87 protein-coding genes, 1 tRNA gene and 18 pseudogenes (2 of these 106 cut by a window edge) are annotated in these 113,982 nt (G+C 64.0%); 50 read left to right on the forward strand and 56 right to left on the reverse strand.

The genetic code is table 11. From position 1 onward, the window contains the following. The 8 genes and pseudogenes from gyrB to rpsT form a co-directional block, all read right to left on the reverse strand. A pseudogene (gene gyrB / locus ACVWYI_RS04010) lies at nucleotides 1–1,833 on the reverse strand (DNA topoisomerase (ATP-hydrolyzing) subunit B) (it extends 604 nt beyond the left edge of the window). 280 nt (nucleotides 1,834–2,113) lie between these two features. Further along, entirely contained in the window at nucleotides 2,114–4,282 is a 2,169-nt protein-coding gene (locus tag ACVWYI_RS04015; RefSeq protein WP_354103375.1) for a hypothetical protein, read from the reverse strand. 125 nt (nucleotides 4,283–4,407) lie between these two features. After that, nucleotides 4,408–4,662, reverse strand: a complete 255-nt coding sequence (locus ACVWYI_RS04020) for a hypothetical protein (protein ID WP_456661295.1) — start codon at nucleotides 4,660–4,662, stop codon at nucleotides 4,408–4,410. Nucleotides 4,663–4,783: 121 nt separating this feature from the next. Beyond that, nucleotides 4,784–5,920: a DNA replication/repair protein RecF gene (recF, locus tag ACVWYI_RS04025; protein ID WP_247442198.1), complete on the reverse strand. Its 1,137-nt coding sequence runs from the start codon at nucleotides 5,918–5,920 to the stop codon at nucleotides 4,784–4,786. An 82-nt stretch (nucleotides 5,921–6,002) separates the two neighbouring features. Beyond that, nucleotides 6,003–6,364, reverse strand: a pseudogene (locus ACVWYI_RS04030) (endonuclease domain-containing protein). A gap of 128 nt (nucleotides 6,365–6,492) precedes the next feature. After that, nucleotides 6,493–7,612, reverse strand: a pseudogene (gene dnaN / locus ACVWYI_RS04035) (DNA polymerase III subunit beta). Nucleotides 7,613–7,868: 256 nt separating this feature from the next. Next, nucleotides 7,869–9,283: pseudogene (gene dnaA / locus ACVWYI_RS04040) on the reverse strand (chromosomal replication initiator protein DnaA). Between the two features lie 1,252 nt (nucleotides 9,284–10,535). After that, a complete protein-coding gene (rpsT, locus tag ACVWYI_RS04045) occupies nucleotides 10,536–10,802 on the reverse strand; it encodes a 30S ribosomal protein S20 (protein WP_007598259.1) in 267 nt (88 codons plus the stop codon). A gap of 400 nt (nucleotides 10,803–11,202) precedes the next feature. Here rpsT and ACVWYI_RS04050 point away from each other — a divergent pair, with 400 nt between their 5' ends. From ACVWYI_RS04050 to ACVWYI_RS04060, 3 genes are all read left to right on the forward strand, one after another. Beyond that, the gene (locus ACVWYI_RS04050; RefSeq protein ID WP_247351545.1) at nucleotides 11,203–11,520 is read left to right on the forward strand and encodes a hypothetical protein; all 318 of its coding nucleotides are present in this window, start codon (nucleotides 11,203–11,205) and stop codon (nucleotides 11,518–11,520) included. 145 nt (nucleotides 11,521–11,665) lie between these two features. Continuing rightward, the gene (gene msrA / locus ACVWYI_RS04055) at nucleotides 11,666–12,322 is read left to right on the forward strand and encodes a peptide-methionine (S)-S-oxide reductase MsrA (RefSeq protein WP_456661296.1); all 657 of its coding nucleotides are present in this window, start codon (nucleotides 11,666–11,668) and stop codon (nucleotides 12,320–12,322) included. Between the two features lie 356 nt (nucleotides 12,323–12,678). Further along, the gene (locus ACVWYI_RS04060; protein ID WP_456661297.1) at nucleotides 12,679–13,425 is read left to right on the forward strand and encodes a polysaccharide biosynthesis/export family protein; all 747 of its coding nucleotides are present in this window, start codon (nucleotides 12,679–12,681) and stop codon (nucleotides 13,423–13,425) included. Nucleotide 13,426: 1 nt separating this feature from the next. On the opposite strand, the gene ACVWYI_RS04065 is transcribed toward ACVWYI_RS04060, so the two are convergent. The 4 genes from ACVWYI_RS04065 to ACVWYI_RS04080 all read right to left on the reverse strand — a co-directional run bounded on the left by ACVWYI_RS04065 (nucleotide 13,427) and on the right by ACVWYI_RS04080 (nucleotide 16,095). Further along, on the reverse strand, nucleotides 13,427–13,909 hold the full coding sequence (locus ACVWYI_RS04065; protein ID WP_456661298.1) for a hypothetical protein: 483 nt from the start codon (nucleotides 13,907–13,909) through the stop codon (nucleotides 13,427–13,429). Nucleotides 13,910–14,047: 138 nt separating this feature from the next. After that, nucleotides 14,048–14,719, reverse strand: coding sequence for a dienelactone hydrolase family protein (locus ACVWYI_RS04070; protein ID WP_456661299.1), 672 nt, complete (start codon nucleotides 14,717–14,719; stop codon nucleotides 14,048–14,050). 251 nt (nucleotides 14,720–14,970) lie between these two features. Continuing rightward, entirely contained in the window at nucleotides 14,971–15,306 is a 336-nt protein-coding gene (locus ACVWYI_RS04075; protein WP_456661300.1) for a hypothetical protein, read from the reverse strand. Between the two features lie 24 nt (nucleotides 15,307–15,330). After that, nucleotides 15,331–16,095 carry an alpha/beta fold hydrolase gene (locus ACVWYI_RS04080; RefSeq protein WP_456661301.1) on the reverse strand — a complete coding sequence of 255 codons (765 nt, stop codon included), beginning with the start codon at nucleotides 16,093–16,095 and terminating at the stop codon, nucleotides 15,331–15,333. Nucleotides 16,096–16,402: 307 nt separating this feature from the next. Here ACVWYI_RS04080 and ACVWYI_RS04085 point away from each other — a divergent pair, with 307 nt between their 5' ends. The 3 genes and pseudogenes from ACVWYI_RS04085 to ACVWYI_RS04095 all read left to right on the forward strand — a co-directional run bounded on the left by ACVWYI_RS04085 (nucleotide 16,403) and on the right by ACVWYI_RS04095 (nucleotide 20,532). Continuing rightward, complete coding sequence (locus ACVWYI_RS04085; protein WP_456661302.1) at nucleotides 16,403–16,894, forward strand: (2Fe-2S)-binding protein; 492 nt, start codon at nucleotides 16,403–16,405, stop codon at nucleotides 16,892–16,894. Next, a pseudogene (locus ACVWYI_RS04090) lies at nucleotides 16,891–19,174 on the forward strand (molybdopterin cofactor-binding domain-containing protein). Before ACVWYI_RS04085 ends, ACVWYI_RS04090 begins: the two are co-directional and overlap by 4 nt. A 263-nt stretch (nucleotides 19,175–19,437) precedes the next feature. Beyond that, nucleotides 19,438–20,532: an HD-GYP domain-containing protein gene (locus ACVWYI_RS04095; RefSeq protein WP_354103367.1), complete on the forward strand. Its 1,095-nt coding sequence runs from the start codon at nucleotides 19,438–19,440 to the stop codon at nucleotides 20,530–20,532. Nucleotides 20,533–20,548: 16 nt separating this feature from the next. Here ACVWYI_RS04095 and ACVWYI_RS04100 read toward each other — a convergent pair whose 3' ends face one another. Beyond that, the gene (locus tag ACVWYI_RS04100; protein WP_456661303.1) at nucleotides 20,549–22,126 is read right to left on the reverse strand and encodes an AMP-binding protein; all 1,578 of its coding nucleotides are present in this window, start codon (nucleotides 22,124–22,126) and stop codon (nucleotides 20,549–20,551) included. 98 nt (nucleotides 22,127–22,224) lie between these two features. Further along, a complete protein-coding gene (locus tag ACVWYI_RS04105) occupies nucleotides 22,225–22,635 on the reverse strand; it encodes a VOC family protein (RefSeq protein ID WP_456661304.1) in 411 nt (136 codons plus the stop codon). A gap of 125 nt (nucleotides 22,636–22,760) precedes the next feature. Here ACVWYI_RS04105 and ACVWYI_RS04110 point away from each other — a divergent pair, with 125 nt between their 5' ends. Together ACVWYI_RS04110 and ACVWYI_RS04115 are read left to right on the forward strand one after the other, a co-directional pair. After that, a complete protein-coding gene (locus tag ACVWYI_RS04110) occupies nucleotides 22,761–23,735 on the forward strand; it encodes a Bug family tripartite tricarboxylate transporter substrate binding protein (RefSeq protein ID WP_456661305.1) in 975 nt (324 codons plus the stop codon). A gap of 149 nt (nucleotides 23,736–23,884) precedes the next feature. Next, the gene (locus tag ACVWYI_RS04115; RefSeq protein WP_247351570.1) at nucleotides 23,885–24,163 is read left to right on the forward strand and encodes a DUF3551 domain-containing protein; all 279 of its coding nucleotides are present in this window, start codon (nucleotides 23,885–23,887) and stop codon (nucleotides 24,161–24,163) included. A gap of 77 nt (nucleotides 24,164–24,240) precedes the next feature. On the opposite strand, the pseudogene ACVWYI_RS04120 reads toward ACVWYI_RS04115, so the two are convergent. After that, a pseudogene (locus tag ACVWYI_RS04120) lies at nucleotides 24,241–25,486 on the reverse strand (S1C family serine protease). Nucleotides 25,487–25,686: 200 nt separating this feature from the next. Here ACVWYI_RS04120 and ACVWYI_RS04125 point away from each other — a divergent pair. The 6 genes and pseudogenes from ACVWYI_RS04125 (at nucleotide 25,687) to ACVWYI_RS04150 (ending at nucleotide 28,647) form a co-directional block, all read left to right on the forward strand. Further along, nucleotides 25,687–26,304 (forward strand): hypothetical protein, encoded by a 618-nt coding sequence (locus tag ACVWYI_RS04125; protein ID WP_247351576.1) that lies wholly within the window; start codon nucleotides 25,687–25,689, stop codon nucleotides 26,302–26,304. After that, the gene (locus tag ACVWYI_RS04130) at nucleotides 26,291–26,665 is read left to right on the forward strand and encodes a transcriptional regulator (RefSeq protein ID WP_247351578.1); all 375 of its coding nucleotides are present in this window, start codon (nucleotides 26,291–26,293) and stop codon (nucleotides 26,663–26,665) included. Before ACVWYI_RS04125 ends, ACVWYI_RS04130 begins: the two co-directional genes overlap by 14 nt. A gap of 29 nt (nucleotides 26,666–26,694) precedes the next feature. After that, nucleotides 26,695–27,435: a di-trans,poly-cis-decaprenylcistransferase gene (locus tag ACVWYI_RS04135; protein ID WP_247351580.1), complete on the forward strand. Its 741-nt coding sequence runs from the start codon at nucleotides 26,695–26,697 to the stop codon at nucleotides 27,433–27,435. 277 nt (nucleotides 27,436–27,712) lie between these two features. Then, nucleotides 27,713–27,904, forward strand: a pseudogene (locus tag ACVWYI_RS04140) (cyclic nucleotide-binding domain-containing protein); the annotation flags it as partial. A gap of 7 nt (nucleotides 27,905–27,911) precedes the next feature. Further along, nucleotides 27,912–28,087, forward strand: a pseudogene (locus tag ACVWYI_RS04145) (DNA-3-methyladenine glycosylase I); the annotation flags it as partial. 266 nt (nucleotides 28,088–28,353) lie between these two features. Further along, the gene (locus ACVWYI_RS04150) at nucleotides 28,354–28,647 is read left to right on the forward strand and encodes a hypothetical protein (protein WP_247351582.1); all 294 of its coding nucleotides are present in this window, start codon (nucleotides 28,354–28,356) and stop codon (nucleotides 28,645–28,647) included. A gap of 79 nt (nucleotides 28,648–28,726) precedes the next feature. Here ACVWYI_RS04150 and dinB read toward each other — a convergent pair whose 3' ends face one another. Further along, nucleotides 28,727–29,824 carry a DNA polymerase IV gene (dinB, locus tag ACVWYI_RS04155; protein WP_456661306.1) on the reverse strand — a complete coding sequence of 366 codons (1,098 nt, stop codon included), beginning with the start codon at nucleotides 29,822–29,824 and terminating at the stop codon, nucleotides 28,727–28,729. Nucleotides 29,825–29,947: 123 nt separating this feature from the next. Between dinB and ACVWYI_RS04160 the strand changes: the two genes are divergently transcribed. Further along, on the forward strand, nucleotides 29,948–30,157 hold the full coding sequence (locus tag ACVWYI_RS04160; RefSeq protein ID WP_247351587.1) for a hypothetical protein: 210 nt from the start codon (nucleotides 29,948–29,950) through the stop codon (nucleotides 30,155–30,157). Nucleotides 30,158–30,380: 223 nt separating this feature from the next. On the opposite strand, the gene ACVWYI_RS04165 is transcribed toward ACVWYI_RS04160, so the two are convergent. The 5 genes from ACVWYI_RS04165 to ACVWYI_RS04185 form a co-directional block, all read right to left on the reverse strand. After that, complete coding sequence (locus ACVWYI_RS04165; protein ID WP_247351861.1) at nucleotides 30,381–32,228, reverse strand: acyltransferase family protein; 1,848 nt, start codon at nucleotides 32,226–32,228, stop codon at nucleotides 30,381–30,383. An 859-nt stretch (nucleotides 32,229–33,087) separates the two neighbouring features. Next, nucleotides 33,088–33,672, reverse strand: a complete 585-nt coding sequence (locus ACVWYI_RS04170) for a TMEM175 family protein (protein WP_456661307.1) — start codon at nucleotides 33,670–33,672, stop codon at nucleotides 33,088–33,090. A 47-nt stretch (nucleotides 33,673–33,719) separates the two neighbouring features. Further along, nucleotides 33,720–34,490: an SDR family oxidoreductase gene (locus ACVWYI_RS04175; RefSeq protein ID WP_456661308.1), complete on the reverse strand. Its 771-nt coding sequence runs from the start codon at nucleotides 34,488–34,490 to the stop codon at nucleotides 33,720–33,722. Nucleotides 34,491–34,506: 16 nt separating this feature from the next. Continuing rightward, the gene (locus tag ACVWYI_RS04180; RefSeq protein ID WP_456661309.1) at nucleotides 34,507–35,367 is read right to left on the reverse strand and encodes an alpha/beta fold hydrolase; all 861 of its coding nucleotides are present in this window, start codon (nucleotides 35,365–35,367) and stop codon (nucleotides 34,507–34,509) included. A 46-nt stretch (nucleotides 35,368–35,413) separates the two neighbouring features. Then, nucleotides 35,414–36,139: an alpha/beta fold hydrolase gene (locus ACVWYI_RS04185; RefSeq protein WP_456661310.1), complete on the reverse strand. Its 726-nt coding sequence runs from the start codon at nucleotides 36,137–36,139 to the stop codon at nucleotides 35,414–35,416. 185 nt (nucleotides 36,140–36,324) lie between these two features. Here ACVWYI_RS04185 and ACVWYI_RS04190 point away from each other — a divergent pair, with 185 nt between their 5' ends. Continuing rightward, on the forward strand, nucleotides 36,325–36,927 hold the full coding sequence (locus ACVWYI_RS04190; protein ID WP_247351597.1) for a CGNR zinc finger domain-containing protein: 603 nt from the start codon (nucleotides 36,325–36,327) through the stop codon (nucleotides 36,925–36,927). A 71-nt stretch (nucleotides 36,928–36,998) separates the two neighbouring features. Here ACVWYI_RS04190 and ACVWYI_RS04195 read toward each other — a convergent pair whose 3' ends face one another. Together ACVWYI_RS04195 and ACVWYI_RS04200 are read right to left on the reverse strand one after the other, a co-directional pair. Then, on the reverse strand, nucleotides 36,999–37,502 hold the full coding sequence (locus ACVWYI_RS04195) for a YkgB family protein (protein WP_247351599.1): 504 nt from the start codon (nucleotides 37,500–37,502) through the stop codon (nucleotides 36,999–37,001). Between the two features lie 38 nt (nucleotides 37,503–37,540). After that, complete coding sequence (locus tag ACVWYI_RS04200) at nucleotides 37,541–38,077, reverse strand: carboxymuconolactone decarboxylase family protein (RefSeq protein WP_247351600.1); 537 nt, start codon at nucleotides 38,075–38,077, stop codon at nucleotides 37,541–37,543. Nucleotides 38,078–38,208: 131 nt separating this feature from the next. Here ACVWYI_RS04200 and ACVWYI_RS04205 point away from each other — a divergent pair, with 131 nt between their 5' ends. Then, nucleotides 38,209–39,165, forward strand: a complete 957-nt coding sequence (locus ACVWYI_RS04205; RefSeq protein WP_247351602.1) for an AraC family transcriptional regulator — start codon at nucleotides 38,209–38,211, stop codon at nucleotides 39,163–39,165. On the opposite strand, the gene ACVWYI_RS04210 is transcribed toward ACVWYI_RS04205, so the two are convergent. From ACVWYI_RS04210 to ACVWYI_RS04260, 11 genes and pseudogenes are all read right to left on the reverse strand, one after another. After that, a complete protein-coding gene (locus tag ACVWYI_RS04210; protein ID WP_346730998.1) occupies nucleotides 39,090–39,443 on the reverse strand; it encodes an HGGxSTG domain-containing protein in 354 nt (117 codons plus the stop codon). The genes ACVWYI_RS04205 and ACVWYI_RS04210 overlap by 76 nt on opposite strands. Nucleotides 39,444–39,686: 243 nt before the next feature. Next, nucleotides 39,687–39,763, reverse strand: a tRNA-Arg gene (locus ACVWYI_RS04215). Nucleotides 39,764–39,820: 57 nt separating this feature from the next. Continuing rightward, nucleotides 39,821–40,876: a sensor domain-containing diguanylate cyclase gene (locus ACVWYI_RS04220; RefSeq protein WP_456661311.1), complete on the reverse strand. Its 1,056-nt coding sequence runs from the start codon at nucleotides 40,874–40,876 to the stop codon at nucleotides 39,821–39,823. Continuing rightward, nucleotides 40,876–44,013 carry a bifunctional diguanylate cyclase/phosphodiesterase gene (locus ACVWYI_RS04225; protein ID WP_456661312.1) on the reverse strand — a complete coding sequence of 1,046 codons (3,138 nt, stop codon included), beginning with the start codon at nucleotides 44,011–44,013 and terminating at the stop codon, nucleotides 40,876–40,878. The genes ACVWYI_RS04220 and ACVWYI_RS04225 overlap by 1 nt, the downstream gene beginning before the upstream one ends. Before the next feature lie 136 nt (nucleotides 44,014–44,149). Continuing rightward, nucleotides 44,150–45,234 (reverse strand): annotated as a pseudogene (locus ACVWYI_RS04230) (branched-chain amino acid ABC transporter permease). After that, complete coding sequence (locus ACVWYI_RS04235) at nucleotides 45,231–46,241, reverse strand: branched-chain amino acid ABC transporter permease (protein ID WP_456661313.1); 1,011 nt, start codon at nucleotides 46,239–46,241, stop codon at nucleotides 45,231–45,233. The pseudogene ACVWYI_RS04230 and the gene ACVWYI_RS04235 overlap by 4 nt, the downstream one beginning before the upstream one ends. Further along, on the reverse strand, nucleotides 46,238–46,960 hold the full coding sequence (locus tag ACVWYI_RS04240; protein ID WP_456661314.1) for a branched-chain amino acid ABC transporter ATP-binding protein: 723 nt from the start codon (nucleotides 46,958–46,960) through the stop codon (nucleotides 46,238–46,240). Before ACVWYI_RS04240 ends, ACVWYI_RS04235 begins: the two co-directional genes overlap by 4 nt. Next, nucleotides 46,957–47,749, reverse strand: a pseudogene (locus ACVWYI_RS04245) (ABC transporter ATP-binding protein). Before ACVWYI_RS04245 ends, ACVWYI_RS04240 begins: the two are co-directional and overlap by 4 nt. Before the next feature lie 167 nt (nucleotides 47,750–47,916). Continuing rightward, a complete protein-coding gene (locus ACVWYI_RS04250) occupies nucleotides 47,917–49,101 on the reverse strand; it encodes a substrate-binding domain-containing protein (protein ID WP_456664479.1) in 1,185 nt (394 codons plus the stop codon). A 254-nt stretch (nucleotides 49,102–49,355) separates the two neighbouring features. Further along, nucleotides 49,356–51,092 (reverse strand): putative bifunctional diguanylate cyclase/phosphodiesterase, encoded by a 1,737-nt coding sequence (locus ACVWYI_RS04255; RefSeq protein ID WP_456661315.1) that lies wholly within the window; start codon nucleotides 51,090–51,092, stop codon nucleotides 49,356–49,358. 198 nt (nucleotides 51,093–51,290) lie between these two features. Continuing rightward, entirely contained in the window at nucleotides 51,291–52,256 is a 966-nt protein-coding gene (locus ACVWYI_RS04260) for a sensor histidine kinase (protein WP_456661316.1), read from the reverse strand. Nucleotides 52,257–52,450: 194 nt separating this feature from the next. Between ACVWYI_RS04260 and ACVWYI_RS04265 the strand changes: the two genes are divergently transcribed. Continuing rightward, entirely contained in the window at nucleotides 52,451–53,290 is an 840-nt protein-coding gene (locus ACVWYI_RS04265; RefSeq protein ID WP_456661317.1) for an SDR family NAD(P)-dependent oxidoreductase, read from the forward strand. Nucleotides 53,291–53,427: 137 nt separating this feature from the next. Here the strand turns inward: ACVWYI_RS04265 and ACVWYI_RS04270 are convergent, their stop codons facing one another. Both ACVWYI_RS04270 and ACVWYI_RS04275 read right to left on the reverse strand, forming a co-directional pair. Further along, on the reverse strand, nucleotides 53,428–54,804 hold the full coding sequence (locus ACVWYI_RS04270) for a cytochrome P450 (protein WP_456651902.1): 1,377 nt from the start codon (nucleotides 54,802–54,804) through the stop codon (nucleotides 53,428–53,430). Between the two features lie 64 nt (nucleotides 54,805–54,868). Then, nucleotides 54,869–56,104: an LLM class flavin-dependent oxidoreductase gene (locus ACVWYI_RS04275; protein ID WP_456651901.1), complete on the reverse strand. Its 1,236-nt coding sequence runs from the start codon at nucleotides 56,102–56,104 to the stop codon at nucleotides 54,869–54,871. Nucleotides 56,105–56,341: 237 nt separating this feature from the next. Here ACVWYI_RS04275 and ACVWYI_RS04280 point away from each other — a divergent pair, with 237 nt between their 5' ends. Together ACVWYI_RS04280 and ACVWYI_RS04285 are read left to right on the forward strand one after the other, a co-directional pair. Then, entirely contained in the window at nucleotides 56,342–57,754 is a 1,413-nt protein-coding gene (locus ACVWYI_RS04280; RefSeq protein ID WP_456661318.1) for an MFS transporter, read from the forward strand. 139 nt (nucleotides 57,755–57,893) lie between these two features. Further along, a pseudogene (locus ACVWYI_RS04285) lies at nucleotides 57,894–59,073 on the forward strand (extracellular catalytic domain type 1 short-chain-length polyhydroxyalkanoate depolymerase). 1 nt (nucleotide 59,074) lies between these two features. On the opposite strand, the gene ACVWYI_RS04290 reads toward ACVWYI_RS04285, so the two are convergent. Beyond that, nucleotides 59,075–59,377 carry a hypothetical protein gene (locus ACVWYI_RS04290; RefSeq protein WP_456651898.1) on the reverse strand — a complete coding sequence of 101 codons (303 nt, stop codon included), beginning with the start codon at nucleotides 59,375–59,377 and terminating at the stop codon, nucleotides 59,075–59,077. A gap of 131 nt (nucleotides 59,378–59,508) precedes the next feature. Here ACVWYI_RS04290 and ACVWYI_RS04295 point away from each other — a divergent pair, with 131 nt between their 5' ends. After that, on the forward strand, nucleotides 59,509–59,889 hold the full coding sequence (locus ACVWYI_RS04295; protein ID WP_247442059.1) for a winged helix-turn-helix transcriptional regulator: 381 nt from the start codon (nucleotides 59,509–59,511) through the stop codon (nucleotides 59,887–59,889). Between the two features lie 5 nt (nucleotides 59,890–59,894). On the opposite strand, the gene ACVWYI_RS04300 is transcribed toward ACVWYI_RS04295, so the two are convergent. Next, nucleotides 59,895–60,563 (reverse strand): MBL fold metallo-hydrolase, encoded by a 669-nt coding sequence (locus ACVWYI_RS04300; protein WP_354103345.1) that lies wholly within the window; start codon nucleotides 60,561–60,563, stop codon nucleotides 59,895–59,897. A gap of 172 nt (nucleotides 60,564–60,735) precedes the next feature. Between ACVWYI_RS04300 and ACVWYI_RS04305 the strand changes: the two genes are divergently transcribed. Then, entirely contained in the window at nucleotides 60,736–62,334 is a 1,599-nt protein-coding gene (locus ACVWYI_RS04305; protein WP_456661319.1) for an alpha-amylase family glycosyl hydrolase, read from the forward strand. A 14-nt stretch (nucleotides 62,335–62,348) separates the two neighbouring features. Here the strand turns inward: ACVWYI_RS04305 and ACVWYI_RS04310 are convergent, their stop codons facing one another. Continuing rightward, complete coding sequence (locus ACVWYI_RS04310; protein ID WP_456661320.1) at nucleotides 62,349–64,046, reverse strand: alpha-amylase family protein; 1,698 nt, start codon at nucleotides 64,044–64,046, stop codon at nucleotides 62,349–62,351. Between the two features lie 119 nt (nucleotides 64,047–64,165). Here ACVWYI_RS04310 and ACVWYI_RS04315 point away from each other — a divergent pair, with 119 nt between their 5' ends. Beyond that, the gene (locus tag ACVWYI_RS04315; protein ID WP_354103413.1) at nucleotides 64,166–64,654 is read left to right on the forward strand and encodes an MmcB family DNA repair protein; all 489 of its coding nucleotides are present in this window, start codon (nucleotides 64,166–64,168) and stop codon (nucleotides 64,652–64,654) included. Nucleotides 64,655–64,818: 164 nt separating this feature from the next. Here ACVWYI_RS04315 and ACVWYI_RS04320 read toward each other — a convergent pair whose 3' ends face one another. Then, a complete protein-coding gene (locus ACVWYI_RS04320) occupies nucleotides 64,819–65,373 on the reverse strand; it encodes an ActR/PrrA/RegA family redox response regulator transcription factor (protein ID WP_211395226.1) in 555 nt (184 codons plus the stop codon). 103 nt (nucleotides 65,374–65,476) lie between these two features. Further along, complete coding sequence (locus ACVWYI_RS04325) at nucleotides 65,477–66,787, reverse strand: ActS/PrrB/RegB family redox-sensitive histidine kinase (RefSeq protein WP_456661321.1); 1,311 nt, start codon at nucleotides 66,785–66,787, stop codon at nucleotides 65,477–65,479. Between the two features lie 107 nt (nucleotides 66,788–66,894). Between ACVWYI_RS04325 and ACVWYI_RS04330 the strand changes: the two genes are divergently transcribed. The 4 genes and pseudogenes from ACVWYI_RS04330 (at nucleotide 66,895) to ACVWYI_RS04345 (ending at nucleotide 71,022) form a co-directional block, all read left to right on the forward strand. Continuing rightward, on the forward strand, nucleotides 66,895–67,698 hold the full coding sequence (locus ACVWYI_RS04330; protein WP_456651896.1) for an ABC transporter ATP-binding protein: 804 nt from the start codon (nucleotides 66,895–66,897) through the stop codon (nucleotides 67,696–67,698). Next, nucleotides 67,695–68,514, forward strand: a pseudogene (locus tag ACVWYI_RS04335) (ABC transporter permease). Before ACVWYI_RS04330 ends, ACVWYI_RS04335 begins: the two are co-directional and overlap by 4 nt. Nucleotides 68,515–68,636: 122 nt before the next feature. After that, nucleotides 68,637–69,965, forward strand: coding sequence for a polyhydroxyalkanoate depolymerase (locus ACVWYI_RS04340; protein ID WP_247351646.1), 1,329 nt, complete (start codon nucleotides 68,637–68,639; stop codon nucleotides 69,963–69,965). A 217-nt stretch (nucleotides 69,966–70,182) separates the two neighbouring features. Beyond that, complete coding sequence (locus ACVWYI_RS04345; protein WP_247442073.1) at nucleotides 70,183–71,022, forward strand: M48 family metallopeptidase; 840 nt, start codon at nucleotides 70,183–70,185, stop codon at nucleotides 71,020–71,022. 392 nt (nucleotides 71,023–71,414) lie between these two features. On the opposite strand, the gene ACVWYI_RS04350 is transcribed toward ACVWYI_RS04345, so the two are convergent. Continuing rightward, nucleotides 71,415–73,622, reverse strand: coding sequence for a transglycosylase domain-containing protein (locus ACVWYI_RS04350; protein ID WP_456661322.1), 2,208 nt, complete (start codon nucleotides 73,620–73,622; stop codon nucleotides 71,415–71,417). 168 nt (nucleotides 73,623–73,790) lie between these two features. On the opposite strand from ACVWYI_RS04350, the gene ACVWYI_RS04355 reads away from it, so the two are divergent. Further along, on the forward strand, nucleotides 73,791–74,216 hold the full coding sequence (locus ACVWYI_RS04355; protein WP_456661323.1) for a DUF1330 domain-containing protein: 426 nt from the start codon (nucleotides 73,791–73,793) through the stop codon (nucleotides 74,214–74,216). Between the two features lie 118 nt (nucleotides 74,217–74,334). On the opposite strand, the pseudogene ACVWYI_RS04360 reads toward ACVWYI_RS04355, so the two are convergent. The 3 genes and pseudogenes from ACVWYI_RS04360 to ACVWYI_RS04370 form a co-directional block, all read right to left on the reverse strand. Then, nucleotides 74,335–75,562, reverse strand: a pseudogene (locus tag ACVWYI_RS04360) (ABC transporter substrate-binding protein). 233 nt (nucleotides 75,563–75,795) lie between these two features. Next, on the reverse strand, nucleotides 75,796–77,037 hold the full coding sequence (locus ACVWYI_RS04365; protein ID WP_247351656.1) for an ABC transporter substrate-binding protein: 1,242 nt from the start codon (nucleotides 77,035–77,037) through the stop codon (nucleotides 75,796–75,798). A gap of 149 nt (nucleotides 77,038–77,186) precedes the next feature. After that, nucleotides 77,187–77,543 carry a DUF1304 domain-containing protein gene (locus ACVWYI_RS04370; RefSeq protein WP_354048358.1) on the reverse strand — a complete coding sequence of 119 codons (357 nt, stop codon included), beginning with the start codon at nucleotides 77,541–77,543 and terminating at the stop codon, nucleotides 77,187–77,189. Nucleotides 77,544–77,641: 98 nt separating this feature from the next. On the opposite strand from ACVWYI_RS04370, the gene ACVWYI_RS04375 reads away from it, so the two are divergent. Next, entirely contained in the window at nucleotides 77,642–78,172 is a 531-nt protein-coding gene (locus ACVWYI_RS04375) for a methylated-DNA--[protein]-cysteine S-methyltransferase (RefSeq protein WP_354048058.1), read from the forward strand. 17 nt (nucleotides 78,173–78,189) lie between these two features. Here ACVWYI_RS04375 and ACVWYI_RS04380 read toward each other — a convergent pair whose 3' ends face one another. Then, nucleotides 78,190–78,558, reverse strand: a complete 369-nt coding sequence (locus tag ACVWYI_RS04380; RefSeq protein ID WP_354048060.1) for a nuclear transport factor 2 family protein — start codon at nucleotides 78,556–78,558, stop codon at nucleotides 78,190–78,192. A 187-nt stretch (nucleotides 78,559–78,745) separates the two neighbouring features. Between ACVWYI_RS04380 and ACVWYI_RS04385 the strand changes: the two genes are divergently transcribed. After that, entirely contained in the window at nucleotides 78,746–79,645 is a 900-nt protein-coding gene (locus tag ACVWYI_RS04385) for a LysR substrate-binding domain-containing protein (protein ID WP_456661324.1), read from the forward strand. Nucleotides 79,646–79,675: 30 nt separating this feature from the next. Here the strand turns inward: ACVWYI_RS04385 and ACVWYI_RS04390 are convergent, their stop codons facing one another. Then, nucleotides 79,676–82,465: a [protein-PII] uridylyltransferase gene (locus ACVWYI_RS04390; RefSeq protein ID WP_354048064.1), complete on the reverse strand. Its 2,790-nt coding sequence runs from the start codon at nucleotides 82,463–82,465 to the stop codon at nucleotides 79,676–79,678. Nucleotides 82,466–82,653: 188 nt separating this feature from the next. Here ACVWYI_RS04390 and ACVWYI_RS04395 point away from each other — a divergent pair. From ACVWYI_RS04395 to ACVWYI_RS04415, 5 genes and pseudogenes are all read left to right on the forward strand, one after another. Continuing rightward, nucleotides 82,654–83,626 (forward strand): annotated as a pseudogene (locus tag ACVWYI_RS04395) (aliphatic sulfonate ABC transporter substrate-binding protein). A gap of 208 nt (nucleotides 83,627–83,834) precedes the next feature. After that, nucleotides 83,835–84,680, forward strand: coding sequence for an ABC transporter permease (locus ACVWYI_RS04400; RefSeq protein ID WP_456661325.1), 846 nt, complete (start codon nucleotides 83,835–83,837; stop codon nucleotides 84,678–84,680). A 4-nt stretch (nucleotides 84,681–84,684) separates the two neighbouring features. Next, a complete protein-coding gene (locus ACVWYI_RS04405; protein WP_247351665.1) occupies nucleotides 84,685–85,470 on the forward strand; it encodes an ABC transporter ATP-binding protein in 786 nt (261 codons plus the stop codon). A gap of 54 nt (nucleotides 85,471–85,524) precedes the next feature. Further along, a complete protein-coding gene (locus ACVWYI_RS04410; RefSeq protein WP_456661326.1) occupies nucleotides 85,525–86,034 on the forward strand; it encodes an OsmC family protein in 510 nt (169 codons plus the stop codon). Between the two features lie 61 nt (nucleotides 86,035–86,095). Beyond that, a pseudogene (locus ACVWYI_RS04415) lies at nucleotides 86,096–86,895 on the forward strand (hypothetical protein). 109 nt (nucleotides 86,896–87,004) lie between these two features. On the opposite strand, the gene mutS reads toward ACVWYI_RS04415, so the two are convergent. After that, nucleotides 87,005–89,740, reverse strand: coding sequence for a DNA mismatch repair protein MutS (gene mutS, locus ACVWYI_RS04420; RefSeq protein ID WP_456661327.1), 2,736 nt, complete (start codon nucleotides 89,738–89,740; stop codon nucleotides 87,005–87,007). A 216-nt stretch (nucleotides 89,741–89,956) separates the two neighbouring features. Here mutS and pcaF point away from each other — a divergent pair, with 216 nt between their 5' ends. The 6 genes and pseudogenes from pcaF (at nucleotide 89,957) to ACVWYI_RS04450 (ending at nucleotide 96,545) form a co-directional block, all read left to right on the forward strand. Continuing rightward, nucleotides 89,957–91,168 (forward strand): 3-oxoadipyl-CoA thiolase, encoded by a 1,212-nt coding sequence (pcaF, locus tag ACVWYI_RS04425; RefSeq protein WP_456661328.1) that lies wholly within the window; start codon nucleotides 89,957–89,959, stop codon nucleotides 91,166–91,168. Nucleotides 91,169–91,222: 54 nt separating this feature from the next. After that, a pseudogene (locus ACVWYI_RS04430) lies at nucleotides 91,223–92,117 on the forward strand (dioxygenase family protein). 96 nt (nucleotides 92,118–92,213) lie between these two features. Next, on the forward strand, nucleotides 92,214–92,915 hold the full coding sequence (gene pcaH / locus ACVWYI_RS04435) for a protocatechuate 3,4-dioxygenase subunit beta (RefSeq protein ID WP_247442101.1): 702 nt from the start codon (nucleotides 92,214–92,216) through the stop codon (nucleotides 92,913–92,915). Further along, on the forward strand, nucleotides 92,916–93,506 hold the full coding sequence (gene pcaG / locus ACVWYI_RS04440) for a protocatechuate 3,4-dioxygenase subunit alpha (RefSeq protein ID WP_247442103.1): 591 nt from the start codon (nucleotides 92,916–92,918) through the stop codon (nucleotides 93,504–93,506). A gap of 209 nt (nucleotides 93,507–93,715) precedes the next feature. Next, complete coding sequence (locus ACVWYI_RS04445) at nucleotides 93,716–95,407, forward strand: methyl-accepting chemotaxis protein (RefSeq protein WP_456661329.1); 1,692 nt, start codon at nucleotides 93,716–93,718, stop codon at nucleotides 95,405–95,407. Between the two features lie 46 nt (nucleotides 95,408–95,453). After that, on the forward strand, nucleotides 95,454–96,545 hold the full coding sequence (locus ACVWYI_RS04450) for a phosphotransferase (protein ID WP_456661330.1): 1,092 nt from the start codon (nucleotides 95,454–95,456) through the stop codon (nucleotides 96,543–96,545). Between the two features lie 41 nt (nucleotides 96,546–96,586). Here the strand turns inward: ACVWYI_RS04450 and ACVWYI_RS04455 are convergent, their stop codons facing one another. The 3 genes from ACVWYI_RS04455 to ACVWYI_RS04465 are packed head-to-tail and all read right to left on the reverse strand — an operon-like array spanning nucleotide 96,587 to nucleotide 99,798. Beyond that, nucleotides 96,587–98,143, reverse strand: a complete 1,557-nt coding sequence (locus ACVWYI_RS04455) for an MDR family MFS transporter (RefSeq protein ID WP_247351683.1) — start codon at nucleotides 98,141–98,143, stop codon at nucleotides 96,587–96,589. 16 nt (nucleotides 98,144–98,159) lie between these two features. Beyond that, nucleotides 98,160–99,323: an HlyD family secretion protein gene (locus tag ACVWYI_RS04460; protein WP_247351685.1), complete on the reverse strand. Its 1,164-nt coding sequence runs from the start codon at nucleotides 99,321–99,323 to the stop codon at nucleotides 98,160–98,162. After that, on the reverse strand, nucleotides 99,316–99,798 hold the full coding sequence (locus tag ACVWYI_RS04465; protein ID WP_247351687.1) for a MarR family winged helix-turn-helix transcriptional regulator: 483 nt from the start codon (nucleotides 99,796–99,798) through the stop codon (nucleotides 99,316–99,318). The genes ACVWYI_RS04460 and ACVWYI_RS04465 overlap by 8 nt, the downstream gene beginning before the upstream one ends. Before the next feature lie 155 nt (nucleotides 99,799–99,953). Between ACVWYI_RS04465 and ACVWYI_RS04470 the strand changes: the two genes are divergently transcribed. The 6 genes from ACVWYI_RS04470 (at nucleotide 99,954) to ACVWYI_RS04495 (ending at nucleotide 106,030) form a co-directional block, all read left to right on the forward strand. Beyond that, complete coding sequence (locus ACVWYI_RS04470; protein ID WP_456651885.1) at nucleotides 99,954–100,448, forward strand: Fur family transcriptional regulator; 495 nt, start codon at nucleotides 99,954–99,956, stop codon at nucleotides 100,446–100,448. 36 nt (nucleotides 100,449–100,484) lie between these two features. Next, nucleotides 100,485–101,438, forward strand: coding sequence for a DMT family transporter (locus tag ACVWYI_RS04475; protein ID WP_456661331.1), 954 nt, complete (start codon nucleotides 100,485–100,487; stop codon nucleotides 101,436–101,438). A gap of 12 nt (nucleotides 101,439–101,450) precedes the next feature. Further along, nucleotides 101,451–102,734, forward strand: a complete 1,284-nt coding sequence (gene ispG, locus ACVWYI_RS04480; protein WP_456661332.1) for a flavodoxin-dependent (E)-4-hydroxy-3-methylbut-2-enyl-diphosphate synthase — start codon at nucleotides 101,451–101,453, stop codon at nucleotides 102,732–102,734. A 154-nt stretch (nucleotides 102,735–102,888) separates the two neighbouring features. Next, on the forward strand, nucleotides 102,889–103,785 hold the full coding sequence (locus ACVWYI_RS04485; RefSeq protein WP_247351694.1) for a TauD/TfdA dioxygenase family protein: 897 nt from the start codon (nucleotides 102,889–102,891) through the stop codon (nucleotides 103,783–103,785). An 85-nt stretch (nucleotides 103,786–103,870) separates the two neighbouring features. After that, a complete protein-coding gene (locus tag ACVWYI_RS04490; RefSeq protein ID WP_456661333.1) occupies nucleotides 103,871–105,208 on the forward strand; it encodes a Rieske 2Fe-2S domain-containing protein in 1,338 nt (445 codons plus the stop codon). A gap of 3 nt (nucleotides 105,209–105,211) precedes the next feature. Next, nucleotides 105,212–106,030 (forward strand): N-acetylmuramoyl-L-alanine amidase, encoded by an 819-nt coding sequence (locus tag ACVWYI_RS04495; protein WP_456661334.1) that lies wholly within the window; start codon nucleotides 105,212–105,214, stop codon nucleotides 106,028–106,030. A gap of 22 nt (nucleotides 106,031–106,052) precedes the next feature. On the opposite strand, the pseudogene ACVWYI_RS04500 reads toward ACVWYI_RS04495, so the two are convergent. The 3 genes and pseudogenes from ACVWYI_RS04500 to ACVWYI_RS04510 all read right to left on the reverse strand — a co-directional run bounded on the left by ACVWYI_RS04500 (nucleotide 106,053) and on the right by ACVWYI_RS04510 (nucleotide 109,019). After that, nucleotides 106,053–107,664: pseudogene (locus tag ACVWYI_RS04500) on the reverse strand (Na+/H+ antiporter). A 45-nt stretch (nucleotides 107,665–107,709) separates the two neighbouring features. Then, nucleotides 107,710–108,591, reverse strand: a complete 882-nt coding sequence (gene bla, locus ACVWYI_RS04505) for a class A beta-lactamase (RefSeq protein WP_456661335.1) — start codon at nucleotides 108,589–108,591, stop codon at nucleotides 107,710–107,712. A gap of 53 nt (nucleotides 108,592–108,644) precedes the next feature. Then, the gene (locus ACVWYI_RS04510) at nucleotides 108,645–109,019 is read right to left on the reverse strand and encodes a nuclear transport factor 2 family protein (protein WP_456661336.1); all 375 of its coding nucleotides are present in this window, start codon (nucleotides 109,017–109,019) and stop codon (nucleotides 108,645–108,647) included. 94 nt (nucleotides 109,020–109,113) lie between these two features. Between ACVWYI_RS04510 and ACVWYI_RS04515 the strand changes: the two genes are divergently transcribed. After that, on the forward strand, nucleotides 109,114–109,542 hold the full coding sequence (locus ACVWYI_RS04515) for a GFA family protein (protein ID WP_354048102.1): 429 nt from the start codon (nucleotides 109,114–109,116) through the stop codon (nucleotides 109,540–109,542). A 174-nt stretch (nucleotides 109,543–109,716) separates the two neighbouring features. Continuing rightward, nucleotides 109,717–111,550: pseudogene (locus ACVWYI_RS04520) on the forward strand (caspase family protein). Nucleotides 111,551–111,589: 39 nt separating this feature from the next. On the opposite strand, the gene ACVWYI_RS04525 reads toward ACVWYI_RS04520, so the two are convergent. Together ACVWYI_RS04525 and ACVWYI_RS04530 are read right to left on the reverse strand one after the other, a co-directional pair. Then, a complete protein-coding gene (locus ACVWYI_RS04525) occupies nucleotides 111,590–112,279 on the reverse strand; it encodes a DUF1345 domain-containing protein (protein ID WP_456661337.1) in 690 nt (229 codons plus the stop codon). A gap of 7 nt (nucleotides 112,280–112,286) precedes the next feature. Further along, complete coding sequence (locus tag ACVWYI_RS04530; protein WP_247351710.1) at nucleotides 112,287–113,210, reverse strand: polyprenyl synthetase family protein; 924 nt, start codon at nucleotides 113,208–113,210, stop codon at nucleotides 112,287–112,289. Between the two features lie 160 nt (nucleotides 113,211–113,370). On the opposite strand from ACVWYI_RS04530, the gene mtgA reads away from it, so the two are divergent. Further along, nucleotides 113,371–113,982, forward strand: partial view of a monofunctional biosynthetic peptidoglycan transglycosylase gene (gene mtgA / locus ACVWYI_RS04535; protein WP_456661338.1) — the 5' portion only. It continues 63 nt past the right edge of the window; the window shows 612 of its 675 coding nt (coding positions 1–612); the start codon lies at nucleotides 113,371–113,373; the stop codon falls past the right edge of the window.

The raw sequence follows: 113,982 nt of genomic DNA on the forward strand, positions 1-113,982 counted from the left end.
GTGTGCAGGCTGCGCAGGACGCCGCGAACAGCGCGGGCGTCGTCGACCAGCGAACGCAGGTCGCGGCCGGTACGATCGCCGCCGGTGCCGGGAATATAGACGCAATCGTCCAGCCCGGTATCGATCAGATAATCTTCCAGGGCCCGCTCATCCTTCAGGTATTGCTCGGACTTGCCGCGGTTGACCTTATAGAGCGGCGGCTGGGCGATATAGAGATAGCCGCCGTCGATGATGTCGCGCATCTGACGGTAGAAGAAAGTGAGCAGCAGCGTGCGGATGTGAGCGCCGTCGACGTCGGCGTCCGTCATCACGATGATCTTGTGATAGCGCAGCTTCTCGATCGAGAACTCGTCGCTGATGCCGGTGCCGAGCGCGGTGATGAGCGTGCCAATCTGCTCGCTTCCCAGCATCTTGTCGGGACGCACGCGTTCGACGTTGAGGATCTTGCCGCGCAGCGGCAGCACGGCCTGGAATTCGCGGTTGCGGCCCTGCTTGGCGCTGCCGCCTGCCGAGTCACCCTCGACGATGAAGAGCTCGGACTTCGCCGGGTCCTTCTCCTGGCAGTCGGCGAGCTTGCCGGGCAGCGAGGAGACCGAGAGCGGGCTCTTGCGCGTCAGCTCGCGCGCCTTTCGCGCGGCTTCGCGGGCCGCGGCCGCCTGGATCACCTTGCCGACGATCATCTTGGCTTCGGACGGGTGCTCCTCGAACCAGGCCTGGAGCGCCTCGTTGAGCACGTTCTCGACCACGGGGCGTACTTCCGAGGACACCAGCTTGTCCTTGGTCTGCGACGAAAATTTCGGGTCCGGCACCTTCACGGAGAGAACGGCGGTGAGGCCTTCGCGGCAGTCGTCGCCGGTGAGCGCGATCTTTTCCTTTTTCGCGTTGGCATCGGCATAGCCGTTGACCTGGCGCGTCAGCGCGCCGCGGAAGCCGGCGAGATGGGTGCCGCCGTCGCGCTGCGGGATGTTGTTGGTGAAGCACAGCACGTTCTCGTGGTAGCTGTCGTTCCACCACAACGCGGCCTCGACGCCGATGCCGTTGGCTTCCGCGCGCACCATGATCGGCGCAGGCACGATCGCCTTCTTGTTGCGGTCGAGATATTTGACGAATTCCTCGACACCGCCGGAATAGTGCATCTCCTCGCGCTTCTCGACCGCGTGACGCATGTCGGAGAGTGCGATGTTGACGCCGGAATTGAGGAAGGCGAGCTCGCGCAGCCGGTGCTCCAGCGTGGCGAAATCATATTCGATGTTCTTGAAGGTTTCGGTCGAGGCCTGGAACGTCACCTCGGTGCCGCGCCTGCCGGGCGCGTCGCCGACGACCTTGAGCGGTGCAACGGCGTCGCCATGGGCGAACTCGATGTAGTGCTCCTTGTTGTCGCGCCAGATGCGCAAGCCGAGCTTGCTCGACAGCGCGTTGACGACGGAGACGCCGACGCCGTGCAGGCCGCCGGAAACCTTGTAGGAGTTCTGGTCGAACTTTTCCGCCGGCATGCAGTTGGGTCATGATGACCTCGGCCGCCGAGATGCCTTCGCCCTTGTGGATGTCGACGGGAATGCCACGGCCGTCGTCGCGCACGGTGACGGAATTGTCGGCGTTGAGCACGACATCGACGCGCGTGGCGTGGCCCGCGAGCGCCTCGTCGATCGCGTTGTCGACGACCTCGTAGACCATGTGATGCAGGCCCGAGCCGTCATCGGTGTCGCCGATATACATGCCCGGACGCTTGCGGACGGCATCGAGACCCTTGAGCACGCGGATCGATTCCGCCCCGTAATCGCTCGGATTTGAGGGTTCGTTTTCGGCAGGCGTCTGCCGAGCAGGTTCTGTCATGAGAGGCCTTCGAGATGTCGCCCGAATCAGCGGCACAAAAGGCGCTGATATGCGGGCTATTTGTGCCACGAAAGACGGATTGCGCCTAGCGCAAAGTATCTCCCAGCAAGTCTTTGATCAGATAGGATTTTTTGGCCGGTTTTCAAGGCTTTTGAAGGCCGATTCCAGGCGCTGGAAAAAGCGCGATTCGAGAAGCCGTTTCGGACCGTGGAAGGCGTGGATTTTGCGGGGACGAGGGGCGTTCCGAGGCGCTTGGAACGCCCGGAACGGCCTTGCAGGCTCAATACATCTGAAGCGGCAGCACATCTCCGCTTGGCCCCACCAGGAGGCCCCAGGCATCGCCGGCGGCCACGGTGAGGGTCTCGGTCCGGGCAGGGCGTCCCGCCAGACGCAGCGCGTACTGGTACTTGCCGGGCGGCAGATCGAGCATCGGGCCCTTCGGCGACTGCGGGCCGCCGGCGCCGGCCGCGATCTTCACGGTTTGATTGTTGATCGTCAGCGATGCTTCCTTCGGCCCCATATTGCCGAGCATCAGCCTGGCCTGTCCGGCCTTCGGCATGATGTCGGCCTTGGCCGCGGCCTGCGGATTCCGCTGCACCAGGCTAACGATTGTCTCGTCCCTGGCGCGGCCGAGCTTCAGCACGGCCGGTCCCTCCGGCGAGGTGAACGCGAGCTCCGCCCGCTCGGCGGTCACAGTCGCGCCGTCGGCCTTCTCCTGCCAGCCGCGCTTGGTCAGCTCCGTGCGATAGAACGCGAGGACGTCGCCAAGCGCGGCGGGGATGCTGGCTTCGAGCTCGCTCCGGAACGACTGGTCGCTGCCGGGGAATTTCGTGGAGCTAACTCCGGTGGAGCTGTGCTGCGTGGGCACCGGCAGGGCGGAATCGGGATCGAGCGTGAGCGGCTCGGCCGGCTTGGCTTGCACCGACTCGACCTGTCCCGGCTTGGCCTGGGCGGGCTTCGCTGCAGCCATCACCAGGCCCGATCCGTTGGCGCTGACATTCACCTTCGGCCCCATCTGCATTACGGTCATCGAGATCGATTTGCCACCCTTTGCGAACTCCATTACCGCCATGTTCGGCTGGTTGATGACGGACGGCTGCTCCTTCCAGCCTGCTGATTTCAGCAGCGCCCGGTAGAACGTGGCGAGCGCCTTGACGCTTGAGGTGGAAGCGAATTCGAGCCGGCCGGCGCCGCCTTCGAACTTCACGCCCTCGGCGGTTTCAGGCAGCGGCACCGGCGTCTTGCTGTCGGCCAGTGCATTCAGCGGCGCATCTGACAGCGCGGCCGCCTGCACCTTGCGTCTTGCGTCGTCGGCGGTGATGAGCTGCTTGGCCGCACCTAACGCATCCCCAAGGAACTTCTCGTCGGCCTCCTTCTTCGCCTGGGCACGGGCGGCAAGTGCGGATTCCTTCACCTGCGCGGTCAGGCTGACCATGGTGAAATCGTATTTGCGGCCAAGCCGCAGCAGGCCGGTTTCCTCAGCCGAAGAGATCCTGATCGCGACCTCGTCGCCGGGCGCGCGCGGCGCGCTGCCGTCCTCCTGCCAGCCGCGCGCGGCGAGCTCGCGATGATAGAAAGCGAGCACGGCGGGCAGCTCGGCCATCGCGGCGGCTGACATTTCGCGCTTGTCGGAGCTTGCGCTGCCGAGGCCCTTGGCCGTCTTGGTCGGGCTCGGTCGCGGCAGGCCGGCCAGATCGCTATCCGCTTTGAGCTCGCTGGGTAGCGCAAAGGGCGCGACCCGGATATCGACATTGGTGCGGCCATCGTCGCGGCGCGTCAGCGTCAGCATCACGGGCTTCTGTTGATAAAAGCCGGTCTCCTTGCTATCGGCGTGCGCGTAGAACGCGCGCAGGCCGTTAGGAACGGTTTCATCCAGGCTGGTCGTCCAGCGCGCAGCGGTTTCCGGCGTGAGCTTCTGCCAGCCGATCGCAGCCATCTGGCTGCTGTAGAAGTCCGACGTTGCATCGAGCGGCGTCGGCGCGATGCAGTCGAGATAGGGCCGCGTCCCGTCAAACACGATGTCGCTTGCGCCTTCCGGAAATGGCACGTTCCCGTAGATCCGGTCGGTCGTGTAGTAAACCACGGACTGGTCGGGCCGGCCGAGCGCCTGCGTGAAATGAACGAAAAGGCCCTGCCGACCCTTCTTGAACTTCAGCAGGCTGCTTTTCTCCTCCAGCGGCATCACATAGGGCACCCAGCCGTTGGCAATCAGGAGCTTTTGGACCGCGGGCAGCGTCACCGCCTGCGGCGTCGGCATGCGATACTCGGCGCGATAGGGATCGGGGCGCGAGGTGTCTTCCACCGCGCCCTCGAGCTGCGGCAGCGCGTGAACGTCGACGATGCCCTCGTCGGCGCCGGCCGCGATCGAGCAACTCGCCATCAGGAAGAGACCGCATGCAAGCAGCTGCCATCGTGCCGGGACTTGCGTCCCGCGCGGGATCATCGACATGGTTACGTCTCCAGGATGCCGCGCGGCGCTTTGGCCGTGCGATTGCAACGGCTGCGCCACCGTCGGCGCGGTCTCAGACCAGAAGTCGCGTCGGGAAGCGGGCAGGTTCAAAGATCTCGGAGGTCTCAATAGAGCTGGAGCGGCGACCATGCCTCGCCGTCGCGCCCGACGGTGAGCTCCCAGGCGTCGCCGGCCGCGACGGTCGGTGCGGGCAGCTTGGCATCGGGATCCAGCGTGAGGTCGGCCGAGAACAGCGGCGACAGATGCGGCATCCAGGCGCCGGCGCTTGCCGCGAGCATGCACGTCGCGAGCAAGACGAGGCCGCACGCAAACGCCCGCCATCGTGCCGAGGCTTGCACCCCGGACCTTACCGTCCGCATCCCATTCTCCAGGAATGTCGCGCGCGTCAGTGTCATCGCGCGATGGCAACGGCTGCGACACTATTGGCGCGGCCTCAGACAGCTAGTCGTTGACGGGACCACGCGGGTTCAATGCGGCGGCTCACCGGCGCGCGCTGACTTGTCCGCTCTCGACGTCAAAGATCTCGCCCCCGGTGCCGATCTCGGCGAAGGCGGCCGGATCTGCGCCGGTCAGCCACACCTGCGCGCCGAGCTTGCGCAGCTCGTCGAACAGCGCCGCGCGCCTGCTGGGATCGAGATGCGCGACGACCTCGTCGAGCAGCAGCAGCGGCACGATGCCGGTCATCTCGGCGACCAGGCTCGCATGCGCCAGCACCAATCCGATCAGCAACGCCTTCTGCTCGCCGGTCGAGGCATCGCGCGCCGGCATGCTTTTCGGCGCGTAGATCACCTGGAGATCGGTGAGATGCGGACCGTCCGTGGTGCGGCCGGCGATGGCGTCACGCGGACGGTTGTCGCGCAGGATCTGGCGGTAGCGGTCCTCGACCGACGTCGCCGTCTCGTTCAGCAGCGCGTTCTCCATCCAGCCGTCGAGCCCGATTTGCGCCGAGGGGAAGGCGGAGGTCTGCGCGCGTGCATTCAGCATGCCGGTGAGACGTGCCGCAGTCTGGCCGCGGGTTGCGGCGACGGCGACCGCAAGCTCCGCGGTCTCGCGCTCGATCGCGTCACACCAATGGTCGTCGTAATTGCGCGTCTCGAGCAGGCGGTTGCGCGAGCGCAGCGAGCGGTCCAGCGCCGAGATGCGGCTGGAATGGTCGCTGTCGATGGCAAGCACGAGGCGGTCGAAGAAGCGCCGGCGCTCGGACGCCGCACCCATGAACAGCCCGTCCATCGCCGGCGTCAGCCACACCATACGGATATGGTCGCCGAAGGACGCCGCCGAATTGACCGGTTCGCGGTCGATGCGGCAGCGCCGGCTGACCGGGCTGTCGGCGCGCGGCGGATCGATGCCGGTGCCGAGCGTGGCGAGGCCCAGCGCGCCCTCGACCTGTGCAGATACCGCCCAGGAACCGTCGCCCTGGTTGTCGGCAACGTCGTCCAGGGTCGCACGCCGCAAGCCGCGTCCCGGCGACAGGAACGAGATCGCCTCGATGCAATTGGTCTTGCCCGCCCCGTTCGGCCCGACCAGCGCCACCATGTCAGCCGTCGCCTCGAGCCCCGCCGCCCGGTAATTGCGAAAATGCGTCAGCGTCAGGCGATGAATGCGGGAGGGGGTCATGATTTGCGGGCACACTCTGATCCCTCCCCCCTTGTGGGGGAGGGTGGCGCCTCACGAAGTGAGGCGACGGGTGAGGGGTATCTTACCGCCCGGCGAGCTTTGCAAGGATATCCTCCTGCACCGCCACAGGTCGCTGCAACACATCGTTGTTCCAGTAGCGCGCCGTCTGAAATCCTTCGGCCGCAAGCATGGCCTCACGGGCAGCGTCGCCTTGTGATTCTACGTGCTGGCTGCCGTCGATCTCGATCACAAGGCATTTCTCGAAGCAGAGTCGAGAATGTAGTTTTTGAACGGGACTTGCCGACGAAACTTGAAGGCGGACAGCCGGCGTTCTCTGAGCAGCCGCCACATCGCAGCTTCCGCATCAGTCGGCTCATGCCGCATGTTCTTCGCAAATTGGCGGAGATGTTTGGGGACTGGCCGATGGGACGGATCTTGCGGCACTAACCCCTCACCCTATCGAGCTTGCGTCGACCAGCGGAGTAGCCCTCTCCCACAAGGGGAGAGGGCGCAGCAATGCGCATCGCGCTTGCTTCCAAAAGCAGGGTGCGCGTGGCGTAGAGCTACGTTCCTCACACTCGCATCGGCATCAGCACGTACAGCGCGCTCTTGTCGTCGCGGTCCTGCACCAGCGTCGGCGAGCCGGGGTCGGCGAGCCGGAGCGTTGCGACGTCGCCTTCGATCTGGGCTGCGATGTCGAGCAGATAGCGGGAGTTGAAGCCGATATCGAGAGCGTCGGAGGCGTATTCGACTTCGAGCTCTTCGGTCGCGCTGCCGGAATCCGGGTTGGTCACCGACAGCACCAGCTTGCCCGGCGACAGCGACAGTTTCACGGCCCGCCCGCGCTCGCTGGAGATGGTGGAAACGCGGTCGACCGCGTTCTCAAAATCCTTCTTGTCGACGACGAGTTCCTTGTCGTTACCCTGCGGGATGACACGGCTGTAATCGGGGAAGGTGCCGTCGATCAGCTTCGAGGTCAGGACCACATTGCCGATGGTAAAGCGGATCTTTGCCTGCGACAGCTCGATCGTGACCTCGGCCTCGTTGTCCTCGATCAGGCCGCTGCACCTCGCTGACCGTCTTGCGCGGAACGATCACGCCGGGCATGCCGTCGGCGCCCTTGGGCTGGACCAGGTCGAGCTGCGCGAGGCGGTGGCCGTCGGTGGCGACGCCGCGCAGGGTCGCGGCATTGGCGGAGCCTGCGGCATGCAGATAGATGCCGTTGAGGTAGTAGCGCGTCTCCTCGGTGGAGATCGCGAACTGGGTGCGGTCGATCAGCCGCTTGACGTCCTTGGCGGCGAGCGAGAACGAATGCGACATGTCGCCGGCGGCCAGATCCGGAAAATCATTCTCCGGCAGCGTCTGCAGCGTGAAACGGGAGCGGCCGGCGCGGATCGCCAGCACGGCGCGGTCGCCGTCGGCTTCGAGCACGATCTGCGAACCATCGGGCAGCTTGCGCACGATGTCGTAGAACATGTGCGCCGGCACGGTGGTGGACCCTGCGGTCGCGGTTTCCGCCGCGAGCGTTTCCGTCACCTCGAGGTCGAGGTCGGTCGCCTTCAGCGACAATTTCGCGTTCTCGGCCCGGACCAGCACGTTGCCGAGGATTGGAATCGTGTTGCGGCGCTCGACCACGCGGTGGACATGGCCCAGCGACTTCAGGAGTTGCGCGCGTTCGACCGTAACCTTCATTGCACTACTCGCCCGATCCCCAAGGAAACACAAATTTGGAAAAGCCGGGCGGCGGGACGCGCGCCACGGTACCGAAGACCCCCAAAGCCGGATCATCCAGCCGATATGACCAAAGCCTTCAGGGTCGCGCAAGGTGGCGCGTAAAGTCATCCGTTTCAAGGGATCGCGGGATGGTTCCCCACGATTTACCGGCAAAAACACGCCCGCCGCCCAGGCATGGCCGGGGCGGCGGGGGGAAGGGGAAAGACCTGGGCGTTTATTCCTGAAGCTGACGCTTCAGCGATTCGACCTCGTCCGACAGCGCCGTGTCCTTGGAAACCAGGGCTTCGATCTTGCGAACGGCGTGCAGCACCGTGGTGTGGTCGCGCCCCACCGAAGCGGCGGCCGATTTCCGGCAGCGAGCGCAGGGTCAGCGTCTTGGCGAGATACATCGCCACCTGGCGCGGACGGACCACGTTGGCGGTCCGGCGCGAGGACAGCAGGTCGGAGCGGCTGACATTATACTGCCGCGCCACCACACGCTGGATGTCCTCGATCTTGATGCGCTTCGGCTCCTGCGGCCGGATCAGGTCGCGCACCTCGTGCTCGGCCATTTCCAGCGTCACCGGCCGGTTGTTGAGCTTCGAGTGCGCGAGCAGGCGGTTGATCGCGCCTTCGAGATCCCTGCCGTTATGGGTGATGGCGCGGGCCAGATAGGTCAGAACCTCCTCCGGCACCTCGAACGTCGCGTGATGGGCGCGGGCCGCCGCGACGCGCGACTTGAGAATGCCATGCCGCAGCTCCTCGCCGAGCGAGGCCATCTCGACCACGAGGCCGCCGGCCAGCCGCGAGCGCACGCGATCATCGAGGCTTTCGAGATCGGACGGCGGCACGGTCGGCCGCGATCACGACCTGGCGTCCGGCGTCGATCAGCGCGTTCAGGGTGTGACAGAACTCGGCCTGGGTCGACTTGCCCTGCAGGAACTGGAGATCGTCGATCACGAGCACGTCGATGCCGCGCAGCGCTTCCTTGAAGGCGAGTGCCGTCTGCGTCTTCAGCGCGGCGACGAAGCCGTACATGAATTTTTCCGCGGTCAGGTAAAGCACCTTGCGCTCGTTGCCGGAATTTCCGGCCCAGGTCACTGCCTGCAAGAGATGCGTCTTGCCGAGTCCAACACCCGCATGGATGTAGAGCGGATTGAACATGACGGGATCGCCGCGGCGACCCTCCGCGACTTGACGCGCAGCGGCATGCGCCAGCGTGTTGGAGCGGCCGACGACGAAGCTTGCGAAGGTCAGGCGCGGATCGAGCGGCGAGCCGCCGAGCGCATCGTGATTGGCCGAGACCGGCGCGGTCGCGGTCGAGCGCAGCTCCGGCGCAGGCGAGCGGCGCGCTTCGACGGGCGCGGGCACTTCCTTCTGCTGAACGACCGGACGCACGGCCGAACGAACGGTGAGATCGATACGATGCACTTCGGGCATCTCGGCCTGCCAGCACGACAGCACGCGCTCGGCGTAATGCGCCTGAATCCAGCTCTTCAGGAAGCGCGTGGGGACCGAGAGCCGCACGCTCTCCTCCTGCACACCTTCCAGATCCATGCGAGCAAACCAGCTCGTATAGACGTCTTCGCCTACGTTCGTGCGCAGCCGGCTCTTCACGCGTGACCAGCGATCCTGTTCCGATGGGTTCATCGTTAAAAAACTTCTCTTGAGAGATAAGGTTGCGTTGTGAACGCCAAGCGGGGTTCCCCGTCATGGCGCGACCTCAAGCGATTCCATCGTCGGGCACAGCTCGACCGTTCGGCGCGAACGCCGCGAGGTCAGATCAGCGATGTCGGAGATGGAGAGTTCGCGAGGTCAGCGCGTACTCGGCGCGCCCTCACACGAGGGGGGCTGAACGCAGGACGGATCGGAGACGGCATCATCGAACGATGGAATCTGTGTCAACACCGCGTTGAATCCGTAGGACATGATACCTCCCCGTCCTGCCGCGATCGCTCACGGCAAGGTCCTGCCTGAAAAAACAACCGCATCTGAATTGCTCCAGCCGCGGATGCGCCCGTCTGTACTCGCCGTCCGCTCGGCTTCGCCATCCTGCGTGTCGGAGTAGCCTCGAGATGTCTCTCATTTTGCGCTGGGCGCGAGCGGGAAGATCCCGCTTGGAGACATTCAGACAAAGAACTACCGTTCCCATATTGCTATGGGTTTCGAACCGACAATCGCTGGGTTAAGCGTCGCTTACGTGCACATCGCCGCCGATTTGCACGCTCGCCCCGTTTCCGATACCGCGCTGGTCTCAAGATCGTGGGCGCCGCTGACGCCTTAAGGAATACACTATGCCGAAGGACTCGCAACGAAATTGATTCACACTTGAGGCGTCAAAAAACTTGATCTGCGTTAACGCCGCGCGCGACTTGTGCACAGGCTTCAGACCAAGGTTTTGGATTCGTGCACAGAATCGAAAGAGCCGCGCCTTGTGTGACAATTCTCCGCCACTGCCAAAAATTCTTTACAAAAGCGTCACGCGGCGAGACGCGCGGGCGATTTTTCCAAATGCTTGGCGTCACTATGTCGATAAGTGATTAGCGAGACACCGTTTTTTGAGTCTCGTTTCACAGGGTAACTCCATCGCCTGGCGCGATCCGGTGAAACTACGGTGTGAAGAACGCGCAGGCGCAGGAATTCAACTTGAGCCCGCCTCGCAAGGGCTTTTTGCACCGCGGTGAAAAGTTTCCCCTGTTGCAAAATCACCCGCAGGTAGAACTAATGGTGTGGACGCCGCGATCCTTCGATCGAAGGTCGGTCGCGCCTGACTGCTTGCGTGACTATGGCTGGCAACAAAAAAGCCCGGCGTGATGCCGGGCTGTTTGACGCGTGCGATGTGCGCTCGAATCGTCCGATCGAACGAAGGCTTGCTAGGTCACTCGCCAGATTACTCGCGGGCTTACTTGGCGAGCTTGGCGATCTGCGCGGTGAGCCGCGAGACTTTGCGGCTGGCGTTGTTCTTGTGAATGATGTTGCGCTGGGCGGCGCGCATCAAAGCGGGCTCGGCATTCGCCAGCGCCGTCACGGCGGCGGCGCGGTCGCCGGTCTTGATGGCTTCTTCGACGTTACGCACGGCACCGCGCATCTGGGTGCGGCGCGACTTGTTGACGGCGGTGCGGCGGGCGATCTTGCGCGTCGCTTTCTTGGCGGAAGTGGTATTGGCCATGGTCTCAATGTCCTTTGCGGGTACCGGTCGCGTCTTGGTCGGTAGCGCCGGCTTGCTTGACCGCGTAATCGACGCTCGGAATCAGGGTGTTCGGTTGCTAGGCTGTTCCCGGAACATGAGCGACAGCCTTGCGGCTGTCTCCGAGGCCCAAAGAGCCTCTAAGCCCAAAGAGCCTGCAACTGCTCAAAGAACAGCGGCGGCAGGATTGCGCCCGCCGCCAGTTGGCGCCCTTATAGAGAGGGTCTTTGGCACCGTCAACGCTTTCCCGGGCTGGAAAACCAGCCCTAGGGCCTGGATGAGTGCCGTAACGCCCTGAAGAGGTTGAATTTCTGCCGTCTGCCTTGTATTGGCTGGCAGCGTTACGAGGATCGTCCGATCGGGCGACCATATAAGGTGAAGCATGATCCGCGGCTTTTTCCGACTGATTGGGCTGTTGCTGCTCGCCGGCGGATTCATCTTCATGGTCTATGACGGCGCCCGCTGGGTGGCTGACCAGACCCTGCGGTTCACCCGCTTCGGCCAGTTCTGGAACGACATCAATCAGGGCAGCCAGACGGCGTTCCGGACCTGGGTCGAGGCCAAGGCGCCATGGCTCTGGACCTCGGTGATCCGCCTGGTGCTGGATCAACCGGTTTTCGCCGTCCTCGGCATTCTGGGCATCCTCCTGATGATCCTGTTTCGCCCGCGCAAGCCGCTGATCGGTTATTCCCGGGATTGAGCTTTCAATCCCCGACTGAGCCGGGCGCGCGCGGCGTAACAGGGCTGCCCCTTGCGGCGTAGATCCCTATATTCCCACCTGATCGCGAGCACGCCGCCTGAGCACCTGTCTCAAGCGACCGACAGCTCGTTGCGGAGATTCAATCATGCTTTTCATGCGCAAGACCACCGCATTGCCGAGCGCCACGGAAGCGCTGCCCGGCCGTGCGCAAGCTATTCCGACCGCGACCAGCCATTTCGTCAACGGCGCGAAGTTGCAGCCGCCTTATCCCGCAGGCCTCGAGCAGGCGGTGTTCGGGCTCGGCTGCTTCTGGGGCGCGGAGCGCAAGTTCTGGGAGCTCGGCGACGGCGTTTACGCCACCGCCGTCGGCTATGCCGGCGGCCACACGCCGAATCCGACCTATGAAGAGACCTGCTCAGGCCGCACCGGCCACACCGAAGTGGTGCTGGTCGTGTTCGATCCGAAAAAAATCTCCTACGAGAAGTTGCTGACGATTTTTTGGGAGAGCCACAACCCGACCCAGGGCATGCGCCAGGGCAATGATGTCGGCACGCAGTACCGAAGCGCGATCTACACTTATTCGGACGCGCAGAAGAAAGCGGCCGATCAATCGAAGGCGCTCTATCAGAAGGCGCTTGCCGCAAAAGGTCTCGGCGCCATCACCACCGAGATCGCACCCGCCGGCGAATTCTATTTTGCCGAGGACTATCACCAGCAATATCTGGCGAAGAATCCCGCCGGCTATTGCGGTCTGGGCGGCACCGGCGTGTCCTGCCCGATCGGCGTCGGTGTGAGCGCGTAAGCTGGCGACGAACTCGCTGTACCTCTCCTGCAAGAGCAGGGCAGCGGCATTTGAGAGCAGTTTCCGGCGGCCCATCCTTCGAGACGCCCGCTTTAGGCGGGCTCCTCAGGATGAGGATGGAGTGTACGGCAACAGTTTCAACAGGCACCGATGCCGATTAGCCTCATCCTGAGGAGACCGCAGAGCGGTCGTCTCGAAGGACGAGGCGCGCGTTCAGGCTGGCCCAAAAGGCCATATGCGATAGCAGTGCCCGCAAGCGGGAGAGGGAGCGCAGCGAGCATCGTCGCGCCCCTCAACGCTTTATTAACCATAACCGGTGCAACACTGGATCTGTCTCGTTTCGAGGGATAGGTCCGGTGCCGGTTGCACGCGCGTTTCGATGGTCGATCTTGGCAACGTCCTTGGCAGCGTCCGCCGCGCTTGCGCTTGGCGGCTGCATGCAGACCGCCGGCCCTGTCGCGGTGATGCAGCCGCGCGCCGATCTCGACTCCATGGCCTATGGCCAGCCCTATTACGCGCCACAGCCGGTCGTCGTCGGCGACGGGGGCGGCGCCATCGGGGCTCTGCGCAATTCCTTTGCCTCTTCGCCTGCGCCCATGCCGGTCGGTTATGCCGCACCGATGGCGGCGCCGGTCCGCTACGATTCCTCCTACCATCTCGATGCAGGCGACAGGCTGCGCGTCGTGGTCTATGGCCAGGAAGGTCTCACCAACAGCTACGCCATCGATGCTGGCGGCTCCATCACCATGCCGCTGATCGGCGGCGTGCCGGCGCGCGGTCGTACCCCGGCCGGCCTCGCCGGCGAGATCGCCGCACGCTTGCGCAGCGGCTACATCCGCGAGCCTTCGGTGGCCGTGGAGATCGAGGCCTATCGCCCGTTCTTCATCCTCGGCGAAGTCTCCGCGCCCGGACAATATCCTTACGTACCGAACATGACGGTCGAAAGCGCCGTCGCGATCGCGGGCGGCTTCTCGCCGCGCGCCAAGCGCGACGTGGTCACCGTCACGCACACCGAAGCCGGCGGCTCCATGCGCGCTATCGTCCCGCTCGGCACGCCCCTGGCCCCCGGGGACACCGTGTTCATCGGCGAGCGCTGGTTCTAGCTCACCGCCTGAAATCCAGCCGTCCGCTCGGAAAACATCCGTCGATCCTGTTGGCGTCGACCACTAGCCCGATCCATGGCCGCGTGATCGCCGGCGTGGTCAGGTTGATGTATTTTCCGACCAGGCGACCCGCGCCGTCGCGCGCGGCATCGATCAGCCCGTGCCGACGACCGTCGTCCCAGTCGAAGCGCAGATAGATCCGCTCGCCTTTGACCTGAACCTCGGCGCGTCCCTGCTTCCATTTCTCCGCCGTATCGCCGGCGATGGTCGGATCGGCGCCGCCATTCCAGCGGCTTGCCCAGCGGCCCTCGATCGGATCGGACATTGTCGCGATGGAGGCCCATGCCGCCGCGTTGCCGTCGGTTGCATCGCCGGCCAGCGTGGCGGTCGCGGCATAGTCCGTCACTTCGGAATCATCGGGCGAGGGGACGTCCATGGTTCCGAATGGATTGCGGATGACGAGGTGCGTGATGTCCTGCTGCATGGCGGTCTCCTGGCGTGAGCTGGCTTGATCCGCCTGCTCTATCGCCACGCGCCGTGAGGCGGCCACCCGATTCCTGCTCTCCTCATTCCGGGCCTGCGCCGCTCGACGTACCCCGGAATGACGGCAGCAAGTGCGGCCCTATTTCAAATGCTTCGCAAAAAAATCCATGCTGCGCGGCCAGGCGATGTCAGCGCTGGCTTTGTCGTAGCTCGGCCGCTCGTCGCAATGGAAGCCGTGCTGGGCGCCCGGATAGACGAAGACCTCGACATCCGGCCGCTTGGTCTTGACGGTCTCGACGTCGGTCAGGGGGATGCCGGTATCCTTCTCGCCGAAATGCAGCTGCGTCGGCACTTTCGGTGTCTCGTCGGCAAAGCGCGCGACCGCGCCGCCGTAATAACCGATCGCGGCCTTCAGGCCCGACAGCCGCGTCGCCGCGACGAAGGCGATGCTGCCGCCGAGACAGAAACCGATAATGCCGACCGGGCCGACGCTCTTCACCGCATCGATCGCCGCCTGCGTGTCGCGCAGCATCGCCTCCCAATCCGGGCTGGCGACGAACTTGCGCGCTTCCGCGATCTCGTCAGGCGTGTAGCCCGACTGGAAGCCCGGCGACGTCCGGTCGAAGATCGACGGCGCGATCGCGACATAACCCTCCCCGGCGAGGCGATCGCAGACCGAGCGGATGTGATGATTGACCCCAAAGATCTCCTGGATCACCACCACCGCGCCCTTCGCCGTGCCCGAGGGCTCAGCGCGATAGGCACCGAGCTGGAAATTGTCGGAAGCCGTCAGTTTGATGTCTTGTCCCACGCGGGTTGTCCTTTTTGGTTGTCACGAATTCTAATCTCTCCCCTCATCCTGAGGAGCGCGCCCCTTGCGCGCGTCTCGAAGGATAGAGGCCCGTGACGCTTCAGCCGGGCCTTCATCCTTCGAGACGCTTGCTTTGCAAGCTCCTCAGGATGAGGGGAGGCAGGCCGTGCCTGCATGGTTCTCGCGGTGATGCGCAATATCGTCCGCCAGACGCGCGCAAGGGGCGCGCTCCTGGCCATGAGGAGAACCACCTACTCCCACATCCAGTTTTCGCCGTAGTCTTCCTTCCATCCTGCCAATCGTCCGTGACGGAATTGCAGGAACAGGCGATGGCGAGAGGGTATCAATCCGCTGCCGCCGATGTTGCGCAAAGCGAGGTAGATCTCGCTGCCGGGACGCCCGCGGACGTATCGCAGCGGCTGCCCCAGGGCGCGCGCGGTCTGCTCGGCGTCCATGCCGAAAGCGAGTGGCGTATTGTTCGACAAGGTCGCGACAAAAGGGAGACGCGGCGGCATGGTGCCGAACGGCTCGGCCTGCGCAGATACCGATACCAACACCGCGCCCGCCGCCAACATCGCTCGCTTCATTGCCAGTGTTCCTGTCCGACCGTCCTATCCCGGCAAGTTCTTCAGGAAAGGCACCACCGCGTCAACAAAAGCCTGCGGCTGATCGATGTTGACGGCATGCCCGGCGGCGGGGATCACGACCTTTTGCGCGCCGGGAATTTTCGCGGCCATGTAATCGGACGCTGCGAGGAACGGCGTGTCGTCGGCGCCGACAACGATCAGCGCCGGCACCTTGATATCCGGCAGCAGCTCGATCACCTTCGCATCGCGCTGGGTCAGCATGCCGCGTGCGGCAAGCGCCAATCCCCTGGCATTGCGATGGCTGGCCGTGGCGCGCTCGCGCGTCGCTGCCTTCAGCATGTCGAGGCCTTCGCGATCGAGTCTGTCGGCAGTGGCGAGCGCTCGCGCGTTCCAGGCCTCGCGCGCGTCGTCCTTCTTGAAGCCCGGGCCGGTGTCTATGATCAGCAGCGCGCGGGCGCGCATCGGATGCGCGCGAGTGAAAGCGAGTGTCATGTAGCCGCCGAGCGACAGCCCGCCGATGATGGCGCGCTCAGCGCCGGCTGCATCGAGGATCGCGGCCATGTCGCCGACGGTCAGCGCCTCGCTGTAGGCGGCGGGATCGTCGGGATAGTCGGACTGGCCGTGACCGCGCATGTCCCACAAGATCAGCTTGTGATCCCCGGCAAGCGCATCGATCTGCCCATGCCACATTGCCGAGGTCGAGGAGTAGCCATGGGTCAGCAGCAGTGGCGGTCCCTCGCCATGAACCTCGTAATAGATTCCGACGCCGTCCCGATCGATCCTTGGCATTGCTTCCACCTTGTTATCTTGCTTCTTGGCCCATCCTAACGCGCTGGGTTACTCGGAGGAAACCGCCTGATTGCGATGGCTTGCATGTCTGGCGCCGCACTCGGTTGCGTTCAGTGGCTGCAACACCGCCCTTGTCGCGACGCACAACGAGCAGGCGGCGCGTTTGTTTCGATCGATTCCAAATTGCATTTGCCTCCGCCGCTGAACGCGATCATTCTTGCGGGCAAGGCTGGCGCCGGTCCGGTGGGCGTCCGCGACACAAGTTGCCGCCGTAAGCGGCTTCATGCACCGGCAGGGGAAGACGCCTATGCCAATTCTCACCATCAACGGGCGGAGTATGTCCGTGGATGCGGCGAACGACACGCCGCTCCTCTGGGCGATCCGCGAGCAATTGCAGATGACCGGCACCAAGTTCGGCTGCGGTGCCGGCCTGTGCGGTGCCTGCACCGTGCACGTCAACGGCGAAGCCGTGCGTTCGTGCCAGACCATGGTCGGCGATGTCGCCGGCAAGAAGATCACCACCATCGAAGGCCTCGCCGCCAAGGGCGATCATCCCTTGCAGAAGGCATGGATCGCCGAGCAGGTTCCGCAATGCGGCTACTGCCAGTCCGGGCAGATCATGCAGGCGGCTTCGCTGCTCGCGAAGAATTCCAATCCGACCAAGGAAGAGGTCGTGGCGCATATGGACGGCAATCTCTGCCGTTGCATGACCTATTCGCGGATCCAGAAGGCAATCATGCGCGCCGCAACCGAGATGCGCACCGCATCCGCCTCCGGCAACGAACGGAGGCCCACATGAATAAGCACATCAAGAGCGTTACAGCCGAAACGACCGATCTTAGCCGCCGCTCCTTCCTGGTCGGCACCGCCGCAACCGGCCTCGTGCTCGGTTATGCCGGTGTACCCGGCATCGGTGAGGCGCTTGCGGCGCCCTCCAACTTCGAGCCCAGCGTCTGGTACGCGATCGCGCCCGATGGTCTTGTCACCGTCACCTGCGGCAAGGCCGACATGGGCCAGCACATCGCCTCCACCATGGCGCAGATCGTGGCCGAAGAGTTAGGGGCCAAATGGAGCGACATGCGCGTTCAGCTTGCCTCCAACGATCCGAAGTTCAACGACCCCGTGCTCGGTGCGCAGATCACCGGCGGCAGCTGGTCGACCATGATGAACTTCGACGCCATGAGCCGCGCGGGTGCCGCGGGCCGCATGGCCTTGACGGAAGGCGCGGCCGCCGCGATGGGCGTGCCGGCCTCCGAGCTCGTGGTGCGCGATTCCATGATCGCGCATCCGAAGTCGAAGAAGCAGATGTCGTTCGCAGATGTCGTCAAGAGCGGTAAGGCGACCAAGACCTTCACGCCGGACGAGCTGAAGGCGATCAAGCTGAAGACTCCGGATCAGTACACCATGATCGGCGTGTCGGTGCCGCAGCTCGACATCCCCTCCAAGACCAACGGCACGGCCAAATACGGCATCGACGTGATGATTCCGGGCATGGCTTATGGCGCGGTGGTCACGCCGCCGGTGCGCTTCGGCGCCACGGTGAAATCGGTCGACGACAGCGCCGCCAAGAAGGTGCCGGGCTTCATCAAGGCCGTCACCCTCGACGACAAGACGCAGACGACGTCGGGCTGGGTGGTGGCGGTGGCCAACACCTACGCCAACGCCAAGAAGGCCGCTGCCGCGCTGAAGATCAGCTATGACGGCGGTCCCAACGCGAAGGTGTCGAGCGAGTCGCTGTATGCCGAGGCCAAGCGGCTGCAGGCTCTCGACGATTCCGGACAGTTCTTTGTCAAGGACGGCGATCCCGTGGCCGCGTTCGGCACGGCGGCCAAGGTGCTGGAGGCGGAGTACACCACCAGCATCAACATCCACGCACCGATGGAGCCGATGAACGCCACCGCGGAGTTCAAGGGCGACATCCTGCACATCTATTCCGGCAACCAGTTCGCGACGCGCTCCGGCGGGATCGCCGCGGGTGCAGCCGGGATCGATCCGAAGTTCGTGGTCATGCACCAGATGTGGCTCGGCGGCGGCTTTGGCCGCAGGCTCGATGCCGACATGATGATTCCGGCGGTGCAGGCGGCGAAGGCCATCGGCAAGCCGGTGAAGGTGATCTACACGCGCGAAAACGACATGACGATGGACTTCTCGCGTCCGCTCACCTTGCAGAAGGTGAAGGCCGGCGTGGACGGCGACGGCAAGCTCATCGCGCTCAGCCACGACGTGGTCTCGGCCTGGCCGACCCAGCGCTGGGGAATTCCTGATTTCCTGACGCCGTCGGTCGACAAGAAGGGTCCACTCGACTCGTTTACGGTGAACGGGGCCGACTTCTTCTACACCGTGCCCAACCATTATGTGCGCGCGATCAAGAACGAGATGGCGCACAACGCCACCCCGTCCGGTCAGCTCCGATCGGTGGCGCCCGGCTGGACGTTCTGGGCGGTCGAAAGCATGATCGACGAGATCGCGGCCGCGACCGGCAAGGACCCGGCGCAGTTCCGCATCTCGCTGCTCGACGGCGCCGGCAAGAACGACGGCGGCGCGCAGCGGCTCCGCAACACGCTGCTCGCCGCGATGGGTCTCGCCGGTTACGGCAGCAGGAAGCTGCCGAAGGGTGAGGGCATGGGCGTCGCCTGCGTGTCGTCGCAGGAACGCGCGACCGCAAGCTGGACGGCCTGCGTTGCCCATGTCGCCGTCGCGCCGTCGGGCGAAGTAACCGTGAAGAAGCTCACGGTCGCAACCGACGTCGGCACGCAAGTGCATCCCGACAACATCCGCGCCCAGGTCGAGGGAGCGGCGCTGTGGGGCCTTTCGCTGGCGATGTACGAGAAGGCGACGCTGAAGGATGGTGGCATCGAACAGACCAATTTCGATAGCTACACGCCCGTTGCGCATGAGCCAGATGCCGGAGGTCGCGATCGCCGTGATCGCCAATGGCGAAAAGGCCACCGGCGTCGGCGAGCCTGCCGTGACGGTGATTGCACCCGCGATCGGCAACGCCATCTTCAACGCTTCGGGCGCCCGCGTCCGAGCCCTGCCGATCACGGCCGAAGCCGTGAAGGGCGCGATGAAGGCGTAAGCCGGCCGCGATTGACCTGACATGATCCGCCGGAGGGCAGTCTCCGGCGGATTTGTCGTTGGAAAACCCCTTTATTTACAAGCACATCCCTACTGTGCATGGGGTTGTTTTCGCCCTTTTGAGTGGAACCGCTCGGGGAGGCGAAATCCGTAAGATTGTCCCTGATTCCGCAGGGTTCCATTGAGCACGCCTCTTAAGGGCCGGAGAACCTGATCCGGCTTAGGCTGACGCCAAATCCAGTCCCGTGTGCTCTTGGGGAAGCCATGAACGCCTCAGCCAAAACCGCCGCCAAACGCCGGCTTCTGCTCGCCTCCGACCGGAGCGACGAGAGCACCGAGCTCGCCAGCATCCTCAAGGCGGTCGGCGACGTCGCGACGGTGACGACCCAGGAGCTCCCCGAGCAGCCTTCGCGCGAGCTCTCGGGCCTCGTGGTCGACATCAATTTGCGCTCGCCCGAGAGCGTGCAGCGGGTGCGCAACAAGCTGCGCGGCGACGCCTATCGCGCGATGCCGCGGCTGTTCGTGCTTGCGGACGCCCTGCATCACGGCACCATGCAGGCTTGGGCGCTGGGCGCCACCGACACCATCTCGCGGCCGCTTCAGCCCGAGGCTATCCTGCAGCGCATCCGTGCGGCCTTCCCTGACACCGCCGTCTATGACGCGTCCGATCGCGGCAAGACGCTCAATCGCGGCGTCGAGGCGGCGCATGCGATTCTGAAGAAGATGTTCGAGAAGCTGCCGCTCGGCGTGCCGCTGACCTTCGACGACGTCATCGCCGCCGAGAGCAAGATCCTGAAGGCGATCAAGCACTCCTCGCTGCGCGAATGGCTCACCACGGTGGGCTGCCACCATGTCGGCAGCTACCGCCACTGCCTGTTCGTCACCGGATTTGCGGTCTCCTTCGCTCAGCACCTCGGCATGCGCGAGGACGATCAGCGCCGGCTGACCCGCGCCGCGCTGCTGCACGACGTCGGCAAGGCCTTCGTTCCCTCCGCGCTGCTCGACAAGCCCGGCAAGCTCACCGACGAGGAGATGGCCGAAGTCCGCCAGCATCCGCGCCGCGGCTATGACGCGCTCGCAGCCCAGGGCGGCTTCCCGCCGGAGATGCTCGACGTCGTGCTGCACCACCACGAATTTCTCGACGGCTCTGGCTATCCCAACGGGCTTTCGAGCAACCAGATCAGCGACATCGTGCGGGTCACGACGATCGTCGACATCTACGCCGCACTCGTGGAGAAGCGCGCCTACCGCATGCCGTTCACCCATTCGCGCGCGTTTGCGATGATGGAAGGCATGGGCGGCAAGCTGGACCAGCAGCTGTTGCAGGCGTTCCGCCCGGTGGCGCTGGGATCGTTCTGAAGCATCATCCTACGAGCTACCCCACCATCTTCCTCAGCTCCGCCTTCGCCACCTTCTCCAGCGTGGAGCGGGGCATGTCGTCGACGAAACGAATTTCGCGCGGCACCTTGAAGTCGGCGAGGCCGGCGCGGCAGGCGGTCATGACGGCTTCGTGCAGATCGGGCCGCGCACCGGCGACGCCACCCTGCGGGATGATGAAGACGACCGGCACCTCGTCCAGCATCGGATGCGTCTTCGCCACCACGGCGGCCTCGCGCACGCCGGGGACGAGTGCGACCACCTGCTCGATCTCGGACGCGGCGACGTTCTCGCCGCCGACCTTGAGCATGTCCTTGCTGCGGTCCCCGAAGCGGATAGTGCCGTTCTCCAGCCGCACCACGCGATCACCGGTGAGAAAGAAGCCGTGCTCGTCGAAGCTCTCGCGCGTCGCCTTCTCGTTGTGCAGATATTCGGCGAACAGCGACAGGCCGACGATGCCCTTGATCGAGAGATTGCCGGTGTCGCCGACCTCCGTCGGCCTTCCGTCATCGCCGGTGATGCGGATCTGGTATTCGCTCGCGGCGCGGCCGATCGACATCGGGACGTTGGGCTGGTCGACCTCGCCGACGATGCCGTGGGTGATGGTCTCGGTCATGCCCCACCAGCCGATGATCTTGACGCCGAAAGCGGCGAAGGCCGGCGGCTCGTTGATCGCGGTGCCCCATAAGCGAAATTTGTGATCGCGCGGGACTTCCTGCTCGAGCAGCGCCTTCATGCAAAACGGTATCGTCGAGGTCCAGGTCGAGCCGTGCTCGCGCGCGACGCCCCAGAATCGGCTGGCGGAAAAGCGCGGCTGGATCACGCAGGTGGCGCCGACCCATAGCGCCGCCAGCATCGAATAGGCCAGCGCATTGGTGTGGAACAGCGGCAGGTAGGTCTGATGCACGTCGCTTGCGTGCAGGTCCTCGTGCGCGGCGTTGATCTTGGCGCCCCACAGCGCATTGGCGTGGGTCCACAGCACCGCCTTCGGACGCGATGTCGTGCCCGAGGTATATTGCACGCTGCACGGCGCGAGCGGATCTGTCGCACGCCTGGGACGATTGGCACTGTCGGCGAACAGCGCTTCGAAACTGTCGCCGCGTGAGACCGCTTGCGCAGGCACCGCGCCCGAATCATGCGAGGTCACTGCCATCCAGCGGATGTTGCGGCAGTTCTGCGCAACGATCTCGGCATAGGCCGGCTGTGTGATCGCGGCGACCGCGCCGCAATGATCGGCGAAATAGTCGAGCTCGGCCGGTGCCGAGCGCGTGTTGGTGGTCACCGCGATGGCGCCGAGTTCGACACAGGCAAACCAGGCCAGCAGCGCCTCGATGCAATTGTCGAGATGAATGAGCACATATTCGCCCGGCTTCACGCCGCGCTTCGCCAGTCCCGCCGCGAGCGCGCCGACCCGCTCGTGAAACTCGCGATAGCTCCAGTGCCGTGCGGGCGCGTCGAACGGCGCCCAGATCAGGAACGGATGTGAGCTGCGCATTTCGGCGCGCATCTTCAGCAGCGAGGGCACGTCGAGCCCGTCGAATGGGCTCACGATTCCGGCGGCCGTGTCGTTCGGCATGTTTGCTCCCGTGCAGCCTGCTTCTGGTTGGCGGCTGTCTTCAGATTATCGTCGGGAGCTCTTTTGCCATTGGATGGCGCAGGGAGCAAATGCGCCGGTCAATCCGCGTACGACGAAATCTCGATCAAACTCCCATCCGGATCCCGGCAATAGACCGAGCGCAGCGTGCCGCGGGCACCCTGCTTGGGAACCGGGCCTTGCTCGATCGCGACGCCATGTGCCTTCAAATGCGCCACCACCTCGCCGGGCGCGGCGGAGGTGAGAAAGCACAGATCTTCGCTGCCGGCGGTCTGGTGATCCGCGGTGAACCACTCCACCTTGTCGGCATCGCGCGGCCGGACGTTGATCTTCTGGTTACCGAATTGTAGCGAAGTCCGCGGCGCTTTGCCGCCGCCGGGGTCGAACACCTTGACTTCCATGCCGAGAATCCTGCCGTACCACTCGGCGGTCACTGCGACGTCCGCGACGTTGATCACGAGATGATCGAGGGCTTCGACCTTGACCGGCATGCGTTATCCTTTCGTCGTGATGCGCCCCGTGCACTTTCCGCCTGCGGCAAGCTTTGTTACAACCGCATCGACGCCACTTTCAAGCTGTCTGGCTTCAAGAACAACACGTTGGGAGAACCCTTGAGATGATCACTCGCCGTACCGCGCTGAGCCTGCTCGCCGCCAGTCCGCTTGCAGCCAGCCCGCTGTCGAAGGCCCTTGCCGCCGATTATCCGGCCCACCCGGTGAAATGGGTGGTCGGCTATCCGCCGGGCGGGGCCACCGACATCCTGGCGCGGCTGATCGGCCAGCGGCTGTCGGAGAAGATCGGCCAGCAATTCGTGATCGAGAACAAGCCGGGTGCCGGCAACAATATCGCCACCGAATCGGTCGTCAACGCCGAGCCCGACGGCTACACGCTGCAACTGGTCAATCCGGCCAACTTCATCAACGCCTCGCTCTACACCAATCTGAAGTTCAACTTCGTGCGGGACATCGCGCCGATCGCCTCGTTCCAGCGCGTGCCGAACGTGATGACCGTCAACAAGGACGTGCCGGCCAAGACCGTCGCCGAGTTCATCGAATACGTGAAGGCCAATCCCGGCAAGGTCAACATGGCCTCCTCGGGCAACGGCACCTCGGTGCATCTGTCCGGCGAGATGTTCATGGCGCTGACGGGCTGCAAGATGCAGCACGTGCCCTATCGCGGCGCCGCGCCCGCGATCACCGACATGCTCGGCGGCCAGGTGCAGGTGATCTTCGACAACATGCCCTCGATCATCCAGCACATCCGTTCCGGTTCGCTCCGCGCTATCGGCGTCACCACGGCGGAGCGCTCGCCGCAATTGCCCGACGTGCCGGCGATCGGTGAGACCGTGAAGGGCTACGAGGCGAGCGCGCTGTTCGGCATGGGTGCGCCGAAGAACACGCCCAAGGAGATCATCGCCAAGCTCAACGGCGAGATCAACACGCTGATGAAGGACCCGGACATGACCAAGCGCCTGGTCGAGCTCGGCGGCGAGCCGCGGGTGCAGACGCCCGAGGCGTTCGGCGAAGAGATCAAGGCCGAGACCGAGAAGTGGAAGAAGGTCGTCGAGTTCGCCGGCCTGAAGATCGAGTAGCGATCTTGTGATGTCCGTGATTGGAGCCCTGCCGTTCGGCAGGGCTTTTTTCTTGGGTGCCAAGACCCGTCGATCTGGAATAAAACGGCGTGGCGAAACCTGATGCTATATGGCGCGTATCTCGCGCTGTGAGGAGAGGAGTTGGGATCATGCGCAAGACACAATTGGCGCTTCTGGGCCTTGGCGCGACAGTCCTTGCCGGCTTCGCCACTGTCACGCCCGCGGCGGCACGCGACTACCCATGGTGCGCCCAGGGCGGGGAATATGATTATCCCGGTGAGTGTGCTTACAGCACCTATGAGCAGTGCCAGGCCAGCGTGTCTGGACGGCTGCTGTATTGCGGGCCCAATCCGCGTGTCGCCTACGGTCAGGCGCCTCTGCCGCAATCGCGGTCGTCCCGGCGCGTGCGGCCCGTCGCGCCGTATTGAGGAGCTCGCGGTTTGACCTGGGCGCCCGGATGGCGCGAAGCGGAATCCGGGCTACGCAGACGCAGCCCGCGTTGTCGCTACCGCTTGGCGTCGGCCTGCTCGGTCCCGTTGCACGAGATCAGCATCGTGTACGGCCGCGCGTTGCCGGCGATGTCGGTGGTCTTGAGCTCTCCCTTGGGCTCGGATGTCTGGTAGGGCACCACGCTGTTGTCGAGGAAGTCGCGCAGCGCGCCGGTCTTGATGGCGAAGTTGATGTTCTCGGGGATGTTGCCGGTCGCGGCGGCGATGCGCAATACGGGGATCTTTGCGGTGACAACGCCCACGATCTGACCGGTGGTGTCGAACAGCGGGCCGCCGCTATTGCCGGGCTGCACCGGCGCGCTGATTTGCAGGAAACGCGTGTCGTTGCGCATGCCGCTGAGCGAGCTGACGATACCGGTCGTCACGGTGAAGTCCGACGTGAGCAGGCCATGGAAGGGAAAGCCGATTACGATGACGGAATCGCCGGAGCGGATCGAGCGGTCGCGAATCCGCGCAAAGTCCTTGAAGGTCATGGTCGATGGCGCCTGCAAGAGTGCGAGATCGTTGTTCGCGTCGCTCGACACGACGCGCAGCGCCATCGAGGCCTCGCCGGTGAGATTGCCTTTGATGTCGCCGACACAGCCGTCGATCACATGGTTGTTGGTGACGACGTGGCCGTTCGCGCTGACCACAAAGCCGGTGCCGCTCCTGGCCCTGGCAGCTTTGCTGCCGGCCGGCGGCGCCTGCTTGTCCGGCGCGGCCTGCGGCTTGGCGGCAGTCTTTGTGAAATCGCCGGCCTTTGTTGAGCCCGTCGGCCTTTACCTTGGTGACACAGTTGGCCAATGCCGCGATCACGGGTCCGGTCGAGGTCAGGTCGAAGTTCAGGACCGCGCGGCCGGTCGTCGCGACCATCAGGCTTGCCTTCTGAAACGTTCGCACGACGTTGGCAGGCATGACGGAGGTGAGCATGTTCGTCTGGTTGGCCGTGGCGAACAGTCTGGCCTGCTCCTGTCCGTCAAAGATGACGTCGATCGCGGCGTTCTCGCCCTTGTTGAAGCGGTAGCTGGGACTCGCAAAGGCCAGCGACCATATGCCGGCAGCATTGTAACCCACGACAAGGATGACGCCGTTCGCGTAAGGTGTCGTCGCGGCGCAATGCGAGAAAGCTCCCGTTTCATCATTGCTGAACGCGCCGCCGATCCAGTTACCGACCTTGACGCTGCCGAACGGCCCGGCCGCATGCGCTGCGCTGAAGATGCTCACCTGCAATAAACACGCAACGATTAATGACTTAAGCCACATACCTTCCCCCGGAACGCTTTTGCGCGCATCTTAGCTGCGAGAGGAGGTGCTGCGCAACCGGCAGTTGTCGGGCCGTGCAGGCGGTCTCGGAGCGACCTTCCGGCTTGCCTTTACTTTGCAATCCTATATACTTTGCAATACAAAGTAACGGGACCAGCATTCCCGGCAAGCGTGGGCGGAACGAGGTTTTGGCGTTGCCAATGCGCGATCTCGACAAGGCACTGGCCGACATCGTGGCGATCCGCAGCCAGATCGCGGCCGGCACGGCATTCCGCGGTTACGGCTCGGCGACGATGGCCGCGACCGGCGCGGTCGCGCTTCTCACCGCAATCCTGCAATTCTGGCTGCTCGGGGATCCCACCAGCGAGCCGCTCGGCTTCTTCTTCGGCTGGTTCATTGCCGCCGCGCTCTCCGGCCTGATCATCGGCGTCGAGATGCGCGCACGTTCGCGCCGCCATCACTCGGGTCTCGCCGACGCCATGATTCACCAGGCAGTCGAGCAGTTCCTGCCCGCAGGTGTGGCCGGTGTTCTGCTTGCGGTGGTGATGTGGAAGTTCGCGGGCGAAACGCTGTGGTTGCTGCCGGGCCTGTGGCAGATCCTGGTGTCGCTCGGCATTTTCGCCTCCGTCCGCTCGCTGCCGCGCACCGTCGCACTCGCCGGCGCCTGGTATTTCATGTCCGGCTTTGCGGTGGTGGTGCTGGCGAGCCAAACCCACACGCTGTCGCCATGGACCATGGGCCTGCCCTTCGTGATCGGGCAGTCGGTGATGGCGGGCATTCTGTATTTCGCGTCCGGAGACCATGATGTCGAAGACTGACAGCGCGCCCTTCTCTTATGAAGGACTGGACCGCGTGATCCACGAGAAGGCGAGGCTCGGGCTTCTGACCTCGCTGATGGCGCATCCGAAGGGTCTGGCGTTCGCCGATCTCAAGCAACTCTGCGGCCTCACCGACGGCAATCTCAGCCGGCATCTCGCCGTGCTCCAGGAAGCCGGCCTCGTCGAGGTGACCAAGGGCTATGAGGGCAATCGCCCGCACACGACCTGCCGCCTGACCAAGGCCGGCCGCCGCCGCTTCCTCGACTATCTCACCGTGCTCGAACGCCTGGTGCGCGACGCGGCCAAGGCCGCCGGCCGCGAGGCGACGCCGCTCGGCCGTCTCGGTATCGTCTCGACTTGATCTTCCCTTTTTTGACCGGAGACTTTGCAATGCAAAGCGACCTTATATCCCGCAACGAGAAGCTTCACGTCGGCGTCATCATGGACGGCAACGGCAGATGGGCGACGCGGCGCGGCCTGTCGCGCATGCGCGGCCACGAGGCCGGCGTCGAGGCGATCCGCCGCATCGTCGAGGTCGCACCCAAGCAGGGCATCGGCACGCTGACGCTCTACGCATTCTCCACCGACAATTGGCGAAGGCCGAAGGCCGAAGTCGCCGCGCTGATGACGCTCTTGCGCTTCTATCTCGCCAACGAGGTGCAGAGCCTGGTGAAAAGCGGCGTCCGCCTCACCGTGATCGGCCGCCGCGACCGCCTGCCCGACGGCATCGCCAACGCGATCGCGCGCGCCGAGGCGGCCACCGCGCACGGCAGCGCGCTTCATCTGCGCATCGCCGTCGACTATTCCGCCCGCGATGCCATCCTCAACGCAGCGGCGAAGGCGGCGGCGCTGACCAGTCTCACCCGCGAGGCGTTCTCGCAGCTCGTCACCGGCGAGGCCGGTTTGCGCGACGTCGATCTCATCATCCGCACCTCGGGTGAGAAGCGGCTGTCGGACTTCCTGCTCTGGGAAGGCGCCTACGCCGAGTTGCACTTCACCGAGCGGATGTGGCCTGAATTCGACGCGGGCGATCTCGCCGCGGCCCTGGTCTCCTTCCACGGTCGCGAGCGTCGCTTCGGCGGCCTCCAGGCGATCGTGCCGGAGGAGGTGCCTTCACTCTCTCGCGTGTGACGCAGAAGGCGGGGCAACGGTCCCTGCGGCTGTCATGTGCGATGTCTTCGGGTTCAGTCGGGGGATTGGGCTTCTTTCAGGGAGTGGGACGGACGATCACGCCAACCAACCGTAGGACAGCGAGGAACAGTCGATGACGGCGGCGCGGCCTGAACGGCGCGTCGGAAAGCGCGAGACCGCCTGAACGCGGTCATGTGTGACGTACGGCCTGGGAGACTGGTAGTCGATCCACCTCGCCAGGTGCCTGTCGCGATAGCCGGGCTTGCCGTGAACTTGAGCGCTGCTGCTCGCGCGCACGCTGGCGCAGCGGCTCAACGTCGCCAACACCTATCTCGCCGACCTCAAGCAGCAATATGCCGGCCATGGCACCCATCTGATCATGGTCGGCGAAGTGCTCCAGAGCATGATCAACCTGCCGCCGCTCGAGGTCTCGCCAGGCTCGGATCGGCAATCCGATCCAAGGATGTGAGCCAGTCGGGGGCCGCCTCGATGGGAACTGCGGACCGCTTCAGGAGCGCTTGGTCGGCTGGGACGGCTTTGTCACCTCAAAGACGTCGTGGCCTGCCTGCGCGATGCCGGCCTCGACATCGCCGAAGAGGTCAAGTCCAAGGGTGATCTCGCAAAAGTGCAGGCGTCGTTCAACGCATGGGCGGCTCACGATTTGTTCGGCGACGGCGCGGACCGGGACATCCGGATCGTCGAAGCCGCCGAGTAGTATTGTCGACCGCCGGATCGTGGACATCCTGTGGCGATCTCGTGCCGCGAGCGCGGCGAATGAAACTCGCGATCACGAAATGAATTCTGTCGGAACATTTGTGCGCAGCACCCGTTCGGAAGATTGAGCCAGGCGAATATCGACGCAGGGAACCTGCTCTGGCTCAGCTCAATGAAACCGACGTGACAGAAACGGAGCAGCTCATGAAGCTCACATCCGAACAGGTGAAGCAGACCGTCAACCAGCTCGGCGCTCAGGTGCTGCCCGACGAGCATCCCGCCATGCCGCAGCTCAACAGCATGTTCGGCGAGCACACTTTCTTTGTCGACGATATGGGGCTGAAGGTCGTCGAGCCCACGGCGCCGCCCGGCACCGAGCGCCAGAGCGGCGAAGTCGTCAGCCTCGCCAACTGGGGCGATCCCGAACTGACCCGCCTGATGGCGCATGAGCCCGAGCCGACCGGCGTGATCGTGGTGTTCGAGCACGTGAGGCATTGATAGGTCTGAGCCGATCGAATTTGATCGGTGGCGGTTCTGAATCCCGCCACCGATCAGGACGGGTTTAGAACCGCTAGGTTCAAATGCCGAAAGTCAGCTGCGGCTCTGCGTCCCCCATCTGGAGGGCAGACAGCGATACCCCCAGCAGCCTGACGCGCTTGGGTAGCGGCATTTCGAATTCGAGCAGGCCGCAAGCCAACCGCTCCAGATCGTCCCGGCCCGCAACCGGCGCCACGACGGATTTGCTGCGCGTGATGATCTCGAAGTCGGCAAATTTGATCTTCAAGGTGACGGTGCGGCCCCGGTTGCCGGTGGCCTCGCAATGGCGCCATACTTTGTCGACGAGCGGCTTGAGCTCGGCGACCAAGGCGTCGAATTCGGTGAGGTCGCTTGAGAACGTGGTCTCCGCGCCGATTGACTTGCGGATCCGGTCGGCCCGGACCGGCCGTTCGTCGACACCGCGCGAGATCCAATAGTAATAGGCGCCCGACTTGCCGAAATTCGCATTCATAAACTCCAGCGTCTGACGACGAATATCGAGGCCGGTGAACATGCCGAGCGCGTTCATCTTCGCGCCGGTCGCCGGGCCTATGCCATGGAATTTTCCGACGGGCAACGCCTCGACGAAGGCGGGTCCCATCTCCGGCGAGATCACGAACTGACCGTTGGGCTTGCGATGGTCGGAGGCGAGTTTGGCCAGAAATTTGTTATAGGAGATGCCCGCCGATGCGTTGAGGCCCGTCTCGGCCTTGATCCTCTCGCGGATCCGCAGTGCGATGTCCCGCGCCAGCGGAATGCATTGCAGGTTTTCCGTCACGTCGAGATAGGCCTCGTCGAGCGACAGCGGCTCGATGATGGGAGTGTGCTCGGCGAAGATGTCGCGGATCTGCCTGCTGATCGCCTTGTAGACCTCGAAGCGCGGCTTGACGAAGATCAGATCGGGACATTGTCGCTTCGCAGTCACGGACGGCATGGCAGAGCGAACGCCGAACGTGCGGGCCTCATAGCTGGCGGCCGCGACGACGCCGCGTTCCGCGGAGCCTCCCACTGCAACCGGCTTTCCGCGCAGGTCCGGATTATCGCGTTGTTCCACGGACGCATAGAAAGCATCCATGTCGATATGGATGATCTTGCGGACGGGCGAGGCATCGCCGGTCACGGCGTCGGATTCGCTCATGGACAGATGATACAATTGAGCGACGAGAAGCGCGAGGTGACGTGTGATTCACAGAGCAATCTCACGCTTGTGAGTGGCAAGCATGACCACGCGATCTAATATGAGCTCGCGGAGGGACAGCCAATGCAATACAGTTCCGAGCTCATTGTGACGATGCGTCAGGCGCTGGAGGCCGTGATGGCGAGCGTGCCGGCCGACCAGTCGGTGTTCGGCCTGAAAGCGGCCGTAGCCGAATGCATCCTGAAGGCGGCCGCACACGGTCAGACGTCGTACGACGGACTGGTAACGTCGGCTTCCGACCAGATCCAGGCGATCATCTCGATGCTGACGTGAGCGGGGGGCCCGGTTGGGCATGTGCCGTGCGTTCGAGCGTGTAAAATATCGACCATTGGCAGTCGCGTAGCGGGCGAGGTGTCAACTGGAAAACCGCGCTACAAACTGGCGCGGCCGGCCCGCCAGACCAAGTACGCTCCAGGCCTTCGCCGTCCTGCCGTCTCCTTCGATCAAGCCTGTGCTAACCACGGTGAGCTAAGCTCGGCTTTATGTAGTCCGGCCTTCAGTGCAAGACGGCGCTAGGAGAGGCAGCCTGCCGAAACAAATCCCGCCCCACGGCATCGAGTACCAGCCTAGCCCCGCCCGGTGACAGATGTATCGTATCAGTCACGATCACCTCGCCGGCCGGCGTGCGCACGAGGCATTGTTGCCGCTCATCGCATAGCACCTTCCGCAACGACACATAATCGACGCCGGCGGATTTGCTGAAAGCGGCCATCAGATCATCCTCTGCAGGCCCGGATACCCCGGCGCCGAGCCGGTCAGGAAGCTCGTGCGCGAAGCGATAGTGGTTGATGATCGCGTGCGGCAGCGTGCGCTTCCACACCGGCGGCGGCCCGACGATGACCACGCGCGCTACCCCGGTGCTCCGAAGCGCGGCGATGGTGCTGCCGAGCTTGTTCAGGTCGGTATCGAAACCCCACATCGCATGCAGCACGACGATATCGGGATGAGATCCCTTGATGACGGCAATGGCCCTGCCGTTGCTCTCGACGCAGGATGCATTCGGTCCCGCATCGAGGATCGGCGCACAGCCCGGCGCATTGAAACGCCCCACGCGGAACGAGGCTTCCCTTGCCGCATCCGCCGCGGCCGGATAGAGGGCCGCGGCGGATGAATCGCCCCAAAGCAGGAGCAGCGGCTTGTCGCCCTGCTCGATGCAGTTCGCATCAAAGCTACTCCCCGGTGCCTCCAGGAAACAGTGGTCCCTGAATGCGGGATTGTCATCGGTGCTGACCGTCGCGATTGCCTGTAGCGCCAGCGGAAATCGCGAGACAAAGCCGGCGGAGAGGATCGTGGCGATTCCGATCACGCCGACCAAGGCCAGCGCGATCGACAAAGCCGGCGCGGCATTGCGCCGATGACGGAACGGCGATTCGACGTAGCGATAGGTCAGGATTGACAACACGGTCGCGGCGAGAACTACGGCCCATATCTCGATGAAATTCGGAACCCCGTGCCGTACAATTCCGAGATAGGCCAGCAGCGGCCAGTGCCAGAGATAGAGTGGGTAGCTGATGAGACCGAGCAGCACGGCGGGCCGGCTCGACAATAGCACGCGGTTGACCGCGGCATTTGGCGACGCGATCACCAGTGCAGCGCCGATAACGGGGAGCAATGCCAGCGCCCCCGGAAAGGCCATCGCGCGATCGAACAGCAGAGCGGAAGATGCGATGGCACCAAGGCCAATCGCGCCGAGAAGGTTGCTCCTGCTTTTTCGAACGAGGTTGGCCTCGGCCACGAGCCCGCCGATCAGCAGTTCCCATGCCCGCGGCAAGGGGGCGTAGAAGCCCCACTCCAAGTTCGTCCTGGCCAGAGCCACGCCCGCCACCAGCGACAGCGCGATGGCGCCGAGGATGTATTGACGCCGGTGCGGCGAGCGCGCCAGCAGGCCGAGCGCCAGCGGCCAAAAGATGTAGAACTGTTCCTCGACACCGAGCGACCAAAGGTGGAGAAGCGCGTTCTCTCCGGCGAGTGGCGCAAAGTAGCTGGCCTGCCCGAGCTGGAACAGGTTTGAGGCGAAGAGAACGCTGGCGACGATGTTCTCTCCGAGCAGCCGGAACTGTGGAGGCAGCAGGATGGCGTATCCGAGCGCATAGGTGGCCAGCAGCACGGCGATCAGGGCCGGAAAGATGCGCTTGATGCGGCGGCCGTAGAATGCCGCGAGCGAGATGCCACCAGGCGTCAGCAGTATCCGCGTGATCAGAAAGCCAGAGATGACGAAGAAGACGTCAACGCCGACGAAGCCGCCGGGCAGCATCCAAGGGTGCGCGTGATAGCCGACGACCAGCAGGATTGAGACGGCACGCAGCCCGTCAATGTCTGGCCGATAGTTTTCCGACGGCTTCATCGACTTCGCAATAGCGAAATTCTTGTCGAGACACAATCCGACACGAAGTGGCAACTCATGGACATGATCGTGATCGGCAAGTTCCAGGCGGTGCCGTGCCAACGTCGGAGGTTGCGTCCTTGGGCCAACCTTCAATCGCGTTGAAGGCGACAATGCGCAGGGTAGGCATCGGGTAGCGACCGGTGCTGCGCCGCTTCCTCCCAAGCGCCCACATCCAGACCTCGCGCTCCTCATCTGTGGTGCGGATGACCGGCATGCCCTTGAGGACGGATCGGCTCGACGGGTGTGTTCGGCGCCGTCGTAAGGAAACCGTAGACATGGTGCGGTCCCGGAATGGGCTTCGACTTGGTCCCGGCAATCGATCCATGCTTCTTGCTTCGCCGGTGAACACGGAATTGAGCGAGAGCTTTGGGATCAGTCGGTTAGGCAGCGGTCCTAACAGCTGTCGGTCTCCTCATCTGGCCTGCGATAATGCGTTTGTGGACAGATTGAAACACGACCGTGCAAAACGCTACGGCGAGCAAATTGGCGAGCGTTCAGGAACATCTCGCGTTGCGCACGGCAGGATCCGAAAGTAGAGCGGAAAGACGGCACAGCCCTCCGTGTTCTCGCGAACGTCAGACAGTCCCGTCGATCTTTACTTCGACGGGTGTCGGGGCGCTCTTCCCGATCGTCAAAGACAGTGAGTTTCTCAGGTCGACGGGATCGCTGACGCGCACGGTTCCCGTCCATCTGCCCGTTCCGTCCGCGCGCCGAAGGCGATTGGGATTACCTGGTCGGTTCGGCGTCGGTCGAGCTGATGAAGTTGTCAATGTGTCGTGCGAACGGGTGCGGATCGTGCGCACTGCTATTGCATGAATTACGGTTGCGCGGCTCCCGGTGCTTCGGGCCTCAAATAGACGATCAGACAGCAACAACACAAGCCCAGCCCGACCAGCGGGAATTTCAACGCCACGGCCGCGGCCACCGCGAAAACACCTAACGTCACGATGGAGCGGATGCGCATGGTCCGGCGCTCGCCGGCCGAAACCTCGTTAAGCGGAATTCGCGCCATCAGCTCCCAGATCAAGGCGACGTAGGTCGCGTTCACCAGGAAGAAAACCGCCGCATAGAACGCGACCGGTTGCGGTGCGAGCTTGCTCACGGCCATCCAGGCGGTGGAGAGCGGCAGCAGCGACACTGAAAACAGATGCGCGAAATTAGACCAGATCAGGCGCGGCGTCGCGTCGGTGGCGTAGTGCATGAGATGGTGGTGATTGGCCCACACGATCGCAATGAAGAGGTAGCTCACAGCATAGCTGAGCCCTGTCGGCCACAGCGACAGCAGGGCATCGAACGTCGGAAGCTCCGGCGGGCGCAGTTCCAGAACCAGCACCGTGATCAGAACGGCGAACACGCCGGAGAACGCGCTCAGTCGCTCCGGGGTCCGTCTCGCATGTGCCATGGCTGTCACCCCGCCGGTTTCGTGTCGTGTCGAACTCAGAGCGCCGGTCAGATCGACTTGACCTCGCCGCCATCCATCCTCAGCGTCGATCCCGTCATCCAGTGGGCACCCGGCGATACCAAAAAAGCCATCAGTTCTGCAATCTCTTCCGGCTCGCCATAGCGTGCGATGCCGGCATCCTGCGGGAATTTGGCGGTGGCCTCCTCCACGGCCATGTTGTGCAGCGGCGCCCAATGCGCGAGGTAGGAGCGGCGTCGGCCGGTCATGACCGGGCCGGGCAGAACGCTGTTGACCTGGATGCCGTCGGCGATGCCGCGATCCGAAAACGCTTTCGCCAGCGCCACGATCGCCGCGTTGATGGTCCCGACAGCGGCGTAGGGCGCCTTGGGAAATTGCGCCGAATTCCCCGACATCAGCACGACAGCGCCTTTGCTTTCTTTCAACGCCGGCCATGCCGCCATCGTCAGCCGGCGGGCGCCGTGGAATTTCAAGGCAAGGCCGCCGTCCCATTGCGCGTCGGTCATCTCGAACAGGTCGATCTGCGGCACCGCGCCTGCAATATTGAGAAGGGCATCGATCCGGCCGAAGGCTTTGAGCGTCCGGTCGACCACGCTGTTTGCCGCCGTCACCTCGGCAAGGTCGATGTCGATGACGAGCGGTTCGGCACCGGCCGCCTTCACGGCGTCCGCCGTCTTCTCGAGATTGGGACGGTCGCGCGCGGCGAGCACGACCGACGAAAAGTCCCGCGCGAGACGGATCGCGGCGGCGCGGCCGATGCCCTGGCTGGCGCCAGTGACGATGGCGACTGATTTCGGCATGTGATTTCTCGTGCTGTTAGACGTGGCGGATGAGGAATTCGCGCATCGCCGCCGCGATCTCGGCGGCATGCGTTTCCAGCGCGAAATGGCCGGTGTCGAAGAAACGGACCACCGCATCGGGAATGTCGCGTTTGAAAGCCTCGGCGCCGGGCGGCAGGAAGAACGGATCGTTCTTGCCCCACGCCGCCAGGAACGGCGGCTTGTGGGTGCGGAAGTAATTCTGGAATGCCGGGTAGAGCGCGATGTTGCTCTTGTAGTCGCCGAACAGGTCGAGCTGGATCTCGTCGGCGCCGGGGCGCGCCAGATAGAAATTGTCCAGCGACAGGCCGTCGGGCGAGACGCTCGCCTCGTCAGTCACGCCGTGGGTGTATTGCCAGCGCGTCGTTTCCGGTGCGAGGAAGGCGCGAAGCGCGTCGCGGTTGGCCTGCGACGGCTCTTGCCAATAAGCCTTGATCGGAGTCCAGCCCTCGCTCAGCCCTTCTTCGTAGGCGTTGCCATTCTGCGAGATGATCGCGGTGATACGATCGGGGTGTTTGGCGGCAATCCGGAAACCGGTCGGCGCACCGTAGTCGAAGACGTAGATCGCGAAGCGCTTGAGGCCGATCACTTCGGTAAAGCGGTCGATGACATCAGCGATATGGTCGAACGTGTAGGTGAAGTTACTCCGCGCCGGCATGTCCGATTGGCCGAAGCCGGGCAGGTCGGGCGCGACGATATGGAAGCGATCGGCGAGCAGCGGGATCAGATCGCGGAACATGTGGCCCGCGCTCGGAAACCCGTGAAGCAACAGCAGCGTCGGAGCGTCGGCCGCCCCGGCCTCGCGGTAGAAAATCTTGAAGCCATCGATATCGGCGGAGCGGTATTTGATCCCGGTCATCGGAATTCTCCTGAATTTTTGTAACCATTTTGGCGAGCGGGGGAGATTATTGGCTCTGGTCGGCCGGTTGCGGCGTGCGGGCCGCCGGTGCGGCGCGGATGGCCTCGCGGATGATGTCGATGACGATCCCGGGTGCGGTGACGCCGGGCGTATGATCGACGGCGTGTGAATGCAGCTTTGCCTTCATCCGTTCCGCCATGAACCGCTGCGTGGCGGGGTTGATCATGCGATCCTGCTCGGCCACGAGAAACCAGCTCGGGCGGTCCTTCCAGAGTGGCCGGTCCACCGCGACGCCGATGCAGGCGGCCGCGATCGGCCGCTGCACCGCGGCCAGCAATGCCTGCTCTTCGTTGGAAGCGTGCTGCGCGAACGCTTCGGCAAAGGCGTGTTCGGGAAGCCAGACCACGCCGTCCTTGTCCGGTGCCAGCAAGGGCGCCTGCGGATGCGGCGTGGCGCGATAGAAAACGTCGGCGACCGTCTCGCCTTCGTCGGGAGCGAGTGCCGCGACATAGACCAGCGACCTGACTTTCTCACTTTGGGTCGCGGCGATTACCGCGCCGGCATAGGCGTGGCCCACCAGCACCACCGGGCCATCGATCCGCCCTAGGGTTCGATCGAGCGCCGCCACGTCATCGGCCAGCGAGGTCAGCGGCAGCGGCGCCGCAACCACCCTGATGCCTTCCGCCCGCAGCGGCCCAATCACTTTGGTCCAGCTCGATCCATCGGCCCAAGCGCCGTGGACCAGCACCACGCTCACATCATTGAGGGACATTTTCGCTCCTTGCCGGTTTGCATATGGAGTAACCTGGCCTATACACTTAAACAGGTTACTTTCCAGGCAAGTAACTTGTCAATAGCCATCAGACAGGTTATTTTGCGATCGAAAGTCGACGGGGGCTATAGATGAACAAGGTTCCGCGCCAAAAGATCGCTCAAACCGCTTCACGGCCGTCTGCGATGTTCCTTGCCGACGCGCTCGGCCTCGATTTCCTCAATTCGGTTGCGACCCCGGTCGACACTCCGGTTGACTGGCTCGACGACGGCGATGGCCTGCTGGCCTGGCTCGAGCAGGCGCAGCTCGCGCCCCGCGAGGCGCTCGAAACGCTGCGGTCGCAGGCGATGCCTCGCGAACTCGACAGCGTCGCAGCCCAAGCGCGAAGCCTGCGCGAATGGTTCAGAGGTTTCGTCCGGCAACACAAAGGGCGGCCGCTCACCTCGAAAGCGCTGGACGAGTTGGCGCCGTTGAACCGGCTGCTTGAACGGGATGAAGGGTTTGGACGCATTGGGGTCGATGACCACAGCGCGGCCTCCGGGCTGGCGTTTCGAAAGATCCGCCGCTGGCGGTCGCCGGAAGCGCTGCTGCTGCCGATCGGCGAGGCGCTGGCGACATTCGTCTGCGAGGAAGATTTTTCGAACGTGAAGGCCTGTGAGGGACCCGCCTGCACGCTGCTGTTCGCCGACCACACCCGGGGCCGCGCGCGCCGCTGGTGCAGCATGGCGATCTGCGGCAACCGCGCCAAACAGGCGGCGCATCGAAACCGGCTCAAGCTGCAGCAATAAAATTGACAAATCACCGGCAAGCTTTGCGCTTGCCGGTGATTTGCGCGGCCCTATGCGGATCCGTCTCTCGATTACCGGATCAGGCGAACCAGATCCTGCTTCAGCAGATAAAACGAGACGGCGAGCAGAACCGCATCCTTCATCAGGAACGGCATGTTGCCGGTCATCGCCGGGAACCCTCCGGCCGAGGCGTCCCATGCGTCAGGCAGGAACGGAATGATCGTGACCGTCGCGATGAAGGTGCTGGTCGAGCCGAGGGCGCCGAGAACGCCGAGCCGCTTGTCCCAGAAGCCGGCGAGCAACAGGGTGCCGAAAGTCCATTCGGAGGCGCCGAGGAAATAGCTGGCGCCGGCATGGCCGAACACCGGATACAGCCACCAGATCAGCGGCCCGTTGCTGATGAAGGGCACCAGCCGTTCGAACTCGTAGGGAAACCACTTCTGGTAACCGAAGAACATAAACATGATCACCATCGCGGCGCGAATGAGGTGATAGTCGAGATCCTCCGCAAGCAAGCCGGATGCGCGCAGCGCGCGGACGAGCGGATTTTGCGTCGTGTTGGCAAGGGTCGTCATGGTCGTTATCCTTTCATGCAGGATCCGGCGCGGTCGCTTTACGCGACGGCGGGAAAATCGATCTCGGTGTCGTTGATGCGGTTGAAGACGTTGGTGAAGACGGTGGTCGCGAAGGCGAGGCTGATCTCGACCAGTTGCGCGTCGCTGTAGCCGGCCGCCTTGATCGCCCCGAAATCCGCGTCGCTGACGGTGCCGCTGGACTGCGCGAGCTTGCGGACGAATCCAACAAGCGCGTCGCGCTTGTCGTCGCCGCTGGGCTGACCGTTGCGGATCTGCTTCAGCACATCGAGCTTGAGCCCGGCGAGTCGTGCGAGATGATTGTGCGCGGCGACGCAGTAATCACAGCCGGCGACGCCGCTGATGACGAGCTTGATGACTTCCTGATCGCGCTTGCTCAGGCTGCCCGAAGCCAGCGTGGCGTCGGCGAACAGGATCGACTTGAGCGCGGCGGGGCCGTGGGCGGCGATCGCCGCAAAGGTGTTCGGCACGCTGCCGATCGCCTTCTTGATCTGGGCATAGACCTGCCCCGAGGGACCGTTATCGGATTCGACATTGGGGACTGAAAGACGGGACATGGTGGCACTCCGCGGTTGGGGTTCGTGAACGATTGCGTAGTGACAGTACGGTTATGATTTGATACTTTGAATGTCGCAAAATCTCGATAATATGCTCCATCGTCTCAATTTGTCTGCTTCGGAAGGTCAGCATGGATTGGCTCAGCCGGCTGTTCGAGTTGATGCCGGTGCGCGGGCGGCTCGACCTGCGCTGTTCCTACGGCGCGCCGTGGCGTATAGACCAAGGGCCCGGCGCGGCGAATGCAATCCCGTATCATGCGGTGCTCGCCGGCTCCGCGACCCTGGAGGACTCCGCGAAGGGCAGGCCGCTTCAGTTGAAAGCCGGCGACATCCTTCTGCTTCCCGGCAATGTCAGCCACGTCATGCACGACGGCAGCGGCGCCGCAGCGCTGCCGGCCCGCAACCGCGCGGCGCTCAACTTCACGATTAGCGAAAACCCGGGTTCGGGCGAACGGCTCGATCTGCTGTGCGGACACTTTGCGATCTCGGCCCCGCACGACCGGCTGTTGCGCAGCTATCTGCCGCCGCGCTTTGTCGTGCACGCCGGCGCTCACGCCGAACAGCAGGAGACCGCGGCGCAACTCGCCGGCCTCGTCGCGCTGATGCGGCGCGAGTCCGCCGACGATCACCTCGGCGGCCGCGCCATGCTGAACGCGCTGTCGACGGCGATGTTCGCGCTGGTGCTAAGACTGGCCAGCGAGACCGAAGACGCGCCGAGCGGTCTGCTGGCGCTCGCCGGTGATCCCCGCCTTGCACCGGCGGTGGCAGCCCTCTTCAACGAGCCGGCGCGGGCTTGGTCGCTGCCCGAGTTGGCGCGATTGTGCAACATGTCGCGCGCCACGCTCGCCCGCCACTTTCAGGACAAGCTCGGCAGATCAGCCAGCGAGCTTTTGACCGAGATCCGGATGATGCACGCTGCCAACGAACTGAGGCAATCGCAGCTTTCCACCGGCGCCGTGGCGGAGCAGGTCGGCTACCAATCCGAAGCGGCATTCCAGCGCGCCTTCAAAACTCACATGGGCGTCACGCCGGCGCAGTGGCGCAAAATGCAGGAGCCGCCCGGCGGCGGCATCGTCGCAACGTTGTGAGTGACCGGCAACATTCGGCCATGCAAAATCATTTCATCTCGCAGCAACTCCCGTGCGTCACCCAACAAGTCCCGAATCCGCTCGCGCTCTGCGATGACTTCCGCGTTGAACCGGGGGACGTGCCTGAGCGCATTCCGGTTTCCCTTGGGCGCGCCGGATTCGCGTGCACCGCCGTGCATGCGGCAGCGCCGTTTGCTTTGCACCACGGGCGAGCGGCACGATCCGCCGGCGCGGGTCTTGGCGCTGCAAAGCGGCCTCGCGAGCATCGGAAGTTGCATCTTGAGATGCCGACGGGCCGCTTCTGGCCCGAAGCGGTCGTCGTGGATGTTGGATTTCGCTAGCTCCTGCAAACTCGGCCTAGTCTCCGAACAACTTCCTCTCGATGGACTGGACCGACCTACATTGCGAGCGCCAATTCAAGAGCGCGCAGAAATTTTCTTCCAATTGCTTACTCACGCGAATGAAACAGAACTGAAGACTCAGGCTGAGTCTTCAGTTCGCGTTGTAAAACAAAGAAAAGCTGGCGCACCCGACACGATTCGAACGTGTGACCTTTGCCTTCGGAGGGCAACGCTCTATCCAGCTGAGCTACGGGTGCAGTGGGGTTCATTTAGCCGATTGACTGGGAGCGGGCAACCGCTTCCGCCGTCTCCAGCTAAGCTGATTTGCGCGCGATGCGGCCAGGAACCGGCAGGATGTCCCGGCCGAGGCCGGCGAATTCGGCAAGCAGCCGTTCGGCGCAGATGACGCGGTTGCGGCCGAGCCGTTTAGCCGCATAGAGCGCCTCGTCGGCCGCGCCCAGCAGCCGGTCGGGGCTGCCGTCGGTTTCGCCCGGAATGTGGCTGGCGACGCCGACGCTGAGGGTGACGTGGTCGCCGGCCCCGTCGGCGCCATGGGTGATCCGCAAGGCCATGACGGCGCGGCGGATCTCGTCGGCGATGACGTAGGCGGCGTCGCAATCCAGGTCCGGCAGGATCAGCGCGAATTCCTCGCCGCCATAGCGGCTGGCAAGATCGAGCGGGCGCACGGCATGGCGGCTGACGACGGCAGCGACCGCGCGCAGGCATTCGTCGCCGCTCTGGTGGCCGTGGCGGTCGTTGAACAGCTTGAAATGATCGACGTCGACGAACAGCAGCGCCATCGGCTTCTGCGTCCGCTGGGCGCGGGCCCATTCGCTCAACAGCATCTGATCGAACGAGCGGCGGTTCGACAGGCCGGTCAGCCCGTCCTTGGTGGCAAGCTCCTTCAGCGCCATCTCGGCGCGCTTCTGGTCGGTGAGATCGCGCAGCGTCTCCACCACCGCGATCAGATGGCCGACCTCGTCGTGAATCGGGCCGGCGTCGATGGCGAGATAGAGCTGGTTGCCGAGCTTCGGCATCACGCACCAGTTCTCGGCGCTGAAGCCGAGCCCGTTATGGCCGCGTGCGGCATATTCCGAATAGAACTCCGGCAGCTGTTCCGGGCGGTCGAGCGCGACGAGGTCGGCGAGGCAAGGGCGCTTGGTCTCGTAGAAGGCTTGCCAGTGCTTATTGGTGCCGATCACCTCCGGGGCGGCCACTCCGGTCAGTCGCTCGCAGGCACGATTCCAGATCACGACGCGGCGCTTCGGGTCGATCACGAAAGTCGGCACCACCAGATGCTGCATCAGCCGCACGGCATAGGAATCCGCAACGTCGACGGTTTTGGGTGGAATTTTGGCTGGCTTCGCCATCAGGCCACCGCCGCCACCGGCAAGGCTTGCACCGGTAACGCTTGGGGCAAGCCATCGCCCTGGCCGAACAGCTTTCGCACCTCGCTGGCCGGCTTCGGTTTGCTGAAAAGATAGCCCTGCATCTGCGTGCAGCCGAGCGCGCGCAGCATCTCGCGCTGCGCCTCGGTTTCGACGCCCTCGGCGACCGTGGTCATGTTGCTGGCGGCGGCGATGTTCACCACCGCCTGCACGATCACGGGCGCGCCGCTCGTCTCCGCGATATCAGCGACGAAGCAGCGGTCGATCTTGATCTTGTCGAACGGGAAGCGCTTGAGATAGCTGAGCGATGAGTAGCCGGTGCCGAAATCGTCGAGCGCGATGCGCACGCCGATCGCACGGAGCTGATGCAGGATCGAGAGCGCCGCCTCGTCATCGCGGATCAGCACGGCCTCGGTGATTTCGAGCTCGAGCCGGGACGGGGCGAGCCCTGAAGCGGCAAGCGCGCCGGCGATCCGCAGCGCCAGCGTGTCGCATTTGAGCTGCACCGGCGAGACGTTGACCGCGACACGCACATGCGCCGGCCAGGTCGCGGCCTCGTTGCAGGCCATGCGCAGCACCCAGTCACCGAGCTCGTTGATCAGGCCGGTGTCTTCGGCGATCGGAATGAACTCCGCCGGCGACACCATGCCGCGCTCGGGATGCCGCCAGCGCAGCAGCGCCTCGCAGCCGGCGACCTCGTTGCTGCGCAGATCAACCAGCGGCTGATAATGAATATCGAAACCGCCGGTCACCAGGGCCTGGCGCAGATCCTGCTCCAGGCTCAGGCGCGCCTTGGCGCTCGCATCCATCTCCGGCTCGAAGAAGCGGTGGGTGCGGCGTCCTTCGGCCTTGGCGCCGTACATCGCGAGATCGGCATTCTTGATGAGCTGGTCGAGATCGGTGCCGTCCTGCGGCGCCAGCGCGATGCCGATGCTGGCGTCGGTGGAGAGCTGATGACCGAAGCAGTGATAGGGCCGTCGGATCGCCTCGAAGATCCGCGTCACGAATGACACCACGTCGGCAGACGACTCGATCCCGGTCTGGATCACCGCGAATTCGTCACCGCCAAGCCGCGCGATCAGGTCGCCTTGTCCGAGGCAGCCGCGGATCCGGCCCGCAATCGCCTTCAACAACTCGTCGCCGACGTGATGGCCGAGCGAATCGTTGATGCCCTTGAATTCGTCGATGTCGATATAGAGCAACGCGAACTGACCGCCGCCGGCGACCTTCTCCAGCTCGTGTTCGATCTGGTCGCGGAACAGCACCCGGTTCGGCAGGTCGGTGAGCGCGTCGTAATGCGCCATATGCGCGATCTTCTCGTCGGCGCGCCGCCGTTCGGTGACATCCTCGACGACATTGATGAGGTAGCGCGGCTCGCCGGATTTATCGCGAATGCCGATCCGGGTTGAGGTGATGTAGCGGAGTCCCCTGGTCTGGCTTTGCCAGGGGTGCTCGCCCTTGAGCAATCCCTTGGTCTCCTGCAACGCCTTGCTATCGTCGTCGGTAACGACCATGGCGGTGGCATCCGGGTACAAGTCGAAGGGAGTTTTGCCGACGATCTCTTCACCCGATTGGTTGAATTGCTCCTCGGCGGTCCGGTTGATCAGCAGATATTGCCGGGTGTGGGCATCCTTTACCGTGATCTGCGAGGGGATATGGTCGATGATCTCGCGCAGGAACATGTAGTTGCGGTCGCGTTCCTGCTCCAGGTTCCGCCGCTCGGTGATCTCCTCGATCGTGGCCACCCATCCGCCCTGCGCGAGCGGCGTGTTGATGACCTGGAAAGCGCGGCCGTTGGGCAGCTCGTGGATCCTGGTGGAAACCGTGCCTTCGGCGACGACCCTCATGACGTCGGCGCAAAACGCCTCGACGTCGCCGTCGAACGCACCGCGCTCCTTGCGATGGTGCATCGCCTGATGGATGTGGCAGCCGGGTTTGATGATGTCCGAAGACAGGCCGAACATGTCGGCGTAGCGGCGGTTGCAGGTGACGATGTATCCGGCAGCGTCGTACAGGATCAGCCCTTGCGACATGTTGTTCAGGGCCGTGTCGAGCCGCCCGCGCTCCGCTTCCAGCCGTTGCTGCGCCTCGCGGTTTTGTTGGTTGATCTGTCGAACGATCAGGAACAGGATCAGCGCGATCACCGTGGCCGAAAGCCCGGCCGTGGTGACCATGAAGCCGGTCTGCTGCCGCCAATCGGCCAGCGCGGCGCTCGTGGTATTGGTCGCGACGATCACCAGCGGGAAATGCGACAGCGACGCCCCCGAGCCGAGGCGGTCCTCGCCGTTGATCGGACCTTTGACGCGCAGGGTGTGCCGGCCGCCTTCGGTCAGCATTTTGCGCATCAGCGGCGCATCCTTGAAGTTCTTGCCGATCAGGTCTTCGACATGCGGGTAGCGCGCCAGCATCTTGCCTTCGCGGTCGAACAGCGAAATGGCCGCGCCTTCGCCGAGCGCCACGGAAGCAAAATAGCGATGATAATTGTCGGGATCGATCCGGCGCACCAGGACGCCGAGGAAAGTGCCGTCCGGCATGTTCAAACGTCGCGCGACGACCGTGGTCCATTTGCCGATGACGTAGCTGCGCACGGATTCCAGCAGCACCGGCTCGGATCGCGGGTCCGACTTGAAAGTCTGGAAATAGGCGCGGGCAGCGATGTTGATCGTGGGCAGCGGCTGGGCGCGCGACCAATTGACGATCTCACCCTCCGCATCGTAGATGACGATGTCGCCGAGGTAGGACACCGCGCTGATCTTGCCGCGCAGCATCTGGTTGGCGGCAGGCCCCGACATCCGCTCGCGGAACATCGCGGGTGAGGTGATCTCCGGCAGGTTCATCTGCCCGATCACATCGGCGGCGACGACGTCGGAATCTTCGAATTGCTGATCAAAGTGCCGCGCGATCAGCTGCACCGTGTTTTCCAGCTCGCGCTCGCGATTGGCCAGGGTTCGTTCGCGAAATTCGCCGACCGCCATGGCGGTCACGGCGAAGATCCCAGCGACCAGCAACACGCCGCACAGGGTCAGCCACAGCACGGGTCCGCGGCGAATCGCTGCCTCCCAGCCGTTCTTCACGGCTAGGGACATTCCTGCTGCGACCCCTGACAAGACCTGGCGCATTCCCCCTCCCTGGAGGGACAGGAATACGCCGCACAAATGGCGCAAAGCTTAGGAAAGCCAGTTACCTAAGCATTAATCTCGTTGCGCGATCCCAGTCGTGTTCAGCAAGCCGCTGCGCTGCATCACTAACCGCGCGTTAATGCGAGGTATCAGCGCTCTTGTCGCCACCGCCATTGCGCAGCCGCCCGACCACGCCGGTGGGAAAAAAGTAGACGCTGCGATGAAGAGCAGCCCGAGCCACAGCAGCCAGCGGTCGGGATGCAACAGCCCCGGCAGCAGCGGCAGGCCGGCTTCCGACGCCGCCTTGGAAGCGACGCCCATCAGCGACTGCAGATAGTTCTGGGCAAGGATGAAAATGGTGGCGCCGATGATCGCGCCGTAGATCGTGCCCATGCCGCCGATCACCACCATCAGGAGGATGTCCAGCATGATCGAGAAGCTGAGCGAGGTATCGGGGCCGGCATAGCGCAGCCACAGTGCATTGAGGATGCCGGCGCCGGCGGCCACCAGTGCGGCGAGGCAGTTGGCGTAGGTCAGGTGGAAGACGGTGCGGAAGCCGAGCGCCTCGGCGCGGAAACGGTTTTCGCGGATCGCCTGCAACACGCGCCCGAACGGCGAGTTCACCACCCGCAGCAAAGCGAGGATCATCACCGCCGAGACGGCGAACAGCAGATAATAGGTCAGGATGCGGCCGTTGACCTCGAAGCCGAGCACGTTCCTGGAGATCAGCACCGTGCCGGGGCGCAGCAGCTCCGGCAGCTGAAAGCTGCGGCCGTCCTCGCCGCCGGTCAGCCAGGACAGCTGCGAGGCCAGCACCTGGAAGGCGGACGCGACCGCGAGCGTGATCATGGCAAAGAAGATCGCGGCGACCCGCAGCGAGAACAGTCCGATCGCAAGCGCAAGCAGCGCGGCGAGCGGCAGGCCGACGACGATGCCGGTTGCAACCGCGGCCCAATTCGGGCCCATCCCATACAGTGCGATCGCGATCGCGTAGCTGCCGATCCCGTAGAACATGGTGTGTGCGAACGACACCGAGCCGGTATAGCCGAGCAACAAATCATAGGAGGCGACCAGCGCGGCGAAGACGCAGATCTTGGCCGCAACGTTCAACGCCTTCGCCCCGGGGAACAGGAACGGCGTCGCCACCAACGCCAGGATGATGAGGACGAGAACGAGTGTGAGCACGCGGCTGCGCGGCGGATCGCCCGAGAGGATCATCATCGGCTGGTCACCGCATAGAGGCCGCGCGGCCGCCACATCAGAATGGCGACCATCAGCAGGATGTTGGAGACGAGAGCGAGTTTTGGCAGCAGGAAGCCGCCGTAATTGGCGATCATCGCCACCAGGATCGCGCCGATGAAGCAGCCGCCGATCGAGCCGAGGCCGCCGATGATGACGACGATGAAGATCAAGACCGTGAGGTCGTCGCTCATGGAGGCGTGCACCTGCTCGCGATACAGCGCCCACATCACGCCGCCGAGGCCGGCCAGCGCCGATCCCGTCATGAACACGCCGAGGAACAGACGGCGGATGCGATAGCCGAGCGCCTCGACCATCTCGCGGTTCTCGACGCCGGCGCGGATCAGAAGTCCGAGCTTGGTCCGGTTGAGCACGAGCTGGATCGCGATGAAGACGGCGAGGCCGATCAGCATCGCCAGCACGCGGTATTTGGCGATCGCGACGTCGCCGAAAATGAAGGAGCCGCGCAGCGAGGTCGGCAGCGGCGTCGGGATGATCTGCGGCCCCCACACCGCATAGAGCGTCTGCTCGGCGACGATCAGGCCGCCCGTCGTCATCAGGATCTGCTTCAGATGCTGGCCGTAGACGGGCAGGATCAGCACCCGCTCGACGATCAGGCCGAGCGCCCCGGAGACCGCCATCGACAGCAATGCCGCCGGCGCCAGCACCGCGAGGTTCATCCACAGCGAATCCGCCTGAAGGGAGGCCGCGAACGGCGCCAGCACCAGGGTCGCGACATAGGCGCCGACCGCGATGAAGGCGCCATGGCCGAAATTGAGCACGTCCATCAGGCCGAACACAAGCGTGAGGCCGGAGGCCATGATGAAGATCATCATGCCCATGGCGAGGCTCGCGGCCGTCAGCGTCAGCCAGGTGCTGGGGGAGCCGATCAGCGGGATCATCACGAGGGCGACCGCGATCGGCAGCAAGATCGGCGCGATGTCGCGCTTCGGCTTCGGCAGCGGATCGGTTGCGGCGAGTTCAGTCACTGATGCGCCTCCAGGCTCAGGCCGAGCAGTCGTTCCTGCAGCGGTACGTCGGAGGCCAAGGCCGCCATCTCGCCGCGATGAACGATGGTGCCGTTGTCCATCACCAGCACGTTGTCGCCGAGCTCGCGCGCGGCAAAGAAATTCTGCTCGACCATCAGGATGGTGGCGCCCTTCCGCTTGATCTCCTTCAGGCACTCGATCAGCGCCATCACGATCGCGGGTGCGAGCCCCTTGGTCGGCTCGTCGATCAGCAAGAGCTTGCGCGGTTCGATGATGGCGCGGGCAATCGACAACATCTGCTTCTGTCCGCCCGAGAGACTCCCCGCGCGCGACAGCCAGAACCGGCGCAGCGCCGGGAAGAAACCAAAAATCCAGTCGAGCTGGGCGTCGTCCAGCGGTCCGTCGCGCGCCGCCAGCACCAGATTTTCCTTCACCGTGAGGTCAGAAAACACCGCCATGCTCTCCGGCACGTAGCCGATGCCGAGCCGCGCGATGTCGGGCGTCGCACGGCTCTCGATGCGTTCGCCGGCGAGGCTGATCTCGCCGGAAGAAGCCTGCCAGAGGCCCATGATGGTGCGCAGCGTCGTGGTCTTGCCGGCGCCGTTGCGGCCGAGCAGCATCGTGGTCTGCCCCTGCGCGACGGCGAGATCGATGCCCTGGAGAATATGATAGCGGCCGATATGGGTGTGTACGCCGGAGAGCTGGAGCAGGTCGGTCATGCCGCGCTCCCCGCAGCTTTCTCCCCTGCAGCTTTCCTGGGTGCGACGCCCAGATAAGCCTCCTGCACGATCGGTGAGGCGATCACCTCGGCCGGTGGCCCGTCGGCAACAAGTTGCCCGTTATGCAACACGATGATGCGGTCGGCGAGCGAGCGGACGACGTCCATCTTGTGCTCGACGAGGAGAATGATCTTGCTTTTATCCTGCTTGAGCTGCGCGATCAGGTTCAACACCACCGGCACCTCGTCGATGCTCATGCCTGCGGTTGGCTCGTCGAACATGAACACCTTCGGCTCCAGCGCAATCATCAGCGCAACCTCGAGCTTGCGCTGATCGCCATGCGACAGTGCGGTCGCGGCCACGCCGCGGCGGCCGCCGAGCGCGACCTGATCCAGAATCGCATCAGCGCGGGCGATCAGCTCACGGCGGACCGTCCAGGGCCGCAGCATGTCGTAATGCGTGCCGTCGGCGGCCTGCACGGCGAGGCGGACGTTTTCCTCCACCGAGAGGTTCGGAAACAGGATTGGTGAGCTGGAAGGCGCGCCCCAGGCCTGCGCGCGTCCGCATCGGCGCCGAGTGCCGGGTGATGTCGGTACCGTCGAACAGGATGCTGCCGGTTGATGCGCGAAGCTGTCCGGAGATCAGGTTGAAATAGGTGGTCTTGCCGGCGCCGTTCGGGCCGACGATCGCGGTGAGTTCGCCGGGGCGGAAGCTGCAGGTGACGCTGTTGACTGCGACATGACCGCCGAAGCGGATGGTCAGGTCGCGGGTTTCGAGGGTCGGCGTCATTGGTCTGGCAAATGATGAGAGGAGGAAACGATCCGCGGTCGCGGTGCGCTCCCTCCCCCGCTTGCGGAGGAGGGCTGGGAGAGGGTGCCTCCTCAGGCGAGAACCCACAAGAGGACAGAGCCCTCTCCCGGCCTCTCCCGCAAGCGGGAGAGGTGAAGCAAGACAACTCAGCGCTTGTTGCGGATCGGAACGTCCATGTCCTCGATCTTCAGCTCGCGCACTGGCTCGAGCACGGCCCAGGCGACGTTCGGATCGACCTTGACCTTGAAGTGATACATGCTCTGGAGCGCTTGATGGTCTTCCTTGCGGAACATCATCTTGCCCTTCGGCGTGTCGAACTCCAGCCCTTCCATCGCGGTAATCAGCTTCTCGGTGTCGGTCGACTTCGCCTTGGTCACGGCGGCGACGACGGACATCGCGGCGGCGAAGCCACCCGCGGTGAAGAAGTCCGGCGGCGACTTGAAACGCTTCTGGTGCTCGGCGACGAACCAGTCGTTCACCGGGTTCTTCGGAATCTCATAGAAATAATAAGTGGCGCCTTCCATGCCGGGCAGGCCCTTGTAGGCCGCGAGCGCCGGCAGGATGTTGCCGCCGGTGGACAGTTCGATGCCGTAGCGCTTCGGGTCCATGTCCTGGAGCTTTGCCAGAGGATTGCCGGCGCCGGCCCAGATCACCCAGATCACCTTGCGGCCCGGCTTGTCCTTCAGCGCGTCGAACAGGCGCTGGCCAACCGCGGTGAAGTCGGTGGTCGAGGTCGGGGCATATTCTTCGGCGGCCAGCGTCGCGCCGGTCTTGGCGAGCGCCTCCTTGAAGGCGGCGACGCCGTCGCGGCCGAACGCGTAGTCCTGCGCCAGCGTCGCCACGGTGACGCCCTGCTTGCCGATCGCGACCGCGTTGGAGATCGCGTCCTGCGACGAGTTACGCGCGGTGCGGAAGATGTAGCGATTCCACTTCTCGCCGGTAATCTGATCCGCGACCGCGGGCTCGACGATCAGGATCTTCTTGTTCTCCTCGGCGACAGGCAGGATCGCGAGTGCCGCGGCCGACGAGGTCGTGCCGATCGCGATGTCCACCTTGTCGTCCTGATAGGCTTCCGCGAGCGCCGCCTTGGAGAGATCGGGCTTGCCCTGGTCGTCCTTGGTGATGACGACGATCTTGCGGCCGTCGAGCGTCATGGTGCCCTTGGTGGCGTATTCAAAGCCCATCTGCAGGCCGGTCTCGGTCTGCTTGGCGTAGGCTTCGAGCGGGCCGGTCTTGCCGTAGATCAGCGCGATCTTGAGATCGTCGGCCTGTGCGCAGGTGCTCGCGGCGAAGGCGAGAATGGCTGTTGTTATGAGAATGGCTGTTGTTATAATGAGTGAACGACGCACGATGGTCCCTCCTGATTTAACGTTTCTCGGCCATAGCGATTTGCACAACAGTGCGAATATTGCAATTACACCTTACGGCCGCCTTGCGCGGGAGCGCGTGTGACACTGTGTTGATGCGTGCGTGGCGGCTTGCCTCTGCCGAAGAAATCGGCAGCGCCGGACCTTCCGGTGCGCTGATGTCACCTCGGATCGGGCTGAGCATGCTTTGCAAAGCAAGGGTGTGGACGGCGGAGCGGTTACCGCCGATAGCCGCTCGCGCGCGAATAGCCTTGGCGGTTCTGCTGCGTCGGCCGGCTTGCGACGTTCGCCCGGGCCTCGCTGGAGACGGGCGTTGCGAGCTTCAGCTCCTCCAGGAAGATCGGCCGGGCGAAATAATAGCCCTGCGCGTAGCGAATCTTGGTTGCAGCCTGGAGATAGGCGAGCTCCTCGTAGGATTCGATGCCTTCGGCGATCACGGTCATCCCGAGCGCTTCGCTCAAGGATTCGATCGCACGCAGGATGCCCTGGTTGCGCGGGCGCTTGTGAATGTCGGTGATGAAAGAACGGTCGATCTTGATCTCGTCGGCGGTGATGTCGGCGAGCGCAGAGAGCGAGGAATAGCCGGTGCCGAAATCGTCGATCGAGATGCCGACACCGAGCTTGCGGAACATCGGCAGGATTTCGGCCTGGAAATGATTCTTGGCGACGAAGGCGTCTTCCGTCACCTCGATCATGAAACGCTGCGGAAAGCCGGTGTCGTCGAGCGCCTGCGCAAAGCTGCGCATGAATTCGGGGTTGCCGGCCTGCTTGGCCGCGACGTTGATGCTGATGGTCGCTTCCGCGCCAAACGTCTCGTTGATCAGGTCGATCGATTTGACGATTTCGGCGAGCACGAGATGGGTCAGCTCGTCGATCAGCCCGAGTTCGCCGGCAAGATTGATGAACGAGCCGGGTGCCTGGATCACACCTTCGTCGTCGCGCAGCCGCACCAGGGCCTCGATGCCCTTCACGTCCCGCGTGCGGATGTCGACCTTGGACTGGAAGGCGCAGCAGAAGCGCTTCTCCAGGATGGCCTGCCGCAGCGACTGCTCGATCTTCATCCGCGCCAGCGCCTCGCGCTCCATGCTGGAGTCGAAGAAGGCCGCCGATCCCTTGCCGTCATTCTTGATGCGGTACATCGCGATGTCGGCGTTCTGACGCAGCGTCTCGAAGCTGCTTCCGTGATCGGGATAGAGGCTGATGCCGACGGAGGTGGAGGCGAAGACTTCCGAATTGTCGATGAAGAACGGCGCCGTCAGCCGCTCCAGCGTCGACTGCATGAATTCGGCGACTTCCTCCTGGCTCTGGATCGGCGACAGCAGCAGCAGGAATTCGTCGCCGGAGATGCGCGACAGCATGTCCGAATCGCGCAAGTCGCGCCCGAGCCGCTTCGACAGCTCGGCCAGCAGGGCATCGCCGACGGCGTGGCCGTAATAATCGTTGATGTGCTTGAAATTGTCGACGTCGAGAAAGGCGAGCGCAAAGCGCTCGCCGGCGCGACCCTGCGCGAGCAGGCTGGTGGCGCGATGTTCGATCACGCGCCGCGAAGGCAGGCCGGTCAGCTCGTCGAAATACGCCGAGCGGAACAGCTGGTCCTCGAAATTCTTCTGCTCGGTGATGTCGGAGGAGGCCGAGATCAGCAGTTCGCGTCCGTCGAGGCGGATCGGACGATGGGTGGTGAGCAGCACCTGGCGTGCGGCTCCGTCGTGGAGCTCTTCCTCGGCGACGACCGGCTGGCCGGAGCTCAGGGCCCGCTGGCAAGCTTCCCGGCGCGACGTGAGATTGGGTGAGGGACGGCTGCCGTCCATGCCGAGCTGGGCGGCTGCGACATCGTTGACCAGGAGAAATTCGCCTTGCGCGTCCTGCACGGTCAGGCCGGCAGGCAGCATTCTAACGATTTCCTTGAGGAATCCGAGTTCGGCTTCACTCGCGCCGGAATATTTGTTGTCGTTCATAGAAGTCATGAATCTTGTTGTTTCAGCGCGCATTTGCAATGGCGCGATCTTGCGCAGTTCCCTCTTAAGTTTGGTTAAGGGGTCCGGAGAAATACGGGGGTGTTTTGCGGCGATGCGACGCGCGCAGCCCATCGTCATTAACAGCGGGTCAACGCGCCCAGCGAAACCGCGCACGATCGGCTTTCGTTTGCGCTGTGTCTAACCGCTTCTGGGGATGCGGCATTGCATGGTGCAATGAAGTCCGGTCCTGAGATAGAAGACCTCGGACTTGCCGTCGAAGGCCGACAGTGCCGACTTCAACAGCTTGGTGCCGAAACCGGGCTCGGAGACCTTGTCCACGCTCGGGCCCTCGGTTTCATCCCAGGTGACGGTCAGACGGTCGTCGCTGACTGTCCATGACACCTGCAGCAATCCGCGCGGCGCGGAGAACGCGCCATATTTGCCTGCGTTGGTGGCGAGCTCGTGAAACATCAATGACAGGGTGACCGCGAGCTTCGGCGGCAGGAACAGCCGGTCGCCGTTGAGGGAGAAGCGGACATGGCCGTAAGGGCCGAGCTCGGAGATCAGGAGGTCGCGAATGTCGCAGCCGGCCGTGTCGATCCGCGAGATCAAATCATCGGTCGCGGCAAGCGACCGCAGCCGCGGATCAATCCGGGCCCAGATTTGCGGCTGATCATGCAGCACCTGATGCAGCACGGCATGCACCGTCGACAGCTTGTTCTTCAGCCGGTGCTGGAGCTCGTCGACCAGCAGCTTGCGGTAGTCTTCTTCCTCGATCAGGCGTCTGGAAATCCGGCGCTGCTCGACGAGGAGCGAGCGATAGTGCTCGACGCCCCAGATGGTCAGCGCGCAGACCGCCCAATAGAGCGCCAGCAGGGCAAATCGCGAGGGATCGGCCAAGGCATCGCCGAAATTCACGACCACGCCGAGCACGCCGCCGACCAGCGCCGTGATGACGCCGATGCGGAAGCCGCCGAACGCGGCCGCAAAGAACACGGCCGGGAAATACGGCGTGAAATAGACGTCGGGCCGCATATGGGCGAGAGCCCACCGCGCCAGCGTCGCAACCAGCAGGCAGGTGACCGCAAACGCAAGGCTCAAGCCGAGCGATGGCGGTGCCGCGCCCCGCCAGCCCTTGCGGAATTCGTCGATCAGCTTCCCCATGCGCAGTCCGGTTGCGATATGCGTGCGACAATCGAGCGGTCGCCGGGAATGTTACGCATGCCGCCGGCGCAAGCAAAGCTTGCCTTGTCGGAAGCCGGCAGGAATAGTGCCTGCTGCGGCGCCGAGTGTCGCGGCGCCGGGATCGATCGGTGTCCGCCATTTGGCGTCAAGAGGTTCGAAAACAGGGACATTCCATGGGCAGGCTGGATGGCAAGGTCGCGGTGATCACGGGCGCGACGAGCGGGATCGGGTTGCGGACTACGGAAGTCTTCGTTGCCGAAGGTGCCAAAATTGTGATCGCGGGCCGGCGTATACCGGAAGGCGAGGCGCTGGCGAAGCAGCTCGGGGCAGCTTGCGTCTTCCGCCAGACGGATGTGACGGTCGAAGCGCAGATGCAGGCGCTGATCGGGCTCGCGGTGGACAAATTCGGCCGCATCGACTGCCTGTTCAACAATGCCGGCGGCCCGGCGCAGACCGGTGGCGTCGAAGCCCTCGAGGTCGAGCGCTTCGACGCGGCGATGGCGACCTTGGTGCGCAGCGTCATGCTCGGCATGAAGCACGCCGCGCCCCACATGAAGAAGCAGGGTTTTGGCAGCATCATCAACAACGGCAGCATCGCTGGCCGTCTCGCCGGTTTCTCGTCCTCGATGGTCTATGGTGCGGCCAAGGCGGCGGTGATCCATCTCACCAAATGCGTGGCGATGGAACTCGGCGAGTCCAACGTGCGCGTCAACTCGATCTCGCCCGGCGCCATTGCGACCGGCATTTTCGGCAAGGCGCTCGGGCTTTCGACCGATGCGGCGGAGAAGACGCCGTCGGTGATGCGTGAGGTCTACAAGACCGCGCAGCCGATCCCGCGCGCCGGCCTTCCTGATGACATCGCCCATGCCGCGGTGTTCCTGGCCAGCGACGAATCCAGCTTCATCAACGGACATGACCTCGTCATTGACGGCGCGATGACCGGCGGCCGCAACTGGACTCAGCAGCAGCAGGGCTACGTGGCCCTGCGCAAGGCGTTCGATCAGGGGGCGTAGGCGCTCTCGTGCCCCGGACGCGGTGCGGCGCGAAGTGCCGCACCGCAGAGCCGGGGCCCATCTCTCAGAGCTGAATGTGACTCAAGATTCTGGGTCCCGGCTCGCGCTTCGCGCGTCCGGGACACGAGAGGCGAGCACTAAACCGCCTTCACCCTTACCCGCAACCCATCCCGCGGCTTCGGGATCGGCCACATCTGCCAGTCCGGCTTGTAGCCTGGCTCCAGCGACACCTCGATGTTCTGCAAGAAGTGCCGCGCGAAGCATTTCGCCTGCATGTAGGCGAAGTGCAGGCCGAGACACATATGCGCGCCGCCCCCGAACGGCACCCAGGCGAAGCGGTGACGGTTGCGTTGCGCCTCCTCGGTGAAGCGAGAAGGATCGAAGCGATCCGGCTCCGGCCAGATGTCCTTCATGTGGTGGGTGTAAAGCGGGTTAACGCCGATCGCTGTGCCGGCCGGAATCGTAAAGCCCTTGAAGGTGAAATCGCGCATCGCGCGGCGCGGCATCGAGGGCACCGGCGGCCTGATCCGCAGCGCTTCCTTGAAGGCCATCTCCGACAGCGGCATCTTTTCGAGATCGTCGAAGCTGCTTGGCGCATCGGGCGCGAGCCCCAGCGCCATAATTTCCGCGCGCAGTTTGTCCTGCCAGTCGGGGTTTGCCGCGAGCTCGCCGACGAACGACGTCAGCGACGATGTCAGCGTGTCGTGCGCCGCCATCATCAGGAAGCTCATGTGATCGATGATGTCCTGTTCCGAGAGCAGCGCGCCGTCCTCGTGCGTTGCGCGGCAGAGCTGCGAGAACAGATCATCGCCGCCGTGGTTGCCGCGTCGCAGCGGAATCTGCTCCCGGAAATAGCCGACGATGCGCTTGCGGCCCCTGACGCCGGCCGCCATCTGCGTGCCGGGCAGCGGCCGGCGGATCGGAGCGACGGCGGCGGCGACCATGTCGACGAAGGCGCGGTTGACCTCGTCGACCTCCGGCCCGATATCGGCGCCGAGAAAGGACGCCGCGGCGAGATCGAGCGTGAGCTGCTTCATCGCCGGATAAAGCTGCATCTCGCCGGGCTTCGCCTTCCACTGCGCGACGCGCGCGGCGATGCCGCGGTCGAGATCGCCCAGATACGACTTCATCGGCCCGGACTTGAACGCGACCGACAGCGCCTTGCGGTGCAGCCGGTGCTCGTCGAAATCCAGCAGCATCAGGCCGCGCGGAAATAGCAGGCCAAGCACCTTGTTCCAGCCGTGGGTCGATGAGAACAGCTTTTGCTGGTCGAACAGCACGAGCTCGTTGGCCTCGGGGCCAAGCAGCACGACATTGGTCTCGCCGAAAAAATGCGTGCGATAGACCGGGCCGTATTTGGCGCCGTTCGCCTCGATATGCCCCTTGGGGTCGGCGAGCACCTGAAAGGTCTTGCCGATGATCGGCCAGCCTTCGTCGCCGGGGATGTGTGTCAGCTCGTTGCGCTTGGGCGGAGTGAAGCCGAGCGCAGGGGCGGCCACATTCTGCATCGACATGACGATTGCTCCGGTTGGCTAGACCCGGCCAGCATAGCACAATCCGGCTACGATGACTCTGCGCTTACCGCTTTGCCGCTTCCTTCTGCAAATCCGGCGCGTTGACGGCCGGAATCGCAACGCGGCCGGCGCCGGTCACCTTCAACGCTTCGGCGGCCTTCTCGTTCTGCATGATCTTGGCCATCACGGCCTGTCCCGCTCGTTCGAAGATCGCGCGGTTCTCGATCACGAATTTTTGCGACTTGCGCAAGCCGTCGATATAGCCGTTGATCTCCGGCACCACGTAGCGCGCGACAAGGTCCCAGCTCCGGCGCGTGTTCTCCGGATTGGCCCAGTCGTGCACGAAGCCGATGACGGCGCCGACACCGCCGGACACCTGCATCACATTCTTGATCATCTTGACGAGATCGTCGGGCGTGCCGATGACGGAGGCCGCGCCCTCGACGAAGGCGGTCTTGTCCACGGCCTCGTCGGGTGAGGCGAACGCGGTCAGGCCCGGCCGCTGCAGCGTGCCGACGTTATATTCATTGTGCCAGCGCAGCAGGCCGGGGCCGGCCTCGCGGCGAGCCTGCTCGCGTGTCTCGGCGACGTGCCAGGTCAGCAGCACGCGCCAGTTCGCGCGATCGACTGTGGTGCCGTGCTTCTGGGCGGCATCCTCGGCGAACTGCCATTGCTGCTGCAGCGACATCAAACCCTGCGTCGTCATCGAACCCAGCGAGATGATGCCGATGCCGTATTTGCCGGCGAGCGTCATGCCGGAAGGCGAGATCTGCGAGGCCACCACGAACGGCATCTCCTCCTGTAACGGCAGGAGCTGCAGCGCGGCGTCGTTCATGGTGAACCAGTCGCTCTTGGCGGTGACACGCTCGCCGTTGAAGAGGCGGCGGATCACCCCTATCGCCTCGTCCTGACGGTCGCGCTGCGTCATCGGATCGATGCCGAGCGTATGTGCGTCGGAGGCGAGCGCGCCGGGCCCGGAGCCGAAGATGGCACGGCCGCCGGTCATGTGGTCGAGCTGCACCATGCGCTGCGCGACGTTGTAGGGATGGTGATAGGGCAGCGACACCACGCCGGTGCCGAGCTTGATCCGCTTGGTGCGCTCGCCGGCCGCGGCCAAAAACATCTCGGGCGAGGCGATCATTTCCCAGCCGGAGGAATGATGCTCGCCGCACCAGAACTCGTCATAGCCGAGGCTGTCCAACTGCTCGACCAGGTCGAGATCGCGCCGGAACTGGAGCATCGGATGCTCACCGATCGGGTGATGCGGGGCAAGGAAGGCTCCGAACTTCAGGCGCGCCATGGCGTTCTCTCCGGCTTTGATTTTTTGTTTGTTTGTGGCGCGAAGCTACGTGCTGGAGACAGCGAAGGCAATCGTGCGATGTCCCGCGAGACGGAATGCAGGCATGCGATGGAGCTGCCCCTTCTCCTCTCTCCGGGGAAGAAGTGAGACCTCGCGATTCCTACCTCGGAGGTAATCGCGCGGATGACGCCGATCTGGGAGCATCGACGCGCTGAAATCCGAAGGGTTCGCGCGTCGATGCATCAAACCGTCACAAAGCAGATCGATTCGTCGCGCCGCTGGTGGGTGCTGGCGATCGTCGTGGCCGCTCAGTTCATGTTCGGCGTCGATGCCTTCATCGTGAACGTTGCCATCCCCACGATAGCTGTCGATCTGCACGCAACGCCGGCGCAGATCGAATCCGTCGTCGCTATCTACTTGATCGCTTATGCCACGCTGGTCGTCACCGGCGGCCGGCTCGGCGACATCCACGGCACCAAAAACGTCTTTCTGGCCGGCCTGCTCGGCTTCACCCTGACGTCGCTGTGGTGCGGCCTCGCGCTGTCAGGCGCTGAGCTGATCATCGCCCGGCTGGCGCAGGGTGCGACCGCCGCGCTGATGGTGCCGCAGGTGCTGGCGACGCTGCATCTCCTGTTCGCGGATGAACAGCGCAACCGCGCCTTCGCCATCTACGGCATCGTGCTCGGGCTCGCGGGCGCCGCCGGCTTCCTTCTCGGCGGGCTCCTGGTCACGATCGATCTCGCCGGCACCGGCTGGCGCTCGGTGTTCTTCGTCAATGTACCCTGCGGTCTCGTCATCGCGGCTGCGGCGTGGCGCATCATGTCCTCGGTGCCGCGTCGCGCCGGCACGCGGCTCGATATCATGGGCAGTATCGTTCTGTTCGCTGGATTGCTGTGCCTGATCGGTCCGCTGCTGTTCGGCCACGATGTCGGCTGGGCGCCGTGGTTGTGGGCGGTGATGGCGATCGGCGCCGTGATTCTCCTCGCGTTCCCGAAACTGGCGCATGCCGTGGCACGCGCCGGTGGCATGCCGCTGATTGATCTGACCTTGCTGGCGGACGCCGCCTTCCTGCGCGGCCTCGGCGCGGCGTTCTTTTTCTTCTTTGCAAATCTCTCGTTCTACCTGGTCATGACGCTGTTCATGCAGCGGGGACTGAAAATCCCCCCACTCGCGGCCGGCACGGCCTTCATTCCGCTCGCCCTCGCTTTCGTCGTGGCCTCGCGCCACAGCAGCGCACGGGCGCGGCATCGCGGCACCAAGGTCTTGATCGAGGGATGTGCGCTTCAGATCGCGGGCCTCGTCGTACTTGCGCTTGTCGTGCTTTATGACGATGCGCCGTCGGCGCTCCTGCTCGCGCTCACCATGATCATCTTCGGCTACGGCCAGGGATTGGTGATGGCGCCGCTCTCGGGCGCGGTGCTTTCGACAGTCAAACCGGCCGCGGCAGGCTCGGCGTCCGGCGTGTACGGCACGACGGCGCAGATCGGAAATGCGGCCGGAGTGGCCGCAATCGGCGCGGTGTTCTTCGCCGTCGAAGCGCTGCAATCAGCGCGCGCAGGATTTCTCGTCTCGCTCGCGCTGTTTGTGACGTTAATCATGATCTGTGCCGCATTCCTGGCGTGGATGCGCCGCGTCTCTGCACGAAGTTAGGCATTGCGGTTAATACGAGCGGATTTCCGCAGGTTCTCCCGCGATTTAGGAGATCACGACAGCACACGGTCTTTTTATTTTGCACTGCAGCAACTATTTGGTTTGGGTGGACGTTGAACGTCGCCTGTCAGGAGCTGCCGTGTCGTTAACCAGAAATATCGATCTCTTGAGACGTCTGCCAAAGCTGGACGGATTGCGCTTCGCCGAGTTCGGCCGGAGCGCCGATACGTCCAGTCCGTTGCAAGAGGTGACGAGCTTCGGCGACAATCCCGGCAATCTGCGCATGTTCTCGTTCGTGCCGGCGCAGTTGCAGAAGCCGCGCGCGCTCGTCGTCGTGCTGCACGGCTGCGGCCAGACGGCGGCAAGCTACGACCTCGGTGCCGGCTGGTCGACGCTCGCCGAGCACTACGGCTTTGCACTGCTGATGCCCGAGCAGCAGCGCGCCAACAACGGCAACACCTGCTTCAACTGGTTCAGTCCGGAGGATACCGCGCGCGATAGCGGCGAGGCGCGTTCGGTTCGCGAGATGATCGCGCACATGACCGAAACGCATCGCGTCGATCCCCGGCGCATCTTCATCACGGGCCTGTCCGCCGGTGGCGGCATGACGTCGGTGATGCTCGCGACCTATCCGGAAGTTTTCGCGGCCGGTGCGGTCATCGCGGGACTTCCCTACGGCATCGCGACCAACCTGCGCGAGGCGCTGGACGGCATGTTTCATTCCCCGGGCGCGGCCCGCGCGCGAGCTCGGCGATCTGGTCCGGCGGGCCTCCAATCATCGCGGTCCGTGGCCGAAGATGTCGGTTTGGCACGGCAGCGCCGACCGCACCGTTAATCCCGGCAATGCCAACGAGATCGTCAAGCAATGGCTCGACCTGCACGATCTGCCTGAATTGCCGATGGCGGAGACCAATGTCGACGGTTATCCGCGCCAGGCCTGGTGGAACAAGGACGGCGAGACCCTCGTCGAGTCCTACGCTATCACCGAGATGGCGCACGGCACGCCGCTCGGCATCGCCGACAACGATCACCGCTACGGTGTGGAAGGCGCGTTCCTGATCGAGGCCGGCATCTCCTCATCCTACCACATCGCAAAATTCTTCGGCCTGACCGGCTGGATTGCGGATGCCGCGAAGACGGCGGAGGCGAAGCCCGCCGCCCCGTCGAAGCCGCCGCTGACATCCGCGCCGCATCTGGCCCGTTCGATCCGCGCTGCGGTCGCCGAAGAACCGGCCGAGCCGAAGCGCGAGGAGGTCCGCGGCCTCGATCTCGGCCAGATCATCACGCGCGCGCTCACGGCTGCGGGATTGATGAAATAACTCAGGCGGTCGCGCCGATCCATTCGATCGGCGTCACCGTCACCTCGCCGCCGGCGACCTTGCGCGTCATCTCCTGATAGGCCTTGAAGAAGTCGCGCGATTGCAGCGTTTTTTGCGCGGCATCATCCGTGACGCTGGCGAGATGAAAATAGCTGCCGTCGTCGCGATTTTTGAGGACACGATAGCCGATCCGTCCTTTCAACTCCGGATCGCCGTCGATCGCCTTGATGAAGCGGCCGACCTCCTGGTGCCAGGCCTCCGTCGTGCCGTTCTTGAATTCGTACCGGATCATGAAGTGCTTCATGTGACGCTCCCTGTTCGTCTTGTGCGTCATCATCTGCGCGCTGGTAGCGATCCTGCAAGTATGGACCAAATTGATAGTATGGACTTTTTCGGCGCTGCTCCTATCGTCTTCCCGAAGATGGAGGAGACGACATGGCCAAGGAAAGTGCAAAGCCGAACCCGGCGCGGGCCTGTCCGGTCGCGGCCTTTCAGAAAATGATCAGCGGCAAGTACAAGCTGCGCATCGTCTGGGACCTCAAGGACGGCCCGCGCCGCTATGGCGAGATCAGGAGCGGATTGCTGCGCGGCACGGAAGGCAGCGCCGAGATCACGCCGCGCGTGCTCAGCCGCGAGTTGAAGGCGCTGACCGAAAGCGGCCTGATCGACCGCAAGGATTTCGGCGAGGTGCCGCCGAAGGTCGAGTATCGCCTGACACGCAAGGGCAAGAGTTTTGTGCCGGTGGTCGCCGCGATCCGCGATTGGGGCGATCGTAACCTCAGTGAGCTCGCAGCGCTGGCAGACGCCGCAGAATAGGCCCCTTACATCTCGCCGGTGATGAACGGATTGGTCATCCGCTCCTGGCCGATGCTCGAGCCGGCGCCGTGGCCGCAGATGAAGCCGACATCGTCGCCCAGCGGCAGCAGCTTGGTCCTGATCGAGTCGATCAACGTCGCGTGACTGCCGCCGGGCAAATCGGTGCGTCCGACCGAGCCCGCGAACAGGACGTCGCCGACGTGGGCGAAGCGCATGTCCTTGTTGAAGAACACCACGCTGCCGGGCGAGTGACCGGGGCAATGATAGATGTCGAACGTGAGACCGCCGATCGCGACGGTGTCGCCCTCGTCGAGCCAGCGGTCCGGCTCGAAATTGCGTCCCCCTGTCATGCCGAAGCGGGCGCCGCTTTCGACCACGTTGTCGAGCAGGAATTTGTCCGCGACATGCGGGCCCTCGATCGGTACCTTCAGCGCATCGCGCAATTCGGCCGCGCCGCCGACATGGTCGATATGGCCGTGGGTTAGCCAGATCTTCTCCACGGTGACGCCGGTCTGCTTGATGGCGTCCAGGATCTTCGGCACGTCGCCGCCGGGATCGATCACCACGGCCTTCTTGGAAGGCTCGTCCCAGATGATGGTGCAATTCTGCTCGAACAGCGTCACGGGAACGATGATCGCGCCGGCCTTGGCTTGTGTCTCATGTTGCTCGCTCATGGGGCTCACAATGCCGATTTTTGCCATGCCGCCAAGCAAAAGATTCGTGCCCTGGCCGGGGAACAGGGGCAGCTGCCGTCACACGGCGGTCCCAATTCGCCTGCTGTTTTGAACCGGGGCGCTGCTCTCGCGTTCTCCTGCGCGAGACTCAAGATTTCAGGTGGTTTCCCGCATGGCTCAGGGTGGCAGCAATTGGTGGCGCGACGGCATCTTCTATCAGATCTACCCGCGCTCGTTTCAGGACTCCGACGGCGACGGTGTCGGCGATCTCGCCGGAATCCTCCGGCGGCTGCCTTATGTGAAATCGCTCGGCGTCGACGCGATCTGGCTGTCGCCGATCTTCCCCTCGCCGATGGCCGATTTCGGCTACGACATCTGCGACTATACCGGCATCGAGCCGCTGTTCGGCACGATGGAGGACTTTGATGCGGTGCTCGCGGCCGCGCATGACAACGGCCTCAAGCTGATCCTCGACCTCGTGCCGAACCACACCTCGGACCAGCATCCCTGGTTCGTCGAGAGCCGGTCCTCGCGCGATAATCCCAAACGCGACTGGTACATCTGGCGTGATCCGGCAGGCGATGGCGGGATTCCAAACAATTGGCTGTCCGAGTTCGGCGGCAGTGCGTGGCAGTTCGACGGGACGACGGGACAATACTATTACCACGCCTTCCTCGCACAGCAGCCCGACCTCAACTGGCGCAATCCTGACGTCCGCGCGGCGATCTACGAGGTGATGCGGTTCTGGCTCGAGAAGGGCGTCGACGGCTTTCGGGTCGACGTGATCTGGCACCTGATAAAGGACGCCGATTTCCGCGACAATCCGCAGAACCCGCATTATGTCGAGGGCCGGCCGCCGAACGAAAGGATCCTCACGCAATATTCCACCGACCAGCCGGAGGTGCACGACGTCATCGCAGAGATGCGGCGTGTCACCGATGCGCATGATGCGCGCGTGCTGATCGGTGAGATCTATCTGCCGCTGCACCGGCTGATGGCCTATTACGGCAACGACCTCACCGGCGCGCAGATGCCGTTCAATTTCGCGCTGCTCTCGACGTTCTGGAGCGCGCGCTCGATCGAGAAGATCGTCGGGGATTACGAGAAGGCGCTGCCGAAGGGCGCCTGGCCGAACTGGGTGCTCGGCAATCACGATCGCCCGCGCGTCGCAAGCCGCATCGGCGAGGTGCAGGCCCGCGTCGCCGCCATGCTGCTGCTGACGCTGCGCGGGACGCCGACTCTCTATTACGGTGACGAGATCGGCATGCATCAGCTCGCGATCGCGCCGGAGGACGTGCGCGACCCCTTCGAGAAGAACGTGCCCGGCATCGGTGTCGGCCGCGACGGCTGCCGCACACCGATGCAGTGGGATTCATCCGGTTTCGCCGGCTTCTCCGACGTCAGGCCGTGGCTGCCGTTGCCGGAGGATCACATCCACGAAAACGTCGTCAATCTCGAAGCCGATTCGCGTTCGATCCTCGCGCTCTACAAGCGCCTGATCGCGTTACGGAAGGCATCTCCGCCGCTGATCGCGGGCGACTATCATCCGATCGCGGCGCAAGGCGATCTGCTGGTCTATCGCCGCGAAGCCGAGGGCAGGGCGGTCATAGTCGTGCTCAATCTCGGCCCTGAGCCGATTGCCGTGACTACCAGCGCGCTAAAGTTTGACAGTGAGATTCTGCTGTCGACGTTTCTGGATCGCGAGGGGGAGAAGCTGGAGGGCGTGCTGGATCTGCGGGGCAATGAGGGTGTGATCATCGCAGCGTCCTAACTGTGCGGCGCCATCTACCCCGGATGTTTAATCCCCCGCGCCGTTTCGTCGATATCGCTCCGCTTCAACAGATAATCCAATCCGCCGACGCGGTACCAGCGATATCCATACGGCTCCAGCACGATGCGGTGCTGGCCGCGTTTGTCGGCGTGGCTGTGGTCTTCCGCAAGCAGATTGATCAGGTGCTCGCCGGCATCATCAGGAAGCGCCACGGAAAATGCGATCTCGCGCGGCTTCTCGTCGAGATTGTGCACGAACAGCACGGAATTGTTGCGCCAGTCATAGCGCATGATGAACACGGCGGGATCGCGCGTCGCAATGATCGCGAAATCGCCCCAGCCGATCTCCGGCACCTCCTTGCGCATGCGGACGATGCGCTCTGTCCAGTTCAGCATCGAGTTGGGATCTCGTCGCTGTTTCGCGACGTTGACATGCGGGTAGCCGTAGGGGCCCTTGTCGATGACGGGGCATGCCGGCTTCTCGCTCTCGGTGAAGCCGCCCTGGGGCTCGGTCGACCATTGCATCGGCGTGCGCGCGCAATTGCGCTCCGGCAATGAAAGATCGTCGCCCATCGCAATCTCGTCGCCATAACGGATCACGGGCGTCCCCGGCAGCGTGCACATCAGGCTGTAGGCGAGCTCGAGCCGCCTGCGGTCGCCGCCCAGCATCGGCGCGAGGCGGCGGCGAATGCCGCGGTCGTAGAGCTGCATGTCCTTGTCGGGGCCAAATTTCTTGAACACGATGTCGCGCTGCGCCTTGGTCAGCCGCCCCAAATCGAGCTCGTCGTGATTGCGCAGGAACAGGCCCCATTGCGCCGCGGCCGGCCGCGGCTTGGTCGCCTTGAGCGATTTCGCCAGCGGACGGGAGTCACCGGACGCCAGCGCATAGAACAGATGCTGGTTGACGTGGAAGTTGAACATCATGTGCATGCGGTCGCCATCGCGGCCGAAATATTCCATGTCGGTTTCGGGTAGTACGTTGGCCTCGGCGAGGATGATGGCATCGCCTTGCCGCCATTGCAGGAATTCGCGGAATGCGCGCAGCATGTCGTACTGCTCGATCGGCTTCCTCACCTTTGCGCCCTTGGTCGCGATCACGAAGGGCACCGCATCCATGCGGAAGCCTGAGACGCCGAGCTGGATCCAGAAGCCCATGATCTTGAGGATCTCGGCCTGCACGTGCGGGTTCGAGGTGTTGAGATCGGGCTGAAAATCGTAGAAGCGATGAAAGTAATACGCGCCGGCTTCCTTGTCGCGCGTCCATGTCGATTTCTGCACGCCGGGAAACACCATGCCCGTGTTGGCATTTGCGGGCTTCTTGTCGGACCACACGTACCAGTCGCGATAGGGCGAATTCTTGTCGCGCTGGGCTTCCTTGAACCAGTGATGCTGGTCCGAGGTGTGGTTGACCACGAGGTCGATGATGATGCGGATGCCGCGCTGCTTGCAGCCATGGGCGAATTCGACGAAATCGCCCAGCGTGCCGTAACGGGAATCGACGCTGTAATAGTCGGCGATGTCGTAGCCGTCGTCGCGGCCAGGCGAGGTCTGGAACGGCATCAGCCAGATCGTGGTGATGCCGAGCCCGTGCAGATAATCGAGCCGACGCAGCAGTCCCTTGAAATCGCCGATGCCGTCGCCGTTGGCATCCATATAGGTGCCGACGGACAAGCAATAGAACACGCCGTTCTTGTACCAGAGATCGTCGATCATGCGCCGCAGCCTCGATGTTCCGCCGAGGTGCGGCGGCTGCGTGATAAGTGCTAAGACGAGGTCAGGTTCCGCCTTTCGCCGGGAACGACATGGGAGGTGGAATCGGCTATCCTTCCTCCATGGACCACACCGCCCGCATTGCCCTCGTGCCGCCGCCGGACCGCCGTCAGTCCGAGACGGCGCTGGCGATTGCGCGCGGTACGGCGCGGTTGCTGCGCTCGCTCGGCTTCACCTGCATCAGCGAATTGCCGCTACCGTCGGGGCGGCGCGCCGATCTCGTCGCGCTGAACGAGCGCGGCGAGATCTGGATAGTCGAGATCAAATCGTCAGTGGAGGATCTGCGCGCCGATCAGAAATGGCACGAATACCGCGCCCATTGCGACCGGCTGTTCTTCGCCTTCACGCAGGATTTGCCTTGCGGGATATTTCCGCAAGACACCGGCCTGATCGTCGCGGATGCCTATGGCGCGCACATGCAGTGCGAGGCGCCCGAGCACAAGCTCGCTGCGGCCACGCGCAAGCAGATGACGGTGCGATTTGGCATGGCGGCGGCCTTGCGGATCAACCGGCTGGTCGATCCGCAGGGGCATGCGGATTTTTGGGAGTAGCGGGCTCTCGTGTCCCGGACGCGCTGCAACGCGTTGGCGTTGCTGCGCAGCGCCGGGACCCAGAAGACAGGCGGGGCTTCTAGCTCTCTAAAAAGAATGAGGCCCCGGCTCAACAGCGCATCACTTCGTGCTGCGCTGCGTCCGGGGCACGGTAGCCGTGAGTATTATCGCGGCGCGCGCTTCGCTAGAATCCGCTGCAACGTGCGCCGGTGCATGTTCAGCCGCCGTGCCGTTTCCGAGACGTTGCGGTTGCACATCTCATAGATGCGCTGGATGTGTTCCCAGCGCACGCGGTCGGCGGACATCGGGTTCGCCGGCAATTCGGATTTGTCCGAGCCGGTCGACAGCAGCGCGGCGACGACGTCGTCGGCATCCGCGGGCTTGGAGAGATAATCGATCGCGCCCATCTTCACCGCGGTCACGGCGGTGGCGATGTTGCCATAGCCGGTCAGCACGATTGCACGGGCGTCGGGGCGCTTCTTCTTGAGCGCCGAAACCACGTCAAGACCGTTGCCGTCGCCGAGCCGCAGATCCACCACGGCGAATGCGGGAGCCGCCTTGCCGATCTGCGCCAGACCGTCCGAGACAGTGTCGCATGACGTCACCGCAAACCCACGCGTTTCCATCGCGCGCGACAGCCGCTCCAAAAACGGCTTGTCGTCCTCCACGATGAGAAGCGAGCGGTCGGTCTGTTCGTTCAATTCGGCGATGGCGTTCAAGGTTTTGTCCTCTCTCCAGCGCGTCTACATATGGCGTCGCAATCGGGCGGTGCCAAGGCCGCCAATAGTCGATCGGCCGTGCTGTGCGACGCAAGGTCGCGGGCTATCCTATTGTTTCTTCGAAGGTCTCGATAGCCTCAAAACGCTCTCGCGGCCACGTGATCTGGACCACTGCGCCATGGTCCGGAAAGGTTCGGTTGGTAAACGAGACCTTGGCGCCGGTGCGTTCGAGCAAGGTGCGTGCGATGAACACGCCCAATCCCAGCCCGCCGCCTTCGTCCTGGGTGCGTCGCCGCGACAAATAGGGCTCGCCGATCCGTTTCAGGATGTCGGGCGGAATACCGGGGCCGTCGTCGGAGATCACGATCTCGATCATGTCGTTGTTCCACCACGCGTTGACCTCGACCGTGGTGCGGGCGAAATCGACCGCGTTCTCGACGATGTTGCCGACGCCGTAGAGGATCGCCGGATTGCGCGAACCGACCGGCTCGGCCACGATGGCGACGGCGATACGCACCTTGATATCGACGCCGAAATCGCGGTGCGGCGCCACCACCTCCTCGATCAGCTCCGACAGCTTCATGCGGTCGAACGGCGCGCCTTCGGCGGAGAGCTGGGTGATCTTGCTCAATATGTCGCGGCAACGCTGCGTCTGCTCGCGCAGGGTCTTCAGGTCGGCAGCAAAATTCGCATCCTTCACCGTCTTCTCCAGCTCGCGCGAGATCAGGAAGATCGTCGCGAGCGGCGTGCCGAGTTCGTGCGCTGCGGCCGCAGCCAGGCCGTCGAGCTGGGTCAGATGCTGCTCGCGCGTCAACACCAGCTCGGTGGCGGCCAGCGCGTCCGCAAGTTTCCGAGCCTCTTCGGTGACCTGGAACGAGTAGAGGCTGGTGACGCCGATCGCGAGCACGATCGAGAGCCAGACGCCGACGAGATAGATCGGCGGCAGCACCAGCGGATCGTCGGAATCCCAGGGCAGCGGCAGATGGAAGAAGACCAGGACCGAGGCGCAGGCGACAGCCAGTACGCCGAGGCCGAAGGTGAAGCGGGCCGGCAGCGCGGTGGCCGAGATCAGCACGGGCGCGAGGAACAGGAACGAGAACGGGTTCTGGAGTCCGCCGGTGAAGAATAACAGACCCGCCAGCTCCACGATGTTGAGCGCGAGCAGTCCGGCCGCCTGCATCGGCTCCAGCCGCTGCAGCGGATTGGACACGGTCTGGAGCGCCAGATTGAGCGCCGCCGACAGGGCGATGATACTGACGCAGGGGACGATCTCGACGTCGAATTCCAGCCCTTGCGCCACGATGAAAATCGCAGCGAGCTGGCCGAGCACCGCGAGCCAGCGCAGCCGCAGGATCGTGTCCAGGCGGATATGCCGCTGCGAGGGGCGGAAGTCGGAAGCGGCAATTTCAGTCATGTCGGCCAATTTTGCGGTGCCTTCTCGATCACAAACGCAGAGCTCGCGGAACCCCCCGGGATTACAAGCCTTGCGCTCTCCGCAGCAATAGCAGAAGAACGCCCAGCATGACCGAGAATGACAAGGCTTCAAGTCGGCCGACTGTCGCGGATCGCAGCTCATCCGCGGCCATCGCGGTCGATCACCTCGTCAAGGTCTACAAGCAGACCCGTGCCGTCGACGATATCTCGTTTTCGCTTCCGCGCGGCAGCATCACCGGCCTTTTGGGCGGCAACGGTGCTGGCAAGACCACGACCATTGCGACGATCATGGGTCTCGTGCTGCCGACCTCCGGCCGTGTGCAGGTGCTCGGGCATCGGATGCCGGAGGAGAGCGCTTCCGTGCTGGGGCGGATGAATTTCGAGAGCCCCTATGTCGACATGCCGATGCGGCTCACGGTGCGTCAGAACCTCACCGTGTTCGGCAAGCTCTATGCGGTGGAGAACCTGGCTGGTCGCATCGCTGAGCTCGCCGACGATCTCGATCTCACCGATTTCATCGACCGCGCCAACGGCAAGCTCTCCGCCGGGCAAAAGACCCGCGTCGCGCTGGCCAAGGCGCTGATCAACCATCCCGAGCTGCTGTTGCTGGACGAGCCGACCGCCTCGCTCGATCCTGACACGGCCGATTGGGTCCGGGGTCATCTGGAGCGCTATCGCAAGGCGAACAACGCCACCATCCTCCTGGCCTCACACAACATGCTCGAGGTCGAGCGGCTCTGCGACCGTGTCATCATCATGAAGCGCGGCCGTATCGAGGACGATGATACGCCCGAAGCCATCATGGCCCGCTACAACCGCACCACGCTGGAAGAGGTGTTTCTGGACGTCGCGCGTGGCCGGGTGAACGGCGCGAAGGAGGCGGCGCGATGAGCGAGATTTCCCTCCATCGCGGCATCTCCATGCACCGCATCGGCGCGATGATCCTGCGCTATTGGTATCTCTTGATGTCGTCCTGGCCGCGGCTGCTCGAGCTGCTCTACTGGCCGGCGCTACAAGTGATCACCTGGGGCTTTCTTCAGCTCTACATCGCCCAGAATGCCAATTTCTTCGCGCGTGCCGGCGGCACGCTGATCGGCGCCGTCATCCTCTGGGACATCCTGTTTCGCGGGCAGCTCGGCTTTTCCATCTCGTTCCTGGAAGAGATGTGGGCCCGCAACCTCGGCAATCTCATGATGAGCCCGCTGAAGCCGATCGAGTTTCTGCTGTCGCTGATGATCATGAGCCTGATCCGGCTCGCGATCGGCGTCATCCCGATGACGCTGCTCGCGCTGTTCCTGTTTCACTTCAACGTTTATGCGCTCGGCGTGCCGCTGATCGCGTTCTTCTGCAACCTGATCTTCACGAGCTGGTCGGTCGGCATCTTCGTCTCTGGCCTGGTGCTGCGAAACGGTCTTGGCGCCGAGAGCATCGTCTGGACCTTGATGTTCGCGATCATGCCGCTCGCCTGCGTCTACTATCCCGTCAGCGTGCTGCCGGTCTGGCTGCAATATGTCGCCTGGGCGTTGCCGCCGACCTACGTGTTCGAAGGAATGCGCGCGCTGCTGATCGAAAACACCTTCAGGACCGATTTGATGTTGAGTGCGTTAGCCATCAACGTGGTGCTGCTGGTTGCATCTTTTGGGGCATTCCTTGCCCTTTTGCGCAGCGCCACGAAAGCAGGGTTCGCTGCTGTCGGGCGGCGAGTGACGTCACTTTATCGGTGGATTCAGCATGGTTTGGGCGCGTCGGCCACGTAGATGTACGGAACCATGCATTGACGCAATATTACGCATTCGGCAGTATGCTGCGATGCGAAGAGGAATATAGCGATGCCTATTGGTGAGTTTGGCGGCGCGCCGCCCTTGGCGGCCGAAGGCAGTCCGGTCCTGACGACGCCGATGTACTGGATGTACGAGATGGCGCAGGCCTCTCTCAATCCGGCGCGTGCGGTCACCGACGCGACCAAGCTGCTGTTTCAGAATCCCCTCAATCCGTGGGCGCGCACCGAGGTCGGCAAGTCGGTTGCCGCGGCCTGCGAATTGTTCGAACGCACCACGCGCCGCTACGGCAAGCCGGAATGGGGTCTCGACGACACCGAGGTCAACGGCATCCGTGTCCCGGTCGAGGTCCGCCCGGTCTGGGAAAAGCCGTTCTGCCGCCTGCTCTACTTCGATCGCAAGTTCGCGCGTCCCTTGCGCAGCCCGCAGCCGCGCGTGCTGATCGTAGCGCCGATGTCCGGCCACTATGCGACGCTCTTGCGCGGCACGGTCGAAGCGTTCCTGCCGGCGCATGAGGTCTACATCACCGACTGGGCCGACGCCCGCATGGTGCCGCTCAGCGACGGCCGCTTCGATCTCGATGACTACATCGATTATGTCATCGAGATGCTGCATGTCCTCGGCGGCAACACGCATGTGCTGGCCGTGTGCCAGCCTTCCGTTCCCGTCGTTGCCGCCGTCTCGATCATGGAAGCGCGGCGTGATCCTTTCGTGCCGACCTCGATGACGCTGATGGGCGGCCCGATCGACACCCGCCGTAATCCGACCGGCGTGAACAATCTCGCCCAGGAGCGCGGCATCGACTGGTTCCGCAACACCGTCATCACCAAGGTGCCGTTCCCGCATCCGGGCATGATGCGCGACGTCTATCCGGGCTTCCTGCAGCTCAACGGCTTCATCAGCATGAATCTCGACCGGCACATGGACGCCCACAAGCGCCTGTTCGCCAATCTGGTGAAGGGCGATGGCGACCTCGTCGACAAGCATCGCGATTTCTACGACGAATATCTCGCGGTGATGGACCTCTCCGCCGAGTATTACCTGCAGACCGTCGATACCGTGTTCGTGAAGCACTCGCTGCCGAAAGGCGAGATGACCCATCGTGGAACACGCGTCGATCCCTCCAAGGTCACGCGCGTCGCGCTGATGACGGTCGAAGGCGAGAACGACGACATCTCCGGGATCGGTCAGACCGAAGCAACGCACACATTGTGCAGCTCGATCCCCGATGATCGCCGCGTTCATTACGTCCAGAAGGGCGTCGGACATTACGGCGTGTTCAACGGCTCGCGCTTCAAGTCGGAAATCGTGCCGCGCATCCATGACTTCATGGTGTCGGCGGCGAATCCGAGCTCGTTGCAGGCTCTCGCGGCCGAATAAACGCGTTTTTCGGCTTTCCCGTCGAAAATCCGGGCCCTGTCGGAGGTTCCGACGGGGGCACGCAGCCTCCAGATTCGCGGTATTCAGGTAGCTTTCTAGGAGTGAGTCCAAGCTCACCCCTTGGGGGTGCCGCATGCGCCCAGCGGGGGCGAAAAAACCCGGTTCCAACCCCAGTCTGTAGGGTCTCCCGGACGCCAGACCGCTGTATATTGGGCAAATGATTTGTTTTTGCGCCGAGCGCTTTCCCTGGCGACGGTTATGGCAGAATCCGGGCGCCCTCCTGCCCCCCGGACTGACAGACATGGCCACTCGCGCACTCCTCTATCGGCGGCCCCACGAACCGAAGACTCTCCTGATTACCCATGGGTCGCAATTTTTTGCGATTCGGCTGCGACGGCACCGCCGCGCGCGCCGTTACACGCTCAGAATTCATCCGAGCGATCGCGAAGCCATCCTCACCATGCCGCCGCGCGGCACGCTCGCCGAAGCGAAAGACTTTGCGCAGCGGCACGGCGCGTGGATCGCGGCACGTCTCGGCCGTTTGCCGAAGGCCGCGCCGTTCCAGCCTGGCACAGTGATACCGCTTCGGGGCGTGCCCCACCGCATCGTTCATCGCGCCGGCACGCGCGGTACGGTGTGGGCAGAAGTGCGCGATAGCGGTGAACGCATTCTCTGCGTCGCCGGTGGCGCCGAGCATGCCGATCGCCGCGTCAGCGACTTCCTCAAGCGGGAGGCGCGCCGCGATCTTCAGCGCTCGTCGGAAGCCTATGCCGTCGAGCTCGGCGTCAAGGTGAAGCGGCTCTCGATCCGCGATCAATCGAGTCGCTGGGGTTCCTGCACCTCGGCCGGCTCGCTGTCGTTCTCCTGGCGCCTGATCCTGGCGCCGCCCTACGTGCTCGACTATCTCGCCGCCCACGAGGTCGCCCATCTCGTCGAGATGAACCACTCGGCGCGATTCTGGCGCGTCTGCGGAAAGGCTTGCCCGTCGATGGAGCGCGCCAAGAAGTGGCTCGATACGTACGGCAATGATCTGCATCGGTATGGGGTCGAGGATTAGGGCGCGCTGCTACTCCACCTGATGCTGTCATCGCCCGCGAAAGCGGGCGATCCAGTATTCCGAGGCGGTTGTTATCGAATCGAGAGGCCGCGGCGTACTGGATTCCCCGCCTGCCGCCTACGCTAAAAGCTTCAGCGCCCCGGGACCTCACCTCGGCGAAGCCTTGGCGTAGCCGGGTCGCGGGGAATGACAGTTGAGAATGCGATGATCTCAGCGCGATTTACGCGACTCTCGCCCCACGCAGCGACGGCGCGCGCCGCGCGCTCGATTTTCCCCGCCGCATCAAAGCCTTCGCATCATCCACCGCGCATCGCGCCGGCCATGGCCGGCTACTGTGCATGGGGTTGTTTTCGCAGTTTTTGTTTTGAGGTCACAAGGACCTCAGGCCGAAGCTACCGATTGCCGCCGAACAGCCGGTCCATCAGCCAGCCGTCGAGCCCTGCGGCTGCTTCCGGCCGCGCATTGGCGCGCGTGGGGGGCGGGCGATAGCTGCCGTTGCTGGCCGGTGCGGGCGCTGCCGCTGTTGGCGGCGACACCTGCGACGTCGCCTGCGCGAGGTTCGACAGGCCCCAGGTCGCTTGCGAATTCGGCAAGGCTGCCACCGGCACGCCCTCATGCGCCGTCTTCATGAAGCGCGACCAGACTTCCACCGGCAGGCCGCCGCCGGTCGCCTTCTTGGTCGGCGAGTTGTCGTCATTGCCTAGCCATACGCCGGTGACGAGGTTGGCGGTGTAGCCGATGAACCAGGCGTCGCGGTAGTCCTGGCTGGTGCCGGTCTTGCCTGCTGCCGGCCAGCCCGGGATCTCTGCTTTCTTGGCGGTGCCGCTGATCAGCGTTTCCCGCATCATCGAGTTCATCATGCCGACATAGCGGGGGTCGATGACCTGACTACGCTCGTCCGTCTGGCGCATGTAGAGCAGCTTGCCACCCAGCGTCCTGATCCGCGTGACGACATGCGGCGTCACCGCCAGGCCGCCGTTGGCGAAGGGCGCATAGGCGCCGACCAGCTCGACCACCGAGACCTCGGAGGTGCCGAGCGCGATCGAGGCGTTGGGCTCAAGTTTCGAGGAGATGCCGAGCCGGTGCGCGGTGCGCACCACGTTCTTCGGACCGACCTCGAGGCCGAGGCGGATGGCAACCGTGTTGAGTGACATCGCGAGCGCCTGCGTCAGGGTCACCGCGCCGAAATATTCATGCGTGTAGTTCTCAGGTCTCCAGCCCTTGACCTCGATCGGTGCGTCCTGGCGGACCGTGTCGGGCGTCAGCCCCTGCTCGAGCGCGGTGAGGTACACGAACGGCTTGAACGAGGAGCCCGGCTGCCGCTTGGCGGTGACCGCGCGGTTGTACTGGCTCTCGGAATAGTTCCGCCCGCCGACCATGGCGCGCACGGCGCCGTCAGGCGTCATCGCCACCAGCGCGCCCTGGCTGACATTGAACTTCACGCTCTTGGCCGCGAGCTCGTCGATGATGGCGGCTTCGGCCACGCTCTGAAGCTTTGGGTCGATCGTGGTCTCGACCTTGATGCTCTCGTCGATCTGGCCGACCAGATCGTCCAGCACCTCGCCGATCCAGTCGGCGACGTAATTGACCGTGCCGGCGCCGACCGGCTTCACATTGTAGGAGGGATGGCCGATCGAAGCCTGCGCCTGCGCATCGGTGATGAATTTGGCATCCGCCATCGCCGTGAGCACGATTTTCGCGCGCGCTTCCGCGCCCTCGGGGTTGCGGTTCGGCGCGAGCCGCGATGGCGATTTGACGAGGCCTGCCAGCATCGCGGCTTCCGCGACGGTGACGTTCTTGGCCGACTTGCCGAAATATCGCTGCGCGGCGGCCTCGACGCCATAGGCGCCGGAACCGAAATAGACGCGGTTGAGATAGAGCTCCAAAATCTCGTTCTTGGAATGCTTGCGCTCCAGCCAGATTGCGAGCTCCGCTTCCTGCAGCTTGCGCTGCATGGTGCGCTCCTGGGTCAGGAACAGGTTTTTCGCCAGTTGCTGCGTCAGCGTCGAGCCGCCCTGCGACACGCCGCGATGCATGACGTTGGTGACGAGCGCGCGCAGGATGCCTACGGGATCAATGCCGAAATGCGAGTAGAAGCGGCGGTCCTCGATGGCGATGAACGCCTTGGGCAGATATTGCGGCAGATCCTTCAGCGAGACGTTGGCACCGGCCATCTCGCCGCGCTGCGCCAGCATGCTGCCGTCGATGCCGACGATCTGGATCGTCGGCGGCCGCTTGGGGATTTCCAGCGACTGGATCGGCGGCAGATGGGCGCCGACATAGATCACGACGCCGACCACGGCGATCGCGCCCCACAGGCCCAGCACCGCGCCCCAATAGACCAGGCGGCCGAGACCAGCGCCGATGCGCGACTTCGATCGCCGCTTGGCACTGCCGCGGCCGGCCGGGGCCTTCCGCTCGCGCGGCGACTCGTCGCCGGTATCGTCGCTCTTGCGCTTGGCGGATGATTTCGTTGATCTCTTCGGCTTGTCATCGCCGCCGGGGACGCGGTCCGCTGCGGTCAGGCGCAGGTCGGCGAGCGCCGCGGGCAAGCCGAACAACGGCTCCTTCCGCCCACCCTTTTTCTTTCCCAACCCCATACGCAAAACGCCCGGTCAGCCCGCCCCGCCGCACGCTAGCGGCCGCTGTTTAAGGCCCGGTTACCCGGACGTTAACGCGTGATTAGGAGGTGCGGCATTCGCTGGCCGCAGTTCCGCTGGTTGGGCGGCAGAGCTAGGATCGTCGGCTTGAAACAAGAGGGAGCTCAGATGGGCCACATCGATCCAACCAAGGAGATTTTCGCGCAATTCCGGGACAATGACCGCCCCGGCCCGATCCACATGCTGAACCTGGTGCGCTTGCGCAAAGAGGCGGCCTATCCGGATGCCCGCAAAGCGAGCGGCGCGGAAGCCTATGCGGCCTATGGCCGCGAAAGCGGCCCGGTGTTCGAGCGCCTCGGTGGCCGCATTATCTGGCAGGGCAAATTCGAACTGATGCTGATCGGCCCCGAGGCCGAGCGCTGGGACCATTGCTTCATCGCGGAGTATCCGAGCGTCTCAGCCTTCGTCGAGATGATCCGCGATCCCGTCTATCGCGAAGCGGTGAAGCACAGGCAGGCCGCGGTGGAGGATTCACGGCTCGTTCGGCACGCGGTGCTGCCGGTGGGAAAGAACTTTGGCGAGATACCGACCTGAGTGGCGTGGGCGGACTCCCTTCCCCAGCGTCGTGGCCGGGCTTGGCCCGGCCATCCACCTTACCTGCTTGCTCCAAGAACGTGGATGGCCGGGAGGTTGAAGCAATTCCAGCCGAGAACTAACCCGCCGGACCCGCATCCTCCAGGATCGGTCCGAACAGTTCCCAGCGCTCGCCGTTGAACTTCATCATCTGAAGCTGCTTGTTGACGCGGTAGTCGGTGGCCGAGGTGTTGGCCTTGATGCCCGGCAGCGCGATGTCGCTGGTGACGTCCTTCAGTGAAGCGGCTTGCTTCATGACGTTCTCGCGCGTCAGATCGTCACCGCACTGCTTCAGCACATGGACCAGCAGCTGAGCGGTGCCGTAGCCGTAGGTATTGAAGTTCGAGTCCTTGTCGCCGTCCGGATAGTACTTGGCCATGAAGTCGAAATACTTCTTCATGCCGGAATCGTCCTTCCATTTCGGGTCGAGCGGTTCCTTGCCGTAGTTGACGCTGATCAGGCCCTTGGCGGCATCGAGGCCGGCCGGCTTCAGCACCGCGCCGACCGAAGTGGCGTTGATGTCAACGATCTGCACCGGATGCCAGCCCATCTCGGCGATCTTCTTGATCGCCTGCGCCGCCTGCTTCGGCGTGGTGGCGCTGAAGAACAGGTCGGCGCCGGCGTCCTTGATCTTGAGGACCTGCGAGTCGACCGTGGGATCGGAAACTTCGTAGGACGCTTCGGTCACAATCATCTTGGCGGCCTTGTCGCCAAGGCCGGCCTTGATGCCGTTCAGATAGTCCTTGCCGAGGTCGTCGTTCTGATAGAGCACGCCGATCTTGGCGTTCGGATATTCCTTCAGGATGTACTGTCCGTAAATGCGGCCTTCGACGAAGTAGTTTGGATTGTAGCCCATCGTCCAGGGAAAGTTCTTCGGATCGGTGAACCGCGAGGCGCCGGTCGCCGCGAACAGTTGCGGCACCTTCTTGGAATTGAGATATTTCTGCACGGCTGCGTTCACGGGCGTGCCGATGATCTGGAAGGTCAGGAGCACCTCGTCGCTTTCGACGAGCTTGCGAATCTGCTCCACGGCTTTCGGCGGCGAATAGGCGTCGTCATACTGGATCAGATTGATCTTGCGGCCGTTGATGCCGCCCTGGTCGTTGATCATCTTGAAATAGGCAGCCTGGGTCTTGCCGATCGACGAATAGGCCGACGCCGGTCCCGAAAACGGCATCGTCTGGCCGACCTTGATCTCGGTGTCACTGGCGCCCGGATCATTATTTTTTCTGGGCATGGGCCCCAGAGACCGACAGCGCCAAAGTCAGCGCCGTTGCCGTGACCAGATGCAGAATTCCGTTCCTCATTCGCAATTTCCTCGGTTTGTTATTGCAGGTGATCGATCCTGCTGGATGTCACCGCTGAGGGCGAGTGTGGAGGAGGCGTTGCTGCAACGCAAGGTGGGCCGCGCCAGCAGTTCGTAGGGGCGCTAAAGTATGCGCACCACTTCATCTGCGCACTCCGCCCTCCCCCCTTGCGGGGCGCCGCAAGAGGGGAGGGAGCGAGAGCGCGCGTGCTGTCGCCTGAGAGACGAGTCGATCTAACCCGCCGTGCCGTTGTCCTCGATGATCGGTCCGAACAGCTCCCAGCGTTCGCCGTTGAACTTCATCATCTGCATCTGCTTGTTGACGCGGTAGTCGTTCGGCCCGGTGTTGATCTTGATGCCGGGCAGCGCGAAGCTGGGCGTGAAGTCCTTGATGTTGGCGACCTGCCTCATGACGTTCTCGCGTGACAGGTCGTCGCCGCACTGCTTCAGCACTTGCGTCAGTAGTTCGGCCACCGAATAGGCGTAGGTGTTGACGGTGTTGAGCTTGTCGCCTTCAGGGAAATACTTGTCCATGAAGGCGAAGAATGCCTTCACGCCCGGATCGTCCTTCCACTGCGGATCGCTGGGCTCCTTGCCATATTGGGTCGAGATGATGCCCTTGGAGATGTCGAGGCCGGCCGGCTTCAGCGTCGCCGAGATCGGGCTCGCATTGATGTCGAGAATGTGCACCGGCGTCCAGCCGAGCTCCGCGACTTTCTTGATCGCCTGCGCCGCGAACTTCGGTGTCGAGGCATCGTACAAGAGATCGGCGCCGAGCGATTTCAGCTTGACCACTTGGGAGTCCACGGTCGGGTCGGTCACCTCGTAGGACACCTCGCCGATGATCATGCCGGCGGCCTTGTCGCCGAGCCCGCTCTTCAGGCCAGCAAGATAGTCGCGGCCCATGTCGTCGTTCTGGTAGAGCACGCCGATCTTGGCATTCGGATGCTCCTTGAGAATGTACTTTGCGTAGATGCGTCCCTCGGACACGTAGTTGGGATTGTAGGCGATGGTCCAGGGATAGTTCTGGGGATCGTTGAAGCGCGCGGCGCCGGTCGAGGCCAGCAGCTGCGGGATCTTCTTGCCGTTGAGGTATTTTTGCACGGCGGCGTTCGCCGCGGTTCCGATGATCTGGAAGGTGAAGAGCACCTCGTCGCCTTCGACGAGCTTGCGCACCTGCTCGACGGTCTTCGGCGGCGAATAGGCGTCGTCATACTGGATCAGATTAATCTTGCGGCCGTTGATGCCGCCCTGATCGTTGATCATCTTGAAATAGGCGGCCTGGGTCTTGCCGATATTGGCGTAGACGGAATAGGCGCCGGAGAACGGCACGGTCTGGCCGATCTTGATTTCGGTATCGGTCGCGCCCGTGTCGTATTTCTTCTGGGCATGGGCCTGACTTACGAAGGCCTGGCTGACGGAGAACGCGAAGGCGAGCGCGGCCGTGGTCGTTATGAGGGCTCTGCGATTGGTCATATCGGGTCGTTCCTCCTGACGGAATTTTCGGCCGATGGTCTTTTTCCGTTGATTGCAACGGTCGCCATCGCTGCCGAAGATTGTGGAGGAACGTTCGCCGGCGCGCAAGGATCGCGGCGCTGTGCCGAAGCGTCTCAGGCCAGCGGGCTTTAGGCGAGGAACAGCGCCACCAGCGCGATCGTGGCCGGCAGCGCCTGCACCATCAGGATGCGCGTGCTGACGGTCGCCGCGCCATAAGCGCCGGCCAGGATCACGCAGAGCAGGAAGAACGCCTTGATCTGGAACGCGAAAGCCGGATTGCCGTGCACCAGACCCCAGACCAGGCCAGCGGCCAGGAAACCATTATAGAGCCCCTGGTTCGCAGCCAGCACCTTTGTGATCGCTGCCTTCTCCGGCGTGTTGCGGAAGACCTTCAAGCCTTGCGGCTTGTCCCAGAGAAACATCTCCAAAATCAGGAAGTAAGCGTGCAGTGCGGCAACCAGCGCCACCAGAATATTCGCGATCAGGATCAAGTTGAGCTCCCCCAAGCGTCAGCTTTCGGGTGGACGTTAGCACGGCCGGCGTGGCAAGTGCGATGGCGTGTTTCGATGCAATGGTGCCGCAAATGCCCGCGCGACCGACCACACTGTCTGTAAGCTTCGGCCTCGATCGTCTGGCGACGCCGATCGGGATCGCCCTGCTGGTCACCGACGCCGCGGGCGCCTTGCGCGCGCTCGACTGGGAAGACTACGAGCACCGCATGCGCGAACTGTTGCGCCTACATTACGGTGCGGTGGAGCTGAATGACCAGCCTGCGCCGCCGGAGATGCGGACTGCGCTGACGGGCTATTTCGAAGGCGATTTCGGTCAGCTCTCAGGCATAGCATGGCGCGTCGCCGGCACGCCGTTCCAGCAGAAGGTCTGGAACGCGCTCGCGAACATTCCTGCCGGCACCACGATGAGTTACGGCGCGCTCGCCGCCGGGATCGACATGCCCAAAGCCATTCGCGCCGTCGGCCATGCCAACGGCTCCAACCCGATCAGCGTGGTGCTGCCGTGTCATCGCCTGATCGGCGCAAATGGTTCGCTGGTGAAGTATGGCGGCGGCCTCGAGCGCAAGCGCTGGCTGCTGCGGCACGAGGGGGTGGAGGTCTGAGAGTGCAACCAAATCCATCAGATTTTCGACGTCATCACTTTCTGCGCGATCTTCCAGGTGCCGTTCACCTTTAAGCATGACAACAGGTCCGTGAAGGAACGCGGCGGAATCTGAAATTTCACCTTCAAGAGCGCGAGCTCCCTTTCAACATCGATTGACAGGATCTGATCATCTCGCTCGAAGCCCTGTTGCTTCGGAGCTTTCACGTTGCGAACCGCTGCCAGCCAGGTCGCAATCGGTGTCACGCCCAATTTGCCGTCCTCGGCGACCTTCGTCACTGAACTCGATGGGTGAAATATGGTTGCAAATTTCTCGGCATCCATTTCATAGGCAGCATCGAAATAGGTCTGCGCAAGGAAGCGCAGGGCGGGAACGTCCATATCCATTTGTCATCCTCAAGGCTTTTACACCAAACTCATTCGTGCGGCTCGGCCAACTGCGCCGAGCGTCAACCAGGCCTCATGTGCGGAAAAGTACTGCAGTTCGTCTTCTTGCTCGCTCAAGCTACGGCAGGGTAGCTTATGAGACTAGATGCCTTGTACGGCATGGGCTTGTGAGCAATATTCATAAGTGATGACCAACGAAATGAACGAACTCGCTGCATTTGCAGTCGTGGCCGGTGAACGAAGCTTCACACGCGCTGCGATAAAGCTAGGTGTGTCTCAGTCTGCCTTGAGCCACACAATAAGGAGGCTTGAGCAGCGGCTTGAGCTGCAACTGCTCGCTCGAACAACCAAGAGCGTTGCACCAACCGCTGCGGGGGCGGCTCTTCTGGAAGACTTGTCTCCGGCACTTGAGCAAATTCGTCATGCCCTCGACAAAGCCCGAAGCGTTCGGCGCCGACCCGAAGGTCGGCTTCGAATCGTAATGTCACGATCAGCTGCCGTGATGGTATTGTTACCGCGGCTCCGAGCTTTCGCTGAGGCCTACCCTGACATCGTTCTGGACGTTGTCACCGTCACTGGCCCCGTGGACCTTGTTGCAGGCGAGTTCGATGCCGGTATTCAGCTTGGCGAGTACATTCAAAAGGACATGATCGCGGTTCGTGTCACGCCCGAACTGCGATTGGCGGTAGTCGGATCGCCACGCTATTTCGCTTCACGACACATCCCCAAAAGGCCAAAGGATCTCAACGATCATCGGTGCATTACCCTGCGACTTGCGGGCGGTCCATATCGATGGGAGTTTGAGCAAGGACGAAAGTCGGTCACGATCAACGTCAACGGCCCGCTCATCATTGACGATACTCATCTGGTGATCCAGGCGGCGCTCGCTGGAGTTGGTGTCGGGCTCGCCTATGAAGATCAGGTCGCCGAATATGTTGCGAAGCGCCGCCTTGTTCGCGTGCTGGAGGATTGGACGCCGCCAATTCCCGGCTTCTTCATGTATTACCCCAGTCGTCAGCATCAACCAGTCGCGCTGTCTGCACTGGTGAACGCGCTACGATTCTCTGAACAAAAGGCGGCGCGATGATTGGAAAGGCTCAGAGTCCGTTTGGGAAAGTCAAGCCGCGGGCTGAGCCGCCTTGTCGCCGGCCATCACGTGGATCAGCGCGCTCTTGATCGCGGCCTGGCGTGTCGGCGCGCTGATCTGCGCGCCCAGGAGGTCGGTGACGTAGAACACGTCGCGGGCACGCTCGCCGAAGGTCGCGACATGGGCAGACGCAATGTTGAGATTGAGCTTCGAGATCGCGGTGGTCAGCTCATAGAGCAGGCCGGGACGGTCGAGGCCTGACATCTCGATCACCGTGTAGCGGTCGGACCATTGGTTGTTGATGGTCACTTCCGGCTCGACCACGAACGGGCGCGCCTTGCCGCGCACGGTGCGCCGCGCCACCACTTCCGGCAGGCGCAGCTTGCCTTCCAGCACGTCCTCGATCATCTCGCCGATGCGGGTCGCGCGGCGCCCCTCGTCCTCGTCACGGTCGTATTCCCGCGAGATCGAGATGGTATCGAGCGCGCGTCCGTCGGTCGTGGTGTAGATCTGGGCATCGACGATGTTGGCGCCGGCCGAGGCGCAGGCGCCGGCGATGATCGAGAGCAGCCAGGGATGGTCGGCGGCGAAGATCGTCAGCTCTGTGACGCCGCGCACCTCGTCGAAGCCGACATTGATCGCGAGCTTGTGGCCGGCCTGCTCGCTGGAGCGGACGAAGCGGGCGTGGCGGATTTTTCGCGGCAGCTCGACCTTGAGCCAATAGGCTGGATAGTGCCGGCCGATATAGGCATCGAGCTCCTCCGCCGGCCACTCGGCAAAGGCCATGCGGAATTCGGCGTAGGCGGCCGAGAGGCGTTTTCCCCGGTCGACTTCCGAGAAGCCGCCCGTCAGCACCGGCTCGGTCTCGTAGTATAGCGAGCGCAGCAGCTGCGCCTTCCAGCCGTTCCACACGCCCGGACCGACGCCGCGGATATCGGCGGTGGTCAGGATCGTCAGCAGCTTCATCTGCTCGACCGACTGCACCACGGCGGCGAAATTCTCGATGGTCTTGCGGTCGGAGAGGTCGCGCGACTGCGCGACCGTCGACATCGTCAGATGCTCCTCGATCAGCCAGGCCACGAGCTCGGTGTCGGCCGCGCTGAAGCCGAGCCGCGGGCACAGCCGTCGCGCCACCTTGGCGCCGGCGATCGAGTGATCCTCGGGCCGGCCCTTGGCGATGTCGTGCAGCAGCGTCACGATATAGATCACGGCCCGGTGCTCAGGCCGGATCTTGCGCATCAGGTCGCTTGCAAGCGTGAATTCGTCGAGGCCGCCGCGCTCGATGTCCTGGAGGAAGCCGACGCAGCGGATCAGATGTTCGTCGACGGTGTAGTGATGATACATGTTGAACTGCATCATCGAGACGATCTTGCCGAAGGCGCGGATGAAATGACCGAGCACGCCGGTCTCGTTCATCCGCCGCAGCACGATCTCCGCGTTGTCGGACGTCAGGATCTCCATGAACAGCCGGTTGGCTTCGGGATTCTCGCGCATCTGCGCGTTGATCAGGCCGAGCGAGCGCGTCACGTCGCGCATCGCGTCCGGGTGGAAGGCGAGGTTGTTCTTCTGCGCAAGGCGGAAGATGCGGATCAAATTGACCGGATCGTGCTTGAAGACGTCGGGCGCGGCAACGTTGATGCGGTTGTTGTCGACGATGAAGTCGTCGCTGTCAGGCACGCGCCGCTTCACCGGAGTGGGGCGCAGCCGCGCCATCATCCGGCTCAGCACCGGCGCGGGCTTGGCCTGCTGGTCCTCGAGCTTGGCGCAGAGGATGGCGGTGAGGTTGCCGACTTCCTTGGCGACCAGGAAGTAGTGCTTCATGAAGCGTTCGACATCCTGCATGCCGGGATGCGAGGTATAGCCGAGCCGGACCGCGATCTCGCGCTGGAGATCGAACGACAGCCGCTCCTCTGGCCGTCCCGAATAGAAATGCAGGTTGCAGCGTACCGACCAGAGGAAGTCGGCGCAGCGGCGGAAGGTGCGGTATTCCTGCGCGTCGAATACGCCGCGCTCGACCAGCTCGTTGGTGTCGCGCACGCGGTAGACGTATTTGGCGATCCAGAACAGCGTGTGCAGGTCGCGGAGTGCGCCCTTGCCGTCCTTGACGTTGGGCTCGACCAGATAGCGCGACTGGCCGCCGCGGCGATGCCGCTCCTCGCGCTCGGCGAGCTTTGCGGTGACGAATTCGGACGCGGTGCCTTGAACGACTTCCTTGTCGAAGCGGGCGACCAGTTCTTCATAGAGCGGCTTGTCGCCGGTCAGGAAGCGCGTCTCCAGGATCGCGGTGCGGATGGTCATGTCGCCACGCGCCTGCCGGATCGACTCGTCGACCGAGCGCGTGGCGTGACCGACCTTCAGCCCCATGTCCCACAGGCAGTAGAGGATGGCTTCGGCGACCTGCTCGCCCCAGGCTGTCTGCTTGTAGGGCAGGATGAACAAGAGATCGATGTCGGACTCGGGGGCCATCAGGCCGCGGCCATAGCCCCCGGTCGCCACCACTGCCATGCGCTCGGCGCCGCTTGGGATCGGCGAGCGGTAGAGGTGGCGGGTCGCGGCCGAATACAGGATGCGGATGATCTCGTCCTGCACGTGGCACAGCCGCTCGGCGCAGCGCCGGCCGTGCCGGTCCTTCAGCAAGATCGTTTGTGCCGCGGCGCGCGCCGAGATCAGCTCGGCCTTGAGCAGTTGCGCCATGGCCGTGCGGAATGCGTCCTCACGTCCCTGGTGTCTCTCGGCGAGCGCATCGACCGCGGCGGTGATCCGCGCGGTGTCGAAGCGATCGTCCACCTCGGCCTTGTGCTCAGTTGCGACGCTGTCCATGTCTCACCGGATATAAGAGGCCGCAGGCGCTGTCACCCGCCATTCTCTGGCAATAGTCGTTCCATGCTGGAAAGGTACGACTTTGGGCAAAGCTGTTCTCGGTCGGCGCGCTTTCAAGGGGCGGATTTTCTCGTTGACCTCTAGATATAACTCATTGAAAAACAATGAAGTTTTGGAGGAGGCTGGGCATGACTGGGATTACACGACGCATACTGTTGGCCGGAGCGGTGGCTCTTGCTGTGAGCCCCGCGGCGCGGGCGGCGGATCCGCTCAAGGAAATCCGTATCGACTGGGCGACCTATAATCCCGTGTCGATGGTCCTGAAGCAGAAGGGCCTCCTGGAGAAGGAGTTCGCCAAGGACGGCATCACCGTCACCTGGGTGCAGTCGGCGGGCTCGAACAAGGCGCTCGAATTCCTCAATGCCGGCTCGATCGATTTCGGCTCGACCGCCGGCTCGGCGGCGCTGGTCGCCCGCATCAACGGCAACCCGATCAAATCGATCTACGTCTATTTCGCGTCCCGAATGGACGGCGCTGGTGACATCAAAGGATTCCAAGATAGCAACCGTTACGGACCTCAAGGGCAAACGTGTCGCGGTGACGCGCGGTACAGATCCGCACATCTTCCTGGTGCGCGCGCTGCTTGGCGCAGGCCTCACCGAAAAAGACATCACGCCGGTGCTGCTCCAGCATGCTGACGGCAAGACCGCGCTGATCCGCGGCGACGTCGATGCGTGGGCCGGGCTCGATCCGATGATGGCGCAGGCCGAAGTCGAGGAGGGCGCAAAACTGTTCTACCGCAACGCCGACGCCAATACCTGGGGCATCCTCAATGTGCGCGAGCAGTTCTTGAAGGACTATCCGGATGCCGCCCGCCGCGTGCTCGCGGTGTACGAAGAGGCGCGCAAATATTCGCTGGCCAATTACGACGAGCTGAAGAAGACCTTCATCGCCGTGACCAAGCTGCCGGAGCCTGTCGTCGACAAGCAGCTCAAGGAGCGCACCGAGCTCACCCACAGCCGCATCGGCGCGCCGCAGCGCGAGTCGATCCTCGCCGCGGGCCTCGCCCTGCAACAGGCCGGCGTCGTCGACTCCAAGGTCGACGTGAAGGCGACGCTGGACGCGCTGATCGACGACCAGATCCCGCTGCCGACGAATTGAGATGCTCTTTCCCTCCCCCTTGTGGGGAGGGTGCCTCGCGAAGCGAGGCGGGTGAGGGTATCTTTCCTCACGATCGGTATTGCGAGCGGAGAGAACCGCTCATCCGGCACTTCGCGCCACCTTCTCCGGCAAGGAGAGAAGGGAAAAGCAGCGGAGGGCGCGGCAATAGTAGTGTTGCTTTCCCCGACCAGACGCGCTTCCTACGGCCATGATCTCCGACGCGCCAGTCCTGCAACAAACCTCGGAACCGGCCGAGAGCGCCGCCGCGCCGTCGCGCATCGTGCGTTATGCACGGCCGATGCTGGGTGTGTTGTTGCCGCTGATCCTCGCGCTCGGCTGGGAACTTGTGGTCTGGCTTGGCTGGTCCAACGGCCGGCTGGTGCCGCCCCCCTCGCGCGTCTTTGCCACCATCACTGATCTCGCCCGCTCCGGCGAGCTGATCCGTCACATCGCCGCGACGCTGTGGCGCGTCGGTCTTGGCTTTGCGTTCGGCGTGGTCGCGGGCACGCTGCTCGGAGCTATTTCCGGCTATTGGACGCTGGCGCGCCGGCTGCTCGATCCGACCGTTCAGGCGCTGCGCGCGATCCCCTCGCTGGCCTGGGTGCCGCTGTTCATCCTTTGGCTCGGCATCTTCGAGACTTCGAAGATCGTGCTGATCGCGGTCGGTGTGTTCTTCCCGGTCTATCTCGGCGTGATGGGCGCGATCCTCATCGTCGATCGCAAGATCGTCGAGGTCGGCCGCACCTTCCGTCTCTCCGGCCCCGCCATGATCCGCCGCATTCTGCTGCCCGCAGTGCTGCCGGCCTATGTCGTGTCCTTGCGCGTCGGTCTCGGCCTGGGCTGGATGTTCGTGGTGGCGGCCGAGTTGATCGGCGCGTCCGAAGGCCTCGGCTATCTCCTGCTCGACGGCCAGCAGCTCGGCAAGCCCGCGCAGATCCTCGCCGCCATCGTGATCTTCGCGATCCTCGGCAAGCTCACGGATTGGCTGATCGAGGTCGCGGCCGCGCCCTTCCTGCGCTGGCAGGATGCCTTCGGCCGCACGAAGGGAGCGTAACGCGATGCTGGCGCTCGAACGGGTCAGCAAGACCTATCCCAACGGCGTGCAGGCGCTGGCGCGCTTTTCGGCGGAAATCAAGCAAGGCGAGATCGTCGCCATCATCGGCGGCTCGGGTTGCGGCAAGTCCACGCTGCTGCGCGCCATCGCCGGCCTCGACCGCACGAGTTCCGGTACCGTGACGCTCGACAGCGAGGCGATCGCCTCGCCGCATGCCAAGATCGGCATCATCTTCCAGGAGCCGCGGCTGCTGCCCTGGCTCAGTGTCGCCGACAATATCGGCTTTGGTCTTGCCGATGCGCCCGCGACTGAGCGGCGTGAAAAGGTGGCGCGCGCGCTCGAGCGTGTCGGGCTCGCCGACAAGGCGCAGGCCTGGCCGCGCGAGCTTTCGGGCGGGCAGGCACAGCGTGTCGCGATCGCACGCGCGCTGGTGCCTCAGCCCGAGGTGCTCTTGCTCGACGAGCCGTTCTCGGCGCTCGACGCCTTCACCCGCAGGGATCTCCAGGATCATCTGCTCGATCTTTGGGCCGATACGCGGCCGACGCTCATCCTCGTCACGCATGACGTCGACGAGGCCGTGGTGCTGGCTGACCGCGTGCTGGTGATGCGGCCGCGGCCGGGCCGGCTGTTCGACCAGATCGAGATCAATCTGGGCCGGCCGCGCGACCGCAATTCGCCGCTGTTCGAGAATTTCAAGCGAAGTGTGCTGACGTCACTCGACCGTTCGCTCGACCGGAGTGTGCCCGACCGTGACGCAATGCAGGGTCCCGGTCAGGCCATGTGGTGGTGACAATTCGCCTCCGAGCCGGTACATCGGCAGGCGTATTTTCCGGGAGAGAACAAGATGGACGCCGCAGAACTGCGCCAGATGCAGGCCCCGATCAAGGAACGCTACAAGACCGATCCCAAGACCGCGATGATCACGCTGAAGGCCAAGGGCTCGACGGATAGCGATGGCATCGCCTGCAAGGTCGAGACCGGCCGCGCCATCGCAATGGCCGGCCTGCATCCCGCGACCGGCGGTTCCGGCCTGGAGCTCTGCTCCGGCGACATGCTGCTCGAGGCGCTGGTCGCCTGCGCCGGCGTCACGCTGAAATCGGTCGCGACCGCGGTCGAGATCCCGCTGACGACCGGCAACGTTTACGCCGAGGGCGATCTCGATTTCCGCGGCACGCTCGGCGTCGACAAGGAGACCCCGGTCGGCTTCGCCGAGATCCGCCTGCGCTTCGAGGTCGACACCGATGCGCCGCAGGACAAGCTCGACCTGCTGCTCAAGCTCACCGAGCGCTATTGCGTGGTCTATCAGACCATCAAGAACGGCCCGAAGGTCTCGGTGTCGATGCAGCGAATGTAATCAACAAGTGTCGTCCTGGCCTTGTGCGCAATTGCGCACAAGGACGGAATGACAGAAAAAAATGTCCCCCGACCTCCATTTCATTCTCTTCCTTCTCCTGCGCATGGCGATCGCGGCGGCGTTCGTCGTGACGGCCTCCGTTATCACCGAGCGCTCGGGCCCGGTGATCGGAGCGCTGGTGGCGACCCTGCCGATCTCGGCTGGTCCCTCCTACGTCTACCTCGCGCTCGACCACGATGCCGCTTTCATCGCGCAGGGCGCGTTGTCGAGCCTGCCGGTCAATGCTGCCACGATCTTCATGTGCCTCATTTATGTCGTGCTGTCGCAACGGCACAGTCTTTTGGTGAGTTGCGGAAGCGCTGTCGCGGTCTGGATCGTGCTGGCCTCGATCATCCGCCAGTTCGACTGGCCGCTCGCCGCCGGGCTCGTCGCCAATCTGATCGCGTGTTCAGCATCTGCATTCCGCTACTCGCGGGCTATCGCCATGTGAAAATGCCGCTGGTGACGCGCCGCTGGTATGACGTGCCGATGCGCGCTTTGCTGGTTGCGACCCTCGTCGCCATCGTGGTCTCGACGTCGGGCTGGGTCGGCCCCAGGATCAGCGGCATCATCGCGCTGTACCCGGTCGTGTTCTCCAGCATCATGGTGATCCTGCATCCGCGCATCGGGGGGCCGCCGACCGCCGCCGTGCTCGCCAATTCCGCCTGGGGCTTGCTCGGATTCGGCATGGCGATCGCCGTGCTGCACGTCGGCGCCGCCAATTTCGGCTCCGCGATCGGCCTCAGCATGGGGCTCGCCACCTGCGTCGTTTGGAATCTGACGCTGTGGTGGACCGGGCGAAGGAAGCGATTGGCGCACTAGCCTCGTCATTGCGAGGAGCGAAGCGACGAAGCAATCCAGACTGCCGCCACAGAGGGATGCTGGATTGCTCCGCTCCGCTCGCAATGGAATGTTGCGGAAGGACCGTTCGCTACTTCGGCAGTTTCGCTTTCAACGCATACAGCGCATCGAGCGCTTCGCGCGGCGACATCTCGTCCGGGTGCAGGGCCTTCACGGCCTCCATCAGCAGGTCGGCTTCGCTCGGCGGCGCAGCTTCCGCCGCGGCGCGCGAGGGCACCGCGAACAGCGGCAAATCGTCGGCGAGCGCGCGCGCGGTCTGGCCGCGGTCCTGGGCTTCCAGCTTTGCGAGTACCGATTTCGCGCGCGTGATCACGGCGGGCGGCAGGCCAGCCAGCTTCGCCACCTGGATGCCGTAGGAGCGATCGGCCGAGCCCGGCAGCACCTCGTGCAGGAACACGACATTGCCCTGCCACTCCTTCACGCGCACGGTGGCGTTGAACATGCGCGGCAGTTTTGCCGATAGCGCGGTCAGCTCGTGATAATGCGTGGCGAACAGCGTGCGGCAGCGGTTGCTCTCGTGCAGATGCTCGATCGCGGCCCATGCGATCGAGAGACCGTCGAAGGTCGCTGTACCGCGGCCGATCTCGTCGAGGATCACGAGCGCGCGCTCGCCGGCCTGGTTCAGGATCGCAGCGGTCTCGACCATCTCCACCATGAAGGTGGAACGGCCGCGGGCGAGATCGTCGGCGGCTCCGACGCGGGAGAACAGGCGGTCGATAATGCCGATCCGCGCGCGCGTCGCCGGCACGAAACTTCCGATTTGAGCAAGAAGAGCAATCAACGCGTTCTGGCGCAGGAAGGTCGACTTGCCGGCCATGTTGGGACCGGTGAGCAACCAGAGTTGGCCGGACTTTTGCGCAGGTCCCGGCGACAGGTCGCAGGCATTTGCGATGAACGGCTCGCCATTGCGCTTCAGGGCCTGCTCGACCACGGGATGACGGCCGGCCTCGATCGCAAAGCCGAGAGACGAGTCCACCTCGGGCCGCACATAGTTCTCGTCGATCGCCAGCTTGGCCAGCGACGTCGCGACGTCGAGCAGCGCAAAGCCGTGAGCGGCGGCACGCAGATCCTCGCTGATGTCGAGCGCCTTGGCGCAGAGCTGTTCGAAAATCTCGAGCTCGAGGCCGAGCGCACGATCGCCGGCATTGGCGATCTTGGCTTCGATCTCCCCCAATTCGGAGGTGGTGAAGCGCACCTGGCCCGCCAGTGTCTGGCGGTGGATGAAGGTCGCGTTCAGCGGCGGCGACATCAGCTTGTCGCCGTGCTGCGCGGTCACCTCGACGAAATAGCCGAGCACGTTGTTGTGCCGGATCTTCAGGCCCTTGACGCCCGTGCTGTCGGCGTAGCGCGCCTGCATCGAGGCCACCACCAGGCGCGAGGCGTCGCGCAGGTTTCGCGTTTCGTCCAGCGCAGGCTCGTAGCCCTGGCGAACGAAGCCGCCGTCGCGCTTGATCAGCGGCAGTTGATCGTCGAGCGCCCTGGCGAATTCCGCCGCGAGCTCGCGCGATGGTCTTTGCAGCGCCGCCATCACCGCGGCGATCTCCTGCGGCGGTTGGTCGAGTTCGCCGAGCCGCGTCAGCACCTGGTCGGCGGCGATGACGCCGTCGCGCAGACCGGCGAGGTCACGCGGGCCGCCGCGGCCGACCGACAGACGGGCCAGCGCCCGCGACATGTCGGGCGCACCGCGCAGGATGCTGCGGATGTCCTCGCGCGCGACAGAGTCGGCAACGAAGCTGCCGACCGCATCGAGCCGCCGCGCGATCGCCGCCGCATCGGTCAGCGGCGCGGCCAGCCGCTGCGCCAACAGTCGAGACCCCGCCGAGGTCACCGTGCAGTCGATCGCGTCGAGCAGTGAGCCGCGGCGTTCGCCCGCCAGCGTCCGCGTCAGTTCGAGATTGGCGCGCGTCGCCGGATCGATCGCCATCGTCGCACCCGAGGCCTCGCGCGCGGGCGGCGACAGCGGGGGGTGCTTGCCGACCTGGGTGCGGTCGACATAGGTGACGGCCGCGGCCGCGGCGGTGGCTTCGAGACGCGAGAGCTGCGCCAGTCCGTCCATGGTCGCGACGGCAAAATAATCGCACAGCCGTTTCTCGGCGGTGGCGCCGTCGAAGACGTCACGGGTCAGCGGCGTCACCGCCGGCAGCTCGCGCAGGGTCTGTCCGAGCTCGCTGTCGTTGTAGAGCGCGTCGGTGACGATCACCTCGTTCGGATTGATGCGCGCCAGTGTCGCGGTGAGCTCTCCGCCCGAACACTCCGTCACCATGAATTCGGCGGTCGAGATGTCGATCCAGGCGAGGCCAAAGCGGTCACCGCCCGCCGATGAGCGGGCGCGCGCGAGCGCCATCAGATAGTTGTTGGCGCGCGCGTCGAGCAGCGTGTCCTCGGTCAGCGTGCCCGGCGTGACCAGGCGCACCACGCCGCGGCGCACGACGCTCTTGTTGCCGCGCGCCTTGGCGGCGGCGGGATCCTCGGTCTGTTCGCACACCGCCACCCGGTGCCCCGCGATGATCAGCCGGTGCAGATAATCCTCGGAGCGCTCGACCGGCACGCCGCACATCGGGATATCGGCGCCCTGATGCTTGCCGCGCTTGGTCAGCACGATGCCGAGTGTCCTGGAGGCGATCTCGGCGTCCTGGAAGAACAGCTCGTAAAAGTCGCCCATCCGGTAGAACAGCAGCAAGCCCTGATGGGCCGCCTTGATTTCAAGGTACTGTTCCATCATCGGCGTGACGCGCGCGGCAGCTTCCGCCTGCGGCGTGGTCGCTTCGTCGGGGGGCGGTACAGGGATCGGTTGTTGCATTGTCATGGGCGGCGCAACCTACAAAATTTCGCCCCGCGCTCCTATCGCTTTGGCCGGGGCGGGGAGGTTTTCCACGTTGTCCGCACCGCGGCATGCGCTGCTGGCGTGCGCACCCCTCGGAACACGCGCGTATCAGTCAATTGACCTGCCGCGGGCGCCCTCCTAAAACTCCGTCGACATTGAAGAATTTAGGCCCGACCGCGGCATTCAGGGAGAACAACGATGCGTGACGTCTTTATCTGCGATGGGGCCGTGCGGACCCCGATCGGCCGTTTCGGCGGCTCTCTCGCCAAAGTGCGCGCCGACGACCTTGCGGCCGCCCCGATCAGGGCACTGATGGCCAAGCACCCCAATCTCGACTGGGCACAGGTTGACGAGGTCTTCTTCGGCTGCGCCAACCAGGCCGGCGAGGACAACCGCAACGTTGCACGCATGGCGCTCCTGCTTGCGGGCCTGCCGGATTCAGTTCCCGGCCAAACCCTGAACCGGCTCTGTGCCTCCGGCCTCGATGCGGTCGGTGCCGCCGGCCGCGCCATCCGTTCCGGCGAGATCGAGCTCGCGATTGCCGGCGGCGTCGAATCCATGACGCGCGCGCCGTTCGTGATGGGCAAAGCGCAGGAAGCCTTCTCGCGCTCTGCCGACATCTTCGACACCACGATCGGCTGGCGCTTCATCAATCCGCTGCTGAAGGCGCAGTATGGCGTCGATGCCATGCCGGAGACCGGCGAGAACGTTGCGGAAGAATTCCAGGTGTCGCGCGCCGATCAGGATGCTTTCGCGATCCGCTCGCAGCAGCGCGCCGGTGCGGCGATTGCCGCCGGCTATTTCGCCGAAGAAATCACGCCGATCACCATTCCCGGCGGCAAGGCGGGCCCTGTTACCGTCGACAAGGACGAGCATCCGCGCCCCGAGACCACGCTCGAAGCCCTCGCCAAGCTGAGGCCGATCGTACGCAATCCCGGCACGGTGACCGCGGGCAATGCCTCCGGCGTCAATGACGGCGCCGCCGCGATGATCTTGGCATCCGAAGCCGCCGTGAAAAAGCATGGCCTGACGCCGCGTGCCCGCATCCTCGGGCTTGCGTCGGCCGGCGTGCCGCCGCGCATCATGGGCATCGGCCCTGTGCCCGCGACCCGCAAGCTGATGGAGCGCCTCGGCAAGAAGATCAGTGATTTCGACCTGATCGAGCTCAACGAAGCCTTCGCCTCGCAGGGCATCGCCTGCATGCGCCAGCTCGGCGTTGCCGACGACGCCGATTTCGTCAATCCGCATGGCGGCGCGATCGCGCTCGGTCATCCCCTCGGCATGAGCGGCGCGCGCCTTGCGCTCACCGCCGTGCACGGCATGGAAAAGCGCGGCGGCAAGCTCGCGCTTGCCACCATGTGCGTCGGCGTCGGCCAGGGTGTGGCTGTCGCGATCGAGAAGTTGAACTAAGCTCTCTTCTCTCTCCCCGCTTTCGGGAGAGAGAAATTTTAGGGATCCGCTTCCATGATCATTGCGGGCGAGCAGGACGTCACGGCCGCGTCCCTGGCGGTGATGGAGCGGACGTCCGATCCGCGGCTGCGCCAGATCATGGTCTCCCTGGTCAAGCATTTGCACGGCTTCGTCCGCGACGTTCGTCTGACCGAGAAGGAATTCCGCGACGCCACGGCTGTTATCGCCGAGCTCGGCAAGCTCTCGACCGACACGCATAATGAGGTCGTGCTGATTGCGGGCTCGCTCGGCGTCTCGCCGCTGGTGTGCCTACTGAAACAATGGCGATCAGGGCAACACGGAAACCGACCAGTCGCTGCTCGGACCGTTCTGGCGGTTGAACTCGCCGCGGATGGAGAATGGCGGATCGATCGTGCGCTCCAAGACGCCGGGCGCGCCGCTGTTCGTCAACGGTCACGTCGTGGACAGGGACGGCCGTCCCGTCGCCGGCGCCGAGGTCGACGTCTGGCACGCGTCGCCTGTCGGTCTCTATGAGAACCAGGACCCGGAGCAGGTCGACATGAATCTGCGCGGCAAGTTTACGACCGACCAGGACGGAGGCTTCTCTTTCCGCTCCGTGATGATGGTCGGCTATCCCATTCCGACCGATGGCGTGGTCGGCCGTCTACTGGAGGCGCAGAGCCGGCATCCCTATCGTCCCGCGCACCTGCATGCCCTGGTTTTCAAGCCCGGCTTCAAGGTGCTGATCTCGCAGGTCTACGACCCTGCCGATCCGCATATCGACAGCGACGTGCAGTTCGGCGTGACGAAGGCGCTGATAGGCAAGTTCCTGCGTCATGACGCGCCACACCCGACGGAGCGCGATGTCGCGACGCCCTGGTATTCGCTCGATCATGTCTACCGGCTCGAAGCCGGCGAGGCGGTGCTGCCGCGTCCGCCGATCAAATAGGGCTCAAAGCCGCTTCCCCCAATTAGTTATATCCTATAATGATTGGCGGAAGCGTTGACCGGTCGGACCGAAAAAGGGCCGGGGAGGAGTTTGCCAATGACATTCATCTATCCCGTCGACAGCAACCAGGCGCATCCGCTGCCGCTGTCGCCCGAATACAAGAGCTCGATCAAGCGCGCGCCGAACAAGCCCTTGATCCCGATGCGCCATACGCTGTCGGAACTGACTGGTCCGGTCTACGGCCATGAGACTGTGCGCGAGGGAGACAGCGACCTCACCACCCAGCACACCGGCGAGCCGCTCGGAGAGCGCATCATCGTGCACGGCCATGTGCGCGACGAGGACGGCCGCGGCGTTCCGAACTCACTGGTCGAGATCTGGCAGGCCAATTCCTGCGGCCGCTACGTTCACGTCCGCGACCAGCATCCGGCCCCCCTCGATCCGAATTTTACGGGCGCTGGCCGCACCGTGAGCGATGCCTCCGGTTATTATCGTTTTGTCACGATTAAGCCTGGCGCGTATCCCTGGGGCAACCACCACAACGCCTGGCGTCCCGCGCACATCCATCTCTCGGTGTTTGGCCATTCCTTCGTCACGCGTCTGGTGACGCAGATGTACTTCCCGGCCGATCCGCTGTTCCCGTTCGATCCGATCTTCAATTCGGTGCCGGACGAGAAGGCGCGGGCGCGGATGGTGTCGTCGTTCGACTTAGAGAATACCCAGCCCGAATGGGCGCTGTGCTACCGCTTTGACATCGTGCTGCGCGGCAAGAACGCCACGCCTATGGAGAACCATTAAGTGCAGGATAATGGGATCACGCCATCGCAGACGGTTGGCCCGTTCTTCAAATATGGCCTGACGCCGAACGGCGACTACGCCTGGAACGATGCGTTCACGAACTCGACGCTGACTCCCGACGTCACCGGCGATCGCGTCCGCATCGAGGGCCGTGTGTTCGACGGCGATGGAGTCGTTGTGCCTGATGCCATGCTGGAGATCTGGCAGGCCGATGCGCAGGGGCGCTTTGCCGATCCGCAGGACAAGCGCGCGCTGCCAAATGCGAGCTTCCGCGGCTTTGCCCGCTGCGGCACCGACAAGGATGGCAACTACGCCTTCGAAACCATCAAGCCAGGCGCGGTGCCCGATCCCGACGGCAAGCCGCAGGCGCCGCATATCCTGCTTGCGGTGTTTGGCCGCGGCATGCTGCGGCATCTCTATACCCGCATCTATTTCGGCGACGAGGCCGGCAACGCCGCCGACCCCGTGCTGGCGCTGGTGCCGGCCGACCGCCGCGCCACGTTGACCGCCGTACGCGAGGCCGGCAAGCCAGTGTACCGGCTCGACCTGCGATTGCAGGGCGACAACGAAACTGTGTTTTTCGACGTGTGACTGAGGTGGCGTCCCGGATCTGCGCTTGCGCCTATCCGGGACGATGGCGGAGGACCGGGCCCAACTTTCGCTGCCCGAAACCGCTCGCTGACGCCGTTTTCCCGTAGTTCTCCGGAGTCCGCGCGATTCAAATTCCGCGCGAAGCAATCCCGTGTTTACCGTAATCCTCTAGGATCCGTTGGATTTGGCGCGGCCCATCGGATTGTTTCATGAAAATTCGCCTTTCGCTTTCTTCCGCAATCATTGCTTTCGGCATCGTCCTCGCCATCGGCTTTACCGCCGTGGTCTCCACCAGCCTCTACGCCCTGCACGAGCTCAAGGTCGGCGGCCCGCTCTATACCGACATCAAGCTCGGCAATGACCTCATCGCGGACATCCTGCCCCCGCCGGAATATGTGATCGAGGCCTATCTCGAGGCCACCCTCGCCATGCGCGAGCCGGACCGGCTGGCGGCGCACGGCGACCGCCTGGTCCAGCTCCGCAAGGATTACGACGAGCGCAAGGCTTTCTGGGTTACCTCCAGCCTCTCGGCCGACCTGAAGACCGCGCTGGTGTCGAAATCCGACGCCGAAGTGCAGAAGTTCTGGAAGCTGTTGTCCGACCAGCTCCTGCCGGCCCTCAAGGCCAAGGACACGGCCGCCTCCGAGCGCGCCTACGCGCAGCTCAAGGATGCCTACACCGCACATCGCGCCGTCATCGACAGCATTGTCGAGAGCGCCAACAAGCAGAATGCCGACATGGAGAAGCTGGCCGCGGACCGCGACAGCTCCATGCTTTATATCCTCATGGGCGTTTCCGCCGCCGTTCTGGCATTCATTGCCGCGGGCCTGCTCGGCGTCGCGCTCGGCGTGGTGCGCCCGATCGTGCGCATGACAGGCACGATGCAAAAGCTCGCGACCGGCGATCTCGCCGCCGACATCCCCTTCGCACACCGTCAGGACGAGGTTGGGTCGATGGCGGGCGCCCTGCTGGTGTTCAAGCAGGCGGCAGTCGACAATGCCCGGCTGCGCGAAGAACAGCTGCAGCAGGAGCAGGAGGCGGCGCTGGCCAAGCGTGGTGCCCTGCAACAGATGGCCGATACGGTTGAGCGGGAAACCGGCCGCTCGGTCGATACCGCAAGCGCTGCGACCCAAGGCGTAGAACGGGCGGCCTCCAGCCTGTCCGAGATCGCGCGGTCGTTGTCCACGGAGTCGCAGGCGGTTGCCTCGGCGTCCACCCAGGCCCTGAGCAGCTCGCAAACCGTTTCAGCCGCGGCGGAAGAACTGAGTGCTTCGATCCGTGAGATCGCGACCCAGGTCGCGCGGACCAGCACGGTCACAAAATCGGCGGTCGCCGGTCGTGAACAGGCGCGTTCGACCATCCAGGCGTTGGCCGGTTCGGTCAAGAAAATCGCCGAGGTCTCCGATCTCATCGGCGGCATCGCCGGTCAGACCAACCTTCTGGCACTCAACGCCACGATCGAGGCCGCGCGTGCCGGCGAAGCCGGCCGCGGTTTCGCGGTGGTCGCCGCCGAAGTGAAATCCCTGTCCGACCAGACCGCCAAATCCACCGAGGAGATCGCGCGGCTGATTGCCGAGATCCAGGCCTCGACGCAGGCCGCGGTCGATGCCGTCGAAACCATGGGAGGCCACATCCTCGAGATCGACGGAGTTGCCACCTCGGTTGCCGCCGCGATGGAAGAGCAGGACGCCGCGACGCGTGAGATCACGCGGTCGATCTCCGAATCGGCTTCCGCGGCGAAGGAGGTCTCGGCCAAGATCGGCGATGTCAGCCGCGACGCCGCCTCCGTGAACGAGCGCGCCGCGGAGGTCAGACAGGCGATCGCCGGCATGGCGGCAAATCTCGAACAGCTCCGGTCGGTCGTGGTCAGGACCGTGCGCGCCTCGACCGCTGCGGCTTAGGCCGGCATCGGGTTGGCCGCTGGTGCGTGGGGCGTGATCGTGCAGTATGACGCGGGACAGGGGCATCGTGGCTATGACACCTCCACAATTGCCGGCGGTCGTTGAGCCCGCCCGACTGACGGCAGCGCTCCGCAGGAGTGGCGTGCTGGACGCCGGCGCAGTCCGCGAGGTGAAAGTGCTGCATCAGCGCGACACCGTCGTGTCGCACATTATCCGCCTTGGCCTGCGCTATGTGGGGGAATCCGCCGGCGCCCCGCAATCGCTGATCCTGAAGACCGCGCATTCCGACTTCGCAAAGACGCTTGCAAATGGCGGCCGGCACGAAGTGGCCTTCTATACGCAACTCGCGCCAACAGTGCCGGCGGGGCTTGTGCCGCGCTGCTTCGACGGGCATTTCGAGGAGGAGAGCGAGACCTGGCATCTCCTGCTCGAAGACCTCACCGACAGCCATGAGATTGCGACGCAATGGCCGCTGCCACCGTCGCGCGATCAGGCGATGGCGATCGTCACGACGCTCGCGCGATGGCACGCGGCCTGGTGGGACCATCCCGGTCTCGGCGAGACCGTCGGCACCTGGGCGAGCGAGGAGGACAGCGCAACTCACATGGAGAGCTTCGCCGGCCATTACGATCGCTTCGCGGACCTGCTCGGCGATCGCCTCAGCGAGGAGCGCCGCATCCTCTACCGCCGCCTGATCGATCAGTCGGCCCGGCTATCCCAGCGCTATCATTTGCGACGTCATGTCAGCATCACTCATGGCGATGCCCATATCTGGAATTTCCTGCTGCCGCGCGCCGGCGTCGCCGATACCGTGCGGATCTTCGACTTCGACCTGTGGAACATCAACGTGCCGACCAACGACCTCGCCTACATGATGGCGATGCAATGGTATCCGGAACGCCGGCAGACGCTCGAGCGGGCGCTGCTCAACCGTTACTACGAGACGCTGATCGCGCGCGGCGCCAGCGGCTATACGCGCGGCGCGCTCGATCAGGATTACCGTTGGTCGGTGCTCTGGCACATCACCACGCCGGTCTGGCAATGGAGCATCAACATCCCGCCGGTGATCTGGTGGAACAATCTGGAGCGGGTGATGCTGGCGGTCGAGGATTTAGGGTGCGAGGAGTTTTTGGGGTAGTTGGCGCTGCACGCTCACCGTCGTCCAGGTTGTGACGCACCCTACTCCATCACCGCATGTTCCGGCCCGGCCGACTGCTTGCGCAGCGTGGCCTTGGACGAGCCGATCATCAGGGCGAGTGGGATGGTGCAGAGGATGAAGATCATCACCAACATGTAGTCGTGCGCGAAGGCGATGATCTGCGCCTGCACGCTGACCATCCTGTCGGCCATGGCGCGGCCGGCGTCGGTGGAGAGATTGATCATGCCGCTGACGTTGGGCATCTGGAGCGCGTGGTTGAACGGGTTGATGTTCTCGGACAGGATCGCATAGGTCTTGCGCGTGCCCTGCGTCAGCTCGGCGACGACGATGGAAATGCCGACCGAGCTCGCGACGTTGCGCAGCAGCGTCAGCATCGAGGTGCCGTCGGTGCGCAAGTGGTTCGGCAGCGTCAGGAACGCCACCGTCGAGAGCGGCACGAAGACGAGGCCGAAGCCAAAGCCCTGGATCACGCTGACGACCACGATTTCCGGCACCTGGGTCTGGTCGGTCCAGCCCGTCATCTGGAACAGCGAGGCCGCCGTCAGCGTCAGGCCGCAGATGATCAGCGTGCGCGCCTCGATCCAGCGCATGATGCGGCCGACCATCATCATGGCGAAGAAAGTGCCGAAGCCGCGGCTTGCGAGCAGGCCGCCCGCGGTCATGATGGGATAACCGATCACGTTCTGCAGGTAGGGCGAAGCCAGCGCCATGGTCGAGTACAGCACGAGGCCCATCACCGTCATGAAGATGCAGCCGGTGAGGAAGTTGCGATCCCTGAACAGCGCGAACTGAATGAAGGGACGCGAGGTCGTGAAGGAGTGGGCGAAGAAGTAATAGAAGGCGACGCCGGAGACGGCGAACTCGGTCACGATCTCGACCGACTCGAACCAGTCGAGCTGCTCGCCGCGATCGAGCGCGAGCTGGAGTGCGCCGATCCCGATCGCCAGCGCGGCAAAGCCGAACCAGTCGAACTTCAGGCTGAGATTCTTATCGGTCTCGTCCATGAAGACGGCGAGCCCGAGCACGGTGATCGCGCCGAACGGCAGGTTGACGAAGAACACCCAGTGCCAGGAATAGCTCTCGGTGAGCCAGGCGCCCAGCGACGGGCCCATGATCGGGCCCATCATCACGCCCATGCCCCAGATCGACATCGCCGTGGCGCGTTCCTGAAGCGTGTAATAGTCGAGCATCACTGACTGCGACAGCGGCACCAGCGCTGCGCCGAATACGCCCTGCAGCAGGCGGAACAGCACCATCTGGTTGATGTCCTGCGCGAGGCCGCACAGCACGGAGGCGAAGGTGAAGCCGGCCGCGCAGGCGATGAAGATGCGCTTGCGGCCAAAGCGGTTGGAGATCCAGCCCACCGGCGCCGTCATGATCGCAGCGGCGACGATGTAGGACGTCAGCACCCAGTTGATCTGGTCCTGCGAGGCCGACAGCGTGCCCTGCATGTAGGGCAGGGCGACATTGGCGATGGTGGTGTCCAGCGCCTGCATGATGGTCGCCGTCATGGCGCAGATCGTCACCATGTTCCGGCGCATGCCGGGGACCATCAGGCTCGCATGGGGGCCGGACATCGGATCGGTCCTTGTCTCAGTCGTTTTCGTGGCCTGCGGTCGCCGCCAGGCCGAGCAGGCCGGCGAGCGAGCGCTGATGGCCGGTGTCGATGGTGGCGTAGACGCTCATGCCCGCCTTCAGCTTCCGCACGTATTTGTCGGTCTCGTCGAAATAGACGCGGATCGGCACGCGTTGCACGACCTTGACGAAATTGCCGGTGGCGTTTTGCGGCGGCAGGATCGCGAACTGCGCGCCGGTGCCGGGCGAGAGCGAGCCTATCTTGCCCTTGAAGACATGGTTCGGGAACGCGTCGACCTCAAGCGTGACCGGTTGCCCTTCGGTGACGTAGGTGAGGTCGCTTTCTTTCGGATTGGCGTCGACCCAGGGATGGGCGACGTCGATGATGGAGAACACCGGCGTGCCGGCGGTGACGTAGCGGCCGAGCTGGATCTGCTCGACCTGCGTCGCAACGCCGCTCATCGGGGCCCGCACGACGGCGTGGTCGAGATTGCGCTGGGCGTCGTCGAGCTTGGCCTTGGCCTGGGCGTAGGGCGGGAATTGCTCGAGCGGCAGGTCGGGATTGCCGAGCAGCTGGGTCTTCGCATTGGACAACTGCTGCTTGACGAACTGCGTCTGGGCGCCAGCGGTGACCAGCGCATTGGCAGCGTTGTCCAGGTCGAGCTGCGAGCCGAAATTGCTCTTTACCAGTGACTGCTTGCGCTCGACGTCGCGCTGCTTCAGGTCGACGCCCCGCTGCGCCAAATCGAGCATCTGTGCGTATATCTTGATGTTCGCGATGAGATTGTCATAAGTCGTGCGAGACTGGTCGAGCGCGGCCTTTGCCTGGTCGACCGCGAGGCGGAACGGCACGGGGTCGATCTCGAACAGCTCGTCGCCCTGCTTGACGACCTGGCCCTCTTTCACGATGACCTTCTCGATCTTGCCGGAAATGTCGGGCGTCACCAGCACCTTCTGGGCACCGACATAGGCGTCGTCGGTGCCGACATAGCGGCCGCCATTGAGATAGAAGGTCAGGCCGGCAATGGCGACGACGGCCGGCAGCACGACCAGAAGCAGGACGCGGCGATAACGGCGCAGGCCGGCGATCAGGCGGCGACGCGGATTGGTGCCGGCTTTCTTGGTGGGCTTGCCGCTGTCGATTTTCTGCTCGGGCTGGAATTTGAGAACCTGATCAGCCATAGCGCTGCTCCTTACGCGCTTGTTCCGCTACCGATGTCTGGATCGCGGTACGCACGTTTTCCTTGATTGTTTCGAGCTGGGTGAGGAGGCGATGGGCGTCCGCCGGAGTGATGCCCTCGAGCGCGTTGGCCGTGAGCTCGGACTTCAGCCCGCTCATCCGTCCGAGCAATTGCCGCCCCGCCTTCTTCAGGTGCAGCCGCTTGACGCGGCGGTCCGAAGGATCGTTGCGGCGTTCGATCCAGTCACTGTCGCAGAGCTTGTCGATCAGGCGCGTCAGCGTGATCGGCTGCACCTCGAGAAGCTCCGCGAGTTCCGACTGCTTCATGCCTTCGCTGCGCTCGACCTTGGCCAGCACCGCCCATTGCGCGCGGGTGATGCCGAAGCGCGAGGCTTCCTTGTCGGCATAGACGCGGAGCAGGCGATAGAGCTCGGCAAGCGTAAACAGGAAGTTCTGGTCCACGGGCCCGCGGCTCATGAGCTTGGTCTCCAATAAGCTTGGATATAATAAGCAAGCTTATGATTATTTCATGGCGGGATAGCGGGATGCTGTCCCGCAGCAAGAGCATGGCTGATCGCCACACCGCCGGTCCTGCTTTGGGTTCCCCTTTCGAAATGCTAGAACGCCGGTCCATGACCTTCGCAAAGCCGGTTTTTCCCGCGCCCGATCACGATCACGGCCGTTGCACCGCGGATGCGCTGGCGCATGCCGAGGCCGTCTGCGAGCAGCGCACGCAGAAATTCACGCCGATCCGCCGCCATGTGCTGGGGGCGCTGCTCTCGAGCCACCGGCCGCTGGGAGCCTATGAAGTGATCGACGAGCTGGCGAAATCGATGCCGCGGCCGGCGCCGATCACGGTCTATCGTGCTCTGGATTTCTTGATGACGAACGGCCTCGTGCACCGCATCGAAAGCCGCAACGCCTATCTCGCCTGCGCCGCCCACGACCATGACGCGACCTCGGCGGTGACGTTCCTGATCTGCGAGCGCTGTGGTCTGGTCGGTGAGATTCCGTCGGCGTCGTTCGCCAGGGACCTCACCGCCGCCGCGCGCAGCTCAGGCTTCGCTCCCAAACTGTCCGTGGTGGAAATCACGGGCGTCTGTGCGCATTGTCAGAAAGCTGCATAAAGCAACAACGGCGCAACGCCGGTTTTTCAGGAAGACATGTCCTCACCACAAGCCCTATCGTCCGCCGGTCGTCCCCTCAGTGCCGGCGCCATCGCTCTGATGCTCATGCTGTGCCTGACCTGGGGGTTCAACCAGATCGCGGTGAAGCTGGTGCTGCCGGACATCCCGCCGATGCTTCAGGCCACGTTCCGCTCGATGGGCGCGCTGCCGGTGCTGTTCATCATCGGCAGCTTGCGCGGCGTTAAATTCTTCGAACGCGACGGCACCTGGAAGCCCGGCGTGATCGCCGGACTGATGTTCGGCATCGAGTTCGTTCTGATCTTCCAGGGCCTGCGCTTCACACCGGCGTCGCGGGCGGTCGTGTTCCTCTACACCGCGCCGTTCTTCGTCGCGCTCGGCTCCTACCAGGTGCTTGGCGAGCGACTTGGCGGTACGCAATGGCTGGGGCTGGCCGTCAGCTTTGCCGGTGTCGCACTCGCGATCGGGGTACCGCAGCCCAATGTCGATTCGCATGTTCTGCTCGGCGACCTCATGATCGTCGGCGGCGCCGCGCTGTGGGCGGCGACCACGCTGGTTGCCAAGGGCACCCGGCTGCGCTTCGCGGCGCCTGAAAAGGCACTCGGCTATCAGGTCGCGACCTCGATCCCGATCCTCGGCACGGCCGCCTGGCTGTTTGAGGAGACCATCCCCCACACCCCGTCGACGCTGTCGCTGGGCCTGATGGCCTTCCAGGCGATCTGGGTGGTGGGAACCACGTTCACGCTTTGGTTCGCGCTGGTGAAGACCTATTCGGCCAGCAAATTGTCGGCTTTTACCTTCATCACCCCTTTGTTTGGCGTGGTGGGTAGCTATTTCATCATGCACGACACCCTGAACCTGACATTTGGGGCCGCAGCGGTCCTTGTAATTGCTGGGCTTTTTCTGGTTAACCGTCCCAGCCAATCCGCTGCGGCGCCGCGCGATGCATTGCTGAACGTCACCAAAACCTGATATTTGGACCCCATGAACAAGCTCGAAAACACTATCGATTCCGACATCGCGGGGCCTGCGCCGCGCCATCACACCACCCAGGTCAAGGTCGGCGACGTTGCCGTCGGCGGCGGTGCGCCGATCGTCGTACAGTCGATGACCAACACCGACACCGCCGATATCGACGGCACCATCGCCCAGGTCGCAGCGCTCGCGCGCGCGGGCTCCGAAATGGTCCGCATCACCGTGGACCGCGAGGAAGCCGCTGCCGCCGTCCCGCATATCCGCGACGGCCTGCTCAAGCGCGGCATCACCACGCCCTTGATCGGCGACTTTCATTATATCGGCCACAAGCTGCTCGCGGCCTATCCGGCCTGCGCCGAGGCGCTCGCCAAATACCGCATCAATCCCGGCAATGTCGGCTTCAAGGACAAGCGCGACACGCAGTTCGCCGACATCATCGAGATCGCCAACAAGAACAGCAAGCCGGTCCGCATCGGCGCCAATTGGGGCTCGCTCGACCAGGAGCTTCTGACCAGGTTGATGGACGAGAACACCGCCTCGGCCAATCCGCGCGATGCGCGCGCGGTGATGCGCGAAGCCATGGTGCAGTCGGCGCTGCTCTCGGCGGCGCGCGCCGAAGAACTCGGCATGCCCAAGGACCGCATCATCCTGTCGGCCAAGGTCTCGGCGGTGCAGGATCTGATCGCGGTCTACGAGGTTCTCGCCAGCCGCTCCGATTACGCCATCCATCTCGGCCTGACCGAGGCCGGCATGGGCACCAAGGGCATTGTCGCCTCATCCGCCGCGCTCGGCATCCTGCTTCAGCAGGGCATCGGCGATACCATCCGTATCTCGCTGACACCGGAGCCCGGCGGCGACCGCACCCGTGAGGTGCAGGTCGGCCAGGAGCTGTTGCAGACCATGGGCTTCCGTACCTTCGTGCCGCTGGTTGCGGCATGTCCCGGCTGCGGCCGCACCACCTCGACCACGTTCCAGGAACTGGCCAGCTCGATCCAGGGTTTCATCCGCGACGAGATGCCGACCTGGAAAACCAAATATCCCGGCGTGGAAGAACTCAACGTCGCGGTGATGGGCTGCATCGTCAACGGCCCCGGCGAATCCAAGCACGCCAATATCGGCATCTCGCTGCCGGGCACGGGCGAAGCGCCGGCTGCGCCCGTGTTCGTCGACGGCAAGAAGTTCCGGACCCTGCGCGGCCCGACCATCTCCACCGACTTCAAGGCGCTCGTGATCGACTACATCGAGCAGCGCTACGGTCAGGGCGCCAAGGTGCCGGTGACCGCGGCGGAGTGATCTAACTTCACTCGGGCCCACACTCCGCCGTCGTCCCGGACAAGCGCGCCTCAGCGCGCGCAGATCCGGGACGACGGCTGTGTTTGCAGCGCAGATTGCGTATCTGTCACCCCGCGCTACCATGCCCCCAATCAAAACGATCGGGAGGCACACCATGAGTTCACTCGCCGGCAAGCAGGGCCCGCGCTATCGCCATACGGCGGACGACGGCGCGCCCTATGAGACCATCGCGGTCGAAAAGCTCACCCCGATCATCGGTGCGGAAATATCTGGCGTCGACATCGGCAAGCTGGTCTCGGACGATGCCGGCTCCAACCGGCAGATGGACGAGATTCACCGCGCGCTCGCCGAAAACCTCGTCATCTTCTTCCGCGACCAGCGCATCACGCCGCAGCAGCATCTCGCCTTCGGCCGCAAGTTCGGCGAACTGCATTTCCATCCTGCCGCGCCGCATGAGGATGAAGACCCGGCGCTGATGAAGATCTACGCGGATGCGAACTCGCCGCGCGCCAACGGCGAAGGCTGGCATTCCGACGTGTCCTGCGACCTCGAACCGCCGATGGGCTCGATCCTCTACATCAAGCAGTGCCCGCCGCGCGGCGGCGACACGCTGTTCGCGAACATGTACGCTGCGTACGAGGCGCTGTCGGACCGCATGAAGGCCTATCTCGACGGCCTGACCGCGCTGCACGACGGCGAGCCGATCTATCGTGGGCTCTATGCCAATTACGGCGTGGCTGACCGTCCGTCCTATCCGAACGCCGAGCACCCTGTGTTGCGCACGCATCCGGTCACGGGCAGGAAGGCGCTCTACGTCAATCGCGGCTTCACCCGCCACATCAACGGCATCCCGCGCGACGAGAGCGACGCGATGCTGGCCTATCTTTACCAGCACGCCGAAAACCCGCTGTTCCAGTGCCGCTTCCGCTGGACCGAGAACGCCATCGCGTTCTGGGACAACCGTTGCGCCCAGCACCGCGCGATGTGGGACTACTGGCCGCACACACGCTCCGGCACGCGCGTGACGGTGAAGGGCGAGCGGCCGGTTTAATCCGCCTGCGCACCGCGTTCCGCGTTGACGTCTTCCCGCGTCCGCGCCAATCTTGCCGAAAACAAAGACGTCGGGAGGATCAGCCATGCTCCGCGCCGAGGACAACAAATTCCTGACCGAGTCGGGCCCCGGCACGGGAATGGGCGAGCTGTTGCGCCGGTTCTGGATTCCCGTGGCTCTCTCAGAAGAACTTTCCGAGCCGGACGGCGAGCCGAAGAAGATCATCGTGCTCGGCGAGGAGTTGCTCGCCTTCCGTGACTCGCGCGGGGCTGTCGGAATCATCGATCAGTATTGCCCGCATCGCGGCGCCAATCTCTGGCTTGGGCGCAATGAGGAATGCGGCATTCGCTGCGTCTATCACGGCTGGAAGTTCGACACCGACGGCCGATGCGTCGACATGCCGACCTCCTATCCCGACATCAACGCCAAAGACCTCATCCGGATCAAATCCTATCCGGTGCGCGAATGGGGCGAGATGATCTGGGCCTATATGGGCCCGGCCGAGGTCATGCCCGAATTGCCAGAACTTGAAATGGCGCTACTGCCGGCCTCGCACCGCTATGCCGGCAAGAAATGGCAGGACTGCAACTGGGTGCAGGCGCTGGAAGGCTCGATCGACACCGCGCATTTCACTTTCGCCCATCTCTCCTTCGACAAGGAGGAGAACGGGATTCTGGACATCAAGAAGCATTTTGTGAATCCGATCGCGCGGATGTCGAGCGACCACATGCGTTGGATCGCGGAGGATCCGCGCCCTGTGATCGAGATCCAGCCGCACGACGCGGGGCTGACGATTGCCGGTGGGCGTCTCACCGGCGGCGACAGTATCTACTGGCGCATCGCGCAATTCCTGTTGCCGTTCCACGCCTATGCGCCGAGCGCGATGCCGGGCGAGAACATTTTTGGCCAGACCTTCGTGCCCGTCACCGACACCAATTGCTGGATCTACACCTATGCCTGGAATCCGGAGCGGCCGCTGACGCAAGCCGAGCGTGATGCCTTCGACCGCGGCAATGGCGTGATCGCGGAGGTCGACGACAATTACGTGCCGACGCGCCACAAGGGCAACGACTATTTGATCGACCGCAAACTCCAGAAGACCAGGAGCTACACCGGCATCATGGGCGTCTCCGAACAGGACGCCGCCGTGCAGGACAGCCAGGGCCCGATCGCCGACCGCACCCGCGAGCATCTCGGCCCGACCGATCTCGGTATCATGCATTTCCGGAAAGTCGTGATGGAGCTGGCGCGGGCGCTTCAGCAGGGCGAGCCGCCATCGCAGGCCGCGCATCAGGATCGCTACGCGGTGCGCTCGGGCGCCTGCGTCACCAGCAAGGCCAAAGACTTGCCCGCCGTGATGCTGGAACGCTTTGGTGACGTCGCGGGATTCGTCGGCCGTCCCAGGATTGCGGCAGCGGAGTAGGGCTTGAGGCACTCGCGCAGCATCATCGCACGCCTCGTCTTGCCGCTCGTCGCGTCGATCTTGCTATCGTTGGCGCCTGCTGACGCCGGTCATGCTGCTATCACGAGAAAAAATGCGAAGCCCAAGCCGCCGCAATCACCGGCCAAATGCGAGGTGCCGAAATTCAGGATCGTCGTGGATGTCGGGCACACGCCGGACTCCTACGGCGCGTTGAGCGCGCGCAATGATCCGGAGTTCGGCTTCAACTTCCGGCTTGCGAGGCTCATCACGGCGAAGCTCAAGTCTGGAGGCTTCGCCGCAGCCCGCCTGCTCGTCACGGACGGCAAGGCACGGCCGAGCCTGTTCAAGCGGGTCAGTGCCGCGAATGACGGTCGGGCCGATCTCTTCCTGTCGATCCACCATGATTCGGTGCCGGACAAGCTGCTCGAGAGTTGGGAGTTCGACGGCGCGCACAGCTATTTCAGCGATCGTTTTTCGGGCCACTCTCTATTCGTGTCGCAGCGGAACCCGCACTTCGCCGCCAGCCTGATGCTGGCCCGGATGATCGGCAGGCAGCTGAAAGAGCAGGATCTGCACTATGCCAGCCAATACACTCTGCCGGTGATGGGCCGCTACCGGCGCCAATTGCTCGACAAGGATGTCGGCGTCTACCGCTATGACGGGCTCGTCGTGCTCGCGCAAACCCGCAGCGCCGCCGTGCTGCTCGAGGCTGGCTCGATCATCAACCGCGACGAGGAAATGGCGATGAATTCGCCGGGGCGGCAGGAGATGATTGCGGGCGCCGTGGCGGTGGCGATCAGGGAGTTCTGCGAGAGGCGGTGATTGCTCGCGCAATGACGAGAATCTATAGCGGCCCTCCCCGATACTCCCGGTTCGCCAAACTCGCCTCCTCCAGATCCAGATCCCGCTCGATCCGCCGGCGCGTCTCGTCGGTGATCTGGCCGTCGCGCAGCAGGTCGTGGATGAATTTCCGCTCGGCCTCGATCAGGTCACGCGTCAGGGCGGTGCCGGCGGCCGAAACGTCGTGGTGGGTGGGATCGAGCGAGTCCGGTAGCTGGTTGACGCGAATCTCGTGGCGTGCGCGCAGCAGCCGCATCACCTCGTCCGTGACTTCCGTCTCCTTGGTCAGCACGTCGAGCGACTTCAGGGCGGCATCGAGAGCCTGGCGGCGTGCCGCGATCTCGGCCTCGTGCTCGGCGACATGCTCGTTGCGACCGGCTTCCGCGACGCCGAGCCAGCGCACCACCGGTGGCAGTGTGAGGCCGACTCCGATCAGCGTGACGAAAATGACGGCGAAGGCGACGAACAGGATCAGGTCGCGATACGGAAAGGCCTCGCCGCCCGGCAACGTGAAAGGCAGCGCCAGCGCAGCCGCCAGCGACACGGCGCCGCGCACGCCGGTGAACGCGAGCACGAACGGCCATTGCCATGGCGGTGAGGGATCGCGGGCGCGCAGCGACTTGCTGAACATCCGCGGCAGATAGGTCGCGGGATAGAGCCAGGCGAAGCGCGCGCCCACGACGACCACCAGGACCACGGCGGTTGCGATCATGATGTCGTCGAGCGGAAACGCCTTCGATTTCTCATAGAGCGCGCGCATCTGGAATCCGGTGAGCAGGAACAGCAAGCCCTCGATCAAATAGATCACGAGGTCCCAGAAGAAGATGCCTTGCAGACGCGTCGATGCCGAGATCAGCAGCGGCCCGTTCCAGCTCACATAGAGGCCGCAGGCGACCGTGGCGATCACGCCGGAGCCGCCGACGTGCTCGGGCAGCCAGTAGGAGACGAAGGGCGTGATCAGCGACAGCGTCAGCTCGACCTGCGGATCCCTGGACCATTTGCGCAAGCGCAGGGACAGCCAGCCGACGCCGATGCCGAAGGCGATCTCGCTGGCGACGATGAGCAAGAACTCGCCGGCTGCCAGAGGCAGCGAGAAATGCCCGACCATGATCGCGGCGAGCGCGAAACGATAGAGGGTCAGCGCGGTAGCGTCGTTGGCGAGCCCTTCGCCTTCGAGGATGACCAGGAGCCGGCGCGGCATGTGCAGCCGGCGCGCGATCGCGAGCGGTGCCACCACGTCGGGCGGCGCGACAATGGCGCCGAGCAGGAAGCCGATAGCCCAGGGCAGGCCAATCACATAATGCGTGGCGGCCGCCACCAGCGCCGCGGTGAAGATCACCGCGCCGACCGCGAGCAGCACGATCGGGCGTAAATTGTTCCTGAACTCGCGCCAGCTCATGGCGACGCTGGCCGAGTAGATCAGCGGCGGCAGCACCAATCAGCAGCACCAGTTCCGGCGGCAGTTCGACCGGCGGCATGCCCGGTACGAAGGCGAGGCCGATGCCGGAGAGCATCAGCAGAATGGCAGGCGCGATGTTGAAGCGGCGCGCGACAAGCGCAGTGCCCGCCAACACGGCAAGCAGGATGAGAAAGGTCTGAAATTTCGCTTCGATCATGGCCTGTCTTGGCCGGAAGCAACCGCAAGGTCAATGCGGCGCGGCTCAGGCCAGCCGCTCAGCCACCATGCGGCCGATGCGCGCGAACACGGCTTCGAACTGCGCAGCGTTGGGCGTGCCGCCCTGGGTGTAGGCCGCGATCAGGATCGGTGCATCCGGCTTCGTATCGGGCTTCGTATCGGGCTTGGGCCAGACCACCGCGATATCGCCAGAGGCGTCCTTGCCGTTGTTGCCGGTCTTGTCGCCGATCTTCCAGTTTGCGGGGAGCCCGCCGCGCAGCCGGTTCGCGCCGGTCTTGCAGCCCACCATCCATTCCATGAGTTGAGCACGCGAGGCCGGCGACAGCGCCGCGCCCGTCACCAGCCGCCGCAGATTGCCCGCCATCGCCGCCGGGGTCGTGGTGTCACGGGGATCGCCGGGCGGTGAGCGGTTGAGCTCGGGCTCGTTGTGATCCAGTAGCGAGGTGCTATCGCCGAGCGACCGCCAGAAGACGGTGAGCGCGGCGGGACCGCCGATCCGCGCCAGCAGCAAATTGGCGCAGGTGTTGTCGCTGAGCTCGACGATCGCCTTGCACATCTCGGTGACCGACATTGCGCCGGCGGCAAGATTTTGCCTGGCGACCGGTGCGTACTCCAGCAGGTCGGCCTTGCCGTACGGAATCATGGCCGCGAGCTGATCCTCGCCACGATCGACCCGCGCCAGTACGCAAGCCGCGAGTGAAGCCTTGAATGTCGAGCACATGACGAACCGTACGTCGGCGCGCCATGCGAGCTTTGCGCCGGTCGCGAGGTTCTCCGCATAGACCCCGATCCGGCCGCCACTCTCGCGCTCATACGTTTCGAGCTCAGGCTGCGCGTCCGCGGCGAGCGCGGGAGAGGTGGCCATCCAGCACAGCGAGGCGAGCAGCGAACGGCGGTCGAGAAGCATCGGGGACTTTCAGGCGAGCCGGAGGAGGCAGCGACGAGCCGGAGGGAAGCCCCTCACTCCCGCAGGTCATACCGATACGACTTCGACACGATCTGCCAGCCGTCGGCGAGCTCCATCGCCACCAGATAGTCGGTGAAAAAACGCGGCGGCAACTGGCACCGGACCTTGATGAAGGCGGTCTTGTCGTCCGAACGGTCGATGGTGACGATGAAATCCTCGCGCGGCTTGCCTTCGGCCTTGCCGGAGGGGCGCTTGCGCACGCGGTCGAGCCAGTCCGGCACGGTCAGCACCTGCAGCTCGCCCTTCTCGACCCAGCGCAAATCGGCGGATGGGTGGAAGATGGCGCCGAGTTTTTCGGCATCGCCCTCGTAAAGTCCATCGAAATAGGATTGCACGACGGCTTCGACGCTCGCGCGGTTCTGGCTCATGGGTCATCCCTTTGAATGATGGCTCGGGGCGAACTTAGTCGTACTCGTCAAAATGCGCTATGGGAGTGCGTACCATTTGCGCGAGGACGCTGTGATGACCGGATCAGAGAATTCGAACGCTCGTATCCTGATCGGCGAATGCTACTGCCGCGCCGTGCGCTATGAGGTGGCGGACGCATTCTCCTATGCGATGAACTGCCACTGCTCGAATTGCCGCCGCACCACCGGCGCCGCCTTCAAGCCGTTTGCCGGAATAACCAAGGACAAGCTGCGCATCGCCCATGGTGAAGATCAGCGCCTCATCTTCGGCGACGAGACCACCCATGACGCCCACTGCGCCCGCTGTGGCTCGCTGCTTTATTCCCGGGTGCGCGAGGGAAAATGGGTCCATGTCGCCATGGGAACCCTGGTCGATGCCCCCTCGATCCGACCGAGCGTCCACATTTTCGTGGGCTCGAAGGCGCCCTGGCACGAGATTACGGACAATCTGCCGCAATATCAGGGCCACGTAGGGGATGCCTGAGGGAACCTGCTGCGCGCCTATTTCTCGGCGAACCGCGACCGGACTGGCGCGACAAACAAAGGGGGTTTTTCGGCCTGCCGCCGGTGCCACCTTCGTGACCTCCATCGCCCGCGGCGGACCCTGCTAAAGCCATCCCAAGGGGGCTCGAACTGCCCTGAACCCGGAAGTCGGGTCATGCGCAAATCGCTCAGACTTTGCCTACTTCTCCTCGCGGTCGCGCTGCTATTCGGCGCCGGGCCCGCTTTGGCCGGGAAGCGCGTCGCGCTGGTGATCGCCAACTCGGCCTATCAGCACGCGCCGTCGCTTACGAACCCTATCAATGACGGTTCGGTGATGGCCAGGACACTGAAAGAGGCCGGCTTTGACATCGTCGATTCCCGGCACGATCTGACGGCGCTGGAGACCCGGCGTGTGCTGCGCGAAATCGCCGACGGGACCCGCGATGCCGACATCGCCGTGGTCTACTATGCCGGCCACGGCATCGAAGTCGAAGGCTCGAACTATCTGATCCCTGTCGATGCCAAGCTGGAGCGTGACACCGACGTCTTTGACGAGGCGCTCTCCCTCGATCGCGTCCTGGTCGCGGTCGAACCGGCCAAGCAGCTTCGACTGGTGATCCTGGACGCCTGCCGTGACAATCCGTTCGGCAAGACCATGAAGCGCACGGTCGCCTCGCGCGGCATCGGCCGCGGCCTCGTCCAGGTCGAGCCGACCAGCCCCAACACGCTGATCGCCTATTCGGCCAAGGCCGGCTTCACGGCGCAGGACGGCGACGGCGCCAACAGCCCCTTTACCATGGCGCTGTCGAAGCATCTGACGACACCGGGCCTCGACATTCGCCGCGCCTTCGGCTTCGTGCGTGACGACGTGCTCAAGTCGACCGGCAACAAGCAAGAGCCGTTCGTCTATGGTTCGCTCGGCGGCGAGGACGTGCCGCTGGTGCCCGGTCAAGGTCGCCGCTGCGGCTCCGGCTGCGCCTGCGCTGAATCCGCAGGCCGACATCCGCCGCGATTACGAGCTCGCGCTGCAGGTCGGCAACAGGCCGGCGTGGGATGCCTTCCTCGCCCAGCACCCCGACGGTTTCTATTCGAGCCTCGCCAAGCTTCAGCTCGAAAAAATCGGCGCCGAGCAGGCTCATGCGGCGGCCACCGAGAAGGCGAAGCAGGCCGAGGCCGAGCGCGATCGCCTTGCTGCTGTCGGTGCGCAGAAGGATGCGCAGGCCAAGGCAGCCGCCGATGCGAAGGCCGCGGAGCAAGTGCAGCTTTCCGCGCAGAAGGCCAAAGAGCAGGCGCAGCAGCAGGCGGCCGCTGCCGAGCAGCAACGCGTCAATCTCGCCGCCACGGCGCCAAGTGCTGCGCCCGCCAGCACGGCGAGCCCTGCCGGCACCAACGTCGCATCGCTGACGCCGGCCACTGCGCCGGCCGATCTCAGCCGCTCGGTGCAGGCCGAGCTCGGTCGCGTTGGCTGCTTCTCCGGTGCTGCCGACGGCAACTGGACGACGTCCGCGCAGCGGTCGTTGTCGCAGTTCAACCGCTATGCCGGCACCAAGCTCGACGTGAAGGTGGCGAGCACCGATGCACTCGACACGGTCAAGTCAAAACAGTCGCGCGTCTGTCCGATGGTTTGCGAGCACGGCTTCAAGGCCGACGGCGACAAGTGCACCAGGATCGTCTGCGGCGACGGCTATGCGCTGAACGACGACAATGAATGCGAGAAGAAGCGTGCCGCAAAGCCCACGGCTTCCAAGCCCGCGACCTCGCGACGCGACGACGGCGAAGACCATCCGGTGCGGCAGCGTCGTCAGGCAGGCGGCGCAGGTGCCGGTGCGGCGGGCGGCTTTGGTGGCGCTGCCGGCATTGCGGCTGCGGCCGGCGCCGGCCGAGCCGCAGGTGGCGGACAGCTATTCTGTAATAACGGCGGCTGTCGTGCGGTCAACCGCGGCTGCCATCTCGAATATCGCGGCGGCGGCGGCCCCGGCAACGATGCAAATGTCGAGGTGTGTAACTGACACTACCGGGTCGTCCGGGCTTTCGCCGGGACGACGGGATCAAGTCGCGATTGCACTCGCCGCGATGTTCACCGTCAGCGCCAGCAAGGCCGTGTTGTAGATGAATGACACGATGCCATGCGCGGTGGCGGTGCGGCGGATGGTCTTGTCGGTGATGCCGACGTCGGAGACCTGCGCGGTCATGCCGATCACGAACGAGAAATAGACGAAGTCCCAATAGTCAGCATGGTCTTCCTTGTCGCCGCTTGGAAACTGAAGGCCGCCCGGCGTGGCGTGACGATAATAGTCGTGCGCGTAATGCAGCGCGAAAGTCGTGTGCACGGCGGCCCAGGACAGCGCGATGGTGGTGATCGCAATGGTCAGCTCCGCGGCGCCGCGGTGGACGCCGAGTTCGGCGACAATCGCGGCGATGCTGGCGAAGGCACCGGTCGCCGTCACCAGCAGGATCACGAAGCGGCCGTCGTCCTGCATCGCCGCGGCGCGGCGGATGTGCTGGTGGTCGTTGCAAAGCATCATCGCGTAGACCAGCACGAGATAGACCGCGATCAGTGCATCCCAGCCAAGCACAAGCCGCGTCGTCAGCCGGTACGAATCCGGTATGAGCAGGCAGACGAGGATACCGACGGCAAGCGATATGAACGTTCGCGGCCGCGCATACACCAGGCGCACCGGCCTCGACATCTTGCGGAAGCGAGCGAGGGCAAGATCTTCCTTGCTGCCGCTTGCCATAGCGCTATCAGCTCTTCCGTTCGGCCACGAACCGCGCAGCCGCTTGCAGCACGGCGGCCCGATCGCCGAAGATCGACACGGCGCTGTCGGCCCGCGCGAGCAAGTCGCGGACGCGCTGTTTGGCGCCTTCGAGGCCGAGTTGCGTGACGAAGGTGGTCTTGCCCATCGCTGCGTCCTGGCCCGAGGGCTTGCCGAGCGCAGCCGCGTCGCCTTCGACGTCGAGCAGATCGTCGGCGATCTGGAAGGCTTCGCCGAGTGCGCGACCGTAATCGTCGAGCGCCTGATATTCCTTTTGCGAGGCCTGGCCGAGGATCGCCCCGGCGATGCAGCCGTAACGCAGCAGCGCACCGGTCTTCATCTGCTGAAGACGCGCCACGTCCACCGGCTCGCGGTCGCCAAAGCGGCCTTCGCCGGCGAGATCGAGGATCTGGCCGCCGACCATGCCGCCGATGCCGGCGCAGCGCGCCAGCGCGCGCGTCAGCAGGAGCCGCACATTGGCATCGCGATGAATCTCGTCGCGGGTGATGATGTCGAAGGCGAGCGTCAAGAGGCCGTCGCCGGCAAGGATCGCGGTGGCGTCGTCGGTCTTCTTGTGCAGGGTCGGGCGGCCGCGGCGCAGGTCCGAATTGTCCATCGCCGGAAGATCGTCATGGATCAGCGAATAGCAGTGGATGCATTCGAGCGCCGCACCAGCGAGCAGCGCGGCTTCGCGGGGCACGCCGAACACGGCGGCGCTCTCGACCACCAGGAACGGCCGCAGGCGCTTGCCGCCGTTGAGGCTCGAATAGCGCATTGCGTCCATCAGTCGCTTGGGCCGGGCGATCTCATCGGGCAGGATGTCGTCCGCCAACAGGCGCCCGAGCAGCGCCTCGGTGTCATCAGCGGTCTTGTCCAGACGTTTGGCGAAATCGGACGGGGACGTGCCGGTCATCAAGAAGGGCTCCAGAACTAAAATTCGGCGGGACAATCCTTTATGCGCCCGCCTCAGTCAATCGTTTGGAAGGCCTAAAAAGTGCTGGAAAACGCCCGAATTATCACAGACTTAATGCCGGGCCCGTGGCCGCGTTACGTTCTGCGCCGGAAAGGTTGATTTGCGCGTCGTCAAAACCGTTCTCCTGGTGCTCGTGGTCGCGGCTCTCGCGCCCTATGTGATCGCGCCGTTCTACCGCATTGGCCATCCCGTTTCGACGCTGATGGCATGGCGCTCGCTCCGGGCCGCGCCGATGCAGCGGGAGTGGATCGATCTGGCGGCGATGTCGCCCTCACTGCCGCGCTCGGTGGTGGCGGCCGAGGACGCCCATTTCTGCAAGCATCACGGCATCGACTGGGGCGCGCTGCGTGAGGCCATCGACGACGCGCAGGAGGACGGCACCCCGTTCCGGGGCGCTTCCACCATCACCCAGCAGCTGGCGAAAAACCTGTTCCTCTGGCAGGGGCGCGATTTTGTCCGCAAGGCGCTGGAATTCCCGCTGGCGCTGTGGATCGACTTGGTCCTGCCCAAGGCGCGGATCCTGGAGATCTACCTCAACATCGCCGAACTGGGACCGCAGGGCCAGTTTGGGGTGGAGGCGGCCAGCACCTATGCCTTCGGCAAGTCAGCCGCCAGTCTTTCCCTCCGGGAGGCCGCCCTTTTGGCCTCAATCCTGCCGAATCCGGTCAAACGTAGCGCCAGGACGCCGGGACCGGGCGTCCGGCGGCTGGCC

It is taken from the genome of Bradyrhizobium sp. LB13.1 (assembly GCF_054056815.1).

Excerpts from the sequence above, each read along its gene's own strand:
- ACVWYI_RS04305 (WP_456661319.1), top strand. The coding sequence starts at position 60,736 with ATGGCTCAGGGTGGCAGCAATTGGTGGCGCGACGGCATCTTCTATCAG.
- ACVWYI_RS04085 (WP_456661302.1), top strand. The coding sequence starts at position 16,403 with ATGCCAATTCTCACCATCAACGGGCGGAGTATGTCCGTGGATGCGGCG.
- ACVWYI_RS04375 (WP_354048058.1), top strand. The coding sequence starts at position 77,642 with ATGCCCGCGCGACCGACCACACTGTCTGTAAGCTTCGGCCTCGATCGT.
- ACVWYI_RS04165 (WP_247351861.1), bottom strand. The coding sequence starts at position 32,228 with ATGAAGCCGTCGGAAAACTATCGGCCAGACATTGACGGGCTGCGTGCC.
- ACVWYI_RS04190 (WP_247351597.1), top strand. The coding sequence starts at position 36,325 with ATGTTCCTTGCCGACGCGCTCGGCCTCGATTTCCTCAATTCGGTTGCG.
- ACVWYI_RS04180 (WP_456661309.1), bottom strand. The coding sequence starts at position 35,367 with ATGACCGGGATCAAATACCGCTCCGCCGATATCGATGGCTTCAAGATT.
- ACVWYI_RS04015 (WP_354103375.1), bottom strand. The coding sequence starts at position 4,282 with ATGTCGATGATCCCGCGCGGGACGCAAGTCCCGGCACGATGGCAGCTG.
- ACVWYI_RS04210 (WP_346730998.1), bottom strand. The coding sequence starts at position 39,443 with ATGCAACTTCCGATGCTCGCGAGGCCGCTTTGCAGCGCCAAGACCCGC.
- ACVWYI_RS04340 (WP_247351646.1), top strand. The coding sequence starts at position 68,637 with ATGCCTATTGGTGAGTTTGGCGGCGCGCCGCCCTTGGCGGCCGAAGGC.
- ACVWYI_RS04225 (WP_456661312.1), bottom strand. The coding sequence starts at position 44,013 with ATGCGCCAGGTCTTGTCAGGGGTCGCAGCAGGAATGTCCCTAGCCGTG.
- ACVWYI_RS04050 (WP_247351545.1), top strand. The coding sequence starts at position 11,203 with ATGATCCGCGGCTTTTTCCGACTGATTGGGCTGTTGCTGCTCGCCGGC.
- ACVWYI_RS04270 (WP_456651902.1), bottom strand. The coding sequence starts at position 54,804 with ATGTCGATGCAGAATGTGGCCGCCCCTGCGCTCGGCTTCACTCCGCCC.
- ACVWYI_RS04110 (WP_456661305.1), top strand. The coding sequence starts at position 22,761 with ATGATCACTCGCCGTACCGCGCTGAGCCTGCTCGCCGCCAGTCCGCTT.
- ACVWYI_RS04160 (WP_247351587.1), top strand. The coding sequence starts at position 29,948 with ATGCAATACAGTTCCGAGCTCATTGTGACGATGCGTCAGGCGCTGGAG.
- msrA (WP_456661296.1), top strand. The coding sequence starts at position 11,666 with ATGCTTTTCATGCGCAAGACCACCGCATTGCCGAGCGCCACGGAAGCG.
- pcaF (WP_456661328.1), top strand. The coding sequence starts at position 89,957 with ATGCGTGACGTCTTTATCTGCGATGGGGCCGTGCGGACCCCGATCGGC.
- mutS (WP_456661327.1), bottom strand. The coding sequence starts at position 89,740 with ATGACAATGCAACAACCGATCCCTGTACCGCCCCCCGACGAAGCGACC.
- ACVWYI_RS04325 (WP_456661321.1), bottom strand. The coding sequence starts at position 66,787 with ATGACTGAAATTGCCGCTTCCGACTTCCGCCCCTCGCAGCGGCATATC.
- ACVWYI_RS04135 (WP_247351580.1), top strand. The coding sequence starts at position 26,695 with ATGCAAAGCGACCTTATATCCCGCAACGAGAAGCTTCACGTCGGCGTC.
- ACVWYI_RS04410 (WP_456661326.1), top strand. The coding sequence starts at position 85,525 with ATGGACGCCGCAGAACTGCGCCAGATGCAGGCCCCGATCAAGGAACGC.
- ACVWYI_RS04095 (WP_354103367.1), top strand. The coding sequence starts at position 19,438 with ATGAACGCCTCAGCCAAAACCGCCGCCAAACGCCGGCTTCTGCTCGCC.
- ACVWYI_RS04295 (WP_247442059.1), top strand. The coding sequence starts at position 59,509 with ATGGCCAAGGAAAGTGCAAAGCCGAACCCGGCGCGGGCCTGTCCGGTC.
- ACVWYI_RS04515 (WP_354048102.1), top strand. The coding sequence starts at position 109,114 with ATGACCGGATCAGAGAATTCGAACGCTCGTATCCTGATCGGCGAATGC.
- ACVWYI_RS04100 (WP_456661303.1), bottom strand. The coding sequence starts at position 22,126 with ATGCCGAACGACACGGCCGCCGGAATCGTGAGCCCATTCGACGGGCTC.
- ACVWYI_RS04315 (WP_354103413.1), top strand. The coding sequence starts at position 64,166 with ATGGACCACACCGCCCGCATTGCCCTCGTGCCGCCGCCGGACCGCCGT.
- ACVWYI_RS04455 (WP_247351683.1), bottom strand. The coding sequence starts at position 98,143 with ATGTCCGGCCCCCATGCGAGCCTGATGGTCCCCGGCATGCGCCGGAAC.
- ACVWYI_RS04385 (WP_456661324.1), top strand. The coding sequence starts at position 78,746 with ATGACCAACGAAATGAACGAACTCGCTGCATTTGCAGTCGTGGCCGGT.
- ACVWYI_RS04405 (WP_247351665.1), top strand. The coding sequence starts at position 84,685 with ATGCTGGCGCTCGAACGGGTCAGCAAGACCTATCCCAACGGCGTGCAG.
- ACVWYI_RS04175 (WP_456661308.1), bottom strand. The coding sequence starts at position 34,490 with ATGCCGAAATCAGTCGCCATCGTCACTGGCGCCAGCCAGGGCATCGGC.
- ACVWYI_RS04525 (WP_456661337.1), bottom strand. The coding sequence starts at position 112,279 with ATGGCAAGCGGCAGCAAGGAAGATCTTGCCCTCGCTCGCTTCCGCAAG.
- ACVWYI_RS04200 (WP_247351600.1), bottom strand. The coding sequence starts at position 38,077 with ATGTCCCGTCTTTCAGTCCCCAATGTCGAATCCGATAACGGTCCCTCG.
- ACVWYI_RS04170 (WP_456661307.1), bottom strand. The coding sequence starts at position 33,672 with ATGGCACATGCGAGACGGACCCCGGAGCGACTGAGCGCGTTCTCCGGC.
- ACVWYI_RS04355 (WP_456661323.1), top strand. The coding sequence starts at position 73,791 with ATGGGCCACATCGATCCAACCAAGGAGATTTTCGCGCAATTCCGGGAC.
- ACVWYI_RS04080 (WP_456661301.1), bottom strand. The coding sequence starts at position 16,095 with ATGCCAAGGATCGATCGGGACGGCGTCGGAATCTATTACGAGGTTCAT.
- ACVWYI_RS04365 (WP_247351656.1), bottom strand. The coding sequence starts at position 77,037 with ATGACCAATCGCAGAGCCCTCATAACGACCACGGCCGCGCTCGCCTTC.
- ACVWYI_RS04240 (WP_456661314.1), bottom strand. The coding sequence starts at position 46,960 with ATGACCGACCTGCTCCAGCTCTCCGGCGTACACACCCATATCGGCCGC.
- ACVWYI_RS04065 (WP_456661298.1), bottom strand. The coding sequence starts at position 13,909 with ATGCAGCAGGACATCACGCACCTCGTCATCCGCAATCCATTCGGAACC.
- ACVWYI_RS04445 (WP_456661329.1), top strand. The coding sequence starts at position 93,716 with ATGAAAATTCGCCTTTCGCTTTCTTCCGCAATCATTGCTTTCGGCATC.
- ACVWYI_RS04530 (WP_247351710.1), bottom strand. The coding sequence starts at position 113,210 with ATGACCGGCACGTCCCCGTCCGATTTCGCCAAACGTCTGGACAAGACC.
- ACVWYI_RS04115 (WP_247351570.1), top strand. The coding sequence starts at position 23,885 with ATGCGCAAGACACAATTGGCGCTTCTGGGCCTTGGCGCGACAGTCCTT.
- ACVWYI_RS04475 (WP_456661331.1), top strand. The coding sequence starts at position 100,485 with ATGTCCTCACCACAAGCCCTATCGTCCGCCGGTCGTCCCCTCAGTGCC.
- ACVWYI_RS04130 (WP_247351578.1), top strand. The coding sequence starts at position 26,291 with ATGTCGAAGACTGACAGCGCGCCCTTCTCTTATGAAGGACTGGACCGC.
- ACVWYI_RS04265 (WP_456661317.1), top strand. The coding sequence starts at position 52,451 with ATGGGCAGGCTGGATGGCAAGGTCGCGGTGATCACGGGCGCGACGAGC.
- ACVWYI_RS04205 (WP_247351602.1), top strand. The coding sequence starts at position 38,209 with ATGGATTGGCTCAGCCGGCTGTTCGAGTTGATGCCGGTGCGCGGGCGG.
- ACVWYI_RS04330 (WP_456651896.1), top strand. The coding sequence starts at position 66,895 with ATGACCGAGAATGACAAGGCTTCAAGTCGGCCGACTGTCGCGGATCGC.
- ACVWYI_RS04195 (WP_247351599.1), bottom strand. The coding sequence starts at position 37,502 with ATGACGACCCTTGCCAACACGACGCAAAATCCGCTCGTCCGCGCGCTG.
- ACVWYI_RS04490 (WP_456661333.1), top strand. The coding sequence starts at position 103,871 with ATGCTCCGCGCCGAGGACAACAAATTCCTGACCGAGTCGGGCCCCGGC.
- bla (WP_456661335.1), bottom strand. The coding sequence starts at position 108,591 with ATGCTTCTCGACCGCCGTTCGCTGCTCGCCTCGCTGTGCTGGATGGCC.
- ACVWYI_RS04280 (WP_456661318.1), top strand. The coding sequence starts at position 56,342 with ATGCATCAAACCGTCACAAAGCAGATCGATTCGTCGCGCCGCTGGTGG.
- ACVWYI_RS04260 (WP_456661316.1), bottom strand. The coding sequence starts at position 52,256 with ATGGGGAAGCTGATCGACGAATTCCGCAAGGGCTGGCGGGGCGCGGCA.
- ACVWYI_RS04460 (WP_247351685.1), bottom strand. The coding sequence starts at position 99,323 with ATGGCTGATCAGGTTCTCAAATTCCAGCCCGAGCAGAAAATCGACAGC.
- dinB (WP_456661306.1), bottom strand. The coding sequence starts at position 29,824 with ATGAGCGAATCCGACGCCGTGACCGGCGATGCCTCGCCCGTCCGCAAG.
- ACVWYI_RS04150 (WP_247351582.1), top strand. The coding sequence starts at position 28,354 with ATGAAGCTCACATCCGAACAGGTGAAGCAGACCGTCAACCAGCTCGGC.
- ispG (WP_456661332.1), top strand. The coding sequence starts at position 101,451 with ATGAACAAGCTCGAAAACACTATCGATTCCGACATCGCGGGGCCTGCG.
- pcaH (WP_247442101.1), top strand. The coding sequence starts at position 92,214 with ATGACATTCATCTATCCCGTCGACAGCAACCAGGCGCATCCGCTGCCG.
- ACVWYI_RS04290 (WP_456651898.1), bottom strand. The coding sequence starts at position 59,377 with ATGAAGCACTTCATGATCCGGTACGAATTCAAGAACGGCACGACGGAG.
- ACVWYI_RS04350 (WP_456661322.1), bottom strand. The coding sequence starts at position 73,622 with ATGGGGTTGGGAAAGAAAAAGGGTGGGCGGAAGGAGCCGTTGTTCGGC.
- ACVWYI_RS04275 (WP_456651901.1), bottom strand. The coding sequence starts at position 56,104 with ATGGCGCGCCTGAAGTTCGGAGCCTTCCTTGCCCCGCATCACCCGATC.
- ACVWYI_RS04075 (WP_456661300.1), bottom strand. The coding sequence starts at position 15,306 with ATGAAGCGAGCGATGTTGGCGGCGGGCGCGGTGTTGGTATCGGTATCT.
- ACVWYI_RS04300 (WP_354103345.1), bottom strand. The coding sequence starts at position 60,563 with ATGAGCGAGCAACATGAGACACAAGCCAAGGCCGGCGCGATCATCGTT.
- rpsT (WP_007598259.1), bottom strand. The coding sequence starts at position 10,802 with ATGGCCAATACCACTTCCGCCAAGAAAGCGACGCGCAAGATCGCCCGC.
- ACVWYI_RS04310 (WP_456661320.1), bottom strand. The coding sequence starts at position 64,046 with ATGATCGACGATCTCTGGTACAAGAACGGCGTGTTCTATTGCTTGTCC.
- ACVWYI_RS04125 (WP_247351576.1), top strand. The coding sequence starts at position 25,687 with ATGCGCGATCTCGACAAGGCACTGGCCGACATCGTGGCGATCCGCAGC.
- ACVWYI_RS04020 (WP_456661295.1), bottom strand. The coding sequence starts at position 4,662 with ATGCGGACGGTAAGGTCCGGGGTGCAAGCCTCGGCACGATGGCGGGCG.
- ACVWYI_RS04510 (WP_456661336.1), bottom strand. The coding sequence starts at position 109,019 with ATGAGCCAGAACCGCGCGAGCGTCGAAGCCGTCGTGCAATCCTATTTC.
- ACVWYI_RS04450 (WP_456661330.1), top strand. The coding sequence starts at position 95,454 with ATGACGCGGGACAGGGGCATCGTGGCTATGACACCTCCACAATTGCCG.
- recF (WP_247442198.1), bottom strand. The coding sequence starts at position 5,920 with ATGACCCCCTCCCGCATTCATCGCCTGACGCTGACGCATTTTCGCAAT.
- ACVWYI_RS04105 (WP_456661304.1), bottom strand. The coding sequence starts at position 22,635 with ATGCCGGTCAAGGTCGAAGCCCTCGATCATCTCGTGATCAACGTCGCG.
- ACVWYI_RS04380 (WP_354048060.1), bottom strand. The coding sequence starts at position 78,558 with ATGGATATGGACGTTCCCGCCCTGCGCTTCCTTGCGCAGACCTATTTC.
- ACVWYI_RS04345 (WP_247442073.1), top strand. The coding sequence starts at position 70,183 with ATGATTTGTTTTTGCGCCGAGCGCTTTCCCTGGCGACGGTTATGGCAG.
- ACVWYI_RS04485 (WP_247351694.1), top strand. The coding sequence starts at position 102,889 with ATGAGTTCACTCGCCGGCAAGCAGGGCCCGCGCTATCGCCATACGGCG.
- ACVWYI_RS04470 (WP_456651885.1), top strand. The coding sequence starts at position 99,954 with ATGACCTTCGCAAAGCCGGTTTTTCCCGCGCCCGATCACGATCACGGC.
- ACVWYI_RS04465 (WP_247351687.1), bottom strand. The coding sequence starts at position 99,798 with ATGAGCCGCGGGCCCGTGGACCAGAACTTCCTGTTTACGCTTGCCGAG.
- ACVWYI_RS04390 (WP_354048064.1), bottom strand. The coding sequence starts at position 82,465 with ATGGACAGCGTCGCAACTGAGCACAAGGCCGAGGTGGACGATCGCTTC.
- ACVWYI_RS04185 (WP_456661310.1), bottom strand. The coding sequence starts at position 36,139 with ATGTCCCTCAATGATGTGAGCGTGGTGCTGGTCCACGGCGCTTGGGCC.
- ACVWYI_RS04400 (WP_456661325.1), top strand. The coding sequence starts at position 83,835 with ATGATCTCCGACGCGCCAGTCCTGCAACAAACCTCGGAACCGGCCGAG.
- ACVWYI_RS04255 (WP_456661315.1), bottom strand. The coding sequence starts at position 51,092 with ATGAACGACAACAAATATTCCGGCGCGAGTGAAGCCGAACTCGGATTC.
- ACVWYI_RS04220 (WP_456661311.1), bottom strand. The coding sequence starts at position 40,876 with ATGGCGAAGCCAGCCAAAATTCCACCCAAAACCGTCGACGTTGCGGAT.